Annotated in this window: 96 protein-coding genes and 3 pseudogenes; 45 read left to right on the top strand and 54 right to left on the bottom strand. The window is 70.8% G+C overall.

Going from position 1 to position 115,343, the window contains the following annotated elements:
• Positions 1-54: 54 nt before the first annotated feature.
• From OG956_RS01350 to OG956_RS01340, 3 genes are all read right to left on the bottom strand, one after another.
• The gene (locus OG956_RS01350) at positions 55-2,877 is read right to left on the bottom strand and encodes a SpoIIE family protein phosphatase (protein WP_443065515.1); all 2,823 of its coding nucleotides are present in this window, start codon (positions 2,875-2,877) and stop codon (positions 55-57) included.
• A 387-nt stretch (positions 2,878-3,264) separates the two neighbouring features.
• Positions 3,265-3,939 carry a haloacid dehalogenase type II gene (locus OG956_RS01345; protein ID WP_330336049.1) on the bottom strand — a complete coding sequence of 225 codons (675 nt, stop codon included), beginning with the start codon at positions 3,937-3,939 and terminating at the stop codon, positions 3,265-3,267.
• A gap of 422 nt (positions 3,940-4,361) precedes the next feature.
• Positions 4,362-5,024, bottom strand: coding sequence for a peroxiredoxin-like family protein (locus tag OG956_RS01340; RefSeq protein WP_330336048.1), 663 nt, complete (start codon positions 5,022-5,024; stop codon positions 4,362-4,364).
• Between the two features lie 135 nt (positions 5,025-5,159).
• Here OG956_RS01340 and OG956_RS01335 point away from each other — a divergent pair, with 135 nt between their 5' ends.
• The 3 genes and pseudogenes from OG956_RS01335 (at position 5,160) to OG956_RS01325 (ending at position 8,178) form a co-directional block, all read left to right on the top strand.
• Positions 5,160-5,801 (top strand): TetR/AcrR family transcriptional regulator, encoded by a 642-nt coding sequence (locus OG956_RS01335; protein ID WP_330336047.1) that lies wholly within the window; start codon positions 5,160-5,162, stop codon positions 5,799-5,801.
• Positions 5,802-6,014: 213 nt separating this feature from the next.
• Positions 6,015-6,932, top strand: a pseudogene (locus tag OG956_RS01330) (FAD-dependent oxidoreductase); the annotation flags it as partial.
• Positions 6,933-6,971: 39 nt separating this feature from the next.
• A pseudogene (locus OG956_RS01325) lies at positions 6,972-8,178 on the top strand (cytochrome P450).
• Positions 8,179-8,243: 65 nt separating this feature from the next.
• On the opposite strand, the gene OG956_RS01320 reads toward OG956_RS01325, so the two are convergent.
• Positions 8,244-8,621 carry a hypothetical protein gene (locus OG956_RS01320; RefSeq protein ID WP_330336046.1) on the bottom strand — a complete coding sequence of 126 codons (378 nt, stop codon included), beginning with the start codon at positions 8,619-8,621 and terminating at the stop codon, positions 8,244-8,246.
• Between the two features lie 159 nt (positions 8,622-8,780).
• Positions 8,781-9,608, bottom strand: coding sequence for a helix-turn-helix transcriptional regulator (locus OG956_RS01315; protein WP_330336045.1), 828 nt, complete (start codon positions 9,606-9,608; stop codon positions 8,781-8,783).
• A 131-nt stretch (positions 9,609-9,739) separates the two neighbouring features.
• Here OG956_RS01315 and OG956_RS01310 point away from each other — a divergent pair, with 131 nt between their 5' ends.
• Positions 9,740-10,456 (top strand): SDR family oxidoreductase, encoded by a 717-nt coding sequence (locus tag OG956_RS01310; RefSeq protein ID WP_330336044.1) that lies wholly within the window; start codon positions 9,740-9,742, stop codon positions 10,454-10,456.
• Positions 10,457-10,714: 258 nt separating this feature from the next.
• Positions 10,715-11,920: an MFS transporter gene (locus OG956_RS01305; RefSeq protein WP_330336043.1), complete on the top strand. Its 1,206-nt coding sequence runs from the start codon at positions 10,715-10,717 to the stop codon at positions 11,918-11,920.
• A 306-nt stretch (positions 11,921-12,226) separates the two neighbouring features.
• Here the strand turns inward: OG956_RS01305 and OG956_RS01300 are convergent, their stop codons facing one another.
• Positions 12,227-12,943: a hypothetical protein gene (locus OG956_RS01300; RefSeq protein ID WP_330342699.1), complete on the bottom strand. Its 717-nt coding sequence runs from the start codon at positions 12,941-12,943 to the stop codon at positions 12,227-12,229.
• A 182-nt stretch (positions 12,944-13,125) separates the two neighbouring features.
• Between OG956_RS01300 and OG956_RS01295 the strand changes: the two genes are divergently transcribed.
• Positions 13,126-13,248, top strand: a complete 123-nt coding sequence (locus tag OG956_RS01295; protein ID WP_330336042.1) for a hypothetical protein — start codon at positions 13,126-13,128, stop codon at positions 13,246-13,248.
• Between the two features lie 75 nt (positions 13,249-13,323).
• Here the strand turns inward: OG956_RS01295 and OG956_RS01290 are convergent, their stop codons facing one another.
• Positions 13,324-14,019: a glycerophosphodiester phosphodiesterase gene (locus tag OG956_RS01290; RefSeq protein ID WP_330336041.1), complete on the bottom strand. Its 696-nt coding sequence runs from the start codon at positions 14,017-14,019 to the stop codon at positions 13,324-13,326.
• A gap of 300 nt (positions 14,020-14,319) precedes the next feature.
• On the opposite strand from OG956_RS01290, the gene OG956_RS01285 reads away from it, so the two are divergent.
• Positions 14,320-14,799 (top strand): hypothetical protein, encoded by a 480-nt coding sequence (locus OG956_RS01285; protein ID WP_330336040.1) that lies wholly within the window; start codon positions 14,320-14,322, stop codon positions 14,797-14,799.
• A 152-nt stretch (positions 14,800-14,951) separates the two neighbouring features.
• On the opposite strand, the gene OG956_RS01280 is transcribed toward OG956_RS01285, so the two are convergent.
• The 6 genes from OG956_RS01280 to vdcB form a co-directional block, all read right to left on the bottom strand.
• Positions 14,952-15,566 carry a hypothetical protein gene (locus OG956_RS01280; RefSeq protein ID WP_330336039.1) on the bottom strand — a complete coding sequence of 205 codons (615 nt, stop codon included), beginning with the start codon at positions 15,564-15,566 and terminating at the stop codon, positions 14,952-14,954.
• Between the two features lie 598 nt (positions 15,567-16,164).
• Positions 16,165-16,335, bottom strand: coding sequence for a hypothetical protein (locus OG956_RS01275; protein ID WP_330336038.1), 171 nt, complete (start codon positions 16,333-16,335; stop codon positions 16,165-16,167).
• 25 nt (positions 16,336-16,360) lie between these two features.
• Entirely contained in the window at positions 16,361-16,717 is a 357-nt protein-coding gene (locus OG956_RS01270; RefSeq protein ID WP_330336037.1) for a PRC-barrel domain-containing protein, read from the bottom strand.
• 206 nt (positions 16,718-16,923) lie between these two features.
• Complete coding sequence (locus tag OG956_RS01265) at positions 16,924-17,163, bottom strand: non-oxidative hydroxyarylic acid decarboxylases subunit D (RefSeq protein WP_330336036.1); 240 nt, start codon at positions 17,161-17,163, stop codon at positions 16,924-16,926.
• A gap of 33 nt (positions 17,164-17,196) precedes the next feature.
• Positions 17,197-18,624, bottom strand: coding sequence for a non-oxidative hydroxyarylic acid decarboxylases subunit C (locus OG956_RS01260; protein ID WP_330336035.1), 1,428 nt, complete (start codon positions 18,622-18,624; stop codon positions 17,197-17,199).
• Between the two features lie 27 nt (positions 18,625-18,651).
• On the bottom strand, positions 18,652-19,245 hold the full coding sequence (gene vdcB, locus OG956_RS01255; RefSeq protein ID WP_330336034.1) for a non-oxidative vanillic acid decarboxylases subunit B: 594 nt from the start codon (positions 19,243-19,245) through the stop codon (positions 18,652-18,654).
• 171 nt (positions 19,246-19,416) lie between these two features.
• Between vdcB and OG956_RS01250 the strand changes: the two genes are divergently transcribed.
• The 4 genes from OG956_RS01250 to OG956_RS01235 all read left to right on the top strand — a co-directional run bounded on the left by OG956_RS01250 (position 19,417) and on the right by OG956_RS01235 (position 23,154).
• Positions 19,417-20,223 (top strand): helix-turn-helix transcriptional regulator, encoded by an 807-nt coding sequence (locus OG956_RS01250; protein ID WP_330336033.1) that lies wholly within the window; start codon positions 19,417-19,419, stop codon positions 20,221-20,223.
• 214 nt (positions 20,224-20,437) lie between these two features.
• Complete coding sequence (locus OG956_RS01245; RefSeq protein WP_330336032.1) at positions 20,438-21,340, top strand: NADP-dependent oxidoreductase; 903 nt, start codon at positions 20,438-20,440, stop codon at positions 21,338-21,340.
• A 396-nt stretch (positions 21,341-21,736) separates the two neighbouring features.
• The gene (locus tag OG956_RS01240) at positions 21,737-22,657 is read left to right on the top strand and encodes an NADP-dependent oxidoreductase (protein WP_330336031.1); all 921 of its coding nucleotides are present in this window, start codon (positions 21,737-21,739) and stop codon (positions 22,655-22,657) included.
• Positions 22,658-22,671: 14 nt separating this feature from the next.
• On the top strand, positions 22,672-23,154 hold the full coding sequence (locus tag OG956_RS01235; protein WP_330336030.1) for a cupin domain-containing protein: 483 nt from the start codon (positions 22,672-22,674) through the stop codon (positions 23,152-23,154).
• A 53-nt stretch (positions 23,155-23,207) separates the two neighbouring features.
• Here OG956_RS01235 and OG956_RS01230 read toward each other — a convergent pair whose 3' ends face one another.
• From OG956_RS01230 to OG956_RS01220, 3 genes are all read right to left on the bottom strand, one after another.
• Entirely contained in the window at positions 23,208-23,771 is a 564-nt protein-coding gene (locus OG956_RS01230; RefSeq protein ID WP_330336029.1) for a DUF488 domain-containing protein, read from the bottom strand.
• A 47-nt stretch (positions 23,772-23,818) separates the two neighbouring features.
• A complete protein-coding gene (locus OG956_RS01225) occupies positions 23,819-24,736 on the bottom strand; it encodes an NAD-dependent protein deacetylase (protein ID WP_330336028.1) in 918 nt (305 codons plus the stop codon).
• 203 nt (positions 24,737-24,939) lie between these two features.
• Entirely contained in the window at positions 24,940-29,010 is a 4,071-nt protein-coding gene (locus OG956_RS01220) for a beta-galactosidase (RefSeq protein WP_330336027.1), read from the bottom strand.
• Between the two features lie 362 nt (positions 29,011-29,372).
• Between OG956_RS01220 and OG956_RS01215 the strand changes: the two genes are divergently transcribed.
• Positions 29,373-29,915, top strand: a complete 543-nt coding sequence (locus OG956_RS01215; RefSeq protein WP_330342698.1) for a GNAT family N-acetyltransferase — start codon at positions 29,373-29,375, stop codon at positions 29,913-29,915.
• Between the two features lie 110 nt (positions 29,916-30,025).
• Here OG956_RS01215 and OG956_RS01210 read toward each other — a convergent pair whose 3' ends face one another.
• The 3 genes from OG956_RS01210 to OG956_RS01200 form a co-directional block, all read right to left on the bottom strand.
• Positions 30,026-31,012, bottom strand: coding sequence for a GlxA family transcriptional regulator (locus tag OG956_RS01210; protein WP_330336026.1), 987 nt, complete (start codon positions 31,010-31,012; stop codon positions 30,026-30,028).
• A complete protein-coding gene (locus tag OG956_RS01205) occupies positions 31,000-31,647 on the bottom strand; it encodes an HD domain-containing protein (RefSeq protein ID WP_330336025.1) in 648 nt (215 codons plus the stop codon). Before OG956_RS01205 ends, OG956_RS01210 begins: the two co-directional genes overlap by 13 nt.
• A 255-nt stretch (positions 31,648-31,902) precedes the next feature.
• Complete coding sequence (locus OG956_RS01200; RefSeq protein ID WP_330336024.1) at positions 31,903-34,302, bottom strand: beta-L-arabinofuranosidase domain-containing protein; 2,400 nt, start codon at positions 34,300-34,302, stop codon at positions 31,903-31,905.
• A gap of 623 nt (positions 34,303-34,925) precedes the next feature.
• On the opposite strand from OG956_RS01200, the gene OG956_RS01195 reads away from it, so the two are divergent.
• Together OG956_RS01195 and OG956_RS01190 are read left to right on the top strand one after the other, a co-directional pair.
• Positions 34,926-35,894, top strand: coding sequence for a trypsin-like serine peptidase (locus tag OG956_RS01195; RefSeq protein ID WP_330336023.1), 969 nt, complete (start codon positions 34,926-34,928; stop codon positions 35,892-35,894).
• A gap of 312 nt (positions 35,895-36,206) precedes the next feature.
• Positions 36,207-37,343 carry a sugar ABC transporter substrate-binding protein gene (locus OG956_RS01190; protein WP_443065514.1) on the top strand — a complete coding sequence of 379 codons (1,137 nt, stop codon included), beginning with the start codon at positions 36,207-36,209 and terminating at the stop codon, positions 37,341-37,343.
• Positions 37,344-37,680: 337 nt separating this feature from the next.
• On the opposite strand, the gene OG956_RS01185 is transcribed toward OG956_RS01190, so the two are convergent.
• Entirely contained in the window at positions 37,681-38,559 is an 879-nt protein-coding gene (locus OG956_RS01185; protein WP_330336021.1) for a methyltransferase domain-containing protein, read from the bottom strand.
• Positions 38,560-39,008: 449 nt separating this feature from the next.
• Positions 39,009-40,115, bottom strand: coding sequence for a hypothetical protein (locus OG956_RS01180; protein ID WP_330336020.1), 1,107 nt, complete (start codon positions 40,113-40,115; stop codon positions 39,009-39,011).
• Between the two features lie 224 nt (positions 40,116-40,339).
• Here OG956_RS01180 and OG956_RS01175 point away from each other — a divergent pair, with 224 nt between their 5' ends.
• Positions 40,340-40,609: an alpha/beta fold hydrolase gene (locus OG956_RS01175; RefSeq protein ID WP_330336019.1), complete on the top strand. Its 270-nt coding sequence runs from the start codon at positions 40,340-40,342 to the stop codon at positions 40,607-40,609.
• A 35-nt stretch (positions 40,610-40,644) separates the two neighbouring features.
• On the opposite strand, the gene OG956_RS01170 is transcribed toward OG956_RS01175, so the two are convergent.
• The 5 genes from OG956_RS01170 to OG956_RS01150 all read right to left on the bottom strand — a co-directional run bounded on the left by OG956_RS01170 (position 40,645) and on the right by OG956_RS01150 (position 45,392).
• Complete coding sequence (locus OG956_RS01170) at positions 40,645-41,091, bottom strand: SsgA family sporulation/cell division regulator (protein ID WP_330336018.1); 447 nt, start codon at positions 41,089-41,091, stop codon at positions 40,645-40,647.
• A gap of 580 nt (positions 41,092-41,671) precedes the next feature.
• Positions 41,672-41,896, bottom strand: a complete 225-nt coding sequence (locus OG956_RS01165) for a helix-turn-helix domain-containing protein (RefSeq protein WP_330336017.1) — start codon at positions 41,894-41,896, stop codon at positions 41,672-41,674.
• 124 nt (positions 41,897-42,020) lie between these two features.
• Positions 42,021-42,818 (bottom strand): restriction endonuclease, encoded by a 798-nt coding sequence (locus tag OG956_RS01160; RefSeq protein WP_330336016.1) that lies wholly within the window; start codon positions 42,816-42,818, stop codon positions 42,021-42,023.
• A 332-nt stretch (positions 42,819-43,150) separates the two neighbouring features.
• Positions 43,151-44,113 (bottom strand): phosphotransferase family protein, encoded by a 963-nt coding sequence (locus tag OG956_RS01155; protein ID WP_330336015.1) that lies wholly within the window; start codon positions 44,111-44,113, stop codon positions 43,151-43,153.
• 175 nt (positions 44,114-44,288) lie between these two features.
• Complete coding sequence (locus OG956_RS01150; RefSeq protein WP_330336014.1) at positions 44,289-45,392, bottom strand: LacI family DNA-binding transcriptional regulator; 1,104 nt, start codon at positions 45,390-45,392, stop codon at positions 44,289-44,291.
• A gap of 233 nt (positions 45,393-45,625) precedes the next feature.
• Between OG956_RS01150 and OG956_RS01145 the strand changes: the two genes are divergently transcribed.
• From OG956_RS01145 to OG956_RS01095, 11 genes are all read left to right on the top strand, one after another.
• Positions 45,626-46,822, top strand: a complete 1,197-nt coding sequence (locus OG956_RS01145) for an ABC transporter ATP-binding protein (RefSeq protein ID WP_330336013.1) — start codon at positions 45,626-45,628, stop codon at positions 46,820-46,822.
• 17 nt (positions 46,823-46,839) lie between these two features.
• Complete coding sequence (locus OG956_RS01140; RefSeq protein ID WP_330336012.1) at positions 46,840-48,111, top strand: polyamine ABC transporter substrate-binding protein; 1,272 nt, start codon at positions 46,840-46,842, stop codon at positions 48,109-48,111.
• Between the two features lie 47 nt (positions 48,112-48,158).
• Entirely contained in the window at positions 48,159-48,986 is an 828-nt protein-coding gene (locus OG956_RS01135) for an ABC transporter permease (RefSeq protein ID WP_443065659.1), read from the top strand.
• The gene (locus OG956_RS01130; RefSeq protein ID WP_330336010.1) at positions 48,983-49,825 is read left to right on the top strand and encodes an ABC transporter permease; all 843 of its coding nucleotides are present in this window, start codon (positions 48,983-48,985) and stop codon (positions 49,823-49,825) included. Before OG956_RS01135 ends, OG956_RS01130 begins: the two co-directional genes overlap by 4 nt.
• A gap of 74 nt (positions 49,826-49,899) precedes the next feature.
• Positions 49,900-50,901 (top strand): SIS domain-containing protein, encoded by a 1,002-nt coding sequence (locus OG956_RS01125; RefSeq protein WP_330336009.1) that lies wholly within the window; start codon positions 49,900-49,902, stop codon positions 50,899-50,901.
• 80 nt (positions 50,902-50,981) lie between these two features.
• Positions 50,982-51,899: a PfkB family carbohydrate kinase gene (locus OG956_RS01120; RefSeq protein WP_330336008.1), complete on the top strand. Its 918-nt coding sequence runs from the start codon at positions 50,982-50,984 to the stop codon at positions 51,897-51,899.
• A gap of 189 nt (positions 51,900-52,088) precedes the next feature.
• Positions 52,089-53,273: an IS701 family transposase gene (locus tag OG956_RS01115; RefSeq protein WP_330342697.1), complete on the top strand. Its 1,185-nt coding sequence runs from the start codon at positions 52,089-52,091 to the stop codon at positions 53,271-53,273.
• A gap of 203 nt (positions 53,274-53,476) precedes the next feature.
• A complete protein-coding gene (locus OG956_RS01110) occupies positions 53,477-54,865 on the top strand; it encodes a hypothetical protein (protein ID WP_330336007.1) in 1,389 nt (462 codons plus the stop codon).
• 211 nt (positions 54,866-55,076) lie between these two features.
• Complete coding sequence (locus OG956_RS01105; protein WP_330336006.1) at positions 55,077-55,676, top strand: cysteine hydrolase family protein; 600 nt, start codon at positions 55,077-55,079, stop codon at positions 55,674-55,676.
• A 10-nt stretch (positions 55,677-55,686) separates the two neighbouring features.
• Positions 55,687-56,601 carry a GlxA family transcriptional regulator gene (locus OG956_RS01100; protein ID WP_330336005.1) on the top strand — a complete coding sequence of 305 codons (915 nt, stop codon included), beginning with the start codon at positions 55,687-55,689 and terminating at the stop codon, positions 56,599-56,601.
• Between the two features lie 96 nt (positions 56,602-56,697).
• The gene (locus OG956_RS01095; RefSeq protein WP_330336004.1) at positions 56,698-57,225 is read left to right on the top strand and encodes a hypothetical protein; all 528 of its coding nucleotides are present in this window, start codon (positions 56,698-56,700) and stop codon (positions 57,223-57,225) included.
• Positions 57,226-57,273: 48 nt separating this feature from the next.
• Here OG956_RS01095 and OG956_RS01090 read toward each other — a convergent pair whose 3' ends face one another.
• From OG956_RS01090 to OG956_RS01080, 3 genes are all read right to left on the bottom strand, one after another.
• Complete coding sequence (locus OG956_RS01090) at positions 57,274-58,272, bottom strand: aldo/keto reductase family protein (protein WP_330336003.1); 999 nt, start codon at positions 58,270-58,272, stop codon at positions 57,274-57,276.
• 288 nt (positions 58,273-58,560) lie between these two features.
• Positions 58,561-59,340 carry a DUF1206 domain-containing protein gene (locus OG956_RS01085; RefSeq protein WP_443065513.1) on the bottom strand — a complete coding sequence of 260 codons (780 nt, stop codon included), beginning with the start codon at positions 59,338-59,340 and terminating at the stop codon, positions 58,561-58,563.
• A 522-nt stretch (positions 59,341-59,862) separates the two neighbouring features.
• Entirely contained in the window at positions 59,863-60,315 is a 453-nt protein-coding gene (locus tag OG956_RS01080; protein WP_330336001.1) for an SRPBCC family protein, read from the bottom strand.
• A gap of 723 nt (positions 60,316-61,038) precedes the next feature.
• On the opposite strand from OG956_RS01080, the gene OG956_RS01075 reads away from it, so the two are divergent.
• Both OG956_RS01075 and OG956_RS01070 read left to right on the top strand, forming a co-directional pair.
• Complete coding sequence (locus tag OG956_RS01075; RefSeq protein ID WP_330336000.1) at positions 61,039-61,713, top strand: TetR/AcrR family transcriptional regulator; 675 nt, start codon at positions 61,039-61,041, stop codon at positions 61,711-61,713.
• Positions 61,714-61,827: 114 nt separating this feature from the next.
• Positions 61,828-62,760: an MBL fold metallo-hydrolase gene (locus tag OG956_RS01070; RefSeq protein WP_330335999.1), complete on the top strand. Its 933-nt coding sequence runs from the start codon at positions 61,828-61,830 to the stop codon at positions 62,758-62,760.
• A gap of 102 nt (positions 62,761-62,862) precedes the next feature.
• Here the strand turns inward: OG956_RS01070 and OG956_RS01065 are convergent, their stop codons facing one another.
• Both OG956_RS01065 and OG956_RS01060 read right to left on the bottom strand, forming a co-directional pair.
• A complete protein-coding gene (locus OG956_RS01065; RefSeq protein ID WP_330335998.1) occupies positions 62,863-63,528 on the bottom strand; it encodes a hypothetical protein in 666 nt (221 codons plus the stop codon).
• A 683-nt stretch (positions 63,529-64,211) separates the two neighbouring features.
• The gene (locus tag OG956_RS01060) at positions 64,212-64,637 is read right to left on the bottom strand and encodes a MarR family winged helix-turn-helix transcriptional regulator (RefSeq protein WP_443065658.1); all 426 of its coding nucleotides are present in this window, start codon (positions 64,635-64,637) and stop codon (positions 64,212-64,214) included.
• 112 nt (positions 64,638-64,749) lie between these two features.
• On the opposite strand from OG956_RS01060, the gene OG956_RS01055 reads away from it, so the two are divergent.
• A complete protein-coding gene (locus OG956_RS01055) occupies positions 64,750-65,571 on the top strand; it encodes an alpha/beta fold hydrolase (RefSeq protein WP_330335996.1) in 822 nt (273 codons plus the stop codon).
• A 243-nt stretch (positions 65,572-65,814) separates the two neighbouring features.
• Here OG956_RS01055 and katG read toward each other — a convergent pair whose 3' ends face one another.
• A complete protein-coding gene (gene katG, locus OG956_RS01050) occupies positions 65,815-68,007 on the bottom strand; it encodes a catalase/peroxidase HPI (RefSeq protein ID WP_330335995.1) in 2,193 nt (730 codons plus the stop codon).
• Between the two features lie 673 nt (positions 68,008-68,680).
• On the opposite strand from katG, the gene OG956_RS01045 reads away from it, so the two are divergent.
• Positions 68,681-70,924 carry an RICIN domain-containing protein gene (locus OG956_RS01045; protein WP_443065512.1) on the top strand — a complete coding sequence of 748 codons (2,244 nt, stop codon included), beginning with the start codon at positions 68,681-68,683 and terminating at the stop codon, positions 70,922-70,924.
• A gap of 157 nt (positions 70,925-71,081) precedes the next feature.
• Here OG956_RS01045 and OG956_RS01040 read toward each other — a convergent pair whose 3' ends face one another.
• From OG956_RS01040 to OG956_RS01030, 3 genes are all read right to left on the bottom strand, one after another.
• The gene (locus OG956_RS01040; protein WP_330342695.1) at positions 71,082-71,450 is read right to left on the bottom strand and encodes a VOC family protein; all 369 of its coding nucleotides are present in this window, start codon (positions 71,448-71,450) and stop codon (positions 71,082-71,084) included.
• Between the two features lie 181 nt (positions 71,451-71,631).
• Positions 71,632-72,321 (bottom strand): DUF5701 family protein, encoded by a 690-nt coding sequence (locus OG956_RS01035; RefSeq protein ID WP_330335994.1) that lies wholly within the window; start codon positions 72,319-72,321, stop codon positions 71,632-71,634.
• Between the two features lie 172 nt (positions 72,322-72,493).
• Entirely contained in the window at positions 72,494-73,426 is a 933-nt protein-coding gene (locus tag OG956_RS01030; protein WP_330335993.1) for a LysR family transcriptional regulator, read from the bottom strand.
• Between the two features lie 71 nt (positions 73,427-73,497).
• On the opposite strand from OG956_RS01030, the gene OG956_RS01025 reads away from it, so the two are divergent.
• Positions 73,498-74,385 carry an SDR family NAD(P)-dependent oxidoreductase gene (locus OG956_RS01025; protein ID WP_330335992.1) on the top strand — a complete coding sequence of 296 codons (888 nt, stop codon included), beginning with the start codon at positions 73,498-73,500 and terminating at the stop codon, positions 74,383-74,385.
• A gap of 48 nt (positions 74,386-74,433) precedes the next feature.
• Positions 74,434-75,363, top strand: a complete 930-nt coding sequence (locus OG956_RS01020; protein WP_330335991.1) for an SDR family NAD(P)-dependent oxidoreductase — start codon at positions 74,434-74,436, stop codon at positions 75,361-75,363.
• A 79-nt stretch (positions 75,364-75,442) separates the two neighbouring features.
• Here the strand turns inward: OG956_RS01020 and OG956_RS01015 are convergent, their stop codons facing one another.
• Positions 75,443-75,985, bottom strand: coding sequence for a TetR/AcrR family transcriptional regulator (locus OG956_RS01015; protein WP_330335990.1), 543 nt, complete (start codon positions 75,983-75,985; stop codon positions 75,443-75,445).
• Positions 75,986-76,060: 75 nt separating this feature from the next.
• Here OG956_RS01015 and OG956_RS01010 point away from each other — a divergent pair, with 75 nt between their 5' ends.
• Together OG956_RS01010 and OG956_RS01005 are read left to right on the top strand one after the other, a co-directional pair.
• A complete protein-coding gene (locus tag OG956_RS01010; protein WP_330335989.1) occupies positions 76,061-77,110 on the top strand; it encodes an aldo/keto reductase in 1,050 nt (349 codons plus the stop codon).
• Positions 77,107-77,826 (top strand): DUF998 domain-containing protein, encoded by a 720-nt coding sequence (locus tag OG956_RS01005; RefSeq protein WP_330335988.1) that lies wholly within the window; start codon positions 77,107-77,109, stop codon positions 77,824-77,826. The genes OG956_RS01010 and OG956_RS01005 overlap by 4 nt, the downstream gene beginning before the upstream one ends.
• Positions 77,827-78,217: 391 nt before the next feature.
• Here OG956_RS01005 and OG956_RS01000 read toward each other — a convergent pair whose 3' ends face one another.
• A complete protein-coding gene (locus tag OG956_RS01000; RefSeq protein ID WP_330335987.1) occupies positions 78,218-78,787 on the bottom strand; it encodes a TetR/AcrR family transcriptional regulator in 570 nt (189 codons plus the stop codon).
• A 272-nt stretch (positions 78,788-79,059) separates the two neighbouring features.
• On the opposite strand from OG956_RS01000, the gene OG956_RS00995 reads away from it, so the two are divergent.
• The 4 genes from OG956_RS00995 to OG956_RS00980 are packed head-to-tail and all read left to right on the top strand — an operon-like array spanning position 79,060 to position 83,897.
• Positions 79,060-79,641, top strand: a complete 582-nt coding sequence (locus tag OG956_RS00995) for a (2Fe-2S)-binding protein (protein WP_330335986.1) — start codon at positions 79,060-79,062, stop codon at positions 79,639-79,641.
• Positions 79,638-80,630 carry an FAD binding domain-containing protein gene (locus OG956_RS00990; protein ID WP_330335985.1) on the top strand — a complete coding sequence of 331 codons (993 nt, stop codon included), beginning with the start codon at positions 79,638-79,640 and terminating at the stop codon, positions 80,628-80,630. The genes OG956_RS00995 and OG956_RS00990 overlap by 4 nt, the downstream gene beginning before the upstream one ends.
• Positions 80,627-82,765 (top strand): xanthine dehydrogenase family protein molybdopterin-binding subunit, encoded by a 2,139-nt coding sequence (locus OG956_RS00985; RefSeq protein ID WP_330335984.1) that lies wholly within the window; start codon positions 80,627-80,629, stop codon positions 82,763-82,765. The genes OG956_RS00990 and OG956_RS00985 overlap by 4 nt, the downstream gene beginning before the upstream one ends.
• Positions 82,758-83,897: an XdhC family protein gene (locus OG956_RS00980; RefSeq protein ID WP_330335983.1), complete on the top strand. Its 1,140-nt coding sequence runs from the start codon at positions 82,758-82,760 to the stop codon at positions 83,895-83,897. The genes OG956_RS00985 and OG956_RS00980 overlap by 8 nt, the downstream gene beginning before the upstream one ends.
• Before the next feature lie 269 nt (positions 83,898-84,166).
• Here OG956_RS00980 and OG956_RS00975 read toward each other — a convergent pair whose 3' ends face one another.
• From OG956_RS00975 to OG956_RS00940, 8 genes are all read right to left on the bottom strand, one after another.
• On the bottom strand, positions 84,167-84,724 hold the full coding sequence (locus tag OG956_RS00975; RefSeq protein WP_330335982.1) for a DUF3291 domain-containing protein: 558 nt from the start codon (positions 84,722-84,724) through the stop codon (positions 84,167-84,169).
• Positions 84,725-84,988: 264 nt separating this feature from the next.
• The gene (locus OG956_RS00970; RefSeq protein WP_330335981.1) at positions 84,989-85,195 is read right to left on the bottom strand and encodes a hypothetical protein; all 207 of its coding nucleotides are present in this window, start codon (positions 85,193-85,195) and stop codon (positions 84,989-84,991) included.
• A gap of 11 nt (positions 85,196-85,206) precedes the next feature.
• Positions 85,207-86,601 (bottom strand): diaminopimelate decarboxylase, encoded by a 1,395-nt coding sequence (locus OG956_RS00965; RefSeq protein WP_330335980.1) that lies wholly within the window; start codon positions 86,599-86,601, stop codon positions 85,207-85,209.
• Positions 86,602-86,907: 306 nt separating this feature from the next.
• On the bottom strand, positions 86,908-88,563 hold the full coding sequence (locus OG956_RS00960; protein WP_330335979.1) for a PucR family transcriptional regulator: 1,656 nt from the start codon (positions 88,561-88,563) through the stop codon (positions 86,908-86,910).
• Positions 88,564-89,041: 478 nt separating this feature from the next.
• On the bottom strand, positions 89,042-90,223 hold the full coding sequence (locus OG956_RS00955; RefSeq protein ID WP_330335978.1) for a PP2C family protein-serine/threonine phosphatase: 1,182 nt from the start codon (positions 90,221-90,223) through the stop codon (positions 89,042-89,044).
• A gap of 437 nt (positions 90,224-90,660) precedes the next feature.
• Positions 90,661-91,266 (bottom strand): dihydrofolate reductase family protein, encoded by a 606-nt coding sequence (locus tag OG956_RS00950; RefSeq protein WP_330335977.1) that lies wholly within the window; start codon positions 91,264-91,266, stop codon positions 90,661-90,663.
• A 542-nt stretch (positions 91,267-91,808) separates the two neighbouring features.
• Positions 91,809-92,459, bottom strand: coding sequence for a carbonic anhydrase (locus tag OG956_RS00945; RefSeq protein WP_330335976.1), 651 nt, complete (start codon positions 92,457-92,459; stop codon positions 91,809-91,811).
• A gap of 360 nt (positions 92,460-92,819) precedes the next feature.
• Entirely contained in the window at positions 92,820-93,419 is a 600-nt protein-coding gene (locus tag OG956_RS00940; RefSeq protein ID WP_330342694.1) for an ATP-binding protein, read from the bottom strand.
• 437 nt (positions 93,420-93,856) lie between these two features.
• Here OG956_RS00940 and OG956_RS00935 point away from each other — a divergent pair, with 437 nt between their 5' ends.
• On the top strand, positions 93,857-94,756 hold the full coding sequence (locus tag OG956_RS00935) for a YihY/virulence factor BrkB family protein (protein ID WP_330335975.1): 900 nt from the start codon (positions 93,857-93,859) through the stop codon (positions 94,754-94,756).
• A 381-nt stretch (positions 94,757-95,137) separates the two neighbouring features.
• Here OG956_RS00935 and OG956_RS00930 read toward each other — a convergent pair whose 3' ends face one another.
• Both OG956_RS00930 and OG956_RS00925 read right to left on the bottom strand, forming a co-directional pair.
• Entirely contained in the window at positions 95,138-95,590 is a 453-nt protein-coding gene (locus tag OG956_RS00930; protein WP_330335974.1) for a PRC-barrel domain-containing protein, read from the bottom strand.
• Entirely contained in the window at positions 95,587-96,192 is a 606-nt protein-coding gene (locus OG956_RS00925; RefSeq protein WP_330335973.1) for a PRC-barrel domain-containing protein, read from the bottom strand. The genes OG956_RS00930 and OG956_RS00925 overlap by 4 nt, the downstream gene beginning before the upstream one ends.
• Positions 96,193-96,770: 578 nt before the next feature.
• Here OG956_RS00925 and OG956_RS00920 point away from each other — a divergent pair.
• The 3 genes from OG956_RS00920 to OG956_RS00910 all read left to right on the top strand — a co-directional run bounded on the left by OG956_RS00920 (position 96,771) and on the right by OG956_RS00910 (position 101,047).
• The gene (locus OG956_RS00920) at positions 96,771-98,324 is read left to right on the top strand and encodes an FMN-binding glutamate synthase family protein (RefSeq protein WP_330335972.1); all 1,554 of its coding nucleotides are present in this window, start codon (positions 96,771-96,773) and stop codon (positions 98,322-98,324) included.
• Between the two features lie 14 nt (positions 98,325-98,338).
• Positions 98,339-100,096, top strand: a complete 1,758-nt coding sequence (locus OG956_RS00915; RefSeq protein ID WP_330335971.1) for a thiamine pyrophosphate-dependent enzyme — start codon at positions 98,339-98,341, stop codon at positions 100,094-100,096.
• A gap of 105 nt (positions 100,097-100,201) precedes the next feature.
• The gene (locus tag OG956_RS00910; protein ID WP_330342693.1) at positions 100,202-101,047 is read left to right on the top strand and encodes an RNA polymerase sigma factor SigF; all 846 of its coding nucleotides are present in this window, start codon (positions 100,202-100,204) and stop codon (positions 101,045-101,047) included.
• Between the two features lie 130 nt (positions 101,048-101,177).
• Here OG956_RS00910 and OG956_RS00905 read toward each other — a convergent pair.
• Together OG956_RS00905 and OG956_RS00900 are read right to left on the bottom strand one after the other, a co-directional pair.
• Positions 101,178-101,420, bottom strand: a pseudogene (locus OG956_RS00905) (alpha/beta fold hydrolase); the annotation flags it as partial.
• 73 nt (positions 101,421-101,493) lie between these two features.
• Entirely contained in the window at positions 101,494-102,081 is a 588-nt protein-coding gene (locus OG956_RS00900) for a TetR/AcrR family transcriptional regulator (RefSeq protein ID WP_330335970.1), read from the bottom strand.
• A gap of 110 nt (positions 102,082-102,191) precedes the next feature.
• On the opposite strand from OG956_RS00900, the gene OG956_RS00895 reads away from it, so the two are divergent.
• On the top strand, positions 102,192-103,205 hold the full coding sequence (locus OG956_RS00895; protein ID WP_330335969.1) for an NADP-dependent oxidoreductase: 1,014 nt from the start codon (positions 102,192-102,194) through the stop codon (positions 103,203-103,205).
• A 166-nt stretch (positions 103,206-103,371) separates the two neighbouring features.
• On the opposite strand, the gene OG956_RS00890 is transcribed toward OG956_RS00895, so the two are convergent.
• The 3 genes from OG956_RS00890 to OG956_RS00880 form a co-directional block, all read right to left on the bottom strand.
• Complete coding sequence (locus tag OG956_RS00890) at positions 103,372-103,617, bottom strand: DUF5133 domain-containing protein (RefSeq protein WP_330335968.1); 246 nt, start codon at positions 103,615-103,617, stop codon at positions 103,372-103,374.
• A 305-nt stretch (positions 103,618-103,922) separates the two neighbouring features.
• Positions 103,923-104,459 (bottom strand): cysteine hydrolase family protein, encoded by a 537-nt coding sequence (locus OG956_RS00885; RefSeq protein WP_330335967.1) that lies wholly within the window; start codon positions 104,457-104,459, stop codon positions 103,923-103,925.
• Positions 104,460-104,596: 137 nt separating this feature from the next.
• On the bottom strand, positions 104,597-105,238 hold the full coding sequence (locus tag OG956_RS00880) for a TetR/AcrR family transcriptional regulator (RefSeq protein ID WP_330335966.1): 642 nt from the start codon (positions 105,236-105,238) through the stop codon (positions 104,597-104,599).
• Between the two features lie 164 nt (positions 105,239-105,402).
• On the opposite strand from OG956_RS00880, the gene OG956_RS00875 reads away from it, so the two are divergent.
• Together OG956_RS00875 and OG956_RS00870 are read left to right on the top strand one after the other, a co-directional pair.
• Positions 105,403-107,634 carry an MMPL family transporter gene (locus tag OG956_RS00875; protein WP_330335965.1) on the top strand — a complete coding sequence of 744 codons (2,232 nt, stop codon included), beginning with the start codon at positions 105,403-105,405 and terminating at the stop codon, positions 107,632-107,634.
• 449 nt (positions 107,635-108,083) lie between these two features.
• A complete protein-coding gene (locus tag OG956_RS00870; RefSeq protein ID WP_121790737.1) occupies positions 108,084-108,254 on the top strand; it encodes a hydrophobic protein in 171 nt (56 codons plus the stop codon).
• A gap of 299 nt (positions 108,255-108,553) precedes the next feature.
• Here OG956_RS00870 and OG956_RS00865 read toward each other — a convergent pair whose 3' ends face one another.
• A complete protein-coding gene (locus OG956_RS00865) occupies positions 108,554-110,986 on the bottom strand; it encodes a SpoIIE family protein phosphatase (RefSeq protein ID WP_443065511.1) in 2,433 nt (810 codons plus the stop codon).
• A 55-nt stretch (positions 110,987-111,041) separates the two neighbouring features.
• On the bottom strand, positions 111,042-115,289 hold the full coding sequence (locus OG956_RS00860) for a HAMP domain-containing protein (protein ID WP_330335964.1): 4,248 nt from the start codon (positions 115,287-115,289) through the stop codon (positions 111,042-111,044).
• Between the last annotated feature and the right edge of the window lie 54 nt (positions 115,290-115,343).

Here is a 115,343-nt window from a genome sequence, read left to right as displayed (position 1 = left end):
CCCGGCCGTCTCTCTCGTGTCTCGGCCTCGTCTCTCCGTGCGGCCGTGCCCGTCTCACAGCGCCGTGTCGTCCCACTGGTCGAGCAGGGCGTCCCCGAGTCCCTCCGCTTCCGGCGTGCCGACGTCGTGGAGGGACTGTTCGGCCCAGATGACCTTGCCGGTGGGGGTGTAGCGGGTGCCCCAGCGCTGGGCGAACTGGGCGACCAGGAAGAGGCCGCGGCCGCCTTCGTCGGTGGCCTTGGCCCGGCGCAGCCGGGGCGAGGTGCTGCTGCCGTCGCAGACCTCGAAGATCAGGGTGCCCGCGGCCGGGCCGTCGGCTGACGCCGCGCGCAGCAGCCGGACGGTGATGGGCTCGGCGCCGTAGCGGATCGCGTTGGTGATCAGCTCGCTGAGGATCAGTTCAGCGGTGAAGACGACGTGCTCCAGGCCCCACTCGGTCAGGCGGCGGGCGCAGGCGCTGCGCACCGGGGCCACCGCCGCCGGGTCGCGGGGCACGTCCCACTCGGCCATCTGCTCCGGCCCGAGGCGGCAGGTTCGGGCCACCAGCAACGCGATGTCATCCCTGGGGCGGTCGGACAGCAAGGCCTCCGTCACCGCCGCGCAGGTGGCCTCCGGGGTGCGCTCGGGCCCTGACAGGGCCTCGCGCAGGGCCTGCAGACCGGCGTCCAGGTCGTGGCTGCGGTCCTCGATCAGCCCGTCGGTGAAAAGCACCAGCCGGGAACCCTCGGGCACGCTGAGTTCGGTGGTCTCGACCGGCAGGCCGGCGCCGAGTCCCAGTGGCGGGGAGACGGGCAGCTGGGGGAAGTCGACGGTTCCGTCGGGCCGGACGATCGCCGGTCCCGGATGGCCGGCGGTGGCGAGGGCCAGCTGCCCGGAGGTGGGGTCGTAGACGGCGTACTGGCAGGTCGCCCCGGTGATCGTGCCGTGTGCGTCCTCGATGGGGGCGATCTCCTCGGTGTCGATCTGGGCCACCAGCTCGTCCAGCCGGAACAGCAGCTCCTCCACCGGCAGGTCCAGGCTGGCGAAGTTGTGCACGGCGGTACGCAGCCGGCCCATGGTCGCCGCGGCATGCAGACCGTGGCCGACGACATCGCCGACGACCAGCGCCACCCGGGTGCCGGACAGCGGGATGACGTCGAACCAGTCCCCGCCCACTCCGGACCGGGCCGGCAGATAGCGGTAGGCCACGTCGAGGGCCGACTGCTCGGGGAGCGCGCGTGGCAGCAGGCTGTGCTGCAGGGTGGCGGCCATGGCGTGTTCACGGGTGTACCGGCGGGCGTTGTCGATGCACAGCGCCGCCCGCGCGGCCAGCTCCTCGGCGAAGGACACGTCGTCGCCCTCGAACGGCGCGGAGCCGCCCGCGCGCCAGAAGTCCACCACGCCCAGCACCACGCCACGGGCCCGCAGAGGAACCACGAGCAGCGAGTGGATGCCCTGGTCGAGGATCCGCCGGGCGCGTTCGGGGTGCTGGGCGAGCCAGCCCTCGCAGGCGCCCAGGTCACCGGCCAGTACCGGCCGCCCTTCGGTCATCGCCGTGGTCACAGGGTGTTGCGGGACGAACCGGATCAGCTCGCCGACCGAGTACAGGGGCCGGCTCCCGTCCAGGCCGCAGGCGGCGATACGGCGCAGCTCGGTGATCTGGACCGGGGCCGTGGAGGCCTCCTCGCCGCGCAGCACCGGATCCAGCAGCTCGACGGTGACGGCGTCGGCGAACCGGGGGACCGCCACCTCGCCCAACTCCTCGGCCGTCCGCTTCACGTCGAGCGTGGTGCCGATCCGCAGCCCGGCTTCGTAGAGGGACCTCAGCCGTTCGCGCGCCACCTCGGCGCGGCCGGTGAGCGCCTGCAGCTCGGTGGTGTCCCGGAGCGTCACCACGCTGCCGCCCGCTCCGTGAGGTGCGGTGAGCCGCTTGTTGAGCGCGAGCAGCCGGTCGCCCGCCCGGTACACCTGGTCGCTGGCGGGACGGTCGGAGACCAGCATCGCGGCGAGGCTCTCCTCCAGCCCCAGATCGGTGACGTGCCGCCCCTCCACCTGCGCCGGAAGGCCCAGCAGCCGCCGTGCCTCGTCGTTGGCCAGCAGCAGCCGGCCGTCACCGCCGACGATCAGCACCCCTTCCCGCACGGCGTGCAGAACCGCGTCGTGGTGCTCGTACATCCGGGTCATCTCCACCGGCCCGAGGCCATGGGTCTGCCGCCGCAGCCGGCGGCTCACCAGGGCCGACCCGCCCGCCGCGACGGCCAGGGCCGCGGCGGCGCCGCCGAAGAGGACGGGCAGCTGCCGGTTCACCCTGTGCTGCACCTTCTCGACCGTGACGGGGACGGAGACGATGCCGATGACCGAGCCGTCGGGATCCTTGACGGGGACCGCCGAGACCACGGACAACCCCAGGGTGCCCTGGAAGGTGCTCGTGAACGGCTTGCCGCTCGCCGCCTGTGCGTAAGGCCCGATGACCCGTTTCCCGACCTGGTGGGGGTCGCTGTGGGTGAGGGTGATCCCGTTGAGTCCGTAGACGATGATGGCGTCGACGCCCGCGGCCTTCCGCGCCGCCTGGGCATGCGGCTGCAGCACCTCGCTCGGATGCGCGCTGTGCAGTGCGGCCACGATCCCCGGCGAGTGGGCGAAGGTCTGCGCGGTGGCGAGAGTCCGGGTCCGGGCGCCCGCCATGATGTCCCGCTGAGCCTGCACCACCAGGACCGACAGGGCGGCGGCGATGAGCAGTACGACGACCGCCAGCTGCAGGAGGAACACCTGGCCGGCGAGGCTGCGCACGCTCAGCAGCGACCGCCACCCCGCACCCCGCCGGCGCCGATCCGGCCCGGAAGCGCGCCCGGACGCACCAGGCGCGTCACGCCCGGATTGACCCGAAACTGCACCCATACACCCTTTCTATCGTCTTCTGCCGTCTCTTGACGGGCCTACGACGAGGAGACTGCCACGGGCCGGTCCTCCCGGGGGTGCGGAGAGCGGCCCGGTTCGACGACCGTCTGACCTCCGCGGGCGGCGGGACGCTCGAAGCGCTGCTGCTCAGCCGGTGGCGACGGGGGCCAGGGGCCGATCGCGTCGGTGACCTTCCTGGACCAGTGGCTCATGCGGCGGGCCGGCCGGTCCGGGACACGGTCCGGGATTTTCCGGAAGCGCTCACCCTCGGGGGGAGCCCCTGCCGGACCTGCCGGTTCACCACTCCGCCAGGCAGCAGGCTGAGCGGTTCGGGGCACATCCGGGGCGGGTGGAAGCGGCGCGGCACCGCATCGGGTGCGGCCTCGTTCAGCGGCAGTCGCGTTCGATGACGAGGTCGGCGATGTCGCCGATGTTGCCGGCGACGATGTCGGGCTGCGGACCGATCGGGCTGAGCACCGCGCCCGGGCGGCGCACGAAGGCCGCCTTGCAGCCGGCCTGAAGAGCGCCTGTGACGTCCCAGGAGTGGGCGGCGACGAGGCGCACCTCTGCCGGAGGCACACCGAAGGCCGCGGCGACCGCGTGGTACGGCTCGGGCGCGGGCTTGAGCCGGCGCACGGCGTGCGCCGACATCACCCGGTCGAACAGGTCCCGGATGCCGGCATGGCGCAATTGCCGTTCCGCCACCTCCTCCACGGAGTTGGTCAGGGCCACCAGGCGCAGGGGAGTGTCCGCGAGTCTGCGCAGGGCCGCCGGCACCTCGGGGTGCGGGGGCAGGGAGGCCATCAGGCCGACCGTCTCCTCGACCTGTTCCTCGGTCAGTGACACGCCCTCGCGCTGCGCGAGCATGCGCAGGGCCGCTCGCTGGGCGGTGGTGAAGTCCACGTAGGCGCCGGTCAGGCCGCCGACGAAAGACAGTTGCAGCATCTGGCCGAACCACTGCGGCCGCAGCTTCGCGGTGCCGAAGAGGGCTTCGAACGGCCCGTCCAGGGGCTTGAGGTCCAGCAGCGTCTCGTTGACGTCGAATGCCAGTATCCGGGTCACGTGCGGTTCCGTTCCATGGTCGGTGGTGGGAGCGGGGTGTCTGGCGGGACGCGCGCGGCGGGGGTCGGCCGGGGCAGGACACGTCCCGATTCTCCGCGGAGGCCTCGCCGGCGAGCCGGTCGGCCGGCGAGCGGGCGGAGCGGTCTCGGACGGCTCGCTTGGCCGCGGGCCACCAGGGCCACCCGGGCGCTCGCGTCCCCGAGGGCCACCGGTGCTCCCGCGGCGCGAGGGGCAGGGACGACGGCCCGTCCGGTTCCGCGGCCCGGGGCTGACGGCGAGCGGGCCCCCGAGGGTGAGCAGGACCCCTGCCCCGCTGCCCGTCACCAGCGTGACGTCGCCGTTCAGGGACACCATCCGCTCCGATCGGGAAGAAGTCCGGCCCACGGGTCCTGCGCGCACGCCCCGTGAGCCCGCGAGCGGGCTCAGTGGATCGTCTCCGTGAGGGCCGCGAGAATCCGGGAGGGCTCGGTGCGGGTGGTGTAGTTCGGGTGGACGTCGATCCATCGCAGAACGCCCTGGGCGTCGACGATCGCCACGGTCGGCATGACGACATCGCGGGTGCCGTCGGCGTTCACCTCGGTGAGGTCCAGACCGAGGGAGGCCTGGGCCTGCTGGGCCTGGTCGCTCGGCCGGGTGAGGATGCCGAGCGCGCGGCCGATCCGGTTGCCGGGGTCGGAGAGCACGGCGTACGAGAGGCCGTTGGTCTCCGCCATGGTCAGCGAACCGTCCGGCTTCTGCGGGCTGACGGCGATCATCGCCACACCCCGCTCGTCCAGTTCGGCCGCCAGTTCCCGCTGGTAGGTGCGCAGCGCCACGTTGCAGTACGGGCACCAGGCGCCGCGGTAGAAGACCACGACCGCGGGCCGGCCGTGGCGGGTCTGCTCCAGCGTGGTGGCGTTCCCCTGAGCGTCGAGCAGCGGCGCGTCCGGCATGGGGGATCCGACGACAGCGATGCCTGCCGGGAGCCCGGCGGCGTCCAGCTCGGCCTGCTCGGCGCTGAAGGCCTCCAGCGCCTCGGCCGGAACCTGTCCGGCCAAGCCGCCGGCGAGAGCGGCGACCTGGTCGGCGATGGGGGTGAGGGTCATGGCGCGTCCTTCCGGAGGAGCCCGGTGCAGCACGGCAGTGTGCCCCGGCTTCCCAGTTCTAGAGCGCCCACTCTATTCCGCTGCATTAGATTGTCAACTCTAAAAACGCCGCGGTTCTGTTAGCGTGACCGAGTGATGAGCAGCAGTACCGAGGAGTCCCAAAGCGCCCAGGAACGCCGCCTGACCGCCAAGGGGCGGGCCACTCGCGACCGCATCGTGGCGGCGGCGGCCAAGCTGATGTACGAGCGCGGCGTGGCGGGCACCAGCACGGAGGACATCCTCAAGGCCGCCCAGGTCACCAGCCCTTCGCAGCTGTACCACTACTTCGGCGACAAGCGGTCCCTCGTCCAGGCCGTCATCCGGCACCAGACCGAGCAGGTCCTCGGCTTCCAGCGGCCGCTGCTGAGCAGGCTGGACAGTTTCGAGGCCCTGGAGGCCTGGCGTGACGCGGTCATCCAGGTGCAGCATGCCCGTGGCTGTCAGGGCGGCTGTCCCCTCGGTTCGCTGGCCGCCGAACTCTCCGACCTCGATCCGCAGGCCCGCGCCCAGCTCGTGGCGGCGTACGGCCAGTGGGAGAACGCCATCCGCGACGGGCTGCGCACCATGCAGGAACGCGGCGAGCTGCACCGGGACGCCGACGCCGGACGGCTCGCCCTCGCGCTGCTGACCGCGCTCCAGGGCGGCCTGCTGATGACCCAGGCCCACCGCGACACCGTCGCCCTGGAGGCGGTGCTCGACGCGATGATCGACCGCATCCGCTGCCACGCAGCCGGCTAGTCCAGGCAGTCTCGTTTGGATCGGTCTGTCGTGGGTCCGGGGGGCCGTTGACGCTGGCCGGCCTCAAGCCCCCTCTCGTCCCCCTGGGCCCCGACACGCCCTGGCTGGCAGCCGACCCGCCACGCGCCGAGGCGATCCGCGCATCCGGTGCCCGCCTGTCCGGGAGTTGCCGCGTCACCGTCCCACAGCACGTCCACCTCAACGAGGCGGGCAATCGGGACCGGTTTCACGGGCTCCGAGGTCGCCTCCGCCTGCCGGGAGCTGGGCCTCGAGATCACGGTCGCCGAGCGCGGCCCGGCACCGCTGGTGGGCGCGCTCGGCGGAGTGATCGGCGCAGTCGCGGACCGGCTGCAGCGAAAGCACGGGGTCGACCTGCGGTGCGGGGTCAGCGTGACCGCCCTCGAGGGCGATGACGTGGGACGGCTCAAGCGCGCCCACCTGTCCGACGGTTCCGCGATCGACGTGGATGTGGCCGTTGTCTCGCTCGGCGCCATGCGGAACACGGAATGGCTCGTCGGCTCGGGGGTGGCCGCGGGTCCCCGGGGGATCGCCTGCGACGCCGGGTGCCGGGTGTTCGACGTCAACGGCATCGTCACCGACGACATCTACGCCGCAGGTGACGTCGCCCGCAGCCCCCACCCGCTGTTCGACTACCAGTTCCTGGCGCTGGAGCACTGGGGCAACGCGGTCGAACAGGCCGAGATCGCCGCCCACAACATGATCTGTGCGGGTCCGGATCGCCGGCCGCACCTGTGGCTGCCGATGTTCTGGTCCACCCAGTTCGGTGTCAACATCAAGTCGGTCGGTGTTCCCACCCTGGGCGACCAACTGGTCGTCGCACAGGGAGCGCTCACCGAGGCGCGGTTCGTCGCGGTGTACGGCTACCGGGGCCGCGTCATCGCCGCGGCGTCCTTCGACGGAGCCAAGTGGCTGGGGTTCTACGAGCAGCAGATCGCGTCCGGCGCGCCGTTCCCGCCGGAGTACCGCACGGTCGACCGCCGGACCGAGACGCTGCATCCGGTCGACCCGGCCTTCCCCGACCCCCACCTGCCCACCCACGGGGCCACAGTCACGCTTACGGGTCACTCCCCGAGCGAGCGGCGTGTCGCGTTCGTTCCGGCGCATGCCTGATCACCGGCCCTGCACCGCCCGGAGCACTCAGGAGACACCATGACGCCCGGCACCCTCATCGCGCAGATCACCGACTACGCCAATCGGGCCGATCCGTACCCGCTCTACGCGGAACTGCGCAAGCAACCGGTCAGGCGGGAGGACGACGGCACCTACCTGGTCAGCACCTACTACGAGGTGCGGAGCCTGGCCAACGACCCGCGGCTGAGCAACGACACGAGCAACCGCCCGTCCGGCTACGCCCGCGTCGGACAACCGGACCCGGAGACCGGTCTGCCGCCCAGCTTCATCTTCACCGACCCGCCCGTGCACGACCGGCTGCGCGACACCATCAACCGGCCGTTCGGCCCCCCGCACAGCCCCAGATTCCCCGACGACCTGCGCGGAGAGCTGGCCAAAGTCGTCACTGAACTGCTCGACGCCTTCGAAGGCAAGGAACAGGTCGACATCGTCGAGGACTTCTCCTACCCCCTTCCCGTCACCGCCATCTGCAAGGTCCTCGGCGTGCCGCGCGAGGACGAACCGCGCTTCCACGTCTGGGCCGACGCCCTGGCGTCGTCCCTCGATCCCCAGGCCGGCGACGACGGCCGGGAAAAGGCACAGCGGGCGCGCCAGGACATGGGCGCCCACCTGACCGATCTGATCGAGACAAAACGCCGCCACCCCCGGCCCCGGGATGCTCAGCGCGCTCGCCCCCGCCATGACACCGGCGGACCTGGAGGCCACCGCGGTGCTGCTGCTGGTCGCCGGCCACGAGACCACCGTCAACGCCATCACCAACACGACCCTCACCCTGCTGCGCCACCCCGACGTCCTCGACCGCTTCCAGAAGGACCCGGACCTGGCCGTCCCCCTCATCGAGGAAGTGCTGCGCTACGAGCCCCCGGTCCAGTTCATCCCATTCACCACCGCCCTGGCCGACATCGACGTCGCCGGCACCACCATCCCCGAGGGCTCCCCGGTCTGGCTCATGCTGGCCGCGGCCAACCGCGACCCCAGACGCTTCAAGGACCCCGACCGGTTCGACCCCGACCGCAGGGACAACGAACACCTGGGCTTCTACACCGGCATCCACTACTGCTTCGGCGCCCCCCTCGCCCGGATAGAACTCCATGCGGCCGTGCCCGAGCTCTTCCGCCGGGTCAGGTTCTCCGGGCTGCTCGAGGACCCGCCGCCGTACCGCGCCAACGCCGTGCTGCGCGGCCCCCGGCACCTTCCCGTGGCGATCGAGGGCCTCACGGCCTGAGCACCGCCGCAGGGGCCGGGGGAACTGGTCCAGCTGCTTGGGCGATTTGATCTGCGATGCCTGCCTCAACCAAGTCGTCTCCTGGCCGCCCCGCTGTTTCGCGTGGGGGACTCAGGCCGGCCTGAGTTGGACGTGTCGCGGTGCTGCGGGCCGCGAGGCCCGTAGTCGATGTCCGCGCCGGTGTTGCTGCTGGCCATGATCGCGGCGGGAGCGTCGTAGGGATCCATGACCGCTTCGATGAAGATCAGCGTGTCGTCGGGCGCGCTGAGGGCCTCCGCCAGGTCCGCGGTGGTCTTGACAACGAACGACCGCGCCGTGGTATCCCGGCGGAGCACCCTCGGTAGATCCGCGTAGGCCCAGGTGGCGATGTCGTTGTACTGCTCGGCTTTGCCGAGGTAACCGCGTTCGATCGTGTATCCGCCGTTGTTGATCAGGAAGATCACCGGCTTGCACTACCGGCTGCTGGTCTCGGGCGAACCGGTGGACGCCGCCTACGTCGACACCGTCGTCGACCTCTGCCTGACCGCACTGGCCCCCTGACGCCACGGTCGGCCCGGCTCGCTCTCGAGGCGACCCGAGCATGAGGTGCTGCTGATCAGGCGCTACGCCGGCGGACGCTGACCGGTCGCCTCGGCGAGTTCGTGCAGGGCTCGTGCCGAGGGCGAGCCGGGGTCCGCGGTGATCAGCACGACTTCCTGGTCGTCCTCGGGCACCAGCAGGACGTCGCAGTTCAGCCGGAGTCTGCCCGCCGTCGGATGGCCGACGGTCTTGGTGCGGTGGCCGGGCGCGTGCACGGGCCGCGACTGCCACAGCCGGCGGAACTCCTCGCTGCCCTCGTGCAGTTCGGCCAGCAGGGCGGCGAGCCCGGTGTCATGGGGGTAGCGGTCGGCGGCGCGGCGCAGCCGTGCCACCAGGACGTGCCCGAACTCCTCGGCGTCCGCCGGGTCGTGCAGCGGTCCCTCGCCGAGGAACCGGCGCCGCGCGAGGTTCGTCGTCCCGCGTCCCAGCCCACCGCCGAGCAGCGCCTGTGCCAGCGGGTTCCACGCCACGACACCGTAGGCGGCGTCGGTGACGATCGCGGCGGTGTCCGGCAGCCGCTGCAGCATCCGGGCCACATGCGGGCGCACCCGTCGCACGGGTCCGGCGCCGGGCGGCGCGGCCGATCCGGCGAGGCGGAAGAGGTGGTCGCGCTCGGCGGGCGTGAGCCGCAGGGCCCGTGCGAGCGAGTCCAGGATCCGGGCGGACGGCCGGGGCCCGCGGGCCTGCTCCAGCCGTACGTAGTAGTCGACCGACATGTGGGCCAGCTCCGCCACCTCCTCCCGCCGCAGGCCGGGCGTGCGGCGAGGTGCGCCGGCCGGCAGCCCGAATTCGTGCGGACGCAGTTCCGCCCGGCGCTCCCGCAGAAAGCGGGCCAGCTCCTGCCTCGGCATGAACGCCTCCTTCGGCGGCCGTTGTCCTCGACTTCTCCGGGAACTGCCGTTGCCCGGGCCTGGTCTTCCCCGGGCTGCCTGGTACAGGTGATCCCTGGCACGGCCGTCGCGCCGCGAGGACCGTGGCTGTCATGAACGATCGCACAGCACTGGTCACCGGTGCCAACAAGGGAATCGGCCGGCATATCGCGGCCCGGCTGGTCGCGGAGGGCTTCACCGTGTACGTGGGGTCACGGGACGCCGCGCGGGGGCGGCAGGCCGTCGAGCAGATCGGCGGCGACGCGCGGCTTCTGGTGCTCGACGTCACCGACGCCGACAGCGTCGCGAAGGCGGCGGCGCGGGTGGACCGCCTGGACGTCCTGGTCAACAACGCGGGCATCAATCCGTCCCTCGCCCCGCCGACCGAGTCCCACGCCGAGGAGTTCCGCCGGGCGTACGAGACGAACGTCGTCGGCGTGGTGGAGGTGACCAACGCCTTCCTCCCGGCCCTGCGCCGCTCTCCGCACCCCCGCATCGTCAACGTCTCCAGCGGCACGGCCTCCCTGACCTGGAGCACGCACCCCAACCCCCAGTTCCCGCCGGGCCGTCCGGGTTCCGCCGCGTACCGCGCCTCGAAGGCCGCCCTCAACGCCCTCACGCTCCTGTACGCCCAGACGCTCGCCGAGGAGGGCGTCAAGGTCAACGCCCTCGCCCCCGGCCGGCGCGCCACCGACCTGGTCCCCGGAGCCATGGCCACGGGCGGCGACCCGGCGGAGGCTGCGGCAGGGGCCGTGCGTCTCGCGCTCCTCCCGGACGACGGGCCGACAGGCGCGTTCTTCTCGTGGGACGGGACCAAGGTGCCGTGGTGAGCGGCTCCCTCTGATGCACCCGGCTCGCCGGGGCTCCGGCGAACGGGCTGCACCCGGTTCGTTTCCGCGCGCCGTTCCTCTACCCTCAAGGAGGTCACCACTACCGCATGACATCTGCCCGGTGACGGAGCCGGCGTGGGGTGCGCGTCCCCGCTCCACGCCACCACTGGACGGCTTCAGACGCAGCCACGGGTCGGCACATCCGGACGCCGACGACCTCGTGCGGCGCGTCCCGCCGGGCGGCGAAAGGGATCCGCCGTGCCTTCGGCTTCGGCGAACTACCGGACCGTGCTGCGCACTTCGGGTGCTGCGGCCTTCTTCCTTCCCGCTGCTGTCGGGCGTCTGGGCATCGCCATGACGGGGATCGGCCTCGTCTGGCTGGTGCACGCACGCACCGGGTCGTATGCCGCCGCGGGTCTCGTCACCGGCGGATTCGCTGTCGCGGACGCCGCCGCCGGTCCCCAACTCGGCCGGCTTGCCGACCGGTTCGGGCAGACGCGAGTGCTTCCCTGCGCGCTGGGCGCACATGCCGGGGCCGTGGCGCTGCTGCTCGCCGGCACCGTTCCGGACCCGCTCGCAGGAGTGCTCGTCGGGGCCACGCTGCCCCAGCTCGGTGCCCTGTCCGCCGCTCGCTGGTCCGCCCTGCTCTCCGGCGAACGGGCTGCCGCGCTGCCCACCGCCTTCGCTCTGGAGGCCCTCGCCAACGGCGTGTCCTACCTGGCCGGCCCCGCCCTGGTGAGCGCCCTCGGGGCAGCGGGCCACCCGGGCGCCGGAGTACTGCTCGCCGCCGCCCTCGTCGTCGGCGGCGGACTCGCCCTCGCCGCCCAGCGCCGCACCACGCCGCCCGTCACCGGCCGCACCGAACACCGGCACGCCGGACGCGCCCTGCTTCACTCCGCGTTCCTGCGGCAGGTCGCGCTCGGCCTCGCGCTCGGGGTGTTCTTCGGCGCGATGCAGGTGTCCATCACCGCGTACGCCGTCGACCGCGGCACGCCGGACGCGGCAGCACCGCTCTACGCCGCCTCCAACTGCACCAACCTCTTGGCGAGTTGGGCTTACGGAGTAGGGCGCCACCGCGGCTCGCCCCGATGCCACCAGGCCGCGGCCGCCGCCTGCCTCGCCCTCGCGGGCCTCCCGCTGACCTTCCTCGACGCCCCCCTCGCGGTCGGCGCCGCCCTCGCCCTGACCGGACTCGCCGTGCCCGTCGTCGTGATCCTGGCCTCCGTTCTCACGGAGTCGTCGGTCCCGCGCACCGTCCTCACCCAGGCCCTCACCTGGGGCAACTCCGCCAGCGCCGCAGGATCTGCGGGCGCCGCGGCGGTCGCGGGCCGGGTGGTGGACACGGCCGGCCCGCACGGTGGTTTCGCTGTCGCGGCGGGGGCCGCGGTGGTGATGACGGTCCTGGCGCTCGGCGGCCTGCGTGGTTCACCACGTCACAGTGCCGCCAGTCCCCTGCGGCGGTGACCGGCGGCCGTCTGCCGCACTCCCGGCGGACCCGGTCCACCAAGTCCGCGCCACGCGCGCGCTCGGCCTGGGGCGGCGCTGAAGGTGGCGCGGTCGACCTCGGGCAGGCCGAGCTGGGCGCCGTATCCGGAGATCCGCTCCAAGTTGTCCATGAGGGGCCAGCGGCAGTAGCCGAGGCCGGGCGTGCCGGCGGCGGTCTGGAACCTTGACCGCCGCGTGGGCGGCGCGGCGGCTACCGCGCCGCCCACGGCGAGGTTTCCGGGAGGAACCCGGAGTGGAGTGGGGCGGCTGCCCGGTGGCGGGGTGTCAGACGATGACGGGGACGGCCTCGGCGCGGTCGGTGGCCCAGTTGGTGACGATGGGCTTGTCGACGGTGGCGGTGTCGGGGAGCTTGAGCTCCGCGGGGTTGGGGTCGTCGTCGGTGGTGGCGATGATGACGTTCTCGAACTCCTTGCCGGCGTTGCCCTTGGTGGTCTTGGGGTTGATGCCGGTGTACGCGACGGTGGAGCCGGTGAGCTTGATCGGAGCGGCGCCGCCCTGTCCGACGGGGGAGGCCACGCCGTCGGCGCCGGAGCCGAAGGACACGCTGGGCGTGTTTGCCGGCAGGTAGCAGGTGATGCCGGGCTTGGCCTTGGCGGTGACGAGGTAGTAGCCGCCGGCCTGGGTCTCTAAGGTGACCGTGAAGTCCAGGTCGTTGGTACCGCAGGACTGCCCGTACCTGCTCTTCCTGCCGTCGCCGGAGCCGGCGGCCTTGTCGGTGGAGCCGCCGGAGTCGGAGGCGGACCCGTGGCTGGAAGGGCTGTTGGCGGAGGAACTGTTGCCGGCGGAGCTGCCGCTCACGCTGCTGCTGGCGGAGGCAGTGGAGGCGGTGGGGGAGGGGGTCGCAGCCCTGCCGGTGTCCGCGGACCTACCGCCGCCCGCCGCGTCGTCGGAGTCGCAGGCGGCGGTGGTGGCGAGGGCCGTCACCACTGCGGCGGCGGCCAGGAGAAGACGGGAGGAACGGGTGGCGAGAAGCGAACGCATCATGATCTCCAGCGACTGTCGGATGCTGATTTTCCTCTGACACCGATGACGCTAAGGCCGGTTCGTCCCTGAATGATCCGATGCATGTCCGGTTTCTGTATCAGCAACTTCGGTTCCGGACACCGGCGTTGCATGCACCGGCCTCGGCTCGGGCAGCGTGTCCGTGAACGAGCGAGTCGCGGATGCACTGGCTCGGGGGGTGCTCCGTCGGCCCCTGTCAGGGCCACGCTCGCAGCGGCTGGTACGGCTTCAACGCCCCGGTGGTCGACGTACCGGTGCGCGTCGCCGTTCCCGCCGACGAGTGAGCCTGCTACGGCCGTGCCCTTGACACGATGACCGACCCGGGACCGGCGTGTCGATCGAGCCGGACCTCACCGAGGTCAGGCCGTGGCCTCGGCCAGCCGCTTCATGTCGGGCCGGTCGGTCACACAGCCCACCAGGCCGAGCGTCCGGGCCAGCGTCAGGTCGCGCTCGTCGTTGACGGTCCAGGCCATCACGTCGATGCCGGCGGCGCCGCACTTCTCCACGATGGCCCGGTTCAGCTGGCGCAGTTCCACGCTGACCAAGGTGGAGCCGACCTTCTGAGCGCGGCCGACGAAGGTGTCGCGGTGTGCGCTGGGGCCTGCCACCAGCACGGTGCGGGCCTGCGGCAGCAGTGTGTGGATCTCGATCAGGGCCGCGTCGTGGAACGACAGCACCGAGACCCGGTGCAGCAGGTCCCGGTCGGTGAGCACCTTGGCCAGCGACCGGGCGGCGGCCACGTCCTTGATCTCCGCCTGGATCGGCAGCGTCGGCCCGACGGCGTCCAGTACCTCTTCGAACGTGGGGATCCGCTCGCCGAGGCCGGCGTCGAGCTTCTTCAGCTGCCGCAACTCCTGGTCGGCGATGGGACCGGAGCCGTCCGTCGTGCGGTCCAGGGTCTCGTCGTGCATGACGACCAGCTCGCCGTCCCTGCTCAGGTGCAGGTCCAGTTCGATGCCGTCCAACCCCTCGCGTTCGGCCCGCAGGAAAGAGCGCAGGGTGTTCTCCGGCTCGGCGGCCATGACACCGCGGTGGCCGATGGTGAAGAAGGACACTCGTTGCCGTCCTTGGGTGTGATGGTTCGGGGCAGTCGCACGGGCGCCGTACCGCCGCCGGCAGACATCCGACCGCCCGTCGGGGAACCCCAGCGTAATGGGGCCGTACCCTCCGCGCGCTGAGCGGGTGGCCGGGACTCACCGGACGGCCCGCCGGCGGAACTTCCGCGCTCACTTGAGTACCGCGCCGGAGCAAGGCAAGGAGCGGCACTGGCCACCGGCCGGCCGGCACCGCGATACAGCCGCCCGGCGTGGCGGAGCCACTGGTGCCGACGCGGTGAGGTCGGACAAGCTCGCCACATGGACTGGATGCCCTTGCTCTCTACGCTGGCCGGCGCCGTCATCGGCATCGCGGCCACGGTGATCGCCGATCGCAACCGGTGGAAACGGGAGGAGGCCAGACATGCGCTGGAAGTCCGGCGTGAGGTGTACACAGAGTTCGTTTCCGCCCTCAAAACCGCGGGTGAGGAGATGCGGGCGGTCGCCTTGGGCGATCACATGTCCGAGTCGGCGCGTGACGCGGCGGTGCGGGAGGCCGTCCGCGGCACGGGCATCTACACAGCGAGCGAGCGCCTGTGGCTCGTCGGCCCGTCGCAGGTGGTGGCCGCGGGGAACGAGGCGTTCCACAGCCTGCGGGCGATACGTGACGCGTACGCCCGAGGGGTGGCTGTCGATTCCGCCGAGGCGGCGCCCCTGATAGCGCGGCGGCGCGCGGCCATGGCTGAGATGCGCCGCCTCATGCGGGAGGACCTGGGCATCGGCTCCCTGGACATCGAGTGATCGTCACCGGTCCCGCTGAAGAAGGCGCATCATGACGAGTGAAGGGACGACGGCGTGTGCGACTGCTGCCAGGGGCGGATGGGAGAGACGGATGGGGGAGACCCCCGGACCGTGATCGGTCCAGGGGCCTTCCTGTGCGTCGGCGGGTGCAGTCACCACCACCACCCGCCGCGGTCGCAGACCACCCGGAAGCTGCCCACGACCCCGCGGTGACCGAATCGGCCCTCGCCGTGCGATCCGAACTCGCCGTCGCCGTGGTCATGGGGCACCACGCCGAAGCTCTCACTGCGGGGGCCCACCGTGGCGATCGGAGGACCACCGTCGCAGTTGAAGCCCCGGAAGACTTCGACGGTCTTCCAGCTCTCGTTGAGAACGTTGAAGCTGTGCGCGCCCAGTCCGCTGGCCACGGTGATGCACCCGTCCACGAAGGCCGGGTACGAACGTTCGTTGATGAAGATCCTTCCGACTCTGCCGTGACCGTGACCGCGTCCACCGTAGCCATGACGTCCACCGTCGTAGCGTCCACCGTAGCCGTGACGTCCGCCGTCGTAGCGACCACCGCCGTCATGACGTCCGCCGTCGTAGCGACCGCCGTCGCCGTGACGCTCACCGCCGTCGCGTCCGCCGTCGTAGCGACCGCCGTCGTCGTGACGTCCGCCGTCGTCGCGTCCACCGTCGTAGCGACCGCCGCCGTCGCGTCCACCATCATCGCGACGTCCACCGTCGCCGTCGCGACCCTGGTTTCCGCCTCCGTCCCCGGTCTTCACGCCCGAAGGTGCCGTGGCAGAAGAGGCAGAGGCTGCGAAAGCGGTGAGTTGCACAGGCAGGGTGGGGTGATGCGCCGACCGGGCGGGGTGGTGCAGAGGCTGGGTTGCCCGGTGGAGGGTCGGGGAAGCCGGCGTGGACTCGACGGGCGAGGCGTAGGTGATGCCGGCAGCTGCAAGGACGGTCGCGCCTATTCCGGCACCGACCGCGAAAGCACGCGAGGGCATGGGCACTCTCTCTTTCTTATGCGCGTTGGCCGGACGACCGACCTGCGATGAACGTACCGACAACGCACATAACCGGCATTCCGGGCGTGTCCAAGGTGTGAGGCTGTGAGCCAACCAGGTGTCAGAGGTTCAGGACGACGCCCCCGAACGACAGGGTCCGCTCCCAACTACCGGTACTTGCCACGCCGTAGGACGGCATCATCCGCCCGCGCTTCCCGCTGCTCCCCAAGCCCCTCACCGTCCGTCTCCCGGAGCCTGCGGTGTCCGGGCATGAAGCCATGCCGGTGCTTCACCAGGCGCGCGGCCACTGCCGGACCGGCGACCAACTCGGCCAGCAGCAAGAAACGGCGTGCCCACGCCGATTTGCCAACCTTCAGCGTGCGATCCGGTGCCCTCGATGTTGCCGAAAGCGGAGCGCGCCGAAAACGAGATCGGCAAGCAGTACGACGGCACCGATGATCAGCAGATAGAACAGGCCGTGCGCGGCGAATCCGATGATGCCCAGAACGAGGGCTGCGAGGATCAGGAGCAGAAACAGGACCATCGACTCTCCCGGTGGCCTCGGTGGCTTAGCGGCGGGCCAGGCGGCGTTCGCCGCCCGCACCCGGGGCGTAGTCGAGCGAGTAGTGGGCGAAGACATCCGGCTCGGCCGAGGCCGGGAGCTCGCCGTCCGTGTCTATCGCGGGGGCCTTCTTGACCAGGCCTTTGTCGTAGGCGACCTTCACGTAACCAGGGCCGACGGTCGCTCCGACGAGTGGCACGAACACCAGTCGGCGGCGAGTGGGCAGGCCGGCCATGACCGTCGCAAAGATCGGCTTGTCTGTCGCGGTGTCCACGTACACCGCCTCAAGGGTGCCGATTCTGTGGCGACCGGGATCGACCACATCATGGCCACGCCATTCGCGGATGTCGCTTGCCTCGAACACGATGACCTCCGCGTTCGCGAGTACCCCGTGACCGTGCGGCAATGTCTCTCGGAGCAGGTGACCGTGACGGGGGCCGTGGGCGTCACGGTGCGGATGAGCAAGCCGTCGCGTTCGGGGCGTGCAGCGTGTGGGCCAGCGTGGGTTAGTTACCTACTTCAGAGCACCTACTATCCCAAAGTAAGTACTTCTCGCGCAGGTGCCGGCCCCTACGTGAGAAGCGGCGGCACCTCCGGTACCTCGATCGCGTTCGCTATGTCGGCCGGCGTGAGCTTGAAGTTCTCCGGGAAGGCGTCGCGCCGCGTACGGCGGGCGGGCTCGGTCGTACGCCAGGTGTACAGGCAGCGGTCGCACTGGAGCACGTCCCACACTCCGGGGACGGGTGAGGTGGCGAGCCGGGTGACCGTCTCGAAGGCACAGCGGGGGCAGTCGGCGGGCAGATTGCTCATGGCGTCGTCCTTTCGGGGGATCGGGGAGGTCGTTCAGGCACGGCCTGCGAGCATGCCCTGCAGCCGGGCCGCCCACTGCGCGGTCTCCGGCAGGTCCTTGGCGGGCGTGGAGAAGTTGCCCCGGCCGTCGGGTGACACCGGCGTCGTCGCGTCGATGATCATCTTGCTCGTGATGCCGGCGGGCTGGGCCGCCGGGGCCAGCTCCACGACGGACAGGTTGGGTATGACGACGACGTCGTCCTTCGGGTTGACCTTGGCCGACATCGCCCACATGACCTGCGGCAGGTTGAACGGGTCCACGTCCTCGTCGACGAGGATCACCTGAGCGACGTAGCCGAGTCCGTGCGGTGTCGTCATGGCGCGCATGCCGACGGCCTTGGCGAAGCCGCCGTACCGCTTGGCCGTGGAGATGATCACCAACAGACCGTGCGTGTACATGGCGTTGACAGCCTTCACCTCGGGAAACTCAGCCCGCAGCTGCTTCAGCAGCGGCACGCACGTGTTGGGGCCGACGAGGTAGTCGCACTCGGTCCACGGCATGCCGATGTAGAGCGACTCGAAGACCGGGTTCGTGCGGAACGAGACGCGGTCGACGCGGATGACGGGCATGCGGCGCCCGCCCGAGTAGTGGCCGGTGAACTCGCCGAAGGGGCCCTCGATCTGCCGCTTGCGCGACTCGATGACGCCCTCGATGACGACCTCGCTGCCCCAGGGCACGTCGAAGCCGGTGAGCGGCGCGGTGGCGATCGGGGCGGGCGCCCCGCGCAGTGCGCCGGCCATCTCGTACTCGCTGTGGTCGTAGGCCATCGGCATCCCGGCGACGATCGCCATCACCGGGTCGTTGCCGAGAGTGATGGCGATGGGCAGGTCCTCGCCCTTCTCCTCGGCCTTGCGCAGGTGCTGGGCGACGTCGTGCATGGGGACCGGCTGGAAGGCGAGACGGTTGGCGCCGATCACCTGGATGCGGTACGTGCCGACGTTCTGCTTGCCGAAGTGGCCGGGGTCCTCGGGGTCGCGGGAGACCACGGCGGCCTTGTCGAGGTAGAAGCCGCCGTCGCCGTCGTTGAGACGGAACAACGGCAGCACCGAAAAGAGGTCGACGTCGTCGCCCTCCTGGGTGTTCTCCCGCCAGGGCGCGTCCTCGCGGCGCTCCGGCGCGACGGGGAAGGCGTCCCAGCGGCGCGCGAACTCCTCCACCTGCTCCTTGACCGGGGTGTTCCTCGGCAGCCCGAGCGCGAGCGCGTGGTTGGCCCACGAGCCGTGCACGTTCATCGCGATCCGTGCGTCGGTGAAACCCTTGACGTTGTCGAAGTAGAGGGCGGGCGCGTTCTCGCCGATGCGGCCCGTCGCGTTGGCGGCGGCCGCGAGATCGGGCTCCGGCAGCACCTCGTCGGTGATGCGCAGCAGCTGCCCCTGCTTGTCCAGGGTGTCGAGGAAGCTGCGCAGATCGTCATAAGCCACAGGGAACTCCTTTGCGGGTCTGGGACGTCAGGCGGCGTCGCGGGAAGCGGTGCGGGCCGCGCGCATTCCGGCCCAGCGCGTGGCGGCCGGCGCGGGCAGCTCGAACTGGTCGAGGATGCGGGCCACCACGTGGTCGACGATGTCGTCGACGGTGCGCGGGTGGTTGTAGAAGGCGGGCATGGGAGGCACCAACTGAACGCCCATGCGGGCGAGTTCGAGCATGTTCTGCAGGTGGATCTCGCTCAGCGGGGTCTCTCGCGGGACGAGGACGAGCCTGCGCCGCTCCTTCAGTACGACATCGGCGGCGCGCGCGACCAAGCCCTCCGCGTAGCCGGTCCTGATCCCGGCGAGGGTCTTCATCGAACACGGCACGATCACCATGCCGTCCGTGCGGAAGGAGCCGGAGGAGATGGTGGCGCCCTGGTCGTCGGGGTGGTGCGTGACGTCCGCGAGCGCGGACACCTCCGCCACGGACAGACCGGTCTCCAGCTCGATCGTCGTGCGCGCCCACCGGGACAGGACGAGATGCGTCTCCACGTCCGGCAGCTCCCGCAGACTCTCCAGGAGCCGGACACCGAACGGCGCGCCCGTCGCCCCGGTCATTCCCACGACCAACCGCACAGGACCACTCCTCACCCGTTGCTGACCTGTGCTTTCACGCTAAGCGGCAGTCCGGCCGCGACGGCGGTACGCTCGGGACCAGCGATGGGGAAAAACGGACACGATCGGCACCCTGACGTCAGGGACCTGGCTTACACCCCTACCGTCGGCGCATCGGCCGGGGTGGAGGTGATGGAGCTGGCCGACCTGTACGAGCGGGCACGCCGCCACGGCAACGACCCGTACGCGCCGCTGCGCCCGTCCTTCCACCAGCTGATCGGCGCCCGTGGCCGGCCGCTGCTGATGGCGGTGGACTTCGCCGAGTACGCGTTGCGGCCGGGGTCGTGGCTGTGGATCCGGCCGGGGCAGGTGCAGCGGTTCGGTCCGGATCTGAGGGCGGCGGACGGGGTGATCGTGCTGTTCGAGGCGGGGTTCCTGCCGCCCGCGACCGTGGCGGCGGCGCACATGGATCCGCCGTACGAGCAGCGTCCGCTCACGCCCGAGGGCCCGGACGCGGAAGGCGTGCGCCGCGCCCTCGACCATCTGAGGTACGAGTACGAGCAGCCGGCCTCGCTGCCGTTGCAGACGCACGCCGAGGTGCTGCGCGCCCTGGTGTCCGTCCTCGTGATGCGTCTGGCGCAGGCCCGGGGTCCGGCACCACGGCCCGCAGCCCCGTCCGAGGTCTTCCGCCGCTTCCACGCGGCCGTGGAGCGAGACCACGCGGTCACCCGCCGCGTCGAGGACTACGCGGCCGCACTCGGCTACAGTCCGCGCACACTGACCCGGGCCGCGTCCTCCGCCACGGGCCGCACGGCCAAGCAGTACATCGACGACCGGGTGCTGCTGGAGGCCAAGCGGCTGCTGCGGCACAGCGGCCTGACCGCGAAAGAGGTCGCGGAACGGCTCGGCTTCGTCGACGCCAGCGACTTCACCAAGTTCTTCCGACTGCGGACGGGCGTGACGCCGGGGGCGTTCCGGAGCGGCACGGACATCAGGTGACGGAGCGTCAGGTGAAGTGGTGTCAGCAGGGTGTGTGTCCGGAACTCGCCTGGTCCTGTCCGCACGCACGGGAGCCGGCGGCGCTGGGTGGGGGATGACGTAGAGTGGAGGCATCGGAGTAAAAACGTGCTCTGCCGAGCGGACAGCAAGGCAAGGAGCACGCGCACACGCGGTATCGGACGATCCGCCACTCCTTCCGCGGAAGGAGTGCGTCATGAGGGCAGCACAGTTCAGCCGGTTCGGCGGCCCCGAGGTTCTGGAGATCGTCGACCTCCCTGATCCCCATCCCGGCGCCGGAGAGATACGGATCAGGGTGCGGGCCGCGGGCATCAACGCCAGCGACTGGAAAAAGCGTCAGGGCCTGATGGACCGGGAACTGCCGCAGACGCTGGGCCACGAGGCTGCGGGCATCGTCGACGAGATCGGCGAAGGCGTCTCGGGTGTCACGGTCGGCGACCGGGTCTTCGGAGCCTCACCCTACGGAGCCGCCCAAGCGGAGTTGGCCGTGCTGTCCTCCTGGGCCCCGATCCCGGACTCGCTCGACTACGCGAGGTCCGCGGCGATCCCCGCGGCAGCCGAGACCGCAGCGCGCTCCCTCGACCAGCTCGGCGTCACAGCGGGCAGCACCCTGCTCATCAACGGGGCATCCGGCAGTGTCGGGAGTGCCGCGGTCCAACTCGCCGTGGCACGCGGCGTGCGCGTCATCGGCACGGGCAGTCCAGGCACGCACGATGCCCTCCGCGCGCTCGGGGCCGAGCCGGTGGCGTACGGCGACGGTATGCCGGAACGCGTGCGGGCCATCATGCCGTCGGGTGTCGATTTCGCACTGGACGTCGCCGGCAGCGGCGTCCTTCCCGACCTCGTGGAGCTCGCGGGCTCGCCCGAACCCGTGATCACGGTCGCCGACTTCCATGGCGCGCAGCAGACGGGCGTCCGCTTCAGCCGCGGCGACACGGGCCGCGCCACCTACGCCCTGGCTCAGGTCGCTCACATGGCTGAACGGGGCCGCTTCTCCATCCAGGTCGGCCGGACCTTCCCCCTGACGGAGGTGGCCCACGCGCACCGCGTCGGCGAATCCGGGACCGTGCGCGGCAAACTCGTGCTGCTCGTGGACTGACCGGTCATCGAAGTCGACCGGCCGACGCGGATCCGTCCGGTCGGGCGCACTGAAGCGCGTCGGCGTCAGCCTCGGGCCGACCGCGGCAGGCGCGGTCCACGCGGACGGCACGCGGCACCGTCTTCGTGTCCCTGACCGTAGTGGCCCTCGCGAGTCGGCCCGGGCACCGGCGGGCGCGGAGGTCGCCGCGCGCGGCCGGCCGGTGCCGCCGTCACGAGCTGTCACAGGCGGACGGCCCACCCCGTCTCGGGAAAGGCAACGCGAAACGGGGACGAAGGAACACATCGGAGGAGGTGAGATCGAGCGTGCTGCACGGCATACATCCCCCTGCACCCGGTGCGAGCCCTGCCCGCGCGCGGGTGTGTGCTCGGATCCCCCTCCGCCGTAAGGACCTCTATGCAAGCCATTACTGTGCGAGACCGCGACGCCGGTCTCGCCGGGATGTCGCTGACGGACATGCCCTACCCCCATGCGGCCGAGAACGACGTCATCGTGCGGGTGTACGCCGCCGGCTTCACGCGCGGCGAGCTGGACTGGCCCGCCACGTGGACCGATCGTGCCGGCCGGGACCGGACGCCGAGCGTGCCCGGGCACGAGCTGTCCGGTGTGGTGGCGGAGCTGGGGTACGGCACCACCGGCCTGAGCGTCGGACAGCGGGTGTTCGGCCTGGCCGACTGGACCCGTAACGGGACGCTCGCCGAGTACACCGCGGTGGAGGCCCGCAACCTGGCCCCGCTGCCGGCGGACATCGACCACGCCGTGGCCGCCGCGCTGCCGATCTCGGGGCTGACCGCCTGGCAGGGCCTGTTCGACCACGGCCGCCTCACCACGGGCCAGACCGTCCTCATCCATGGCGCCGCGGGCGGCGTCGGCTCGATCGCGGTTCAGCTCGCGCGCGAGGCCGGCGCCCGGGTCATCGGCACCGGGCGGGCCTGCGACCGGGACCGGGCACGCGCACTGGGCGTCGACACCTTCATCGACCTGGACAGCGAGAAGCTGGAGGACGCCGGCGAGGCCGACGTCGTGCTCGACGTGATCGGCGGTGACATCCTCGACCGCTCGGCCGCCCTGGTCCGCCCGGGCGGCACGCTGGTCTCCACCGTCATGCCGTCCAAGGCCCGGCCCAAGGACGGGCGGGCCGTCTTCTTCGTCGTCGAACCCGACCGCGCCCGGCTCACCGATCTCGCCGCGCGGTTGAGGGACGGCCGGCTCAAGGCGTTCGTCGGCGCTGTGCGCCCGCTCGCCGAAGCACCCGCCGCGTTCGCTCCCGGGACGCGCACCCCGGGCAGGACGATCATCCGCGTCACGGAAGACTGAACAGGGGACCGATCATGATCAGAATGCGGATCGCCGGCGGCGTGCTGGCCGTCACCACGATGGCCGCGGCCACGGCCTGCTCGGCCGCCGACCGGCCCGCCCCCGCCAAGGGGACGACCGCAGCCGTGGCATCGCCCGCGGCCATGGCATCGACACGCCCCACCGAAACCCTCGTGCCGGTGCTCCGGCAGGCCCTTCCGAATGTGAAGGGCAAGACGTTCACCTCGGCGATCGTCGACTTCCCGCCCGACGCACGCGCGAAGCCGCACCGGCACGGCCAGGCATTCGTCTACGCCTACGTCCTCCAGGGCACCGTGCGCAGCCAGCTCGCCGGCAAGCCCGTGACCACCTACCACCAGGGCGAGAACTGGGTCGAGCCGCCGGGCGCCCACCACGTCCTCACCGAGAACACCAGCCGGACCGAACGGGCCAAGCTCCTGGTCGTCTTCGTCTCCGACACCGGAGCAAAACTCAAGGTCGACGACCCGAAGTCGTAGCCCCGGGCACGCAGCGGGCGGTGACGGAACCGGCCCAGGCGGCGAGGACCGTGTCACGGACGTCGTGGACGAAGCTCATCCGGAGGCTGCGAGGGCTCGGGCGGGTAGGTCAGGTGCCCGTGCCGGACCCGCGCGTGCTGGTCCAGCACCGCGGGCTTCGCGGTCGTGGGCGACATGATGTGCACGACCTCCACCCCCGCGGTGATCAACGCATCGGTGATCAGCCTGCGATGGCAGCGCCAGGGAACCGCCTCGCTGCACATGATCGCCGGCCGCTCCCGCTCGGCCAGCTCGAGCAGCTCGCCAAGGCCCTCCGCGAACTCCTCACCGGCCATGTAGTCGGCGTAGTCACGGAAGGCTTTGACCCGCCATGCGCCGTTCTCGCTCGGCACGCCCTTGGGAGTGTGCCGCCGGCCGCCGAGCTTCGGAATCCAGCGGTATGCGATGCCGGGAGGCAGCGCGTCGATGATCGCAGCTTGGTTCCACTGCGGGAACTTCCGCGACGACGGGAAGGAACGGACGTCGACCAGGCAGGTGACCTCGTTGTTCCGCAGCATCTCCAGCATCTCGCCGAAGTCGCGCGTCGAGTGCCCCACGGTGCAGACACGGTTCGCCATCCTGCCGCCTCGCCCAGGTCAGTCCTTGATCTCGGCCGTTCCACGGTTCATGTTCGGCGTCCGGTGTGCCCGGCCGCTCGGCCGTCGACAGGGATGCCCAGCCGGGCGGCCACGGTCGTCAGCGCCGTACCCAGGGGGAGCGCGACCCGAGTGAGGGCATGCCGGTCTCCCCGGGTCGGGTCCCGGTTGACGATCACCACCGGCTTGTCGGCCTGCGCCGCCTGGCGGACGAACCGGAGCCCGGACATCACCGTCAGCGAGGAACCCAGGACCAGCAGCGACGCCGCCTCGCGGACGAGCCTGCGGCAGTGCTCGACCCGCTGAGGCGGAACGGCCTCGCCGAAGAAGACCACGTCCGGTTTGAGGATGCCGCCGCAGACCGTGCAGGGCACCACACGGAAGTCCCCGACCTGTTCGTCGGTGAGGTCGGCGTCGCCGTCCGGGTTCATCCCGGCGGCCACCGGCTGGAAGCCCGCATTGGCCTCCTCCAGCCGCCGGGCGAGTTCACGGCGGGGACTGACGTCGCCGCAGGAGAGGCACACGACCCGGGCCAGGCTTCCGTGGAGCTCGACGACACCCTCACTGCCGGCGGCCTGGTGCAGGCCGTCGACGTTCTGGGTGATCAGACCCGAGAGCAGACCGTGCCTCCCGAACGCGGCCACCGCCCGGTGCCCGGCATTGGGGCGGGCCCGGCCGAAGGTGCGCCAGCCCAGGTGGCTGCGCGCCCAGTACCGGCGTCGGGCCTGGGCGCTTGCGGTGAACTCCTGGTACGTCATCGGGGTGTGCCGCCCCAGGCTCCCGCCCTCGCCCCGGTAGTCGGGGATGCCCGACTCCGTGGAGATGCCCGCCCCACTGAGGACCAGGACACCGCCGGTGCTCAGCAGACCGGCGACCGGCTCCAGGTCCGTGGTGCCCGGCGGCAGGTCCTCCGTAGGGGTCCAGCTCAGGGTGGGGCGCATGCGCATGCGCCCAGGGTACGGAACAGCCGGAATCCAGTCGTCGTACGGCCGGCGGATCAGGCACCGCGCCGGGCTGACCCTCCGGCCCGAGAGGACGCGGACCGTTGCGGCACCGGCGGAAGGGGAGGGGCGAGCCGGCGAGAGGCCGGGCCCGTACCCGATCCCCGCTCCCCGTACCCGACCGGCCTATGGAACTCCCCTTTCCGGATCTAGCTGCACGTCAGCGTCGGCTTCGCCCAGTCGCCGTGGTCGTTGCCGTTGCCGTCATCGGCGTCACCGACCCTGAGGTCGACGACCTGGGCGCCGCTGACGTCGACGTCGATCGGCACCGCGGCCTGCTTGCCGCGGAGCGTCGGTGTGGTCACCAAGGTCCTGCCGTCGGCGATCACGGAGAAGGCCACGGTTCCGGCACCACCTGTCTCGTCGTCGACGCCGACGTCCGCCGTCAACCGCGAGCACTGTCCGCCGAGGTACAACTCGACGTCGCTGACGGAGTTGGTGCCGAGACCCTTGGCGTACCCGACGCCGGCGATGCTGATCGGACGGCCGTCCCCGGCGGCCTGCTCGCCGACGCTGGTGTCGCGCTCGACCGGACCCCACCCGTTGGTGGACGACAGGAACGGCAGGTCGCTCACCGCGCTCTTCCCGGCGGGCGGAGCCGGCGGGATCCCGCCGACGATGCGCTCGTCACCCCCGGCGGACTGCTGCCCGCTCTGCCGGTAGTGCACCGTGGCGGTGAGCGCGGAGGCGGACGGCAGCGTCCCGGCCGGCGGCTGGACCGTCCAGGTGATGGTGGCCGACTCGCCCCGTTGCAGCCGCCTGAGCGACGTGGGGCTCGTGGCCCGCGCGCTCCAGCCGTCGGGCGTGGAGAGCGAGGCCGTCAGCCCGGAGGCCGACGGCCGGTCCTTCGGCACCCTGACCGTCGCCTCGGCCGTGAAGGACCGTCCCGACTGCGCGGTGTTCGGCACGCCCAGGGTGACATCCACTCCGGGGCGCTTCGGCATGGCGTACTTCCGGTGGTCGTAGCGGGGGCTGTCGTTCTGCGCGACGCGCAGGGACGAGGCGTAGCTGCCGTAGTCGACGAGCGAGACCTTGCCGAGCCCGCCGGTGCTGCCGTCCAGGTTCCACACGGCGACGGCGATGCTGTTCCGGCCGTTCGGATGCAGGATGCCGTCCGGGACCGGGAAGGTGTGCTGCGGGCCGAGGTAGTTGACGTAGTTGCCGACCTGCCATCCGTTCACGAAGACCGTGGCACGGTACTTGCGTGACGGGTCGTCGGTGAACGTCAGCCCGAGCGAGGTGTCCTGGCCGTGCGGCAGGTCCAGGGCGACGTCGGTGCGGTACCAGGAGACCCCGGGGCGGGTGTCGGTCGTCGGCAGCGACACCCGGTTCCAGGTGTCGTCCGGGTAGCCCGGCAGGGACCAGCCGGCTCGCTCGCCGTACAGTCCGCCGGTCGAGAGCGGGCCGCGCACCGGGTCCTGCAGGTCCTCACCGCCCCGTACGCCCTGCACCCGCCAGGTGACGCCGGTCAGCGGTGCCCCCAGGAGGGAGGCACTGGTCAGGCCGCGCGCGGTCTTGTTCCCGTTGGTCGAGTTGTAGTCCTCCTCGTGCCCCATGTTCACGGTGAGCACGGAGATGACGTTGTCCCCCTCGGAGTTCACCGAACCGGCCGGGAAGGCGAAGTCGGCGCTGCCTGTGGTGGAGCTGCCCAGGAACGTGCCGTTGAGCCAGGCGGAGAACGCCTGGGCCTTGCCACCGGAGTCCGAGACCAGATGGACGCCGTTCTCCTTGCCGGTGGCGCGGAAGCGGCCGCGGTACCACGTGTTGCCGGTGTGGAACCCGTAGTCGTCCGCGTAGAGGACCGGCAGCGAGTTGACGCCGGAGACGCTGTTGGTGGTCGTCTTGTCGGCCACCTGCCAGCCGGAGTCGTCGAATCCGGGGGCCGCTTCCGGGGATTCCTCGGCGTGCTTCCAGCCCGTCAGCGTGGGCAGGTGGACCGGCGCGGCCACCGGGATCGTCCCGGTGAGGCTCCCCGTGCCGGTGGCCCGGGTGTCCACGGCCTTGCCGTTCCAGGTGACGTGGTCGGCCGAGGTGAACACCTCGATGTTCTTGTCGTCGGCGTTGTCGCCGGTGAGCGCCACGGTGCGGCCGCCGTCCGCGCTGGTCGCCGTCCGCAGCAGGTGGGTGCCGCGCACGAGCACCGGGCCGGCCGCCGTGTCCTGCCGCCAGAAGGTCTCAGCCGTCGCCTTGTCGCCGGCGAGCAGCAGCAGCGGGCGCGCTCCGCCGCCGGTGATGCCGATGCGGATCAGGCCCTTGTGCGTGTAGTTCAGCCGCAGGTCACCGGTGGCCGCGTCCCACGTGGTCGTGACCGTGCTGCCGCTGCTGGTCACCGTGGGCTTGGAGGAGTAGCGCAGCACGGTCTCGCCGTCGCTGTCCGAGTCGCCGTAGAGCACCGCGACGTCACGGTTGCCGATGGCCGCGTGGGTCATGATCTCCGACGTCGAGTACCGCAACTGCGAGTCCCCGAGCCGGTAGTTCGCCACGAGCACGTGCGAGTCGCGCCCGTCGAGCGTGATCGCGGTACCGGGCTGCTGCGGCACGACCGGGTAGGTCGGGGTCGCCGTCGCGGCGGTCGGCACGTCGATGGCGTCGATGGACACGTAGTCGTCCGTGGACCCCGAGCCGTGCTTGCCGTCGACGACGATCTTCAGCGTGTGCGCGCCGGGCGTCAGGCCGGTCTTCTGGAAGATCACCGCCTGGCTCTCGCCGCCGGAGTCGTCGACCGTCGCCACCTTCGTGCCGTCGAGGTAGACGTCGGCGTAGCCGTGGTTGTCGGTCTTCGAGCCGATCCAGCGGATCGCGGTGCCGTCGAAGGGTACGGTGACCGAGTCGCCGGCCTTGTTGGAGAACGACTCGGTGTGCTTGTAGTCGCCGCCGGTGTAGCTCTGGTCGGCCACGTGCGACCACGAACCGGTGTACTGCAGCGCGGAGTCGGGGTCGTCCCAGGTGTAGGTGGTGTCCGCGGACGGCCGGGCGTTGAAGTCGAGCGAGATGTGGGTCTTGTCGACCGCCGTGGACGTGGAGTTCCCGTGCCGCAGGACGTGGAACTGCGTCCCGGTGCCGGGGTTCATCCGCGCGGTGTCGACGACCGAGGAGTCGTCCGGCGGTACGGCCCTGATCGCCTCGGTCTTGGTCAGCGGGGCGACGGACTGCGTGAAGTACCCGATCAGCTTGTCCTCGTAGTACTTCGGGTCGAGCTGGCGGTTCTCGCGGATCGCCGCTCCGTAGTCGTACGACGTGTAGTTCTCCGGCATGCCCAGCCAGCCCCAGTTGGTGCCGCCGTAGGTCATGTAGAAGCTCTGCGCGGTGGCGCCGACGGCTATGTTCTGCTTGTAGAAGACGTTGGCGAACCTGTCGTTGATGAGCTGGGCGCACTTGTCGTAGCCGGGTCCGCCCCACGGGTCGAAGGCACCGCCCTGGAACTCCGGCGAGTACAGCGGCTTGCCGGCCGGGTGGTCGTAGCTGATGTCCGGGACGCCGTTCCACTTGGAGGGGTTCGAGCAGTTGAAGCCCTGCGGGTAGGAGTCCGGGCCGTCCACGTCCAGGGCGCCGGTACCGGAGTTGAAGGTGCCGTTGTTGTTGCCGGTCAGCGGCACCGTGATGCCGTCGGCGCGGGCCTTGTCCTCCAGGTGCTTCATGTAGGAGCGGCCCGCGGCCGAGCCGTTGTAGTACTCGTTCTCGACCTGGTAGGCGATGACCGGCCCGGTGCCGTTGGTCAGCTGGTGGCGGGCGATGATCCGGTCGATCTGTGTCAGCCACTCGTCCGCGTACTTCAGGAACTGCGGGTCGTCACTGCGGTTGTGTCCGGCTTTGGTGGTCATCCAGCCGGGCAGGCCGCCGCTGTCGACCTCCGCGTTGATGTACGGGGCCGGGCGCGCGATGACGTACAGCCCGGCCTCCTGGGCCATGTCGAGCAGCCGGTCGACGTCACGCACCCCGCTGAAGTCGTACACACCCGGCTTCGGCGAGTGGTATCCCCAGTCGAAGTACAGCGAGGTGGCGTTGAACCCGGCGGCCTTCATCTTCTGGAAGATGTCGCGCCACAGGTCCGGACTGGGGAGCCGGAAGTAGTGGAACTCGCCGGACCACAGGTAGGTGCGCTTGCCGTCGACGAGGAACGAGTAGCCGTCGAGGGTCACCGTGTGCGCCTGCGGACCGGCGGCCGGCGCGGCGGCGGATGCCCGCCCGCCGGCGTCCTGTGCCACAGCGGGCGCGGTCACGCCCGCGACCAGGGCGATCGTCGCGGCTGCCGCGAGCAGTGCCCTCCGTCGGTGACGGCGACCGGGTCTTTCCACCTCTGGGCCGATCCGATGACTCCGCACTGCGGCCTCCATAGGGAAACTGAGCAATCAGCACCAAACAGACTCAGGCAAAGTCGAACAGTAAAGGGACACAAGGCCCAACACAATGGGGCGGGGCGAAGCAGTCGAGACGGCTGAGGCCGGCTCGCGGGCCGTCACGCCGGGCGGCGTTGACGACACGTCAGAGTGCGTCGCCGAAAGGGAAAGTCAAGTCCGAGGGCGTGTACCGGACGTGGCTGGTGAGGATGGCGGAGCGCCTCTTGCTGATCCAGAATGATCGGATGGTCACGCTGGAGACTCCCCGTTTGATCCTGCGCCGCTGGCGCGAGGAAGACATTGCGCCCATGGCCGCCGTCCATGCCGACCCCGAGGTCATGCGATGGATCCGCGACGGCAGCGTCCTTGACGAACAGCAGACCCGCAGCAAAGTCCGGGCATGGGAGAGCGAGTGGGAGGCACAGGGCTTCGGCCTCTTCGCCGTGGAGATCCGGTCCACAGGCGAGCTGGCCGGGTTCACCGGCCTGTCGGTGCCCGGCTTCCTGCCGGAACTGCTGCCGGCGGTCGAGGTCGGCTGGCGGCTGGGACGTTCCCACTGGGGGCAGGGCCTGGCCACCGAGGCCGCTGCCGCCGCTGTGAGGTTCGGATTCGAGGAGCGAGGGCTGGAGCGGATCGTCAGTATCGTTCAAGTGGGCAACGACGCCTCCGAACGGATCGCGGACAAACTGGGGATGCGCCCGGTCCGTGAGACCGTCAATCCCACCTGCGGTCGGCGAGTACGCGTGTTCGAGTTGTCGTCGGACCAGTACCGCACAACCACTCGTTGACGGCGGCGGCGAGGACGGCAGCCCGCACAGCGGACCGCGCCGGCGTGCCGGGAAGGCGCTCGGCTCAGGGCACCCGGAGCCTGCGGTGCCTGCTCTGTTCGGCGAACGGGTCAGGCGCCGGCGCCGGTGGTGCGGAAGCGGGCCCGGTACACGGTGGGAGACACACCCAGGGAGTTCTGGAACACGCGTCGCATGGTCTCCGAGGATCCGAAACCGGCCTGCTGCGCGATCTCCTCCACCGAGGCGGTGCCCGAGGACAGCAGGGCCTTGGCGGCCTCCAGGCGGACGGCGTCGACGTACTGCCCGGGCGTCATGCCCGTTTCCCGGCGGAACAGGCGGGTCAGGTGCCGGGTGCTGACGCCCGCGGACGCGGCGAGTGCGTCGATGCCGGAGGGGACCGACGGGTCCGCGGTGACCTCGTCCATCACCCGGCGCAGCAGCGGATGCCGGCTCGGCGGAGTCATGCGGACGCTGAACTGCGACTGACCGCCCGGCCGTGCCATGAAGACCACCAGTTGGCGTGCCACGTCGCGGGCGACGTCGGCGCCGTGGTCCTCCTCGACCAGGGCGAGCGCCATGTCGATGCCCGCGGTGACGCCCGCCGAGGTGACGAGGTGCCCGTCGCGCACGAAGACCAGGTCGGGTTCCACCCGCACCCCCGGGTAGGCGGACGCCAGCTGAGGTGCCAGTTCCCAGTGGGTGGTGGCGCGCCGGCCGTCCAGGAGCCCGGTGTGCGCGAGTACGAAAGCACCCGCGCAGACCGAGGTCACCCTGCGCGTGCGAGCGGCGAGTGCGGCCACGAGCGGGACGAGGCCGGGGTCGGCCGTCGCGTGCCGCCAGTCCCTGCGGCCGGGAACGACCAGCGTGTGCGGGTTCCCGGGAAGCTGCTCGGAGGAGGCGTCGACGCTGACCCGCAACCCGCAGGACGTGACCACGTCGCGGCCGTCGGGGGAGACGACCCGTACGTCGTATCCGGCGCCGCAGCGGTTGGCGGTCGTGAAGACCTCGAGCGGCCCGGCGACGTCCAGCAGCTGCACCTGGTCGAAGGCCACGATCACGACGACGTCGCCGGAGGCCGGGCCGGCTACTCCGCCCACGGGGAGTCCAGGATGGTGCGGACGAAGTCCCCGCGCTGGAAACCGGGCACGTAGTGCTCGAGCACGTCGGCCTTGACGTTGCCGAAGGTGGTCTCCGGCCTGGACCGGATGCCGTCGGTGAAGGCGGCGAGGATGCGCCGCTTGAAGCCGGGACGGGGGTGCAGGGCGACGACGTCCTGCCGGTCCGCGTCGGAGATGTCCGCGTACCCGATACCGAGGACGTCGTACTCGACGCCTGCCGTGATGAGCGCGACTTCCGGTTCCATGAACGCGGGAATGCCGGGGGTGGTGTGCAGCGCGATGGCCGTCCACACCCGCCGCACGCTGTCCTCGGGCACGCCGTACGACTGCAGGAAACGACGGGCCTCGTCGGCGCTGTCGACCTCGAAGCGGCGTCCACCGGAGCGGAACTGCTCGTTCAGGCCGAGGTCGTGGAACAGGGCGGCGATGTACAGCAGTTCCGGGTCGAAGCTGAGGCCCCGGTTGCGCCCCTGGAGGCTGCCGAAGAAGTACACCCGGCGAGAGTGGTGGAAGATGAGCTCGCTGGTGGTGTCCCGGACCAGTTCGGTCGCCTCGCTAGCGAGCTTGGTGTCGGGTACGGGGATGCCGGCCGCAAGGGTCGTGTCCGTGGTCATGGCCTGCCACCTCTTCCCGTCGGGGTGCGCTGCGGGGATCTGCGGCGCAGCACCATGCTCTTCGGGTGGAGTCGTCGCCCGCCATGTCTGTCCGGCCACGTATCCCACAGATACGGACACGTCCGCCGCCTCATGGGGGCGCGGACCCGATCGGAGTCGCGCGGCACACCCGGTCGGCGTGCGGGGTACTGCGACCGACGCCGGCGCGGCCGGTGCCGGACGGCGACCGCCCCCAGGCCGGCCCCGACGCGTCGGTCAGAGGAACCGCCACAGGTGGTCGGCGGTGCCGTTGTCGTCGTACTGCACCACCTGCGCGCTGTTCTCGGTCGACATGCGGTCCACGCCGAGCACCTTGCCACTGTTCTTGTTGCGGATGCGGTACCAGCCGGTGCCGTCCTCCACCAGGCTCCACAGGTGGTCGGCGGTGCCGTTGTCCTCGTACTGCACGACGATCGCGCTGTTCTCGGTCGACCTGCGGTCGACGCCCAGCACCTTGCCGCTGTTTCCGTTGCGGATCAGGTACCAGCCGTCACCCTTGTCGACGAGCTGCCAGGCGTGATCGCCGGTTCCGGTGTTGTCGAACTGGACGACCCGGGCGCTGTTCTCGGTCGACATGCCGTCCACGGCGAGGACCTTGCCGCTGTTCTTGTTGAGGATCCTGCGGAAGGGCGGTTCCGGGACCCACCTGCGGCCACCGGCCGCCACCACCGGGAAGGAGGTGATGCGCAGCCGTGCCGCACCCATCGGCACGAGCGAGACCGTCTCCACGGGGGAGTCGCTCGCGGCGGGCCCGTCCTGCAGCGGGGCGACGACGTGCTCGTCGTCCGCGATCCATTCGGGGATCCGCCGGGCCCGGGCGGAGATCCGCAGCGGCGTGGTGCCGTGGGTGAAGGGCTGGTCCGGTACGTCCCCGGAGACCTCGGTGACGTCGAGCTCCGTGTCCGCGAGAAGGCCGTAGTTCCACGGCGTGGTCGCGTGGACCTCGTAGGAGGGGAAGGCGTCGCCCCCCGCGTAGCGGTCGTAGCGTTCGCCGATCCGGAGGGAGTAGGTCAGCGGGCCCCGGTCGACGCTGACGGCGTGGTGCTGATCGGGCCAGTGCCGCAGCCGGGCCTGCTGGGGCAGCCGTAGCAGGACCACGTCGCCGTCCCTCCAGGTGCGCTCCACGCGAGCCCAGGAGGGGCCGCCCTGGACGGGGAACGGTGTGCCGTTCACCCGCAGTTCGGGATCGGTGCACCAGCCGGGCACCCGCATCCGGAGAGGAAACGACACGGGTCGCGGCGTGGACAGGGACAGGGTGACCGTGTCCCTGAAGGGGTAGCCGGTCTCCTCGGTCAGCGTCACCGTCGTGCCGTGGCCGACCTGGGCTCGGACCGTGCTCGGGGCGTACATGGCGGCGGCCAGGCCCCTGTCGGGAGAGGCGAGCCAGAGTTCCTCCGTGAAGTAGGGCCAGCCCATGCCGTAGTTGTGGGGGCAGCACCGGTACTGGTCGACGCCGGCCTGGAACGCCTGCATGGCGAAGCCGTTCTGGAACTGCCCTTGCGTCTTGGGCCGGTTGTCCAGGCCGACGCTGTTCGCGCCGGTGATGTAGTGGGTCGACTTTCCCTCGGGGTCGAGGGCGGCCGGCAGCATGTTGAAGGCCAGTTCCTCGCAGTGGTCGGCCCACACGGGGTCGCCGGTGATCCGGGTGAGCAGTTCGTGGCTGGCCATGAACTCGACGATTCCGCAGGTCTCGAAGCCCTGCCGGGGGTCGCCGAATCCGGGACGGTAGTTCTCGTCACCGGCCATCCCGCCGCCCGGGAACCGGCCGTACCCGCTCATGACGGCGTCGTAGGCGCGGTAGGTCGCCTGGGTGAGGTCGGCGGACCCGGTCAGCTGCGCGTACTGGGCGGGCTCCCGGAACCCCTGGGCGATGTTGACGTTGTGGCGGGTCGGTGTCGGGCCGGTCCAGTCGACACCGTAGGCGTGCATCCTGGCGGCCAGGTCGAGCAGGAAACCCTCCCTGGTACGGCGGTACAGCCAGGTGACGACGTCGAGGCCGTCGCCCCAACGGTACGATACCCAGCCGGAGTTGAAGGCGCCCGGCCCCTGCGCGTTCATGAAGCGCAGGAAGCGGGTGACGAACGGCAGCACGCGCTGGTCCCCGGAATACTCCTCATGGGTGCGCAGGGCCTGCAGCAGCGGCAGGTAAGGCCAGAAGTCTGGGCCCCCGTTCAGCGAAGTGCGCAGGGCGCGAGGCCCGAAGAAACCGTCGCTGTCCTGGGTCGCCAGGATCGCGTCGACCCACGTACGCGAACGTGCCAGCGCGGTCTCGTCGCCGGTGGCGATCGCCAGCGGCAGATAGCCCCGCAGCCAGTACGGCAGCTCTTCCCACGCGCCGTTCTCCGGGTGCACCCAGCCGGAGGAGGAGAAGTCGAGGAAATGGGATATGCGCTCGTACTGGCCGCACAGACCGCCGAGTTGGAGCCTGAGCTGGCCGGCCAGCCAGCCGTGCGCGGTGACGCTGCCAGGGGGCAGTCTCCGGAAGCGGTCGGGCACCGGGCTCGCGGCGCTCGGTCGGGGCGCCGCCTGCACGGCACGGGCGAAGGGCGCACCGAGAGCTGAGGCGCCCAGGCCCAGGGCGCCCGCACCGAGGAGCGTTCTTCTGCTGACGGACATGCGGTCGACCTGCCTTCCGGCGCTCGCGGGGCGGGGTGCGTGTGCGTCTGGGCGTGAGCGTGCGACAACGTTGTCTCACCCCGCTGTGCCCGAGCGGCGTGCGGTGTTGCGTACAACGTTGGAGAATCGTGACGTAGGCATGACAGCACGGACTGATACGTCTGTCCAGAGCCGCGGCGCGGTGCCGCCGCATGGCGAACCTGCGCGCCGCAGTGGGCTGTTGTCCGGTCGTCGACGCCCAAGGGCCTGGTGCTGCTGGTGCCGACACGGCCCTGGGGGAAGGGCACCCTGTCGGCTGAGGTGCCCGGAGGGCGAGGTGAGCAGCCCTCGCCTCACCGTCGTCGCGCACGTGACCCGACGGGAGCAGGTTTTCGGACAGGGGTGCCTTCCGGCCAAAGGACCAGACCAAGTATTGACATGACCATGCTCTGATCTCGATGATCCTGCACACCGCGCCTCGCCGAGGGCGCGACGTCGCGTGCTCCCGGCCGCCGTCGGCCGGCCCGCCCGCCGCACACGCCTTCGCCGAATGGACCCCACATTTCCTCCGACAACGTTGTCGGAGCTCCAGGAGGTAAACGTTGTCACCACGTCGTGCAGGGCGGTTGGCCGCCCTCGTAGCAGTGAGCGCGTCCCTGGCGCTGGCCGCACCCCAGGCCTCCGCCCGGCCGGCTCCCGCCTCATCGGCTCGCGTCAGCGCCGTGCGACAGGCCGCCGCCCTGAAGTTCTGGACCCCCGACCGCCTGGCACACGCCGTCGACCTCGACACGGCGGCCCCCACCGCCGCCGGTCGGCACGGCACTGGCACCGGCACGCCAGGACATCTCTCCCACCCCTTCTCCGTTCCGGCGGCGATGCCCAGGAGTGACCGGGCCCGCGACCGTGTCGGGCACACGGCGCACATCGCGGCCTCCGCGCCGCAGCGCTGGACCGGTGGCGGCCTGATCTCCACCACCGCAGGCAAGGTCTTCTTCACCAACCCGAAGAACGGCGGCACGTACGCCTGCAGTGGCGACGCGGTGAACAGCGGCAACAAGTCCGTCGTGGCCACGGCGGGCCACTGCGTCGTGGACACGGACGGCACCGCGTACACGAACTGGGTCTTCATCCCCGGTTACGACCACGGCAACCGCCCCTTCGGTACCTTCGCCGCGACCTCCCTGCACTGGGAACCGCAGCGCATCGGCGACGCGGACGCGGCCTGGGACGCGGCCTTCGCCACGGTCGGCACGGTGAACGGCCGCAGGCTGGTGGACACGGTGGGCGGCGAGGGCATCGGCTTCGACCAGACGCCCGGACAGTACGTCTACTCCTTCGGCTACGGCGGCTCCGCGGCCGAGGGAGGCGGCGAGCAGATGAACTGGTGCGCCGGCACGGAGGTCTTCCAGAGCGGGCACGGCGGCGGCGGCATCTGGGGAATCGACTGCGTGCAGACGGGCGGCTCCAGCGGCGGCCCCTTCCTGGCCCGCTTCGACGCCGGCAACGGCACCGGCATGCAGATCGGCAACATCAGCATCGGGGCCGGCGACTACGAGTACCACCCGTACTACGGCAAGGAGGCAGCCGGCGCATACAACGCAGCCGGTTCCTGAACCCCGAGGGACCACTGGCCGTCCGCGGCGGGCCGCGTCCGGCGCGACCGGCCACGGACGGAGACCTCGCGGTGCGGCCGGTCCGCGAGCCGCAGCAACCGCAGTCCGAAGGGCGGCGCCGCCCCGGACGTCAGGCGTGACCGGCTCTCACACCTGACATGCAGGAACACTTCCACGGCAGTTCAGCAGGCCGAGATGTGACGGTCACGTGTGGAACCCCCGTGCAATCCCTAGACGTTGGGCTCCGCCGACGTCGCCGTCTGTGCATCCGTGCTTGGGTGGCCATGATCCCCGTCTCGGAAGGCACCTGATGTGAACACCCCCGCCAACCACAGGACCGCCGCGTGTCATGTCGCGGTCGCTCTGGCCGCCTCCACGTCGGCCCTCGCACTCACCGCATGCGGAGTGACCGGCAGCGCAGTCGGGAGCGGCAGTTCGGCATCCTCGAAGAAGGGGGACGGCATCTCGGTGGGCTTGCTTCTCCCCGACAGGAACACGGCACGCTTCGAGAAGTCCGACCACCCCATCTTCAAAAAGGAGGTCGCTTCCCTCACGCACGGCAAGGGAAAGGTCCTCTACGCCAACGCCGAGGCGAGCACGGCCACGCAGTCTCGACAGTTCCAGCAGATGGTGCACGAGAAGGCCGACGTCATCGTGGTGGACCCGGTGGATGCCAAGGCCATCGCACCGGACGTACAGAAGGCCGCGGACGCGGGCATACCCGTCATCGCCTACGACCGTCTTGCCCAGGGGCCGATCGACGCTTACGTCTCGCACGACAACGAACTCGTCGGCCAGGTACAGGGCCGCGCCATCATCCAGGCACTCGGCCCGAAGGCCGCGCACAGCGAGATCGTCATGATGAACGGCGACCCCGCCGACCCGAACACAGCACAGTTCGAAAAGGGCGCCCTCGGCGAACTCCAGGGCGAGACCCGGATCGCCAAGCAGTACGACACCGCCAAGTGGTCGCCCGCGGTGGCCCGAGCCAACATGAAGGACGCGATCCGGTCGATCGGGGTGAACAACATCGCCGCCGTCTACTCGGCGAACGACGGCATGGCCGGCGCCGTCATCGACCAGCTGAAGAAGGCCGGCGTCACCGAGATGCCACCGGTGACCGGGCAGGACGCAAATCTGGACGCCGTGCAGCGGATCGTTGCGGGCGAACAGTACATGACCGTGTACAAATCGTTCCTCGACGAGGCCGAAGGCGCCGCACAGATGGCGGTGGACAAGGTCCAGGGCAAGGACATCCAGTTCGACGCGCTCACTCGCGACACCGTCGACAGCCCGACGACGAAGAAGATTCCCGCACTGCTCTTGCCGGTGGTGGCACTCACGAAGGACAACGTCAAAAGCACGGTGGTCGCGGACGGCGTCTACTCCGTCGCAGACATCTGCACCCCCAAGTACGAGGCGAGCTGCGCCGAAACCGGCCTGAAGTAGCCTCGCTTCCCCGCAGCGGCGCCGCATGCCGCCTTCGCCCTTGCGCTCGCCGACGTACAGGCCGACGCCGGGGTGGCGGCACACGGGGCGAGGCAGCCGCGGAGGTCGCACGGTCAGGGTGCAGACGGGCCAGGTCCATCGTCACGTCGACCGGGACCGTCCGGTCGACCCTGCCGATCGCGTCCGCCCCCACCACGCGCACGCCGCCACCACACCGTCTGCCAGGCCCCGAACGTCTCGCGGGGGCGGATCTCTCGACGCTGGTCGGTGAACGGACGCCCTGCCTTGGCTGCGTTGTGCGGTAGGCAGGGCGCCGGCCGTGCCCACGGCCCGTCCGTCAGCAGGAGCATGCGCCCGCTCCTGGCCACCGAGGCTGGTAGGCGGTGACCAGCACCGAGACGGTGACCTGGATGGGCAGGAGGCCATCACCACTGAGGTCTGCTCGGCTCACGTGGCGTGCGCTCGGCGTCATCGCCACCAGGTCCCGGGCATCGAGCCCGGTCAGGCTCGCGGGGTACTCCACCTCCTCGGTGCCGGTGGCCTCGAAGAAGGGGCCCAGTGCCCGGTGCAGGCGCTGCTCCTTGGCCGGGTCGATCGTGACCATGGCAGGCAACCGTTCGCGCAGCTCGGCCAGATGCCGCTCGCTGGGACGGGCCACGATCAGCCGGCCGGTCGGGCGCAGCACCCGGTGGAACTCGGCCGGGTTGCGCGGGGCGAACACGTCCAGCACGACATCGGCCACCCCGTCGGCCAGCGGGAAGGGACGGAAGACGTCCCAGGCCACCGCAGCGGCTCGGCGGTGGGCACGAGCTGCCGAGCGCAGCGCGCGCACCGATGTGTCCAGCCCCAGACCACGGGCACCGGGCAGCTGGTCGAGGACGCCGGCCAGGTAGTAGCCCGTGCCGCACCCCACGTCGACCACCGTGGCCTTCTCAGCCACGGTGCCCTCCGCCAGGCGGCCCACGGCCTCGCGGAGGGGCGCGTAGGCGCCGGTGGACAAGAAGCGGTTCCGGGCCTGGACCATGGCGGCGTCGTCGCCGCTGGTGGCGCGGTTGCCCGTCAGCAGGCCGGCGTAGCCGTGGCGAGCGATGTCGAAGGTGTGGCCCACCGGGCAGCGCAGTGCGCCGCGGCCGGGGTGCAGGTGGCGCGTGCGGCACGTCGGACAGCGCAGCAGGTCGAGGGACAGTTCAAGGGCAGGGGGAAGCGACACGGGCATAAGGCACTCCTGAGGGCGGATGACGGGAAGAGACCGTGCCTGCACCACGCGTTCAGACCGTCACTGCCTCAGCGAGGGAACGGGCAGCGTCGCGAGCGTGGTTCACTCAGCAGGCACACCAAGGAGGGCGACGCCGTCCGGCATCGCCCTCAACGCCTTCCGATCACAGGAAGCAGCAGTGCGGGGTGCTCATGAATGCCACGTCGTGAGTGTACGAGCATCAGCGGAAGCCTTCGTCACCGGTCGCGGCGTCGAAGCGGACCCGCGAACCGCCACGGACACCGCAGAGCACGGGGACACGCCGAGAAAAGCGCAGGCTCGGTGGCGGCTCGCGAGCCGCATCCAGCACCGCTTGCAGCGGCATGGCGTCAGTCAACCGCTCCCACGTCGTCGCCGACCCGTACCGGCAGCGCCACCTCCAGCAGATGACGGCGCAGGAGAGCCAAGGCCTAGAAGATGCCGGCCGGTCTGTCCTGCGAGAGCTTCTGGAGGACGGTACGCATCCACGGGCTGCGAACGGCCGGCAGCCGGACCAAGGTGTGCTCGAACGTTCCCCGGTCGACGCGGAACAGGTAGTGGGGGCGCGGCGGGAGCGGGTCGTCGCGGAGCACGTCGTGGGGCATCCCGCCCGACGCGGGAACCGGCAAGTACGGCTGGGGGGAGACCAGCCACAGCCACACCCCCAGCGGCAGGGGCACCGGGTATGCCGATGCAGCCCGGTCGGCGGGGGACCAGGTCTCGCCCGTCTGGGGATGGACCGGTACGAGCAGGATGTCGACGTCCGCGTCGGGGGAGGGTTCTCCTGGTCCAGCCAGGACGGCGCGCCGCGTCGGCGGGCCGGCGGGCAGCAGGGTGTCGAGTGCGCGTTGGAACATGTCCGCCGTCAGACCGTCCGGGACCGTTACCGATTGCCCTGCGGAGGCCACGAGCAGGTGGGCGAGCGCCTGGCCCGCTGCCGCCTCCCATCGCGGACTCCACGACCAGTAGTGACTCGACCCGAACCGTCCTCCCCATGTGGCGATCGGCTCGAACGGGGGCGTGCTCTCCCCTTTCTCCGTCAGCTCCGCCCAGGACAGCGGCGCAGCGTGGACGCCGTCGACGGGGACGCGGCGCACGGCGTCCGAGCTGAGCCGTACTGCCTGCCAGAGCGAGCAGTCGTCGACCCTGGTTGCCACAGGCAGGTCGCAGGCTTCGCACGCCATGTTGGGCCCGTCGGCTCCGCTGAGGCCACAGCAGGCGCCGCCGCACCTCTCGGGGATCAGCCGGGTTCCCCGGACATCGCCGGGTGCGATGACAATCGCCCCGGACCTGCTGTCGGACAGCGCGTGGACCGGCGCGTAGATGCCGCGCGCCTCCGCCTCGCCCGGATCGATCTCGTCCCACATCCGCCAGGGCCCGCCCCAGGGGTCCGGGTCCACGGCGAACGTCCCCGACTCCATGAGCACCGGAAGCTGGGCCCCGTTCCCGTACGTCTGACGGGCGTGAACCGGAAGGGAGACCTGGGACAAGGGGACGGTCAGCTCGGCGTCGCACCGCGCACAAACGAAAACGAACAATCGCCCCTCCGTATGGGAAACAACTGCATCGTCGCAACTCGGCGCGGCAGCCCGCCAGCCTGTTTTCTCCACCGCCGAGCGGCGTCGACGCAGCGCGGACGCATGCGGCCGTCGTCGCTGCCGGCGTCAAGCGGCCTACTCAGCGTTCAGAGCCGGGGCTGGAGAGGTGCAAGGTACGGTCATCCGGGCAGCGCAGTGCGCCGCGGCCGGGGTGCAGGTGGCGCGTGCGCAGGTCCGGAGCGATGATCCGGTACTGCACGGCCAGTCGCCAGGACATCACCGGCGCCGTACCCGCCATCGACGTGCCGGTGGCCGTGCCGGCCGGGGAGAAGGACGTGGTGGAACCGCCGCCCGTGCTGTGCGAGTACCTCCTGCCGCACATCCCGCACGCAACCCTGATCACCGTCCCCGACGTCGGCGACCTGCTCCCCGCCGAAGCCCCCGGCGCCGTGGCTGCCGCGCTGCGGGACTTCCTCGCACACCTTGCGTCCTGACCGCCCACGGACCTGCGACGGCGCACGGGGGCCGTTCAGTCATTCCGCAGCAACTCCCGCACGACGTCGTCCCAGTACAGGTGATCCCCCTCCGTGCCGGCGGGTACGACCGAGTAGGTCTTCGTCAGCCACTCCTCGAACGGGGCGGCCGGCACGCGCAGCATGGCCGTACCCTCCGTGTCGCTCAGCAGGATCCGGACCGACCCGGCGCCGTGTCGGCGGCGGTCGGGCCAGACGCGCACGTGGCCGACGCCGGACGACCCGCGCAGGCCCGCGAACAGCAGGTCACGGGAGAACACCCAGGGCGCCAGCACGTCGGCGCAACCGGTGAAGTCCATGCGCACGGCGAGCGGATCGGCGGCGTCATAGGTGAAACGGACCGTGACCGGCAGGGCCTCCGTGGCGCTGACGACCACGTGGATGGTCTGGTCGAGGTGCAGGCGTCCGGTACGCGGATGGGGGCGCTCGTCGGTCGGGTGCATGGTGCCTCCCAGGGCGGGTGCGAAGTGGGCCGTGCCATGACGAGGTGAGCGCCGCGGCCTGCTCGGGGCTCGGCCACGGCACCCACCTCCCCGGAACACCGCGATGGAAGGCGCGCCGGGACACGTCGCCGGTTGCCCGGGCAGCGCAGCCGTATGCGGGGCCGTACGGGTGATCAGCGCCTCATTTCTCGCCTGCGTCGGTCCACGGGCCGATGCGTCACTTGCGGACCACCTGCGGGGTGTGGTCGCTCGTCTGGCCGGAGCACTCCGACTTGCTGTGGATGACGTCGTGCACCGGCTTCTTGACGGCCGGGGGAGTCCGGCCGTGACACGCGCGGCGTCACCAGCGCGTTCGCTCCGGGCCCTTGGCGGTCAGGCTTGTCAGGTCCGGGTGGCTGTGCCGGGCGCAGGCGGGTCCGCGCTCGGTCCCACTCTGTGCAGGCAGCAGCGCAGCGACAGGCCCTGTCGGAAAGGCGGCCGTTTCACCGGGTCCGGCGGCTCTCGTCCGCCCCTGCGGGGTCACCGTGTGCACTGTCCCTGCCGCCGTCGTCTCGAGAAGGCCGCGCAGGCGCGGCGGTCCTCACCGCGCCTGCCCGGTGCTGCCGGTGCGCACATCGCCCCCGCGGGTCCTGAGCGGCACGTCCGCTTCGGTGAGCACGCGGTGCACGAAGCCGTAGGACCGGCCGTGTGCCTCGGCTATGGCCCGGATCGACCGGCCCTCCTTGTATTCCCTGGCGAAGACTTCCGCCAGTTCCTTGCGGGCGCCACCGGTGATCCACTTTCCCTTGTGCGTTCCCTTGTGCACGAGGATCTCCTTTCCAGAGGCCGGAGTGTGATCACTGGTGCCCACGCCGGCGCCTTCCATGTGGCAGTTGTCTGCTCACTGTCCCGGCAGCGCGTCACTCCCGTGTCGCCGGGCCGGGCCCGGCTCAGGACCCGGTGCCGGTGGGCTGCCACGGGCTCGGGCCGGTGCCGTGGCACCATGCCGCGAGGCCGGGGCCGTCCACGCAGACGATTCCGCACTGCCGCGCGTACTCCAGAGCGGGTTCGGTGAACCGGCTCGTCGTGACGAGCGCCGCGACATCGGCCTCGTGAATGGTGAAACAGGTGCCCCCGAAGCGCTGCACCTCCTGTGAGCCGACTTTGTGGCCGTCGCCGTACTGTTTGCACTGGATGACCAGGCGCCGTCCGTCCGGCGTGACCGCGACGACGTCCGCCCCCAGATCGCCCGCGCCTCCCACCACTTCCACCTCTCGGCAGCCGCTGTCGGCGCACAGGTGGGCTATGGCTCGCTCGAAGTCGTCGGGGTCCAGGCCGGTGGGGTCGGCCAGGCAGGCGCACGTGGGCGTCGTCACCGCGCCGGCCGCGTGCTCTTCCGGCCCGCCGACCGGAACCGTCGGCCGACCGGCTTCGACGACCGCCGTCTCGCGCAGGTCGTCCGACGCCAGCTCGGCTGCTTCCTCCAGCGCCCGGGTGGCCCGGCCGGCGCAGCGCGTGAAAGACGCCTTGCGCCACCGGGACCGGGACACCAAGGCGCCCGCGAGGCCGAGCAGAGCCAGGGCCACGGCCCACAGCGGGCGTCGCTCGACGATGCCGGCCGCGGTGCGCACCAAGAACGCCAGGACGCAGAAGATGATCGCCAGCAGTGCGAAGAAGAGCGCGGTCGCGCGCAGATCGAACCGTCGTTCTCGATGTGCACGGCGAACGGGGCGCGTCGGTACGGCCATCGATGCTTCCTCCTGGGCAGCGACTGAAGATCAGTGATCTACGAATGCCCAAGATCGAGGAACCCGCAGCCGTGAGGAGCGGCGCTGTCCGGTACGACCCACGCGGGAAGCCCAGTTCCCGACCTCCGCGCCCGCCCCGCACGAGCAGGGTTGCGAACCATGCACCCAGGGTTCTCTGCACACGGCTCTGGCAGGCCGGGTCTGGCGACACCCCTGTAGCAGGAACCAACCCGTGCCCGGCCCCGGTGCGGGCGTGCGATGGGGCTCCGCCCCGAACGCGGCAGCCGGACCCGGCGCCCGGCACTGCACCCCGCGCCCGAGGCCGCTGGGGTTCAGCCCAGTGCGTCCATCAGGGCGGTGACATAGGCATCCAGCCGCTCCTCCACGATTCGCGCCGTCAGCTCTGTCCTCCCCGCCTCCCGCCATGACCGCGCCACCGACTGAACCTCTTCCGAGCACGCCAGTGCGTCCCGCACCCGCCAGTACAGCCGCTCGCTCGCGGCCGCCGCCGGCACCCCGCCGGCCTCCTCGTACGCCTCGGCGAACCGCTCGCCCCACCCCGGGCCGTGCAGCAGCGCGAGATTGGTCGAGCAGTGCGCCACATCGAGATCCGCCGGGCCCCAGGAGGCCGCTGCCCAGTCGACGACCCCCGTGATCCGGACGCCCGCCGGCCTCGAGGGCGGTACGTCGAACAGCACGTTGCCGGGTTGGAAGTCCCGGTGCAGGAATCGCCCTTCCCAGGGCGGCGCGGGCTCGCGGATCACGTCGATCGCCGCGGCCCATGCCGCCGTGTCGGCGCCCTTCGGGACCACGACGGTGTCGGCGGTCGTCAACGTCACATACCTGCGGGGCCGCTCGGCGGGCCGCAACGCGTGGATCGCCACGAGCTGACGGGCCAGCAGGAGCACGCGGGTCTCCACTCCCTCGTCGCCGAGGACCGTCCGGCCCGCCAGATGCGTCATCAGGAGCGACGGATACTCGCAGTGCGCGGCGATCGGATCGACCGCCACCAGTTCAGGAGCCGGCACGCCGGTCCCCGCGAGCAGGGTCAGGGCGCAGGCCTCCCTGCTCAGCCAGTCCTCGGCGCGCGCCACGTAGAACGGGTCGACGTAGGTCCGCAGCACCAGGTCACGGGTGCCTCCCTCCCGCGTGCCGATGGTCAGCCTCCGCGTTTCCGCAGTGATGCCGCCGTACAGCACGCCGGTTCCGACGATCCGTTCGCCGGCCTCCAGATGCCGGCTCACCCAAGCCAGTGTCAACGGCCGGAGACCCGCCGCCTCACCGTGGTCGGTCACCGGGCCACCTCAACATCCGGACGGAGGCATACGCAAAAGGTTTCCTCGGAGGCGGTGGCGGAACCGCTCTACGGTGTGCCGGGTCACCGCAGACCGCGCGCGTCCGGCTGGAGACGCGTGCCGCGCACAGCGTCCGCGCTGCGCCCGCCGACCGGTCGGGGGCGCCGTCGTCGTGTCAGGGTCGGTGCACCGGGGCGCGCAGGCGTCGTACGCGGGCGGGGACCGGGCCGGTCGACTCGCGGTCGATGTACGTGGTGTGCAGGGTGTGCCGGCGGGGGCGGGCGGTGGCTCCGTTGATGCGGCGGACGAGGATGTCCGCGGCCAGTCCGCCGAGTTCCTGCACGGGCTGGCTGACCACGCTGAGCCGGGGCCGGATGAGTGTGGTCCACTCCGCTTCGTCGAAGCCGATGACCGAGACGTCGCCGGGGATGCGGGCGTCGAGGTCGAGCAGGGCGTCCAGGGTGCCGAGCGTGGCCACGTTGTCGGTGGTGAACAGCGCGGTGGGGCGGTTGGCCGAGGTCATCAGTTCCAGTACGGCCGAGCGTGCCCAGGCCCGGTCATAGCCGGTGTGCCGGATCAGTTCCGCCGAGCGCGGGATGCCGGCCGCGCGCAGGGCCTGGCGGTAGCCGGCGACGCGTTCCGTGGTCGTCCAGATGTCCGCGCCCGGCGCGAGGCCGGCGCCGTCGTCGCCGGGCATGGCGGAGGTGATCACCGCGATGCGGGTGTGTCCGGCATCGGTGAACCGGGTCACCGCCGCCTTGACCGCTCCCCGGTTGTCGACGACCACGGTGTCCAGTGCGGCTCCGGTGAGGACACGGTCGAGCAGGACCACCGGGATGCCGGCCGAGACGGCCCGGGCGAGGTGTGCGTCGTCGGTGGCGGCCGGTGCCACCACGAGTCCGTCCACGCGACGCTCGATGAACAGCTGGACCGCGGCCTTCTCCTTGTCGCTGTCCTCGTCGCTGTTGGCGAGGATGGCCTGCAGCCCCGCCTTGGCCGCGACGTCGGAGATGCCGCGCACCGCGCGGGCGAAGTAGGCGTTCTCCACGTCGGCGACGACCACCCCGAGGGTGTCGGTGCGGCCGCTGATCATGCTGCGGGCCACGGCGTTGGTGCTGTAGCCGAGCTCGGCGGCGGCGGCCAGCACCCGTTCCCGGGTGGCCGCGCTCGCCGAGCCGTACCCGCCGAGGACGCGTGCGGCCGTCGCCTGTCCCACGCCGGCGTGCCGGGCGACGTCCGGGATCGTCACGCGTCGCCGCGGCTGCGCTTCTGGAGGCATGTCCGGCTCTCTCCATGTCGGCCCGGCGAACCCCGGGCAACGGGGCGGTGGAATTCAGCGCCATTCAACCATTGACGCGGGACGTCGGGCCGTGGGTAAGGTACGACCGCGTTGGTAACGTTATCAATCCTCGCCGGATCGCATCCGCCCGCCGTCTTCCGGACGGCCGTCCCCCCACGCCCCGCCGAACGGCCGCCCGCTCCTCTCCCATCCGAATTCCGGAGGTCTCCGCGATGGCAACCGACACCCTTTCGCCGCCACCAGCCGCCGCAGGCCCGGCCATCACCCTCGTCGACCTGGTCAAGGACTTCGGCGGCGCGAGCGACGCAGCGGCGGTGCGAGGGGTGAACCTCGCCATCGCCGAAGGGGAGTTCTTCTCCCTGCTGGGGCCCTCCGGCTGCGGCAAGACCACCACCCTGCGGATGATCGCCGGGTTCGAGGAGCCGAGCAGCGGGCAGATCCTGCTGCACGGCCGGGACATGGTCGGCGTCGCGCCCAACAAGCGGGACATCAACATGGTGTTCCAGTCCTACGCGCTCTTCCCGCACCTGAGCGTCGCGGACAACGTGGCGTTCGGGCTGCGCCGCCGGCGTGTGGCCAAGGGCGAGATCCACGACCGGGTCGACCGCATCCTGGCCACCGTCGAACTCGCCGACAAGGCCGACCGGCGCCCCCGGCAGCTCTCCGGCGGCCAGCAGCAGCGCGTGGCCCTGGCGCGGGCCCTGGTCAACCGCCCGCGCGCCCTGCTCCTGGACGAACCGCTCGGCGCACTCGACCTGAAGCTGCGCCAGTCCATGCAACTGGAGCTCAAGCGGATCCAGCGCGAGGTGGGCATCACCTTCGTCTACGTCACCCACGACCAGGCCGAGGCGCTGACCATGTCGGACCGGATCGCGGTGATGAACGGCGGCCTGATCGAGCAGGTCGCCTCCCCGCAGGAGGTCTACGAGCGGCCCGCCACCGCGTTCGTCGCCGGCTTCATCGGCACCTCGAACCTGATCAGCGGGCGCCTGACCGGCACCGGACCCGAGGGCGGGGTGATCGACCTCGGCGACGGACAGCGCATCACCGTCCCGGCGTCCGCCGCGCCCGGCGTCGGAGCGGACGTCCAGATCACCGTACGGCCGGAGAAGATCACCCTGACCAGCGACCCGGCCGGCGCCGCCAGCCGCGTCCGCGGGACCGTGCGCGAGGTGGTGTACCTGGGCACCTCCACCAGCTACACGGTGGCCACGAGCACCGGCGCGGAGATGACCGTCTTCCAGCCCAACGACGGCACCGCCGGCGTGGCGCCGGCCCGCGGCGACACCGTCTGGCTGTCCTGGGCCACCGCCCACTCCTACCCGCTCGGCACCGCGCCCGCCGCCCCGGCCCCGCCCGCCACCACCGGCCGGGTCACCCCCGACTCCGGTTCCCTCACCCCGAGCTGACGACAGGTCGACCCACCATGCCCCTGCAGCCCACACCCTCCGCGCCCTGGCTGCGCGGACTGACCGAGCGCCGCTGCTCCCGGCGCGGTCTGCTGCGCGCCGCACTCGGCGCCGCCGCCCTGGCCCCGCTCGCCGCGTGCAGCGTGCCGGGCGCCCGCAAGCCCGTACCCCGCACAGCCGCCGAGATAGCCGCCGCCGTCGACGGCTTCTGGACCGGACGCAAGAAGAAGGGCCGGCTCAGCTTCGCCAACTACACCCAGTACATCGACACCGACCCCGGCGACCAGAGCCGGCACCCCACCCTGGCGGCCTTCACCCGCGCGACCGGCATCAAGATCGCCTACGACGAGGTGATCGACGACAGCGCCTCCTGGTTCGGCAGGATCCAGCCGGAGTTCGCCTCCGGACAGGGCATCGGCTACGACCTCATGGTGGTCGGCGGCGACAGCTACCTCACCAAGTACATCGAACTCGGCTACCTAGCCCCGCTCGACCACAGCCGCCTGCCCCACTTCGCCCGGTACGGCGGGGCCGCGTTCAAGAACTCCTCCTTCGACCCCGGCAACGTCTACACCGTGCCCTGGCAGTCCGGCATGACCGGCATCGGCTACGACCCGGCCAAGGTGGGCCGGAAGATCACCAGTTGGCAGGACCTGCTCGACCCGAAGCTCAGCGGCAAGATCGGGATGTGGAACGACGCGGTGCAGATGGGCAACATCGCCCTGCTCGCCATCGGCGTCGACCCGGAGAAGTCCACCCACGCCGACTGGCGCAAGGCCGCCGCCTGGCTGCGCAGGCAGCGCGACGCCGGCCTGGTGCGCTCCTACAGCACCGCCACCTACCAGTCCTCCCTCCAACGCGGCGACCTGTACGCCTCGCTGGTGTACTCCGGTGACGTCTTCCAGGCCAACCAGAGCGGTTCACGGCTGGAGTTCGTCGTCCCCGACGAGGGCGGACTGCTGTGGACCGACAACCTCTGCATCCCCTCGACGGCCGCCCACCCCGTCGACGCCCTGACCTACATGGACTACGTCTACCGGCCCGAGGTCGCCGCGAGGGTCAGCGAGACGGTGCAGTTCGTCACCCCCGTCCCCGACGCCCGGGCGGTCATCGCGCACGACGCGGCCGCCGCCACCGGCAAGCGCCGGACCCTGCTCGAGTCCCTGAGCACCAGCCCCCTGGTCTTCCCGACCAAGGCCGACGAATCCAAGCTGCGCCACCTGCGGGTGCTCGACGAAGCGGAGGAGAAGCAGTGGAACGCGCTGTTCGAACCGATCTACCAGTCCTGACCCGCCGCCGCAGACGGCGCCCCCGCGCGGTACTGGCCCCGTATCTGATGGTGCTGCCCGGCTGGCTGTGGCTGGCCGCCTTCTTCGTCACCCCCGTGATCGTCATGGTGTCGCTGTCCCTGCAGACCGGCGACTTCATCGACGGCTTCCGCCAGACCTTCCACTTCCACACCTACGCGGCCGTCGTGGAGACCTACCACGTGCAACTGGTCCGCTCCCTCCTCTACGGCGCCGCGGCCACCACCGGCTGCGCCCTCGTGGGCTACCCGGTGGCCTACTGGATCGCCTTCCGGGCCGGCCGGCACAAGTCGGTGTTCCTCTTCCTGCTCCTGCTGCCGTTCTTCGTCTCCTTCGTCATCCGCACCCAGTCCTGGAACGTGGTCCTGGCCGACAACGGCGTCCTGCTCGGCCCGCTCAAGCACCTGGGACTGCTGCCCGCCGACTTCCACGTGCTGGCCACCCCGTACGCGGTGATCGGCGGCCTCACCTACAACTTCCTGCCGTTCATGGTGCTGCCCGTGTACGTGGCCCTGGAGCGGGTGGACGCCAAGGTGATCGAGGCCTCCACCGACCTGTACGCCTCCCGGGCGCAGACCTTCTGGCGCGTCGTACTGCCCCTGTCCCTGCCCGGAGTCTTCGCCGGCGTGCTGCTGACCTTCGTGCCCGCCTCCGCCGACTACGTCAACGCCGGCATCCTCGGCGGCCCCTCGACCACCATGATCGGGAACATCATCCAGACCGAGTACTTCACCAACCTCGACTACCCGGCCGCCGCCGCCCTGTCCTTCGTCCTCATGGGCACCCTGCTGCTGGCCGTGTTCGCCTACGCCCGCGCCCTGGGCACCGACGACGTGCTGGAGGTGGCCGCGCGATGACCACGCACACCGCCGCCCCCGCAGAGGACACCGCCGCCCACCGGCCGCGCAGCGGCCGCCGAGGGCGCCGCCGTCCCACGCTCACCGTCTGCACGTGGCTGGTGCTGGCCTGGCTGCTGCTGCCGATCGCCGTCATGGTCCTGTTCGGCTTCAACGACACCCACAGCAAGGTGAACTTCACCTGGCAGGGCTTCACCCTCACCTGGTACCGGCACCTGTTCGCCATCCCCAACCTGACCTCGGCGCTCGTCAACAGCCTCACCATCGCGCTGGTCGTCGCGGTGGCCGCCACCCTGCTGGGCACCCCGATCGGCCTCGCTCTGGGCCGCCACCGCTTCCGCGGCCGCGGCTCCGTGGACCTGCTGCTGTTCGCCGCCATCGCCGCCCCCGAAATCGCCCTGGGCGCCGCCCTGCTGTCGCTGTTCATCGTCCTCGGCGTACCCCGCGGCTACGCGACCGTCCTCATCGCCCACGTGGCCTTCTGCATCCCCTATGTCGCCATCACCGTACGGGCCCGCATGGCCGGACACGACCCGACGCTGGAGGAGGCCGCCCGCGACCTCGGAGCAGGACCGTGGACGGCGTTCCGGCTGGTCACCCTGCCGATGCTGCTGCCCGGCGTGGTCTCCGGCGCCCTGCTGTGCTTCGCCCTGTCCATCGACGACTACGTCGTCACCAGCTTCAACGCCGGCCGTACGGTCACCTTCCCGCTGTGGGTGTACAGCGCCAGCCGCACCGGCGTGCCCCCGCAGGTCAACGTCATGGGAACGCTGATCTTCGCCGGCGGGCTGATCATCGCCGGTGCGAACGTCCTGTTCGCACGGCGTCGCGCGGCCTGACACCGTCCCCGCGCCCAGGACACCGGCCCGGCCACGGCCGGTGCGGAACCAACCCCTCGAAGGAAACCATCACCGTGCTCTCTTTCAACGAAGCCGAGTTCGTCGCCCAGACGGAAAGCCTCGTCGCGCTGCGCCCCCGGATCGAGGAGGTCGTCGACCGTCTCCTGGACGAGGGGTACGACAACGTCCTCCTCGTGGGCGCCGGCGGCACATACGCGCAGATGTGGCCCTACGAACACCTGGCCCGGCGCACCTCGACGCTGCCTGTGCGGGCGGCCATCGCCGCGGAGCTGGTCGTCTCGGGCGACGCCCGGCTGGGCGAGCGCACCGCCGCCGTCTTCACCTCCGTCTCCGGAACCACCGAGGACAGCATCAAGGCCATCGACCACTGCAAGCAACGCGGCGCGTACACGATCGGCTTCACCGGCCACCCCGACAGCCCCGTCGCCCAGCGGGTCGACACCGCGCTGATCTCGGCGCCCAAGGCGTGGCCGTTCGACGTCCAGATGCTGCTGTTCATGGGCCGGCTCCTCTCTCGGCGCGGGGAGTTCCAGGGCTACGACCGTCTCGCCGGCGAACTCGCCGCCCTGCCGCGCGTCCTGGTGGAGGTCGCCCGCCGGGCCGAGCCGGTGGCCTCCGACTTCGCCGAGGCCCACAAGGACACCGACTACCACTTCCTCATCGGCGGCGGGAACCTGTGGGGGTTCACCTACCTGTACTCCATGTGCATCCTCGAGGAGATGCAGTGGCTGCGCACCACCCGGGTGCACAGCGCCGAGTTCTTCCACGGCTCGCTGGAGCTGCTGGAGGAGGACACCAGCGTGATCGTCTTCCAGGGCGAGGACGAGACCCGCCCCCTCACGGACCGGGCCGAGGCGTTCGCCCGGCGCGTCTCCAAGGACGTCACCGTCTTCGACACCCGCGACTACCCCCTGGACGGCATCAGCCCGGAGTTCCGCGGGCTGCTGGCGCCGCTGGTCATGGACACCGTGATGGACCGGGTCAGCAAGCACCTGGAGCGGGTGCGCGACCACTCCCTGGACCTGCGCCGCTACTACCGCGTCATGGACTACTGACCGCGATCCGCCACCCCGGCCATCCGCCCCGAGCGGGCGCCGCGCACCGGCGCGGCGCCCGCGCCCCGTTGGAGACTTTGATGAACATCCTCGGTTTCGGCGACAACGTCGTGGACCGTTTCGTGGACCGCGGCATCGACTACCCGGGAGGCAACTGCGTCAACGTCGCCGTCTACGCCCGCCGCCTCGGTCTCGACGCCGCCTACCTGGGCGTGTTCGGCGACGACGACCTCGGCGCCTTCCTCCGTACGGCCGTGGCGGCCCAGGGCGTCGCCGTGGAGCACAGCGTGGTGCGCCACGGCGAGTCCGGTGTGTCCACCCTCCACGTACGGGACGGCGACCGGGTCTTCCTCGGCTACAACGGCGGCGGTGTCACCGTACGCGAGCCGCTGGTTCTCGACGGCGATCTGCTGGCGTACGCGGCGTCGTTCTCGCTCGTGCACTCCAGCGTCTACTCGCGCACCGAAGCGGAACTGCCCAAGCTCGCCGCGGCCGGCCCGCTGGTCAGCTTCGACCTCTCCGACGACGAGGAGTTCCGCACCCCCGCCTACCTCGACCGTGTCTGCCCCCACCTCGACCTGGCCCTGCTGTCCTGCTCGGACCTGGACGAGGCCGCCACACAGCGGTTGCTGGAGTCGGTGGTGGCACGGGGAGCACGCATGGTCCTGGCCACCCGGGGGCTTGCCGGGGCCGCCGTGTACGACGGCCGGACCCTGGTGACGGCACCCGCGTTCGCCGCGGACGCCCGGTCCATGGCCGACACCATGGGCTGCGGCGACGCGTTCCTCGCCGGTTTCGCCGTGTCCCTGCTCCGGGACGGCTGGTCGCACGGCACCCCGCCGTCCCGCGCCTGTCTCGAACGCGCCCTGGAACACGGCGCGCGGTCGGCCCACGACCAGTGCTTCGTGGAGGCCGCCTTCGGCCACGGCCGCCCCACCGCGGCACCCGCCCCCGCCGCCCTGCAGACCCCGGCCGTCCCGACACCGCTCGACCGGTGAGCACACGGACGAGGCCTCGGCACCACCCTGGCTCGCCGGCGGGGTGGCGGTCCGGCAGCAGAGGGCCGAACTGCCTTCGTCCACAACCAAGTTGACTGATCGGCGACCCACCCGCCGAAGGCCGATCGAGCACTAGTACTGCAACGGTGCTTGCCGTGACTGATGGCCAGGATGGTCGTTGGTGTGGTTGTGGGTGGGGACCTTGCTGATGTCAGGTTGTGGGCGCGTGAACTGGACGCCGTGCATGAGCGGTTCGTGCACCGTTTTAGCAGGTCGGAGCCGCGTGAGTCGGCACTTGCCTATATGCGGGGCCTGATCGCACCTCTGCAACGGAAGAACGGCTGGACCCTGGCGGAGGAAGCCGGCCACACAGGACCGGACCGCATCCAGCGGATGCTGAACCGGATCGAGTGGGACGCCGACGAGGTGCTCGACGACGTGCGCCAGTACGTGGTCGACAACCTCGGCGACCCCGAGGCGGTCCTGGTCGTGGACGACACGGGCTTTGTGAAGAAGGGGACGCGGTCGGCCGGGGTGCAGCGGCAGTACTCCGGCACCGCCGGGCGGACGGAGAACTGCCAGGTCGGCGTGTTCCTCGCCTACGCAACCGGCCGTGGGCGGACACTGATCGACAGGCGTCTGTATCTGCCCGCCTCCTGGACCGACGACCGCGACAGGTGCCACCGGGCCGGCATCGACGAGACGGTCGGCTTCGAGACCAAGGTGGCCATGGCGAAGGCGATGGTCCGCCGCGCCCTCGCGGACAAGATCCCGTTCCGGTGGGTGACCGCGGATGCCGCCTACGGCTTCTCCAAGGGCTGGCGCTCCGAGCTGGAGCGGGCGGACGTCTTCCACGTCATGGCCACCACCCGGCACGACACCGTGGTCACCCGCTGGGCGCTCGACCATCCCGTCCACGACCTGTTCAACGGCCTGCCACGGCAGAAATGGAAGCGCCGTTCCTGCGGCACCGGCGCTCACGGCCTGCGGATCTACGACTGGGCACGCGTCGAGGTGCGGCCCTGGCACCGGCCCGACCGCCGCCACTGGGTGATCGCCCGCCGCAGCGTCGCCCGCCCCGCGGAGATCTCCTACTACATCGCCTACTGCCCGGCCGAGGCCACCCTGGACGACCTGATCCGCGTCGCCGACAGCCGATGGGCCATCGAGGAATGCTTCCAGAGCGCGAAGCAGGAATGCGGCCTGGACGACTACCAAGTCCGCCGCTATCCCGGCTGGCACCGACACATGACCCTTGCCATGGCCGCTCACGCCTGTCTGACCGTCCTGCGAGCCCGCGAGCTGGATGCTGGGAAAGCAGAAACGGATCCTCCCAGCTCATCCACCTCAGTCTCGCCGAAATACGACGGCTGATCACCCGCCTCACCGACCGCCGACCCACACCCGTCGAGCACATCCTGCACTGGTCGACCTGGCGCCGCCGACGACAACACCAGGCCCGCACCAGCCACTACAAACGACGCGGACACAGCCCCTGACCTGGCCATCAGTCACGGCAAGCACCGTTGCAGTACTAGGCTGCTGCCCCACACGAGTGTCAGCCGAAGGAGGACGTTGTGCCACGGTCCGACACAGCGGTCAGGGCTCGTACACGCCTGCTGTTGATGTACAACCTCACGCCGCAGGTGCAGGTGCCCGACGACATGCTCCGCCCGCTGACCGAGGCACTCGACCTGGGCCGGTTCACCTCCCACGTCGAGGCCGCCGGGCTGCTGCTGCCCCGGCTGGTGCTGCACGAGCGCGTCTCCGAGATCACGTTGCCGCCGAGCGCAGCCCGGGTCGACGGCGCGGCCGTCACCCTGGCCGTCACGCCTCGCCGGGACCCCCTGCTCTTCGTGGACGTCGAAATCGAGGACGACCCGGACGGCTCGAACATGATCGCCGAGACGCTCTATGCGACCTGGCAGGACCGCTCCGCGACACGCGTCGGCGGGGTGCCGTTGACCGAGTGGCTCGACGAGCGCCTGCGCGCGTACGGCGTCACCGCACGGCCCGCCGGCCAACCACCGCTCGCTTTCGGTCGGAACGTCCACCAGAGCGTCTTCCTCGGGGAGGCACTCGCACGACAGCTGCTGGCTGAGCACACATCCGGCGAGGCGGTCGGCCCGGACGTGGTGACGATCGTGCTGCGCGGCACGCTGGACAATGGCACCGGCGCCACGCTGGGCATACGCCGCCCTGAGACGCTGAACAACCCCGGCCAGACCATGGTCGCGCACGGCAGAGGCGTGTCATTGATCGTCGGCTACGCGCCGCCGGTGGAGAACGCGTTCGGGCTGGCCGCGGCCGGCATCCTCAACGCCGTCGCGGCCGTGCACCGCATCCGGCGACAGGCGTTCGAGGCGCTGGAACTCGACCGGGCCGCGGTGGTCGAGACGGCGGACGACGCCCGCACCCTCGTCGCGCGGCTCTCGCGGCGCCTCAGCGATCTCCAACTCGACCTGAGCTTCAGCGTCGAGGCGTACGCCGACACCGTCCTCATCCCGGAGCTGTTGGTCGAAAGCTTCCACTCCTCGCTGCGCGCCGTCTCGGCCCTGACGGAAGCACTGGCCAACACGTCCCGCATCGTCGAGCGCGTGAACGCCGTGCTCGCGACGCGTCGCGTCGACCTGGAGACGGCGTCCCAGCGATACGCCGAGGGCCGCGACCGGGTGCTGGCGGCGGCGATCGCCGCCGGCTCGGTCATCGCGCTGCCGCCCGCGCTGCTGCTCGCGTTCTTCGGTGTGAACAGCAGCGACGTGGACCCGCGCCGGTCCATCCTGGACATCCACCACTACGGTGTCGCATACGCCATCGCCTGGTTGCCGTTCCTGCTGCTGATCGCGGTCGGCCTGGTCGCACGCCGCCGCGTGTCGCTGCGCCTGTCCGCCCCGGACACGGCCATGGCCGGCCGGCGCCGGACCCGGCGTTCCCGGCTCCGGCGATCGCGACGACACGACCGGTGACCCCGGGCTTCGCGAAGACCGCGATGAGGCAGCCGCTCACAGCGGTCCCGGAAAGCAGCAGCTCTTGCCAGACACACCGGTCGGTTCGCAACCCGCCGCGCCTGGCGTCGTAGGCGTAGACGCCGCGGACACTCAGCCCGTGACCGGATCGTTCCGCCCGCGGACCCGATGAGGCCTGTCCCCACTGCGCCCCGCCGGTCAGGCTTGGGGCATGACCCGAGCACTGATCGTCATCGACGTCCAGGAATCGTTCCGCGCCCGCCCGTTGTGGGAGACCATCTCGAACCCGAAGATCGCCGACCAGGTCGACCGACTCGTCCGGCTCGCCCGCCAGGCCGGGGACCTGGTGGTGTGGGTGCTGCACGCAGAGCCGGGCAGCGGTGATGTCTTCGACCCCGCCCTCGGCCATGTGCGGCTGATGGAGGAACTGGAGCGCCGGGACACGGAACCGCTGGTCCACAAGACCTCGCACAACGCTTTCACCACCACCAACCTGCAGCAACTCCTCACCGAGCGCGGCATCCAGGAGCTCACCGTCTGCGGCATCCGAACCGAGCAGTGCGTCGAGACCACCGCCCGCGTCGCGAGCGACCTCGGCTACCGGGTCACCTTCGTCATCGACGCCACCGCGACCAATCCCATCCCGCACCGTGATGCTCCCGCCGACCAGAGCGTCGCCGAGCTGCTGGCGGACCCCCGCACCCTGAGCGCCGAGGAGATCACCAGGCGCACTGAGTACGCCCTCGCCGGACGCTTTGCCACCATCACCACGGTCGAGCAGCTGGAGGCTTCGGCCGGGCGTCGGGCATGATGACCGGATAGTGAGCCACATCGTCTTTCTCCTGGTGCCCGGAGTCCATCTGCTGGACCTGGCAGGCCCCGCGCAGGTCTTTTCCACGGCCTCCGACTTCGGGCACCCCTACACCCTCAGCTACATATCAGAGGAGCCGCTGGTACCCACCGCTCAGGGCCTGCCCCTGGTGGCCCGTCTCGACTGGCCCGAGCTCGGCCCCGAGGATCTGATCGTGGTGCCCGGCTGGCGGGCGCCCACCCTGGCCGGCGGTCCTGCCATCGGCGCGGCCCTGCTGCAGTCTCTCCGGGACCACCACGCCAGAGGAGGGACCGTAGCCAGCGTCTGCGCCGGAGCCGAGGCGCTCGGCCAAGCCGGCCTGCTCGACGGCCGCCGCTGCACCACCCACCACGATGTGCAGGACGAGCTCGCACGCCGCTACCCCAGGACGACGGTCGTCCGCGATGTCCTTTACACGGCCGACGACCGGGTGGTCACCTCGGCCGGCATCGCCAGCGGCATCGACCTGGCCCTGCACCTGATCGCCACCCGGCACGGCCCCGCCGTCGCCGCTCAGGTGGCCCGGGACATGGTCGTCTACGCACGGCGCAACGGCCATGAACCGCAAGCCAGCGCAATGCTCCGGTACCGTTCCCACCTCGACGACACGGTCCACCACGCCCAGGATCTGCTCGACGCCCACTTCGACCAACCCTGGCCCCTGTCGGCCCTGGCCACGGCCGTGGGCGTGAGCGAACGCACCCTGACCCGCCTCTTCACCCGGGCCACCGGCGGCCTGACCCCACTGCGCTATCAGCAAACCCTCCGTCTCGAACGCGCCGAGCACCTCATCAGCCACGGCGCCACGGTCGATGCCGCCGCCCGTGCGGTCGGTTTCGCGGACCCGCGCATGCTGCGCCGCCTGCGAGCAGGCATGCGGCGATAGACCGGGGCTGTGCTTCCCGCGTTCGTGAGCCGAGGACACCGCCGGATGCCGGGCCGCCGGGTGCCCGACCCGCCCTCGCTTCGCTAGTCTGCGCTGGTGGCTGATGCTTCGCTGAGATTCACGATTGACGCCGATCACGGGCAGTTCTACGTCCAGGACCTTGACCCTTATGACGCGTGGATCGCCGAACACGCGACGGACCCGGACCTGGCACCCGCCGGCTGGACAGAAGAAGCGGTCCACCTCCACCGCATCGGCGTCGAGCCACACTCGATCTCCGTCGGCACAGCTCGGGACGACATGGTCGAGTCCCTGATCACCGTTCACACCTCTGCGCCGACGGCTGACCCGACGGCCGAGCACATCGTGGAGACCGACCTCGACGCCCCAACCGGTCAGCTCACCATGTCCAGCCCGGGGACCGATCCTGCCGACGGGCCGCGCCTGACCGTTCCCGCTGGATTGCTACGTGTTCGGGTCTCCTACGTCCCGACCGGACCACCGCCGGCCGACTCCTGTGGAGGTCCCGGCGACCACTTCCTGTATCAGGTGGACGTCTGGCCCTCCGACCGGGCTTGCGGACTCGTCATCGTCAAGCAGGGGCCGGAAATCTGGGCAGGGTAGGTCCTCGCCTACGGCTCGCCTGTCGGCCGAGTGCGAGGCACTCTCAGGTCAGCGATGGCTGACGCCTGCCTGCGCACCGGGAGCGAGGGTCGGTTGGGTGACAGGTGCGTCACCGAGGGCCTGGTCGACCGCGGCCAGCAGGTCGTCGGACAGCTTCACGCCGGAGGCGGCCGCATTGGCGTGAACCTGCTCGGGGCGGGAGGCGCCGGTGATGGCGGACGCGACCTCGGTGCGGCGCAGGACCCAGGCGAGGGCCAGGGTGGGCATGCTCATCCCGGCCTCCTCGGCGATGGGGACGAGGCGCTGGACCGCTTCCAGGGTGGCGTCGCTGTAGACGAGGTCCTGGGAGACGGCCATGTCGGCGGAGGCGAACCGGCTTCCCTCCGGGACCGGCAGCCCGGGCTTGTACTTCCCGGTGAGGACGCCCTGGGCGAGGGGCGACCAGACGATCTGCGAGATGCCGTTGGCGGCGCAGAGGCCGAAGACCTCGGCCTCGGGAGCCTGCCAGAGCATGGAGTACTGCGGCTGTGAGGACACGAACAGGTCGGGTCCGCCGATGTCGATCGCGGCCTGGATCTGCTCGGGAGTCCACTCGCTGAAGCCGAGGTAGCGGGCCTTGCCCTGCTCGACGACCTTCTGGAACGCCTCGACGGTGTCCTCGATCGGCACCGTGGGGTCGAAGCGGTGCGCCTGGTACAGGTCGACGTAATCGGTTTTCAGGCGGGTGAGGGAGGCGTCGATCTGCCTGGCGATCTGCGCGGGGGACAGGCCCTGTTCCGCCGGGTCGTCCGACATGGGGAAATAGACTTTGGTCGCGAGGATGTACGAGTCGCGGGGGCGGGCGGAGAGGATCTCGCCCCACGCCGCCTCGGCCGCTCCTCGCCCGTAGACGTTGGCGGTGTCGAAGAAGTTGATGCCTGCCTCGAACGCCGCCTCCGTGCAGGCTCGGGTGGCGTCCGCCTCGATGCCGCCGGAGTACGTGAGCCAGGATCCGAGCGAGATCTCCGAGACTTCGAGGTCCGAGCTGCCGAGCTTGCGGTACCGCATGGTTGCTCCCTGTTTCGCTGGGACGGACGGATGCCGACGTGGCGGTCTGTCGCCTGCCGGCTGCCGGCCGCGGGGCGAGGGTGAAGGAGTCGGCGTCGGCCAGGTTGATCATCGTTGGCAGCAGCATTGTGCCTCCGTCCGGCGCTTCGCTGCGGCTCGACCACGCCCGGGCACGCGTCTCTGCATCGGCCGCCGCGTGCGCGTGAGGGCAGCACCTGCCGCAACGGAGCCGAACGGGAGCCGAAGCGGAGCCGCACCGGTGCGAGCCGACGCACCGAACGCCGGCGGTCAGAGCCTGCGCCAGCGCGCGCTGCACCAGGAGAAGACACCGAACGCGGCCAGACCGAGCGCGATCACGGCGAGCAGCCACGGGCCGGCCGGAAGATCGCGGAACGAACGCAGCGTGTCGTCCATGCCCTTCGCCCGGCCGGGCTGGTGGCGCACGGCCGCGGCGACGGCGAAGCCGCCGGCCACGGCGAAGACGACACCGCGCGCCGCCCCACCGACCACACCGAAGAGGTCGGTCATCCGCCGGGCCTGCCGCGACATCGAGCCCGTCCGCAGATTCTCACGGAATGTGAATCGCATCGCCCGCACCGAGATCCACAGGCCGGCGACCACCACGGCCGCACCGGCGATTCCCACGAGCCACTGCCCGGCCGGCCAGCTCAACACCGTGGCGGTGACATCATGCGTACGCCGGTCGGAGGAGCCGCTTCCGCTGCCCTGGTCACCGGCCGCGAAGGACAGCACGGAGAAGGACGCAAGGGCGTAGAAGACACAACGACCAGCGGCCGCCGCCCGCTTGGACGGTTTGCCGCCCTTCGGCCCCGCCCCGCCGAACACCGCTTCCGACAGCCGCCACAGCGCCATGCCGGCGAGCGCGGCCCCCACGATCCACAGCAATGCCGCCCCGAAGGGCTTGCCGGCCAGCTCCTCAAGGGCGCCGCCACGGTCGGCCTGCCGCCCGCCGCCGTCGTGGCCCAGGGCGATCTGCAGGGCGATCACGCCCACGAGGAGGTAGATCAGTCCGCGGGCGGCGAAGCCGGCCCGGGCCGCCACGGCCATCGCCGGACCGTCCGCCGCACGGCGGGCCCGGCCCCGCCCCCTGAGTGCCCATGACTGTGCATCCATACTTCGCCGATGCCCCGGGCTTCCAGCCCGACACCTCATGCTCGCCGCGTCTGCCGGAACTCGGCACGACGGTGACACACGATGGGTACAGGGGCCGCTGGGCCGCTGTTGTTGCCTCGGGATGCCGTAGCGGGCCGCGGCCACAGCCTACGTACAAGTCACGTGTCATCAGACAGACAACTCATGGAGAAGTCCCTCGCCTTCGACGACGTCGATTTCTGCCGTACCGGCCCGTGTTCAGCGGTAGGTGTGTCATCGTGGGGCTGTCGGCCCGCTGCTGTCCCCCGTAGCAGTGGGCCGGCCCCTTCTCGTGGGAGAGGGCACCCCCGCTGCGTGACAGGGGAGAACCCATACGCCCACCGGGTTGCCAAGCAGCCGGCGTCACACCGCCGTGCCGGCGCCAGAGACCGGTGTTTCTGAGCCTGAGGCCAGAAACACCGGTCTGGGGCTGGCGGGTCAGACCTCGCCGCGCCAGGCGCCGGTCTCGACGCCACCGCGGGATTCGATGAACTCCTTGAACCGCTTCAGGTCACCGGTGGCCTGGCGCTTGATGAAGCCGAGCTTGTCACCGACGGTCTCGGCCAGGCCGTCGGGCTCGTAGTCGAGCTGCAGCATGACCTTGGTGCGGGCTTCGTCCAGGCGGTGGAAGGTGACGACGCCGGCCTGCTTCGCTTCACCGCTGACGGTGGTCCAGGCGACGCGCTCGTCGGGGATCTGCTCGGTGATCTCCGCGTCGAACTCGCGCTCGACTCCGCCGATCCTGGTGACCCAGTGGGTGAGAGTGTCGGTGCGCTGCTCGATGCGTTCGACTCCGTCCATGAAATGGGGGAAGTCCTCGAACTGGGTCCACTGGTTGTAGGCGGCACGGACCGGGACGTCGACCTCGATGGACTCTTCTATCTGAGACAACAGTGATCTCCCTTCTCGTACGCGATGCCGGCCGGCCGGATGGCCGTGGCTTGCGTGGCGTCGCTTCCGTGACGGCGTTCCGGCTGCCCCGAGCGCACTCGTGGATGCGTCACAGGCCGCTCGAACGGCCGAGCCGGACGCTCGGCCGGCCCACCCGGCGACCGGGCGGACTGACCAACAGCCCCTCGCCGTAACGGAACGCCCATACGCGAGTCCTCCGGGACGCACCGCCAGGAGGACCCGCATGGGGCTTGCCTTCCGAACCCCACAGCGTGCGGGTTCCCACCTTGCTCGGTGCATACCGCCACCAGGAAGATCCCGTTCGTGCCGTTGCCGATCGCCGTGCACGCCGTCAACGTAAGTCGCACCGTTCTCCCTCTGCCTTGTGCTCATCGGTCCAACTGGGGTGCAGCACAGGGTTGTCCACGGCAGTGATGTTCACGCCAGCCGCCGGTGGCCCGGCGAGCAGCAGCCCGTCGCGTGGCGGCCGGTCAACGCCGGCCCGGAGTGGGTCGTCCGGGAAATCGCCCGGGGCGGTGGGCTTGCGGAGGAGATTCCGCCTGTTGGGGGATAGGTGCCGAGGCCGCTCCAGTGCTCCCACTGGAAACGGTCACCGGCGCCGGGATACCGTGCCCCTGGAACCGGCAACCTCAGGGAAATTGCATGCGCCATACTTTGACTGTACTGCAAAGTACAGATTCGACTGAGGGAAGAAGCACCCGCATGGAAACGGACAAACAGGGAGTCCGGCGCAGAGTCCCTGGACGTCGCAGGTCAGCCTCCGAGGAGAAGATCCTCGCGGCGGCGAAGGAGCTGTTCCTTGCCGACCGCTACGACGGCGTCAACCTGGAGCAGGTCGCCCAGCGTGCCGGGGTCTCACGGCAGACCGTCTACAACCGCTTCGGATCGAAGGAGACCGTTTTCCGGGAGATGGTCCGTCATCACTGGTCCGCATTCACCCGCCCGGACCGGCAGGCCGTCGGGTGCGACGCGGATGCGAGCCCGGAGGAGGTGTTGCTTGCGTTCGCACGGTCGCTGGAGCGCTTCGCGGCCGAGACGGACCAGATCCGTTTCGCCCGGCTAGTGGTGGCCGAATCCGTACGTCGGCCGTGGATCGCGGACGAGTTCTACCGGCTGGGGAAGGGGCAAGTAGTGGCGGCGTTCGTCGAGTGCCTGGAGGCCCTCGTCCGCAGCGGTCGCCTGCGATGCGCGGACACCTCCCTGGCGGCACGTCAGTTCATGGGTCTGGTGCAGGAGTTCCTCGTCTGGCCGAGGGTCATGGCCTTCGAGGAGGAGATCGCCGGTCAGCCCTCGGCGGACGTGGTGATCGAGGAGGCCGTGCGTACCTTCCTGGCCCGCTACGCACCTGTCCCTCACGATCCGTCGCGGCCCGCCTGATCCATGACCTGCCATCCGCCGCGGCCCGCCTGACCCACCACCGCCACCCGCCGCGCGACCAACCGCATCCGTATCCGTATCCGGACCCGACCCGCCCCCCGCGGAGGACCCATCGTGCCCGCACCCAGCATTTCACTCGGCGACGTCGAGATCACGCGTGTCGTCGAGTGGTCCGGCCCCATCCGTACTGCCCGTTTCATCATCCCGGACAGCGACGAGGAAACCTGGCGGCGCAACCAGGAGTGGCTGGCGCCTGACTTCTGGACGCCCGCCGACGACGCCTACCGCTGCCACATCCAGACCTGGGTCCTGCGCAGCGAGGGCAGGATCATCCTGGTGGACACCGGGGTCGGCAACGACCGGGAGCGCCCGCAGGTCCCGCAGTTCGCCGGGCTGCGGACCGACTACCTCGCCCGCCTGCGCGCGGCGGGCGTCGAGCCGGAGGACGTCGACGTCGTCGTCAACACACACATCCACTACGACCACGTCGGCTGGAACACGGAACTGCGTGACGGCGAATGGGTACCGACCTTCCCCGACGCCACGTACCTGATCCCCCGCGCCGACTACCTGTACTTCGACCCGGCCGGCCCCCGCCGCAGCCGGGCGCCGCGTGACGAGCACGAGCGCCTCCGCTGGGAGGGCAGCAGGATCGTGTTCAACGACAGCATCGCCCCCGTCCAACACGCCGGGCAGGTGGTGCTGTGGGAGGGAACCCACCGCATCGACGGCAATTTGCTGCTGGAGGCCGCACCGGGTCACACCCCCGGTTCGTCCGTCCTCACTCTGCGCTCGGGCACCGACCGCGCCGTCTTCGTCGGGGACATGCTGCACAGCCCTGTGCAAGTCCTCGAACCCGGCTGGAACAGCTGCTTCTGTGACGACCTCCAGCTCGCGGCCGAGACCCGCCGCGCCTATCTCTCCCGCGCTGCCGAGCTGCGCGAGCTCGTCATCCCGGCCCACTGGCCGGGGCACGGGGCCGCCGAGGTACGGCGAGACGGCGACGGCTTCGCCATCGCCGCATGGGCCGCATTTCCGCGCGGCTGACTCCTGCTGATTCGGTCCGTGTGTCGTTGGACGCAGGCAGTCCGCTGTGCTCGTCGTGGGCGCCGGGCTTCGCAGGTCGGGCTGTCATGAGCGAAGGGGTGTTCAGCGCTGGAGGGCTGGTTGGGTTGTCGGTGTCGGACGTGTGGCCGTGCGGTATGTGCAGATGCCGACCGCCAGGAGCCAGTAGCTGAGGAGGGCGCCCATCAGGGCGGTGCTGCCCCAGCCGTTGGCTGCGTAGAAGTGGTCGGGGGTGTTGCCGAAGAACAGGGACGGTACGAAGGCCAGGTTGGCCGCGGCGAGGACCTGGGCGCAGCGGCCGGTCCATCGGGGGAGCAGGTTGGTCCGGATGACGGCGTGGCCGGCGGCGGTCAGGAAGAGGGCGAGCAGCAGGCGGCCGGTCGATCCGTAGAGGATGTACGTGCCGCTGACCGTGATGGTCGGGTCGATGGGGTGGTCGGCGGCGATCACGGCACCGGCTTCCAGGCCGCTGGAGACCAAGGTGATCGTCGCGTACACCAGTCCCGTGGCGAAGGCCGCCGTCCCGATCCACTCACAGGCCGGGTCGACCTGCTTGACCAGTTCCCGGAAGCCGGTGACGAACAGGATCAGGGCCGCGAGTGCGACGATGCCGATGAGCAGCCTGCTCAGCACGTTGGAGTCCGGCGGCGGGCCGGAGTACAGGAAGTACAGCGGTACTTCGACGATGAAGCCGGCCGCCGCCGCGATGCCGGCGAGTCCCGTCAGGCGCCTGGCGATGGTCTCGTTCATGTGGGTCCCCCGATGTCCGTGTGGTGGGTGCCGACCTGGTGGTCCGCTCGTTGCCGACGACGACCATCGTGCCGCGCCCCCGGCTGCCCGTCGCTGGGCCTGGACACCGAACGGGGGTGGTCCTGAGGACACCTCCGGGTGGGTGCGGATGTCCCGTCGTGGGCGCCTTGCGAGCGGGAGCACGCTTCCTTCGCCGCTCACGTCGACAACGGTCACTTCCGGCTCGGCGTCCCGGACAGAAATCCCTGACCGACGGGCGTACGGCCCGTTCGGTGGCGGGTGCCCCGGCTCGAGCCTGCCGGTCCGGCCGTTCGACCTCCGGTGCGGGCCCCGATGACGATGCGGTCCTGGTCGCCGTGCAGTGAGGCGAGCCGGTGTGATCGTCGGCAAGAACCGCAAGCAACCGCCTGCACCGTGAGCGTGTGGCCACCAAGCTGCTGCGGGTCGCGCGGATCCGGGCATGGCCCGCCCCGATGCCGTCGTATCCCGTGAGCATCGGAGACCTCGGATACGCGGCGCCGGGCCCATGCGCAGAGGTGCACGCCGCTGCCCGGTCGGCACCGCGTTCGTGCCGGCCGTCGCCGGGATGCCACCCGTGTGGGCTGCCGTCACGCGCCGCCGGGGGGACGGCGGCCACGGCCGGGCTGAGCGACTGCCGGCCCGGTCGCAGCCCGGCCCGAGGGTCAGCTGTTGACGTCGATGTCGTCGAAGAGGGCGAGCATCCGGCTGAGCACGCGGACACATGCGTCCACGTCCGCCGTGGTGAGGTCGCCCGCCGCTTCGCGCAGCAGCGCGTGCTCCCGGGCGACGACGGCCTCGATTGCCGTGCGGCCGGCGCCTGTCAGGCGGATCAGCGAGGACCGAGCATGCGCCGGGTTCGGCACGGCCTCCACCAGTCCGTGAGCCGCGGCGTCATTGACCATGCGCTGGACGAACTGACGGCTGATCGACTGCGCCCGGCCCATCTGGGGAACCGTCATTGGTCCGTGGGCGCGCAGGAGATCGAGCACCGCGCGCACCCCCACCGACAGCCCCTGCCGCGGGGCCTCTTGTTCGATCTTCCGGTTGACCCGCCGGTAGAGCGGTCCGACCAGGGCGAAGACCTCCATGAGGCGCACTGGCGCCTCGTCGGGGGTCAGCGGGCGTTCTGCATCACTCACCCACCGATGATAAATGACAATCCAGTTGTCATCCCCTCTCGCTCATGACAACCTGGTTGTCATGAGTGCTTCCGAACTCCGCTTCTTCGCGTCCTCCGACGGCGACCTCGCCTACCGCGACACCGGCGGTACAGGCCTCCCCGTCGTCCTGCTGCATGCGGGTTTCCTCGACCACACCATGTGGGACGAGCAGGTCCCGGCCTTGGCGAAAGAGTTCCGCGTCATCGCACCCGATGCCCGCGGTCACGGCCGGTCCGCCAACGCGAGCCGCCCGTTCCGCCAGGCGGACGACCTGGCCGAGTTGCTGCATCACCTCGGTACCGGCCCTGCTGCCCTCGTCGGCATCTCCATGGGCGCGCTGATCGCCGTGGGGACCGCGCTGGAACACCCCGACCTGGTCCGGGCCCTGGTGATCTCCGGCGGTGGCACGAACGAACGCGAGTTCACCGAGCCGTGGGCCCGGCAGGCCCAGGCCGCACAGTTCAAGGCTCTGGCCGCCGGCGACATCGAGGCCTGGCACGACGCGAGCGACGCCTGGGTACACGGCCCCGAGCGGCCGCACGACGCCGTCCGGCCCGAGACCTACGCCCGCCTGCGCCGGATGCGCCAGCGGACCATCAGCAAGCACACGCCCGACGAACCCGATCACAGCATCCCGGTCGAGGATCTCGGCGCCCGGGCCGGCCAGATCACCGTCCCCGTGCTCGCCCTCAACGGCGCACAGGACGCACCCGAGCTACGAGCCATGGCCGAGTCCATCGCCCACACGGCGCCACGAGGCCGAACCGCGGTGATCAACGACGCCGCGCACTTCCCCAACTTCGACCACCCCGACGAGTACACCCGGATCGTCACCGAATTCCTCCACAGCCTGGTCCGGTGACCGGTCCCCGACCGCCGCCCTGAGAGATCGTTTTCTCGGACGCTTCACGCTAAAGATCAATCATGGGGCGACCCTTGGGCAGAAGGCCAGGAGCCAACCGAACAGCAGCTCGCCGCAGGTGAGGCGGAGTTCAATGCGTAGCGGACGCCGTTCTGTTTCGCGTTCGCGGTGACTCCCAGCCCCTGGACAGAGGAGCAGCACCACGTCCCGGTCGGCCGATGACGGCCGAGCGGGACGTCGGGCTCAGACGAGGTCGAACCGGTCGAGATTCATCACCTTGTTCCACGCTGCCACGAAGTCGCGTACGAACTTCTCTCCCGCATCCCGGGACGCGTAGACCTCCGAGACGGCTCGGAGCTGGGAGTGCGCACCGAAGATCAGGTCGACGGCAGTGGCGGTCCACTTGACCTCGCCGGTGGTGCGATCCCGGCCCTCGAACACGTTCTCTTCCGTAGCCGACGCCTGCCACTCCGTGCCCATGTCGAGCAGGTTGACGAAGAAGTCGTTGGTCAGGATTCCCGGCCGGTGGGTGAGGACACCGTGGGGAGATCCCTTGAAGCCGGTGTTCAGGGCCCGCATGCCGCCGATCAGCACCGTCATCTCGGGAGCGGTCAGCGTCAGCAGGTTGGCGCGGTCCAGCATCAGGGTCTCCGGCGACAGCTTCTCGCCCGCCGGAAGGTAGTTGCGGAAGGCATCCGCCTTGGGCTCCAGCACGGCGAACGACGCCACGTCGGTCTGCTCCTGCGAGGCATCCGTACGCCCCGGGGCGAACGGAACGGTGATGTCGTACCCGGCGTTCCTCGCGGCCTGCTCGACGGCCGCGCACCCTCCCAGGACGATCAGGTCGGCGAGAGAGACCCGCGTTCCGCCGGTCTGGGAGAGGTTGAATTCCTGCTGGATGCCCTCGAGCGTGCGCAGTACCTCCGTCACCTCGGGGAGGTTGTTGAGCTCCCAGTCCTTCTGCGGCGCGAGCCGGATGCGCGCTCCGTTCGCCCCGCCGCGCTTGTCGGTGCCGCGGAAGCTTGCCGCCGACGCCCAGGCGGTGGTGACCAGCTGGGAGAGGGAGAGGCCCGAGTCGAGGATCCTGCCCTTGAGGGCGGCGATGTCCTCGTCTCCGACCAGTTCGTGATCGACGTCGGGAACGGGGTCCTGCCACAGCTGCGGCTCGGGAATCCACGGGCCGAGGTAGCGCGAGAGGGGTCCCATGTCGCGGTGCAGCAGTTTGTACCACGCCTTGGCGAACGCCACCGCGAGCTCGTCCGGGTTCTCGTGGAACCTCTTCGTGATCGGCGCGTAGACCGGGTCCACCTTCAGCGCCAGGTCCGTCGTCAGCATCATCGGGGCGTGCCGCTTCGACGGATCATGGGCGTCGGGCACGGTGTTCCTGGCCGCGGGATCCTTGGGAGTCCACTGGTGGGCGCCGGCGGGGCTGCGCGTCAGCTCCCACTCGTACCCGTAGAGATTGTCGAGGTAGCCGTTGTCCCACGTGGTCGGCGCGGTGGTCCAGGCACCCTCCAGGCCACTGGTGAGCGCGTGGGGGCCCGTGCCGCTGTCGTATGTGTTCCGCCAGCCGAGGCCCTGCTGCTCGATGGGGGCCGCCTCGGGCTCGGGGCCGATGTAACTGGGATCGACCGCACCATGACACTTGCCGAAGGTGTGGCCGCCGACGATGAGTGCGACCGTCTCCTCGTCGTTCATCGCCATGCGCCCGAACGTCTCCCGAATGTCCCGGGCGGCGGCCATCGGGTCCGGGTTTCCGTTGGGTCCCTCCGGATTGACGTAGATCAGTCCCATCTGTACGGCGGCGAAAGGACCGGTGAGTTCCCTGTCACCGCTGTAGCGCTCATCGCCGAGCCATGTGTCCTCGGGCCCCCAGAAGATCTCCTCGGGTTCCCAGATGTCCTCCCGCCCGAAACCGAAGCCGAATGTCTTGAATCCCATGGATTCCATGGCACAGTTTCCGGCGAAGACCAGAAGATCGGCCCAGGAGATTTTCCGGCCGTACTTCTGTTTGACCGGCCAGAGCAGACGGCGCGCCTTGTCCAGGCTCGCGTTGTCCGGCCAGCTGTTGAGGGGAGCGAAGCGCTGTGCGCCGCTGCCGCCCCCACCACGGCCGTCCGCGATGCGGTACGTTCCCGCGGCATGCCAGCTCATCCGGATGAAGAGCGGCCCGTAGTGCCCGTAGTCGGCAGGCCACCAGTCCTGGGATGTCCTCATCACCTCGAAGACGTCACGCTTCAGCGCGTCCACGTCGAGGGTCGCGAACTCCTTCGCGTAGTCGAAGTCCTCGTCCATCGGGTTGGCACGCGGCGAGTGCTGGTGCAGAACCTGAAGGTCCAGCTGATTCGGCCACCAGTCCCGGTTCGTCCTGGGCCGCCGAGTCGGTGTAGGTGTCGGTGAGGGGATTGCCGGATTCTCACTTTCGCTGCCGGACATGCCCGTCCTTCTTCCTCTCTCGGTGTTCCTTCCGCCGGCTGCCGCTCTTGACGTCGTTGGCTTTGCTGGTGTCGAGCACGTCGACCCACACAATCAGCGCGCCGTGGCGCCCGCCGTCTGAGAAATATGCTGTGCCGCGTCCGCATGGTCGCGCACCGCAGACCACATCTCTATGAAACACGCAGAGCAGTCCGCAGGACAGCAGGGGCGGCTTTTCTGCGCCAGTGTCGATTTCCGCCGCAAGCCGAATCGAATACCACAGACCCCGGAGTCGTCCGCCTCGACCGTCATCTGGTGGACGACGCGCTGGACACGCTGGGGGAAGATCACAGCCCTGCGCTGAACCGTTTCGAGAAGGTCGACGCCTTCGGCGTGACCACAGCGGCGTGGCGTGGCGGGCGGTGACTGCGCAGCGGGATCGCATACTCACATGGAGTGAGTAGGGCGTGGCTGGCCCGACGAGATCGCTTCCGGCCGAGCGTTCAGGTCTGGCGGCGATAGCGGTCACGAACCCAGTCGGTCAACTGGTGCTGGGGTCGTGGTGCCGCGGTCGCTCATCTCCCCTCTGGAGCAAGTTAATTCACACCTTATATTTTGACGTATTGACGTCTGGCCAGACTGCTCCTACCGTCCGATCCACCGCGCGCCCCACACCGCGACCAAGGAGACACGTGTGACCGACGTTCCCGCCGTGCTCGTCCGCGCCCCCCGCCGGCGCAGACGCACGGCCGCCCTCACGACCGCCTTCCTGCTGCCGGCCGCCGCCGGTATCGCGCTGGCTTCCGCCCCGAGTGCCACCGCCGCGAGCATCCCCACCGCTCCCACCACCGTCGTCAACGCAGGCAGCGGCAAGTGCGTCGACGCGCGCGCCGGTGCCACCGGCAACGGCACCGCCGTGCAGCAGTACACCTGCAACGGCACCGATGCCCAGTCCTGGCAGTTCACCCCGACCGACAGCGGCTACTACCGGATCGGCGTCGCCTCCGCGCCGAACCAGGTCTGGGACGAGACCGACGTCTCGACGGCCGACGGCGCGCTGACTCAGCTGTGGCTGTACGGCGGCGGCGCCAACCAGCAGTGGCTGCCGGTCGCGGAGGCCTCCGGCGCGTACCACTTCGTCAACCGCAACAGCGGCAAGTGCCTCGATGTGCCCTCGGCGTCCACCGCCGACAGCGTCCAGCTGCAGCAGTACACCTGCAACGGCACCGCCGCGCAGTCCTTCACGCTCTCCGCCGGCATCACGCCGCCGGCCGGCACCCCGGACTTCGGCCCCAACGTCACGGTGTTCGACCCGTCGATGCCGACCTCCACCATCCAGTCGAAGATCAACTCGGTCTACAGCACCCAGCAGACCAACGAGTTCGGCACCCAGCGCAACGCCCTGCTGTTCACCCCCGGCACGTACAACGTCGACATACCCGTCGGCTACTACACCCAGGTCGCCGGGCTCGGGCTGTCACCGGACCAGGTCTCGATCACCGGCGGCGGCGTCCACGTCGAGGGGCACACCAGTGACGGCAACGCCACCCAGAACTTCTGGCGCGATGCGGAGAACATGTCCGTGAGCCCCAGTTCGGGCAGCACCATGTGGGCCGTCTCGCAGGCCGACCCGTTCCGGCGCATGGACGTGCACGGCAGCATGAAGCTGTGGGACGACACCCACGGCACCAGCACCAACTGGTCGAGTGGCGGCTACATCGGCGACTCGCGGGTCTCCGGTCAGATCAACTCCGGGACGCAGCAGCAGTTCCTGACCCAGGACACCGCCATGAACGGCGGCTGGAGCGGGCACAACTGGAACATGGTCTTCGTCGGCGACACCGGCGCCCCGGCGACCAGTTTCCCGAATCCGCAGTACACCACCGTCGCCCAGAGCCCGGTGATGCGCGAGAAGCCGTTCATCTACGTCGACGGCTCGGGCAACTGGCAGGTGTTCGTCCCGTCGGTGCGCACCAATGTGCAGGGCCCGGACTGGATCAACGGCAACGCCCCGGGCACCTCGCTGCCGATCAGCCAGTTCTACATCGTCAAACCCGGTGACACCGCCACGACGATCAACAACGCGCTCACCGCGGGCAAGAACCTGATCGTCACCCCCGGCGTCTACCACCTGTCCGCCCCGCTGAACATCACCCGCCCCGACACCGTGGTCCTCGGCCTGGGCCTCGCCACTCTCGTGCCGGACAACGGCGTCACCGCGATCACCACCGCCGATGTCGACGGCATCGACATCGCCGGGCTGCTCATCAGCGCGAACACCACCAACTCCAGCACCCTCATGCAGGTCGGCCCGACCGGCTCGACCGCGAGTCACACCGCCGACCCGATCGTGCTGCACGACGTGTTCTTCCGCATCGGGGGCGACCTCGCCGGCAAGGCCACCCAGACGCTGGTGGTCAACAGCAACGACGTCATCGGCGACGATCTGTGGCTGTGGCGCGCGGACCACACCAACGGCGTCGGCTGGACGACCAACCCGGCCGCCAACGGACTGATCGTCAACGGCAACAACGTCACCATGTACGGCCTGGCGGTCGAGCACTACCAGAAGTACCAGACCACCTGGAACGGCAACGGCGGTCGCACGTACTTCTACCAGAGCGAGACCCCCTACGACGTGCCCGACCAGTCCAGCTGGACCACCAGCGGCGGCGACCTCGGCTACGCGTCGTACAAGGTCGCCAACTCGGTCGCCTCCCACGAGGCGTGGGGTGTGGGCGTCTACGCCTACCTCCGCGACAACCCCTCCGTCGTCCTCGGCCACGCCATCGAGGTGCCCACCACGTCCACCGTGAAGTTCCACAGCATGGTCACCACGGTCCTGGGCGGCGACGGCACCATCAACCACATCATCGACAACACCGGCAACCAGGTCACTCCCAGCAGTAACGTGGCGTACCTGGTGAGCTATCCGTAAGTCCGGCACCGGACCCCGATGGGACACACGGTTCAAGCCGTTCGCGTGCTCTGCGGGAGGCGTGTGCCGCGCGGACCGGAGGGACAGACGGAACGGTCCGGCGCCCGTGCCGAGGTGACACGGGCGCCGCTCCTAGGAACAAGAACCCGGAACAGCGTCACTGAACCCGGATCGGCTGGGTGAGGTTCACCGGATTGCCGTCCGGGTCCTGGATGTGGGCGACGCGCTGTCCCCACGGCATGTCGTTGGGGCCGCTGCGGACCGAGCCGCCCAGCGCCTGCACCCGGCCGAGTGTCTCGTCGACGTCGTCGACACCGATGCTGAGCAGGATCCGCGGTGCCGCTCCGGTCCCCGGGTTGGCCTTGGCCACCAGCCCGAGGTCGGTGTCGCCGATGCGCAAGCCGAGGTAGAAGACCGGGCCTTCCTCCGGCACCCGGAAGATCTCCTCGGCGCCGAACAGTTCCTTGTAGAAGCCAAGCAGGACGTCGTGGTCGGCAGTCAGGATCACTGGCTGGATGGTGGACATGGCACTCCTGTCGAGAACGGTCGTTTCGCTGATAGACCGTTCGAGGACGGTGAACTCATCGGCGAAACCGGCCTGCCAGACGATCTGCAGCACAGACTGCCGTCCACGACCAGACAGCTGCACGGCGGGGCTTCAACGGCGGGGTCCGGTCATCTGGTTGCGCGGCCTTCGGCCCGCCTGATCAGGCTCCCCGCTTGTCCGGAACCCGGCGGCCCGATGCGGAGGCGAAGCTCAGCCAGGTGTGTCGGTTGCCCGCCCAGCACCAACCGACCTTGGGAGCGTTGCGGCGCTCGCGGCCATCGCGCCCGGTGCCGTTGCTGATCCAAAGCGCCGGCGTGCGGGCGTCGAGGACGCCGTTGGCTTTGCGCAGCCGAGAGCCGATGGTCATGAAGCAGTGGTTGCGCTCCAGGACGGCGGGTTGCTGCAGCACCCAGTGGATGCCCTCGGTGAGGAGCAACGGCGTACGGGCCTCCGCAGTGAGGGCGGGCAGTGCCTCGTTCGGGCTCCAGTTGGCCATGTGGTCGCCGCGGTCGAGGCCGGTGAGGAGGTAGAGCGGAGCGTCGGGCACCGCGACCGTGTCGAGCGGGGCGAAGAGGTCGACGTCGGGCATGTCAGTGACGACGAAGCCCGGTTTGCCGTCTCGGCGGAGCAGCGGGGCCAGGGCGGAGGCGGGGGCGTGGTCCGGGTGAACAGCGAGCAGGGTGCCGTCGCCGCCCGCAGGGGCCTCGGCAGCTGCGGCGAAGGTAAGAAGCTCGACGGCGGAGAGCCCTGCCAACTCGTGCACCCCCAGCTCGATGAGTCGTTCGGCCTGTGCGATCAGGGCCGGGAGTGCGGGGAGAACAGCGGCGGTGGCGTGCGTGGTTTCGGGCACGATGCTCCCAGGGGTACGGCGGATGGGCCCAAGGACAACGAAGCGGCCCGCCGGAACGTTCCTGTTCGGGACGTGACGCCCAATGCCGCTTCTTCCCTCCTCCCTCCGGGCGGATCACCTCGGTCGGCCGCACGGCCCGTCGCGTTCTCGTCTGCGCACAAGTGCCTTCTCGTCAGGGGGTCGAGGAGGAGGCGTCGGTGTCGAGGGCTGCGGTGCGGAGGGCGGCTGCCACGCGGGTGACGGATTCTGTGGGTGGCTGGGGGAGCCGGGCCAGGAGCAGCCGGCGTTGTTCCTGAGGGCCGCCTCGGACGGGGAGGATGCGTACGCTCGGTGGTGCGGCCGGGGCGAGGGTGACAGGCACGGTCGTCAGTCCCAAGCCGGCCGCGACGAGGTGGAGCTTGGCGAGCCAGTCACGCGCGGTGTGCGCGATGTCGGGCCGCTCGTCCAGGCCCGGCCAGACACCCATCAGCCGGTCCTCTCCCGAGGAGGAGCCCGCGATCCAGCGCTGCCCGCGCAGGTCGGCCACGTCGACGAAGTCGCCGCGGGCGAGCGGGTGGGTGGCGGGCACCGCCAGACGCAGGGCCCGTTCGGTGAGGGTCTGCAGGGCGAGCGGCGGCGTCTCCGTGTCCGGCGGTCTGAACGGCGGCGCGGAGCCGAGCAGGGCCAGATCGAGACTGCCGGCCCGCAGGGCGCGCACCAGCGCCGGCGTGCTTCCCTCCCGGCCGACGACGTGCAGGTCGGGGTCTGTCCGGCGGAGGGCGGCAAGGGCCCGCGGCACCAGCACCGCGCCCGCGCTGGGGAACCATCCCAGGCGGACGGTCCCGGTCTGACCGGGCAGGCCGGACAGTTCGCGTGCGGTCGCTTCGATCTGGTCGAGCACGATCGTGGCGCGGTTCATGACGACGCGGCCGGCTGCGGTGAGCCGTACTCCCTGGCGCCGCCGCTCCAGCAGTTCAGTACCCGCCGCCCGCTCGATCGCCGCGATCTGCCGGGACACCGCCGACTGCGTGTAGCCCAGCGAGGCGGCGGCCGCCGTGAAGGTTCCCTGCTCGGCGACGGCGCGGAAGACACGCAGGGCGGTCAACGACACATCCGTGAAGTCCATGACGTTTACGCATACCAGACGTGCAGAACTTTCGTTGGACTCATGGATCGCGGGTTCCTAGCGTGGCGTGCATGAATGCTTCGCGTATCGCCCTGGTCACGGGCGCCAACCAGGGGCTCGGCCGCGCCCTCGTCGAAGGACTGGCGGCCCGCATGAACCCGAACGACCTCGTCCTGCTCACCGGCCGGAACCCCCGGCGAGTGGCGGACGCCGCACGCGAGGTCACGGGACTGCCCGGCACGCGTGCCCGCGTCGAGGGCCGGGTCCTGGACGTCACCGACACCGATGCCATCGCCCGTCTCGCCGAAGAGGTCCGGGTCCGGTTCGGAGGGGTGGACGTCGTTGTCTCCAACGCGGTCGCCCGCCTGTTGCCCGATGAGCCGCAGGCGGAGCGGGCGGATGAGTTCATCGACGTCTCCAACGTCGCCACCCATGCGGTCCTGCGCTCTTTCGGCCCGGTCCTGCGGCCCGGCGGCCGGCTGCTCGTCGTGGCCAGCAGCCTGGGTACCCTCGGCCACCTCAGCCCGAGGCTGCACCACCTGTTCGACGGCGCGAGCCTCGACCAGGTCGAGTACGCCGTGGAGTCCTGGCGCAGCGCCCTCCACAGCGGCACCGCGCGGGAGGCCGGCTGGCCCGTCTGGCTGAACGTGCCCTCGAAGGTGGCCCAGGTCGCCGCCGTCCGCGCGGTCGCCACCGAGCGCCGCGAGCACGACCTCGCCTCCGGCACCTTGGTCGCGGCCGTGTGCCCCGGCATGGTCGACACCGCCACCTCGCGTCCCTGGTTCAGCGACTACAGCCAGGCCCAGTCGCCGGCCCAGGCCGCCGAGGCCGTACTCGACCTGATCTTCGCCGACCGGGTCGACCCCGCCCTGTACGGCGAGCTGGTCCGTTTCGGCAAGGCCCTGCCCTGGCGCGGCGGCAGGCCCCCGGTCGAACAGGACCGGATGCTCACCCCCTGACACCACCCCGTTCACTCGCTTCGCAGCACACCGCCGGGAGGTCACTTCATGGGTTCCATCACCACACCCTTCGGTTTCTCCAGCACCGCAGCCGAAGTCTCGCAAGGCATCGACCTCAGCGGCCGCCGCGCGGTGGTCACCGGCGCCTCCTCCGGCCTCGGCGCCGAGACGGCCCGGGCCCTGGCCGCCACGGGCGCGGCTGTCACCCTTGCCGTCCGGGATGTCACTGCGGGCAAACGCGTCGCCGAGGACATCACCGAGTCAACCGGCAATCAGGAGGTGCATGTCGCGCACCTGGACCTGGCCGACCCCGCATCGGTCACCGCCTTCACTGCCGCCTGGCGGGGCCCGCTGCACGTCCTGGTGAACAACGCGGGCGTCATGGCCTGCCCCGAGCAGTACACGGAACAGGGCTGGGAATGGCAGTTCGCCACCAACCACCTCGGCCACTTCGCCCTCGCCGCCGGCCTCCACGACGCTCTGGCCGCCGACGGCAACGCGCGCATCGTCGTGGTGAGTTCAACGGGCCATCAGCGGTCACCCATCGTGTGGGACGACGTCAACTTCGCCTTCCGCCCCTACGACCCGTGGCTCGCCTACGGCCAGTCCAAGACCGCCAACGTCCTCTTCGCGGTCGAAGCCACCCGCCGCTGGGCCGATGACAACATCAACGCCAACGCCCTCATGCCCGGCGCGATCTACACGAACCTGCAGCGTCACACCGGGGGACGCGGCAGCGGCAGAGTCCCGGCTCACCTGATCAAGACCGTCGAGCAGGGGGCGGCCACCTCCGTCCTGCTCGCCACCTCACCTCTCCTCGAAGGCGTCGGCGGGCGCTACTTCGTCGACTGCAACGAGACCGAGGTCGTCGACCGCCGCTCCGGCACCCTGCACGGCGTCGCCCGGTACGCCGTCGACCCGGACAACGCCCGACGTCTGTGGACCCTGTCGCAGGAACTGCTCGCACACGCCCGCTGAGCACCGGACGACACCGCGGGCGTTCCCCGTGGCGCCCGCCCGGACGGCAAGGCGCCGGCCGAGTCCCGACGCGCGGCCTCTAGCGCTGCGGTTGTGTGCGGAGCCCGTCCAGGATGAGCGCGAGCATCCGCGGAGCCCGGTCTTCGGGGCTGGTCGCGGCGCGCCAGAGTGCGCCGGTGAGCTGGAGGAAGTCGCCGGGGTCGGCGTCCGTGCGGATGCTTCCGTCCTTCTTGCCGGCCTCGAGCATCTGTGTGATCGCGGCGATGACCGGCCCGTAGCTCTGCTCGCTGATCGCCTGGTGCGCGCCGGGGCTGAGCGCGTCGCCGAGGCCGTGCTTCCTGCGCATCGCCTCGACGAGGTCGGTCGTCCAGTGGCGCAGCGCTTCGAGCGGGGACATCTCGGCCAGCAGCTCGGGCACGGTGCCGACGATGCGGGTGACCTCGTCCTGGTAGACGGCCAGGACCAGCGCCTCGCGGGTGGGGAAGTTGCGGTACAGCGTGCCCGCGCCGACGCCGGCGCGCTGGGCGACCTGGTTCATCGACGTGGCGCTGTCCTCGGCGAACGCCTCGCGGGCGGCTGCCAGGATGCGCGCCCGGTTCTCGCGAGCGTCTGAACGGACCACAGGACCTCACTTGCTAAGCGGAGAGCTCTCCACTACGGTATCCGGAGAGTTCTCCGCTTACTTTAGAGGGGCATCATGCGCTACATCAAGCTTGGCACCACCGGCCTGGACGTCTCACCGATCGCGATCGGCGCCATGACCTACGGCGAGCCCGACCGCGGCCATCCCGTCTGGTCGAAGGGCGAGGAGGAGGCGCGCCCGCTCATCAAGCACGCGCTGGAGGCGGGGATCAACTTCTTCGACACCGCGAACCTGTACTCGTACGGGTCCAGCGAGGAGATCCTCGGCCGCGCGCTCAAGGACTTCGCCGACCGCGACGAGGTGGTGATCGCCACCAAGCTCCGGCACCCGATGCGGCCCGGTCCCAACGGCCGCGGTCTGTCACGGAAGGCGGTCATGACCGAGGTCGACCACTCCCTGCGCCGCCTCGGCACGGACTACATCGACCTCTACCAGATCCACCGCAACGACCACGCCACCCCGTGGGAGGAGACGCTGGAGGCGCTCAGCGACCTCGTGAAGGCCGGCAAGGTCCGCTACCTCGGCGCCTCCTCCATGCACGCGTGGGAGTTCGCCAAGGCGCTGCACCTGCAGAAGCACAACGGCTGGGCGCGTTTTGTGTCCATGCAGAACCACTACAACCTGCTCGCCCGTGAGGAGGAGCGGGAGATGATCCCGCTCTGCCTGGACGAGGGCGTCGGCACGATCATCTGGTCCCCGCTGGCCCGCGGCCGCCTCGCCCGCGCCTGGGACGACGCCCGCTCGACGGTGCGCTCCGAGACGGACGGCGCCTACGCGGACATGCTCTACTCGCCCGAGCAGGAGTCCTCCAACCGCGCGATCATCGACGCGGTCGGACAGGTGGCGGACGCCCACGGCGTCAGCCGCGCACAGGTCGCGCTCGCCTGGCTGCGCCGCCAGCCGGTCGTCACCGCGCCCCTGGTCGGGGCCGGTTCGATCCGGCAGATCGACGAGGCCGTGGCCTCGCTCGACCTCGAGCTCACCGACGACGAGGTGCGCGCCCTGGAAGCCCCGTACACGCCGCGCTACGACTGGCAGGGCATCTCCGACGAGGCCGAACTGGAGGCCATCCGCAGGCGCGTCCCCGGCATGGCCCTTTCGTGAACCGCATCGTCCGCTCCGGCGCGGCCGCCCGCGCCGGAGCCCTCCTCATCCTCCTCGGCCCGCTGGTGTCCTGGCTCGCCGAGTTCGTCACCGCCGCCGCATGGCAGAACCCGCCGTACTCGCCCCTGTACAACTGGGTCAGTCACCTCGGCCTGACCGGCCCGGCACAGACCGCGTTCGGACAGGTCGCGAACTCTCCCCTCGGCGCGGTCATGGACACCGGCTGGGTGATCTACGGCATCCTCCTGGTCGTCGGGGCCTTTCTCGTGTTCGACCCGCGCAGGGGCCCCCGCCCGGTCAGCATCCTGACCCTTGCCGTCCTCTCCGGCGTCGGGGTCTCGCTCGTCGGCATCGTCCAGGGCTCCAACGCCAACGTCGACAACGGTCTGATCGCGTTCCACACCTTCGGCGCGCAGGGCGTCATGCTCGCCGGCAACATCATGGCGATCGCCGTGGGAGCCGGCGGATCGCGGATCGGTCTCGGCAGAAGCCGGTCGATCGCGATCACCCTGCTCGGCACCGCCGGACTGATCGCGTTCCCCCTCTTCATGGCCGACGTGTTCACCGGCTGGATGTGGAACATCGGCATGTTCGAGCGTGCCGTGATCTACACCATCATGATCGGCCACGCCCTCCTGGGCAGCGGCCTGGCCGCCACCCAGCGCCATCATGCGACGCGGCCGCCGACACCGCCCGAAGCACACGTCGCGAACTGAGCAGACACAGACGAGCCAGGATTTCGTGGTCCCGGCACGGGAGGGCCTGCTTCGGGTGCAAGAGCGAGCGGGGACATCAAGGCCAACAGGCTCAGGGCGATTCGGCTGATGTCCAGCCGGATCTGATTCCGTGCGGCGTCGTGCAGGGACAGGTTGCGCGGGCCGGTTGGGCCTGCGGGCCGCCCCAGCAGTCGGACGCCGGTGCACCCACTGGAGGCGCCGACCTTCGGTGGCGCGGGGGCTGCCGTCCGCAGCAGACCCAGGGTGCGGTGCCGCTCGAGCTGCAGGCGGCCGTGGACGCGCTCACGGTCCCGGCTATTGTGCCCGCCGGTGGCCGGTGGCCGGTGGCCGGTGGCCGGTGGCCGGTGGCCGGTGGCCGGTGGTGCGGTGCTCACCGGCCGGGCGCTCCCGTGCGCAGGCCGTCCATGACGAGGTCGAGGAGCCTGGTGGCGCGCGGCCGCCAGTCGTCGCGGGGGTCGAGCTGCCACAGGCCCGCGATGGCGAGGAGGAAATCGTCCCCGGTGACGCCGGGCCGGACGGTGCCGGCTTGCTCGTTGGCGCGGAGCAGCAGGTTCGCCGCGTCGATCACCGGCGTGGGGGCCGGCTTCGCCGGGCTGCCCGGCGCGCTGGTGACCTGCCGGATCGCATCGGCCAGGCCGGCCTTGGTCATCGCGAACTCCGAAAGCCGGTCCATCCAGGCGCGCAGGGCCTGCGCGGGCGGCCGGGTCCGGAGCAGGTGGGCGGCACTGTCGGCGACCTGCTGCATCTCATGCCGGTAGATCTCCAGGACGAGTGCCTCGCGGTTGGGAAAGTTGCGGTAGAAGGTGCCCTGCCCGACGCCGGCCTTCTTGGCGATCGCGCTCAGCGGCGTGTCCGCGCAGCGGGACAACTCGGCAAGTGCCACCTCCAGGATGCGTTCGCGGTTGCGCTGAGCGTCCGAGCGCCGGGGTGCGTCCTTCATCTGCGGCACTCGTCCTCCCTGAAGGTTCGTGGCCGAACCTCGCCCTTGCTAACCGGACAGCTGTCCGTTACGTTTTCCAGCTAACGGACAGCTGTCCGGTTGGCGTCCACGATAGCTGCGGACGCGTCCCTGTGGCAGTCCGCGGTCCCCTTCGGTTCCAGCACCACGCATCGCCGCCCCATCCCTGCACCACAGCGCCGCACCACGCACTCCGCCCGGTACCCCGGTCGGCGTGACCCCCCATCTGCCTGGAAATGCGAAAGAAGCTGCTCATGGCCTCATCGACGTCCAGTGTCATCACCCTGAACATCAACGGCGAGAAGTACACACTGACCGTCGACCACCGCACCACCCTGCTCGACGCGCTGCGCGAGCGCCTCGCGCTGACCGGCTCGAAAAAGGGCTGTGACCAGGGGCAGTGCGGTGCCTGTACGGTCCTGCTGGACGGCCGCCGGGCCGTGTCCTGCCTGCAACTGGCCGTGGCGGCCGAGGGCCGGGAGATCACCACCATCGAAGGCGTCGCCGAGGGCGATCAGCTGCATCCCGTGCAGCAGGCGTTCCTCGACCTGGACGGTTTCCAGTGCGGCTACTGCACTCCGGGGCAGATCTGCTCGGCGATCGGGATGATCCAGGAGCACGCTGCGGGCTGGCCCAGCGCCGCCACCGACGACATCCGGCCCGAGGCCGGACCACCGCCGCTGACCGCCGAGGAGATCCGCGAGCGCATGAGCGGCAACCTGTGCCGGTGCAGCGCCTACGTCTCGATCGTCGAGGCCGTGGCCCAGGCGGCCGAGGCGCAGCAGGACGCCGGGCGCGCGGGCCTCCCGACGGAGCCGAAGGAGGCCGTGGCATGAGGGAGTTCGGCTATCAGCGGGCGTCCGACGTCGCCGGCGCCGTCGCGCTGCTCGGCGCCGATCCGGACACCCGCTTCCTCGGCGGCGGCACCAACCTCGTCGACCTCATGAAGTCCGGCGTCGAACGCCCCGCCCGGCTCGTCGACATCCGCGAACTTCCGTTGGACCAGATCGAGCCGACGCCGGAGGGGGGCCTGCGCATCGGCGCCACCGTCACCAACGGCGACCTGGCCGCCCATCCCGAGGTCCGCCGCCGCTACCCGGCGCTGGCTCAGGCGGTGCTGGCCGGCGCCTCCGGGCAGCTGCGCAACATGGCCACGGTCGGCGGAAACCTGCTCCAGCGCACCCGCTGCGGCTACTTCACCGACGTCACCAGGCCCTGCAACAAGCGTGTCCCGGGCAGCGGTTGCCCCGCCGTCGAGGGCGAGCACCGCAACCACGCGATCCTGGGCGCGTCGGAGAACTGCGTCGCCGTACACCCCTCCGACATGGCCGTCGCACTCGCCGCCTTCGACGCGGTCGTCCACTTCGAGACCGCGGACGGGCCGGGCGAGGTGGCCCTGGCGGACTTCTACCTGCCCGTCGGCGACACCCCGCACCGCGAGACCGCCCTGCCGCCGGGCGCCCTGATCACCGGCGTCCTCCTGCCGCCCGTCCCGGTCGCCGCCAACTCCCGCTACCGCAAGGTGCGCGAGCGCGCCTCGTACGCGTTCGCGATCGGCTCGCTCGCGGCCGCACTCGACGTGCGGGACGGCGTCGTACGCGACGCGCGCCTGGCGTTCGGCGCCGTCGCCTCCCGGCCCTGGCGGGCCCTGGCCGCCGAACGCGTCCTGATCGGCGCCACGGCCGACGCCGAGACCTACGCCGCCGCGGCGGACGCCGAACTGGCGGCGGCACGGCCACTGCCCCAGAACGGATACAAGGTGACCCTCATGCGCAACCTCGTCGTGGCCGAGCTCACCCGACTCGCACAGGAGGCCGCCCGATGACCACCGCCCCCACCGCGACACACACGCAGGCGCCGTCTGTCGGCACTGCCCACACCCGCGTCGAGGGCAGGGACAAGGTCACCGGCGCGGCCCGCTACGCCGGCGAGATCCCCTTCGCCGATCTCGCGCACGGCTGGCTGGTGCTCTCCACGGTCGCCCGTGGCCGCATCCGCGCCATCGACAGCGACCCCGTCCTCGCCATGCCGGGCGTCCTCGCCGTCCTGGACCACCGCAACGCCCTGCGGGTGAACACCGACTACACCGGTCTGATGGGGATGAAGCCGGACCCGACCTGTGCCGTCTTCCAGCACGACCGGGTGCCGCATCTGGGCTGGCCGGTGGCGCTGGTCGTGGCCGAGACGTCCGAGCAGGCCAGGGAGGCCGCCGAGGCGCTCGTGGTGACGTACGAACAGGAGCCCCACGACATCGACTTCACGGCGGACCACCCGGGCGCCTACCCGGCGGACGGGCACATGCCGGCCGTGACGGAGAAGGGGGACCTGGACGCCGAACTGGCCGCGTCGGCCGTCGTCGTGGACGCCGAGTACCGCACCCCCGAAGAACACCACAACCCCATGGAGCCGCATGCGGCGACCGCCCACTGGGACGGCGGCCGGCTCGAGGTGGTCGACTCCAACCAGGGCGCCACCTGGGTCATCGGCGAACTCGCGAACCTCTTCTCGCTCGACCCGGCGTCGGTGCGGGTGCGCTCGGAGCATGTCGGCGGCGGCTTCGGCAGCAAGGGCGTACGAGCCCACCAGGTGGCCGCCGTGATGGCCGCGACCGTCCTGCAGCGCCCGGTGCGCGTCGTCCTGACCCGCCGTCAGATGTTCTCGCTGGCCGGCTACCGCAGCCCCACCGTCCAGGGGGTCAGGCTCGGCGCCGACGCCGAGGGGCGGCTGCGCGCGCTGGAGCACAGCTCCCTCAGCCTCACCTCCACCGTGCACGAGTTCGTCGAGCCGAGCGCCGGGGTGGCACGGGTGATGTACGACGCCGACGCCCACCACACCGCCAACCGCGTGGTCCGGCTCGACGTGCCCACCCCGACGTTCATGCGGGCCCCGGGTGAGGCGCCGGGCTCCTTCGCGCTGGAGGCGGCGCTCGACGAACTCGCCGAGAAGGGCGGCATCGACCCGGTCGAGCTGCGGCTGCGCAACGACCCCGAGCGGGGGCCGGTGTCCGGGCTGCCGTTCGCCGGCCGCAACGTGGCCGCCTGCTTCCGGGAGGGCGCCCGCAGGTTCGGCTGGGCGGACCGGGACCCGCGCCCCGGCCAGCGCCGGGACGGCCGCTGGCTGCTCGGCACCGGCACCGCGGCGGCGTCCTTCCCCGCGGGCGCGGCGCCCTCCACGGCGACCGTGACCGCGCACCCGGACGGCGGCTTCACCGTGCGGATCGCCGCGGCCGACATCGGCACCGGCGCCCGTACCGCACTCACCCTGGTCGCCGCCGACGCGCTGGGCGTGCCCCCGGAGAAAGTCCGCGTCCGCATCGGTGACAGCGACTTCGGACCGGCGATGATCGCCGGCGGTTCCATGGGCACCCGCTCCTGGTCCTGGGCGGTCGCGGCCGCGGCCGAGGAACTGCGCGAAAGGCTGGGCCTGGGCGCCGACATCCCCCCGGAGGGCATCACGGTGCGCTCGGACACCACCGAGGCCATCGGGGCCCTCGCGCCCGCCGAACGCCACTCCTTCGGAGCCCAGTTCGCCGAGGTGGCCGTGGACGTCACCACCGGCGAGGTGCGCGTGCGGCGCATGCTCGGGATCTTCGCGGCGGGCCGGATCGTCAACCCGCTCACCGCGCGCAGCCAGCTCGTGGGCGGCATGATCTGGGGCATCTCCATGGCGCTGCACGAGGAGGCCGTACGGGACCGCGCCTCGGGCGGCCACGTCGGCGCCGACCTCGCGGGCTACCACGTGGCCACCCACGCCGACGTCCCGCACATCGAGGCCGACTGGATCGACGACACCGACCCGAACGACCCGGTCGGCATCAAGGGCATCGGCGAGGTCGGCATCGTGGGCGCCGCGGCCGCCGTCGCCAACGCGGTCTGGCACGCGACCGGCGTACGCCACCGCGCCCTGCCCATCCGGCCGGACCGGGTCCTGACCGCGGCAGCCGGAGCGCTTGATGCTTGACCTGGCCGAGGAGCTGGACCGGTGGATCGAGGAGGGCCGGGAGCTCGCCGTCGCCACCGTGGTGGCCGTCGGCGGCAGCGCACCGCGCGGTCCCGGCGCCGCCCTCGCCGTGGACGGTGCGGGCACCGTCATCGGCTCCGTCTCCGGCGGCTGCGTCGAGGGCGCGGTGTACGACCTGTGCCAGGAGGCGCTGCGTACCGGGGAGAGCGTGCTCGAACGGTTCGGCTACAGCGACGAGGACGCCTTCGCCGTCGGCCTGACCTGCGGAGGAACAATCGAGGTGCTGGTCACACCGGTGTCCGGCCAGGCGCCCGTCCGGCCGGTCCTCGCGACGGCCGTGGCGGCCGCCGCCCAGGGCCGGCCCGCGGCCCTGGCCCGGGTCGCCCGCGGCCCGGCCGAACTCCTGGGCCGGGCCCTGCTGGTGCGGCAGGACGGCACGCACGAGGGCGCTCTCGGCGGCCACCCGGACCTGGACCGTACGGCGGCGGCCGAGGCCCGCGCCCTGCTGGAGGCGGGCCGCACCGGCACGGTGGAGATCTCCGCGGACGGCTCCCACTGCCCCGGCGGCCTCACCCTGCTGGTCGAGTCGAACGTGCCGCCACCGCGGATGATCATCTTCGGGGCGGTGGACTTCGCCTCGGCGCTGGCGCGGGCCGGCAAGTTCCTCGGCTACCACGTGACCGTGTGCGACGCCCGCCCGGTCTTCGCCACCCGGGCCCGCTTCCCCGACGCCGACGAGGTCGTCGTGGACTGGCCGCACCGCTACCTGCGGCGCACCGGGACCGACGCGCGTACTGTCCTGTGCGTCCTCACCCACGACGCGAAGTTCGACGTGCCCCTGCTCAAGCTGGCCCTCGGCATGCCGGTGGCGTTCGTCGGCGCGATGGGCTCGCGCCGCACCCACGAGGACCGCAACCGGCGTCTGCGGGCCGAAGGCGTGAGCGAGCGGGAACTGGCCAGACTGCGCTCTCCGATCGGCCTCGACCTCGGCGCCCGTACGCCCGAGGAGACCGCCCTGTCGATCGCGGCGGAGATCGTCGCCGTCAGACGGGGCGGCACCGGCATACCGCTGACCGACTCCCGGACACCGATCCACCGCGACCTTCAGACCGCCGGAGCAATGAGGGGATAAGCCTCATCGGCAGATGAATCACTGCCCTCGCGAAGGGCCGGACCACCAGGGAGAAGACCACCTGCAGCGGAGTGGGCGGCGACCTCGCGGGCATGGCGCTCGCGCCGCTGCGGGTCCGGGCCGCCGTCGCGGTGACGGCCCTGCCGGCGCTGTGGGCCATGTCCGCGCAGGACAGCCGGCGGAAGCACCTCGCGGATGTCCGGGCCTTGAGGTACCTCCGGCCGCCGGCGGCAGACAGCCGCGCGGAGCCAGTCGTTCAGGCTTCCTTGTCAGCGAACCTGGTCGCTCGTCGGCCCAATGCCCTTGAGGCCGACCGGAGTTCCGTCCGGTGCGAACGAGTGGTGGAAGGTGAAGGCGTGCGGCGCGGAGCCGTGGCCGTGGAGGTGTTCCAGCCTGGAAACCCCGTCCCGCCAGGTGGGTATCACGCCGTCGGAGACCCACCAGAACACGTGATTCGGGTGCACTGTCCTCTCGAACCAGTCGTAGCGCCTGTTCAGCGCCTCACGGTGCAGCCCGGTGTAGACGGCGTCGAAGGCGGGGCGCAGGCCGGTCCACAGGGAGAGGGTCGCGGCCAGGGCGGTGGTCTCCACCGTACGGCCCTTGCCGTACCAGGTGGGTACGGCGAACTCTCCCCATGCACCCCAGTCCGCCTCGAAGAGCATGCCCCGGTCACCGTCCGCCGCTTCAGCACGCCCGAGGTATCCGGGGTGCTGACTGATCTTCCGGTAGACGGCCTCACCAATGTCGTAGAACTCGCTGGTGAGAGGTGCGGGATCGGCGAGAGGCGACTTCAGGACGCCGAATGTGTACAGAGCAAGGCGGGGCATGCGTCTCTCCCTGGTTGGGGCTGCCTGGCGTGGACCCGGTTCGGTGGCTTACGCGTGGGGGCGAGGGGTCGTGGGGCGTCACCGACTCCTCCCGTCGCGGCCGGCCCAGCCTGACGGAACCCCCTGTGCGACCGTGGGCGACCACCGAAGACCAGATGAAGGTAGCTGCCTTCGCGAGCCCTGTCGAAGTTGCAATTTCCCTGCCCAAGTGGCCTCTTGGTGGCGGGACCAGGACGGCGAGGCCCTGCCGCGCACCGGGGTGCTTCAGCCGATGATGTCCTTGAACAGGACCACGCTCGAGCCGGCTGCACCCCCGCCGACTCCCACGGCGACGGGCCACGGGTTTCCGGCCAGCGCCGCCAGCACGGCGGCGCCGAGGCCGGCCAGGGCGGCCAACAGGAAGACCAGAGCGGCACGCTGGCTGAGCAGCGGGCCGTCCCGGTCGGGCCGCGAACGATCGGGCTGGGACACCGACGGCCTCCTCACCCGGCGCTGTGCACCGGGGCGCCCACCGGCTCCCCGGACGGTAGGCCGACGCCGTCCTGGTCCGACAGTTCCCACGGGTCCTGCGCGGGCCGGATCAGGCTGAACGCGATCCGCCCGTCCGCATCCACGCGGACACCGTGCACCGCCGGTTCGGGAAGGCTGTTGTAGTGGAACGGCGTCGAGAAGTAGTAGGCGCCGGTGTCCGGGACGACCACCAGGTCGCCCGGCCGCAGCAGCGGCAGCGCGCAGTTGCGGGCCAGCAGGTCGCCGGCGAAGCAGGCAGGACCAGCGATGTCCTGGCGCACGGGCCGGTCCCGCCGGGCCGCTCCGGACCCGTCGTACGCCTCGATCCGCAACGGCCAGGCGTCGGGAGCGAACACGGTCCGCGTGGCGACCTGCACGCCCGCGTGCGTGATGGCGATCCGCCGGCCGCCCGCGGATTTGGCGTCCTCGACGTACGCGGCCAGAAAGCCGTTCTTCGCGAGGAGCGAGCGGCCGAACTCGGTGACGATCCGGTACCCGCGCGCGAAGAGCCTCGGCGCGTGGGTCCGCAACTGCTCCACGTACATGGAGAACGTGGGCATGACGTCGTCGTCGGAGAAGTTGACGGGCAGCCCGCCGCCGATGTCGATGCCCTCGACCCGGCCCGGCCCGAAAGCCGCTTCCACCTCGTCGGCGAACTCCACCGCCTGCGCCACTCCGCGGGCCATCAGGCCGAGAGGGCAGCCCTGGGACCCGGTGTGCGTGTGCACCCAGGTCAGCCACGAGTGCTCGGCGAAGGCTCGTACCAGCCGCTCCCGATTGCCCGGGTCTTCCAGCGGCACGCCGAACTTGGAGGTGCTGGTGGCGGTGCTCATGGCGGCGATGGAGCCGCCGCCGACCTGGCAGTTGACCCGCACCCCGATCCGTGAGACCGAGGGACGCCGGGCGAGGATGCGCTCGATCCGCTCAAGCTCCTGGAAGCTGTCCGCGTTCACGGCCACCCCGAGGGCCAGGGCCCGCTCCAGCTCCGCCCAGGTCTTGGCGGGAGCGTCGAAGACGATCCGCTCCGGGGTGAAGCCGGCCGCGAGTGCCCGGGCCAACTCGCCCGAGGAGGCGACCTCGCAGCCCATGCCGAGGCGGGCCAGCTCCGACAGCACGGGCACGAGGCAGTTGGCCTTGGCTGCGAAGGTGTGCAGCACCCGGGGCGGCTGCGGCGAGCCTGCCTCGGGCCCGGCGCCGTCCCCGTCGAGGCCGGCGAACGCCTCGTGCAGCGCCCCGACCGTGGCCGCGACCCCATCGAGGTCGACGAAGCCGGCCAGCAGGGACTCGGCGCGGTCCAGCAGTCCCTGCCGTAGCGCCTCCCGGAGGATGCGTTCCCGCCGGGCGGCGGTGAGGATCGCAGCGGTCATGGCGAGCCTTTCGTGTCGGAGGTGCGAGGCCCCGGGGAAGTCCGGGGTGCCCTCCCAGGCTGCTCGCCGCGACCGCCGCCCGTCTTCGTCGGTTCGGCACAGGCTGCCCGCCCGCGACCGCCGCCGCGCGGTACGACCGGCCCCCACGCACCGCGCCGTTGTGCGCCCGCACGACAAGGGCGCCCTGCCCTGGTGCGCCCGCACGAAAACACCCTGCCCCGGTGCGGGCGCACGAGAACGGCACCGGCCCTGCCGCGGGCGCACGGACCACCGGCCGGGAGCGGTGTGCCGAGGCGGCCCCGAGGTTCAGGCGGCCGGGTCGCCGTCGCCCAGGCGTAACTGGAGCTGGGCCAGCAGACGGGCGTCCGGGTCGGCGAGATCGAGTCCGGACACGGCGGCGATCCGGGCCAGCCGGTAGCGCAGGCTGTTGGGATGCACCGAGAGGCTGCGCGCGGCGGCGGACACGTCTCCGAAGTGGTCGAGGTAGGCCCGCAGGGTCTCCACGAGTCGGCTTCCGGCGTGCTCGGCGTCGAACGCCATCAGCCGCGCCACCGACGTCCCCGGCGGCAGCCGTACGTCCCGCAGGGCCTCGGCCACCTGCAGCACGCCGATCGCGTCCGCCACGTCCTCGCCCCACGCCACGGCGTGCGGCCCCCCGGACCGGCCGAGGGCCCTGAGCACCAGCTCGGCGTCCCGGCGCGACTCGGCGGCCCGGGCCAGCGTCGGCACCACCGCACCCAGCCCCGCCCGCACCTGCCGGCCGGTCGCGGCCGACACCTGGGCCACCAGCGACTCCGCGAGCTTCGTCACCCGGTCACGGGCAAGGTCCACATCCGGGTCCAGCGCGCTCACCAACACCAGGGCCCGTCCGCCTGCCGGGATGACCACCGTCCGGTGGCCGAGCGCGGTGCAGTGCAGGCTGAGCAGACCGTACAGCCTCGACGGGTCGTCGGACGGCTGCTCCGCAGACGGGTCGGTGCCGAGGCCCACCGCCACGACCGCACACGGCTCCTGCGCCGGCAGCGACGCCCGTTCGGCGAGCAGCTCCGGTGAGCCGCGGTCTTCCAGCAGCGCCCGCGCCGCGTCCTCCACCAGCCGGTTGTCCGTGGCACGCGTGCGGTAGTGAAGCAGATGCGCGGCTGCCGCCCGGCACGCCGAGCGGAGCGCGTCCGCCGCGTTCGGGGACAGCGGCCGTCCGCCGACCGCGGCCACCCACACGGATCCCAGCACCTCGCCACCCGCCCGGACGGCACACACCAGCCGCTCCGGGTCGGCGCCCTGGGCCCGCCGGTGCAGCACGTCATCTGTCGTCCACAGGGCGCGGAACAGCCCCGCCTCCCGCATCGCGGCCACTCTCCACGGCGGCACGCGCCGCCCCAGGATGGTCATCCGACGCATCTCGTCCACGTTTTCCTCGGTCGAAGAGTGCGCCAGGACGCGGGATTCGGTGTCCTCGATGGTCACCGAGCCGCCGACCAGGGTGGCGACCGCGTCGGCCAGCGCGTCGAGGTCCCCCAGGGCGGGCCCCGCGGCCGGCGGTTCCCCGGCCGCGGCCAGTCCGGCCCGTATGACCCCCACCAACTGCTCCCACGGACACCAGCGGGTACGGAACAGCACCGCCGTACCGGCCTCCTCGGCGGCCGACCGCAGGGCACCGGCGGACTGAGCGGAGCGGTCGGGGCCGAACACCACGCCGGTCGCCCCCGCGGCACCGGCCCGGTGCACGAGATCCCGGGCCTGCGCCGACCCGGCGTCGACACCGACCGCGAGCACCAGCACCCGCGGCCGGACCCCGGGCTCCAGCGGGTCCAGCACGGCGATCCCGCCGACCGGCACCGTCAGCCCGCCCGGCGCTGTGTCCAGTTCCAGCGCCCCCGGACCCACTACCGACAACAACCGCTCCAGCGTCACCCGGGTTTCCGCAGCCATGTGCCACTCCAGGTGGCCCCCCAGGTCCGTCATGCTTCCCCCTCGACACGCCGCCGACCCGCGCCGGGCCGGTTCCGGAAGGGGTACGAGACCACACACCGGCCGCGCATTCAACGGCGCACGGGGACACGGGAAGGCGGGCCACGCGGATCCGCAGGGCAACTTCTTCAACTCCCGCCGCGCCAGGGACCGCTGACGGACCTCGACCGGGTCGTCGGTGAGCAGAGGGCACGGGCGCCGAAAGAGGCGGCACTGGGCCTTGGACAAGGCGCGGGGCCCGCATCCCGGCCCGCGTTCACAGCGAGGCTCCCGCAGACCGGCAGCCCCAGGCCCTACCCGGTTCGGGGAGCGCGCTGGTGCCATCGGCGAGCAGACGGCGCGCCTCGTCGTCCTTGTCTCTCAGAAGTACTACGACGCATCAACCATCGCACCATCGGCTGTCTGACCTTTGCATGCCATTTGTCGGCATGCTGAGCGTCGGCAAGAAGATCACGACGGTATGGGCCGGGGCTCAGGAAAGGTCTCCCGGAAGCGGCTTTGGGCCGGAGTCGAGTCGGCGGTGGCCGTCCAGGGGGTGGGCCGTGATGTGCGGTCGGTGCAGGTGGTGGACCCCGTAGCGTTCGAGAGCCAGGAGCACGGCGTCGTCCCCGGGTTCGTGGCCGATGTGGTTCAGCAGATCGCGGTGGATGTGGCGTATCAGGGCCTCGGGCCCAGAGGTGGGCGCGTAGGCGGCGCGCTCGGCGAGAGGGTAGAAGGCTCCTTCGGGCGAACGGGCTTCGACGACGCCGTCGGTGTAGAGCAGCAGTGTGTCGCCGTTCTCGAACGTGAAGGGGTCCGCGCGGTGGCTGGGTACGGGCAGCTCGCACATGCCCAAGGGGGGTACGGGGCGTCGCGCGTGCAGGACCGTGACCTGGCCGTCGTGCAGCAGGAGAGGCGGAGGGTGGCCCAAATTGACCATTTCGACCTGCGTGCCCTGGTCGGGGATGTCGAGCAGCAGGGCGGTGATGAAGTGCTCACCCGGATCGTTCTCGGTGGCGGCGGCGTCTTCCAGGCTTCTGCAGACGCTCACCTCGAGGCCCGCGGCAAGTTCGGGCAGGGTGTCGTAGCGGTGCGCGCCCTCGCGGAACGCGCCCAGCACCATGGATGCCTCACCGATGGCGGCCAGTCCCTTGCCGCGGACGTCACCGATGATCACGCGGGTGCCACGGTCCGAGCGGGCGATCGCGAACAGGTCGCCGCCTATACGGGTCTCGTCCTCGGCCGCCAGGTACAGCCACGCCACCCGTAGCGGCCCGATCCGGCGGCGTGGTGGCCGCAGCAGTACGAGCTGTGCCGTCTCGGCCACCGACCGTGCCCGGTTCAGCTCACGGCTGCGCCGCTCGCGTACGTGGCAGACGAAGACGACCAAGGCGGACAGCAGGATCAAGGCAGTGATCTGCGAGAGGTGGTTGGGGGTGGTCAGTCCGCCGTGGTACACGGCGATGAGCACCTGGGCGGCCACAGCCAGTGCTCCGACGAGGGCGGTCAGTCGCGGCCCGGCCACGGACGCGGTCAGGGCCGGCGCGATCACCAGCAAGGGGCCCAGGTGGACATCCGGCGGGGAATGGATGTCCACCACGGTGATCACGATGATGAGCGCAAGGGGGATTGCCACCAGCCTGCGGCCCAGTTGCTGCTCTGGGAGGCGGTCCACCGGTACACGCCCCGCGCCCATATGTCTCGGTATACACCCGCCTGTCATGCATGTTCCACAGCGAGATCTTCTCCTGGCGCCTGCGCCTTTCCGGATCGCCCTGGACCCGTTCGACAGCACCGGCCGGCACCATCGCGGCTGCCGCCAGGACTCTCGGAGGCGGCTCGGATGGCAAAGTGCCCTTTGCGTGGGACCACGGCCCAGTGGCCCCGCGAACGCCATTCGCCAGCCGCTTTCGACGTCGGCAGCTTGTGTGCGCGGGCCAGGACAGCCCAGGGCCCGCGCAGGCACACGTCGGCCGGAAGGAGCCGGTGGCCGACCATGCCGGTGCGCAGGATTGTCGGCCGGGACGCGGGCGTCGGCAGCGTCCGATTCGGCCCGGCCACCGACTGCGACGCGGCAGCGTCTGCTCCGCCCGCTGATCCCAACCAAACCGCTTAATAGCTGTCGTAGCTGGGCTTACCGTTCGGTCGGTAGACGCCGACGATGGTTCCGCCCTTCGTCGTCGAGACGCTGACCGGCTCCAGCGCAGTGGGAATCGCTCCGTCGGCGAACAGCCGCTTGCCGGTGCCGATGATCACCGGATGGATGGTCAGCCGGTACTCGTCGACCAGGTTGTGCCGCATGAGGGTCTGGGCGAGGTCCCCACTGCCCACGACGTTGATGTTGGCGCCGTCGGACGCTTTCAGCTCGCGTACGGCATCGACGAGGTCGCCCTCCAGCAGCGTGGAGTTCTGCCACTCGACGGATGTCAGGGTCCGAGACGCCACGTACTTGTGCATGCTGTTCATCCGATGGGTGAACGGATTGCCGGGATCGGCGGTCGGCCAGTACGAAGCGAAGATCTCGTACGTCTTGCGGCCGAGCAGCATCGCGTCGGAGGCCTCGTACCAACCGGCGATGGCCGTGCCGACCTCGTCGTCGGACACCGGCTTCTGCCAGCCGCCGTGCTCGAAGCCGCTCTGCGCGTCCTCGTCCGGACCGCCCGGTGCCTGCATGACGCCGTCCAGCGTCAGGAACGTGCAAATGATGATCTTGCGCACGGTGCGCTCCCTTCGTCGACGGGTAGACCGCACTCCCACCGGAAACTCATCGGCGGACCAAGGGGCAGGTCCAGAGATGCGCGCACGAAGGCCTGCACCGAAGCCGGGATGACCTCCTTACGGCGGACTGAGACCGCCGGCGCTGCCCCGCCACCGCCAGAGCCGGTGCGTGGGCATGGCCGGTGCCGTACAGCTCCGCTGCCGTACAGCTCCGCTCCCAGGCCTCGTGCGAAGCACTCGTTCGTTCCGGGGATCGAGAACACCACGCGGAAACGGACGTCGCCGGCATGGGCGCCTTCTTCGTCTGACGGAGCCGCCGAGGGGAGCACGGCGAGCGATCGTCTGGTGCAGCCCTTGCCGGCCGATGCCCGGGGCGGTGCATGCGCCGCCCCGGGAGACGCCGCCGGTTCCAGGAACGTGAGGCACAGGCGGTCGGCACCGCCGTCACCGTACGCACCTTCCGACGCGCCGGCATGGTCCGGCGAGGCGTCGTGCCGCTCGCGGGCCGGCGGATTCCACGCCGCAAGCGGGCGGTGCGGCGGTCAGGCGACGGTGGCCTGGCGCTCGGTGGGGAGGTCGAGGCCGCGGGCGGCGACCAGTTGGGCGCGGCCGTCGGCCAGGCGGTAGGACAGGCCCACGACGGCCGTCCGTCCGGCGGCGACCTGGTCGGCCAGTACCCGGGAGCGGTCGGTGAGCAGGTCGACGGTCGCGCGGACGTGCTCGGCGATGAAGTCCGCGTCGGTACTGGCGCCGGCGGCACGGGCGGCCAGCACGCTGGGGGTGACCCGCTCGACGACGTCGCGCACGAATCCGTCGGCGGTGGCGCCCCCGTCCACCGCGGCCCGGGTGGCCGCGACGGCGCCGCACGCGTCGTGGCCGAGGATCACCACCAGCGGACACCCGAGCACGCTCACGCCGTACTCGATGCTGCCCAGCACTTCCGGGCCCATCACGTGGCCGGCGGTGCGCACCACGAACAGGTCTCCCAGCCCGCGGTCGAAGATGATCTCGGCGGCGAGGCGGGAGTCCGAACAGCCGAACAGAACGGCGAAGGGCTGCTGGCCGGGAGCGATCTCGGCGCGACGGGCGGCATCCTGGTTCGGGTGCTCGGGCACGCCGGCCGCGAACCGGTCGTTGCCGGCCAGCAGCATCTCGAAGGCTTCACGTGGGGTAGGAGTGGCGGTGTCGGTCATGGCGGCAGGTTATGGCCATGACCAAGCCCACCGCCCGGCGGGGGTCACCGGGAAGGCCTGACGGGCCCGGGCACGGCGGCCTGGAACGTCCGGGGCCGGGCTCATCGGCTGGTGCAATGGGCGGCATCGCATCGCTGGGGGAGTAGACAGCACACGGGTGCGGCGACAGACAGCGCTACCGCAGACAGCACTCCACCCGGCACCCCGGCGCAACCGCGCGTCCGTCCACGAGAAGGCCTGCCGCCGGCCTCGCACGGTGCGAGTCACCGCCGGCCGTCGGCCGCGTCACCGAGCCGGGCCGCGGCCGGTGGCGGGCCGCCGGCGACCGCGCGCGCCGTCCCGCGTCTTTCGCCCGGCCGTTCAGGAGGCCGGCCTCATCCCTGCGGTCCCGAGCCGCGGGCGTTCACATCGGCTTGACCGGCGTTGGCCCTCGGCGGAATTCGAGGGCGACCCCGTCCAGAGCGGGACTTGGTCATATCGGCTGGTGGCCGACGCGTCTGCGCCGGGATCATCGGCCAGCGCCACCGTGGCCGTGATGCGCTTGCCCACCGGCTCCCGGTGAACGGCGAAGCTCTGGCAGACGGCCATCACAATCTCGAGTCCGTGCTGCCCGATGCGGCTCGGATCCGGCGCCAGGACGGCCGGCACCGCCGTACCGCTGTCCCAGACGCTCACCTGGACGGCCCCTTCTTCGATCGTCAGCGTCAACAGGCACAGCCCGGGCGCGTACTTCCGGGCGTTGGTCACCAGCTCGCTCACCACCAGCTGGACCATGCCCATCGCGCGGCTGGACACCGGCAGACCGTGCACCGCCTGCACGTCCGTCAGAAAGAGACGGGCCAGGTGACGAGCCTTGGCGATCTCCTCACTGCCCTCGAAGGCAGCGGACACCGATATCGGGCCCTCTGCAAGACCCTCTACGAGCGGCCGCCGGCCCTCATCATGCCCAGCCGGGTCCATGTACACCGCCTCACGTTCCGAAGCGCCGGTTTTCATCAGGCCCGCATACCCGTAAAACACGGGCACAGGCATGACCGATCCGAGTGTCGCGCTCACGACGTCATGGTGACGATGCCGGGCCGGCGTACCCGGCGCGGAGAGCGCCGTCCACGCCTGCCGTGCGAGTGGTCCGCTCGTGGAGGGGACATCACCCGGGGCGGCGCGGGTACAGGTGCCGGGAAACACGAGGAGGGCGACGTCCGGCAGGCGGGGGAGAAGGCCAAGGACGCGGCGAAAAACGTCTTCGGGGACTGATCGGCGTGCCGAGGAAGGCGGGTCATGGCTGATCGGGCCGTGGCCCGTCTTGCATGCTTCCGCGGATCCCGGCGCCGAGCCGCCGAGGGGAACGGACAGCCGGGCGTGAGTCGGTGCGAGCGCGTGGGGAGGGCGTTGCGGTGATGCGGCACGCTGACGGCCGGCGGTACGGGTGGTGGACGGCGCTGCGCCGGACACCGGTGTCCATCTGGAACGACGACGTCATGGACTGGGCGGCCGCCCTGACGTACTACGCGGTCCTGGCCCTGTTCCCCGTACTGCTGGTCATCCTCTCGGTCCTCGGGCTGACCATGCCCAGGACGACTCCTGAGGTGATCGACCGGATGACGGGGGTCGTCCCGGCCGCCTCCCGCGGACTGCTGCGCAGCGCACTGCGGCAACTGGCCGGTCAGTCGTCAGCGGCGTGGATGCTGATGTTCTTCGGCGTCGTGGGGGCGCTGTGGTCGGGCTGCAGTTACCTGAGCGTCTTTCGCAGGGCTCTGCACGCGATCCACCACGTCAGTGCGCACCGGCCGGTGTGGCGCACGGCCCCGCGCATCATCGTCACGGCCATCGTGCTGATCAGCCTTCTGGTCACCACCACCCTCGCGCTGCTGGTGAGCGGCGGCCTGGCCAGACGTCTGGGCCGGGCGCTGAACCTGGGCACCGTGCCCGAGACCGCCTGGGACACACTGCGCTGGCCCGTCCTGGGCGCCGTCGCGTGCGCCCTGGTGCTGGTGCTCTACCGCTCGGGCCCTGCCTGCTCGAGGCCCGTGCGGAGGATGGCACCGGGCGGCGGCCTGGCGATCCTGCTCCTGCTGATCGTCTCGCTGGGCTTCACCGCCTACGCCTCGCATGTGAGCACCTACTACCGTCTGTACGGCTCCCTGGCAGGCGTGGTGGTCTTTCTCGTCTGGCTGTGGCTGTCCAACCTCGCGCTCCTGGCCGGCGCCCAGTTCAACGTCGAGTTGGCGAAACCTGCCGCGCTCTGTTCCGCAGCGGTCACCGGCTCCGCGTCCCCGACCGCACCGCCTCCCGGCTGAGGCCCCAGGCCATCACCGTCCTCGGTGCCGGCAGGCGCGGGGCGGGGGGACCTGGCACAAAGGGAACCGCACGAGTCCCCGGGTGGCGTCGGTGGCCGCCGTACGCGCGAGCACCGGCGCGGTCTCTAACTCTCTAACGACCTGCGTGACGGACTGGCAGGGCCGGCAGCAGCGGGCCTGGACGTATGGCCGGAACGCTCCCGTAGCGCCCGCCGCCGATGTCGTAAGCGGAGGCGGGTTTGAGCCCGCCGCGTGCCTGACGCGGGAGGCGAACAGCGACACGCCCGCGCGACGACCGGCCCGCTGTGGCTAGGCTTCGCCCGCCGACGGGACGACCAGCCCGCCGGCATCGAACCCCGGGTGGTTACGACCGCGCGCGGCTCACTTCCGTGCCCGGGGACGCCCGTGGGGCTCGACGCGGACCACCACGGCGTACGAGCCGACGCCGAGGAGGCGGTCTGCGGGGATGTCGCCGAGTGCCGTGTAGAGCGTGAGGATGTGCCCGGTCGCGTTGTCGAAGGCGACGTCCTTGACGGTGCCGTGCGCGGTGCCGTGTTCCGTCAGGACCCGGCGCCCGAGGGCCTCGTGGTGGGCGGGAACGTCGTTCTGCCCGGGATCGACGCCGGTGCGGGAGCGCACGATGACGGCGTCCCGTCCGACGGCTTCGATCGCGTCCCAGGCGATGGTCGTGGCGTGCTTCGGGGCCTTGGACAGACGCAGGCAGGCGACCGGTCTGTTGCGGGCATCGATGGTCAGCGACTCCACGCGACCGAGCTGTTCGGCCTCTTCGGCGGTGATCACGGGCAGGCCCAGGGCCTGGGAGAACATCATCATGCCGGGCCTCCTTCTCCGGCCGTGGGCGCTCCGGCGCACGGCTGCACGGCCTGCGCGCGGAAGGCCTCCACCTGGGCGCTGAAGCTGGGCAGGTCGTCGGCGACGAAGCGGCCGGCGTCCGCGGGGACGACCAGGGCCCGGCCGGAGACGGCCAGTGTCTCCCCGCGCGGGATGAACGTCTTCCGCTTCCGGGAATCGAGGTTCTCGTGGGCGGCGATCTCGAAGCCGATGACCCGTCCGCCGACGCCGGCCTCGATCACCACGTCCAGGACCGTGCCCACCTCGGTCCCCTGGTCGGTGAGGACGGGCGCGCCGATGACCTGACCGCGGTCGGCTTCGCCGGTCCCCACGACCACGTCCCTGTTCTCCAGGACCGCCTCACTGGGAATCATCACGGCGGACGGTCCGATGGCGTGCACTCCGGAGAAGGGGAGGCTCTCCTTGAGAGGGCCGGACAACAGCCCGCGTCCGCTCAGGGTGAAGCCCTTGATCCGACCGGCCTGAGCGTCGAAGACGGTGTCGCGGATCTGGGCGACCGCCTCGCCGCCCAGCGTCACGACCACGCGCCCGGTCAGTTCGGAGGCGAGCATCAGGGTGTTCACCGTCCCCCCTCCCCGCCGCTCCGGTGACCCGAACGCACCGCGATCACCGTGCCGTTACGGCGTTTCGCCTGTACTGCCAACGTTGTCGCGGCGAGCAGTCCTGCCACCGCGATCAGCAGGACCACCCAGCCCCACCATTCCATCGCCGACCTCCTTGCTTCCGTCGTCACCCGGACCGTCGCCCTGTGCGCACGTCCCTGGGCTATCCGGTTGCCCGCGGTGAGTGCGTTGCACGCCTACGGCACACCGTGAGGCGCGAGTTGGAGACATCAGGTCACCCCTGGTTTCCTTCCGGGGCGGAGGCAGGGACGAGCAGCAGCGGATGCCGGCCGTCGCAGCAGGACCTGTTGCAGGAGGTCAGCCCCCCGCGGGGGGCGGGACGCGGCTTTCACGGCGTGCAGGCGCAGCCGGAGCAGACCGACCAGCCGGCCGGCCGCCTCGCGCTCAGACTCGGTTTCCGCGCAGATCGCGCGTCCGCACCAGCTCGCCTGCCGCGGTTCGTCCGGCGCAGACCTGGGCGAGGGGGCCGGTGCCGTCTCGGCGTGCATGGCAGGCGGTAACCGGGCAATGCGCGAGATGTGACACGGATCGTCATCATCGTCCTGACTCTGCCGGCCGCTCTCGGCGCTGCCCTGGCCGCGGTGGTCGCCAACTCACCCGCCTGGTGGTTCGCGGCCGTGCCGCTCGCGTTCCTGGGCGCGCTCGGCGCCTGGGACCTACTGCAGCGCCGGCACTCGGTGCTGCGCAACTATCCCGTCCTCGGCCATCTCCGCTTCCTCATGGAGAGCATCCGCCCGGAGTTGCAGCAGTACTTCATCGAGCGGAACTTCGACGGGCGCCCCTTCGACCGGGACGTGCGCAGCATCGTCTACGAGCGCGCCAAGGGCACCGACGCGGAGGAGCCGTACGGCACCGAGCGGGACGTGTACCAGCCCGGTTACGAGTATCTCGTTCCGTCGATGGCGCCGTGCCCGGTGCCCAAAACGCCGCCGCGCGTGCGGATCGGCGGCCCGGACTGCGTCCGTCCCTACGACATGGCCCTGCTGAACGTGTCGGCGATGAGCTTCGGTTCGCTGTCCGCCAACGCCGTCCTCGCCCTCAACGGCGGTGCCGCGGCCGGGAGTTTCGCCCAGGACACCGGCGAGGGCGGGCTGTCCGAGTACCACCTGCGGCCCGGGGGCGACCTCGTGTGGGAGATCGGCACCGGGTACTTCGGCTGCCGCACCCGGGACGGTGACTTCGACGCGGCCGAATTCGCCGACAAGGCCGCGCACGACCATGTCAAGTGCGTGTCCCTGAAGCTGTCGCAAGGCGCCAAACCCGGCATCGGCGGGGTTCTTCCCGGCGCCAAGGTGAACGCCGAGATCGCGCGCGCCCGGGACGTGCCCGAGGGACGTACGGTCGTCTCGCCGCCGTACCACCGGGTGTTCTCCACCCCGCGCGAACTGGTCCGCTTCATCGCCCGCATGCGCGAGCTGTCCGGTGGCAAGCCCGCCGGTTTCAAGCTGTGCGTGGGCTCGCGACGGCAGTTTCTGGCCGTGTGCAAGGCCATGCTGGAGGAGGGCGAGGGCGGAACCGGCGCGGCGCCGCTGGAGTTCGCCGACCACGTGGGGACACCGCTCACCGAGGGCCTGCTCACCGTGCACAACGCCCTTGTGGGGACCGGCCTGCGCGACCGGATCAGGATCGGCGCGAGCGGCAAGATCGCCACGGGCACCGACCTAGTCAAGCGCATGGTGCAGGGCGCCGACTACGGCAACGCCGCACGGGCCATGATGTTCGCCGTCGGCTGCATACAGGCACAGCGGTGCCACACGAACACCTGCCCCACTGGTGTCACGACGCAGGACCCCCGCCGGGCCCGCGCCCTCGACGTCCCCGACAAGACGGCGCGCGTCCAGCGCTTCCAGCAGGCGACGGTGGCCAGCGCGTTGCAGCTCATGGCGGCCATGGGCGTCACCGATCCCGCGGACCTGCGTCCGCACATGCTGCGCCGGCGCGTCGACCCGTTCACCGAACGCTCCTACGAGGAGCTGTACGAGTGGCTCGGGCCCGGGCAGCTGCTCGCCGGGCCGCCGGACTCCTGGGCGGCCGACTGGAAGGCCGCCGACCCCGACCGTTTCACCGTGTGACCTGGAGGAATCACGTGGCCCGTACCGTTGCCCAAGTCATCGTGGACGCGCTGAGGGAACTCGGCGTGCGCCAGGTGTTCGGCGTCGTGGGAGACGCGCTCAACCCCCTGACCGACGCCATCCGGACCACCGAGGGCCTGGAATGGGTGGGGTGCCGGCACGAGGAGGCGGCGGCCTTCGCAGCCGGCGCCCAGTCGCAGCTCACCGGCACCCTCGGCGTGTGCATGGGCACCGTCGGACCCGGTTCCGTGCACCTCCTCAACGGACTGTACGACGCGGCCAAGAGCCACGCCCCGGTCCTGGCCATCGCCGGCCAGGTACCGCTCGCCGAACTCGGCAGCGACTACTTCCAGGAGGTCGACAACGACGCCCTCTTCAGCGATGTGGCCGTCTTCCGCGCGACGGTGACCTCCCCCGACCAGCTGCCGCAGATGCTGGAGACGGCGGTGCGCCACGCACGGGGCCGCAAGGGCGTCGCCGTCCTCACCGTGCCGGGCGACCTGGGCGAGCGGGAACTGACGGCCGACCGGCCGGCCCGGTTCTCCCTGAACGCTCCGGTGAGCCGGCCGGAGGAGCCGGCCGTAGTCCGCGCCGCGGAACTCCTCGACCGCTCCGAACGGACCACCCTGCTGGTCGGGGCGGGCGCCCGTGCCGCCCGCGACGACGTCCTCGCCCTCGCCGACCGCCTGGCCGCGCCCATGGTGCTCACCCTGAAGGCCAAGGCGGGTTTCGAGGGCGAGGCCAACCCGTTCCAGGTCGGCCAGACGGGCCTGATCGGCAACCCCGCCGCCGCGGCGGCCCTTCAGGAAGCGGACACCCTGCTGCTGCTCGGCACCGACTTCCCCTACCGGGACTGGTATCCCGAGGGCCGGACCGTGATCCAGGTGGACACCGAGGCCACTCACATCGGACGCCGGGTTCCGGTCGACGTCGGCCTCGTCGGCGACACCGGCGCCACCGTGCGCGACCTCCTGGACCACCTCGCCGCCGCGCCCGCCGGGTCCGAAGGCGCCCGGGACCGCTCCCACCTTCACACGGCGCGCGAACGGTTCGAGCAGTGGCGCTCCGGCCAGGCCCGGCTCGCCGACCCCGCCCACGACAAGGGCCTCGTCGGCCGCATCCGCTCGGCCCTGGACAACCGCCACCACGCCATCCGCCCCGAGGCGCTGGCTGCAGCCGTCGACCGGATCGCGGCCGACGACGCCGTCTTCACCTCCGACACCGGCATGGCCACCGTGTGGCTCTCCCGCTTCGTCGAGATGCGCGGCGACCGGCGCCTCATCGGCTCCTACAACCTCGGCTCGATGGCCAACGCCATGCCCCAGGCACTGGGCGCCCAGTGCCTGGACCGCGAACGCCAGGTGGTGGCCTTCTGCGGCGACGGTGGGCTGAGCATGCTCCTCGGCGACCTCATGACCCTGAAGACATACCGCCTACCCGTCAAGCTCGTCGTCTTCGACAACCGCCGGCTGGGCATGGTGAAACTCGAACAGGAGCAGGCGGGGCTGCCCGAGTTCGGCACCGTGCTCGACAATCCCGACTTCGCCGCCGTGGCCGAGGCCATGGGCATCACCGGGATCCGCGTGACGGACCCGGCCGAGGTGGAGGGCGCCGTGCGCCGCGCTCTCGGCACTCCGGGCCCGGTGCTGCTCGACGTCCTCACCAACCCCGACGAGATCGCCGTACCGGCCAAGCCGACCGTCGAGCAGGGCTGGGGATTCGCGCTGGCCAAGGTCAAGGAGGTCGTACGCAGCCACGGGGAGCCGGACTGAGGCGAACAGGGTGAGTGCAGGCCGGGTTCCCGGGTATCCGCCTGCTTGCCGGAGAACGGACCGGCAAGGGCAGAACCGATCGACTGGGAGGGGCGCACGATGGCGATGACGGCCGTACCGACTGCCGAGGAGACGGTGGACGTACCGGACGTACCGGAGATCGCCGAACCTTCCAAGGTGGCGCCGAAGGATGCGCGGGAGCTGTCCAAGGTGTTCTTCGACCAGCTGGCGGTGCTGGAGGAGGGCACGCCGGAGTACCAGTACGCGCGCAACACACTCATCGAGATGAACATGTCCCTCGTCCGCTACGCGGCCGGCCGGTTCCGCAGCCGCGGCCCGCAGGAGATGGAGGACATCGTCCAGGTCGGCATGATCGGCCTGATCAAGGCGATCGACCGGTTCGAGCTGTCCCGCGAGGTCGAGTTCACCTCCTTCGCCGTGCCGTACATCGTCGGTGAGATCAAGCGGTTCTTCCGCGACACCTCCTGGGCCGTTCACGTACCGCGCCGGCTCCAGGAGGCCCGCGTCCAACTCGCCCGTGCGAAGGAGGAGCTGAGCAGCAGGCTCGGCCGGACCCCGACCACCAAGGAACTGTCCGAGCTGATGTGCCTGCCCGAGGAGGAGGTCGTGGAGGCCCAGCTCGCCTCCAACGGCCACACGTCGGCCTCCCTCGACGCGGCGATCAACGGCAGCGAGGACGGCGAAGCGGCCCTGGCCGACTTCATCGGCAACGAGGACGCCGCTCTGGGGCTGATAGAGGACTTCCGCACCCTCGGCCCGATGATCGCCGAACTCGACGAGCGCGAACGCAAGCTCATTCACTGGCGCTTCGTCGAGGAACTCACCCAGGCCCAGATCGGCGAACGCCTCGGCGTCTCCCAGATGCACGTCTCCCGACTGCTCTCCCGCCTCCTGGCCCGCCTGCGCGAAGGCATGCTCAGCACCGGATGACGGCCGGCTGTCGGAGGTCGGGGCGTAGCGGCGGCCGCGCGTCCACGTGACCCGGGGTCAGCCGTCCTGGTGAGCGCGGAGCACCAGCATGGTGCGCGCCTCCACCTCCGCCGCCCACCACGGGCCGAGCGCACACCTCCACCACGTCCCGGGCGTACCCGTCCAGGGAGGAGCACCGGTCCTCCGGGAAGGCGGACGGGTCCGAGCGGCCCGAACCCACGTAGTCGAAGAGGACGACCCGGTGGTCCTCGGCGAGGGCAGGGACCGTCAGCCGCCACATGTTCTGGTCGCAGGCGAAGCCGTGGGCGAGCACCACCGCCGGCCCGTGCGGGTTGCCGGTGACGGTGACGTTGTTCCTGCGGACGATATCCAATCCGCCACTCTCTCAGCCTGTTGTGGCCGCTGCTCCGGCACGGCACCGAATGGCCCCGGGCCCGCGACGGCCTTCAGGTGGCCGGGGGCGGTGTTATCCCGCTGTCGGTGTTCGCCGGATCCGTCAGGATCGCGCCGGCGACGACGTCGAAGAGGTGGTCGGCCCGTGGCGCGAGGGAGGGCTGATCGCCGAGCCATGCGAGCGCCGCCACCAGCGCGAACAAATCGGCGCCGTCGACGTCGTCGCGCGCCGTGCCGGCGGCCTGGGCTCGGGTGAGGAGCCGTGATCCTGCTGCGCGCAGGGCGACACACGACGTGTGGAGTGCCGATTCGGTGTCCTCGATGGCCGCCGCCATCAGCACGGTCACGCCCCGGTACTCCGTGGTCCATGCGACGCAGTCACGCAGCCACGAAACAAGAGCGTCTTCGGGCGAGCCCGAGGCCTCGAGTTCCTTTGCCTTCGCCGTCAGTTCGCCGAAGCCCGTGCGCAGCAGGGCCTCGAGCAGTGCCTCGCGCGTCGGAAAGTGCCGCAGCAGCGTCGCGAGCCCGACATCGGCCCTCCGCGCGATGTCGCGCAGTGACACATCGACGCCTTCCTCGGCGATGGCGGTGCCCGCTACTGCGAGCAGATGGTCGCGGTTCTTCCTGGCGTCGGCCCGCATCTGTCCCTCTTGACTAACCGGATCAGCGATCCATATATTCGGATCAGTGATCCGTTTATATGGATCGCTGATCCGGATAGGGTATCCCGCAGCGCGGGCAGGAGAAAGCGATGCCGACACACACGATGAGGGCGGTCCGGCTCCATGAGTACGGCGGCCCTGAAGTGCTGCGTTACGAGGAGGTGCCGATCCCCGAGCCGGGGCCTGGCGAGGTGCTCGTTCGCGTTCACGCCGTCGGCGTCAATCCGCCCGACTGGTACCTGCGCGGCGGGCTGACCAAGATGCCCGGAGAGACGGAATCAGCGGTCACTCTGCCGGTGATCCCGGGGACGGACGTGTCGGGTGTCGTGGAGGCCGTCGCTGCGGACGTGGACAGCTTCGTCGTAGGCGACGAGGTCTTCGGACTCCTGCGCTTTCCCAGCTTCCGCGGCAGCGCATACGCCGAGTACGTGGCCGCGCCCGCGTCGGACCTCGCACCCAAGCCGGCCGGCGTCGACCACGTGCACACCGCCGGGGCGCCCATGGCCGGGTTGACGGCGTGGCAGTTTCTGATCGAGGTGGGACACGATCATCCCTCGCCCTTCCAGCGCGCCCGGCACCGTCCGACGGCACTCGGCGCCGGCACGACGGTGCTCGTCAACGGCGCGGCGGGCGGTGTGGGGCACTTCGCGCTCCAGCTGGCGAAGTGGAAGGGCGCGCGGGTCGTCGCGGTGGCGTCGGGCGCGCACGAATCCTTCCTGAGCGAGCTCGGCGCCGACCAGTACATCGACTACACCAGGAGTCGTCCCGAGGAACTCGTGCACGACGTCGACCTCGTTCTCGACACCGTCGGCGGCCCGGGCAGCAGACGCTTCCTGCGCACGCTCAAACGCGGCGGTGCTCTGTTCCCCGTGTTCCCCGGGGAGTTCGACGAGGAGGAGACCGCGAAGCTGGGCGTCAGGGTCTCGAGTGCCCAGGTCCGCTCGAACGGTGCGCAGCTCGCCGAACTGGGGCGCCTGCTTGATGCGGGCACGGTCCGCGTCGCGATCGACAGCACGTTTGCCCTGGCGGATGCCCGGGCGGCGCACGAACGCGCCGCCCGAGGGCACATCCAGGGCAAGATCGTGCTCACGGTCGCTCGGTGACGAGCTGCAGCCGGGGGAGGCCAGGGTTGGTCTCGCTCGACGCGGATCCGCAAGGTCCGGCCGTTGCCGAGTCGGACGGGGAAGGCCCCCGCTGTCGCGCGTGCGGGGTGCGGTTGTTCGTGTCACGCACCCCGTCGACAGCGCGGTGCCTCCGGACGCCTGCCGGTCAGGCCGCCAGCGTCCGGCCGGCTTTGCCGGATCCCCGGCGGTCCGCGCAGAGTTGTTCCAGGAGGGCGTCGGCAGCGGCAAGGGCCTGGTCCACCGACTCGGTACCGGTCATCGCGCACAGCCTGCGCGAGGTGTCCTCCAGATCCCGGCTCGACTGGCCGGTGGGCTGCAGGTCATGGCGGAAGCGGGCCTCGGCGAAACGGGCCAGCACGGCACGCAGTTCCCTCTCTGCAGGCAGCAGCACGGCGACAACCCCTCTCGAGCAGCGGGCCGTTTCACCGGGCCCGGCGCTTCTCGTCTGCCCCCGCGAGGTCACCGTATGCACTCACCCTGCCGCAGTGCTGCGACGAGGCCGCGCAGCCGCGGAGACCGTCGCCGTGGCTGCCGGGGGTGCCGGTGCGGACATCGCTCCCGCGGGTCCTGAGTGGTACCGGGCGGAGACCTGCCGGCCGAGGAGTCCGCAGCGGCGAGTGGCGGCGCCGTGCCGTACGAGTCACACGGGGAGCTCACCTCCCGGCCTCCGCGTACGGCCCTTACCGCAGGGGCCTGTCACATCCAGAGGTCCTGGCTCGTGCACACGCGCGCGCCCATGTTCCGCTCCATCATCCGCAGCGCCGCCCGAGCGAGATCCTCATGGATGTGTGCGACAGCGTCCTCGGGGACGGTCACCTGGAAGTGCCGGATGTGGGCGTCCAGGGCTGAATAGAGCACGCACTGTTCGGTGACCTGTCCGCAGAGCACCAGCTGCTCGATGCCCTGCTGCCGCAGCAGGTACTGGAGCGGGGTGTCGAAGAAGATCGAGTGGCGGGTCTTGAGGACGAACAGGGACTCCGCATCGGGCCGCAGCGGTTCCACGAGATGGGCGTGCGGCCCCGCGAGAGCACGGTTGAGCAGTTCGCCGTGATGCGAGCGCCACTCGCCGAAGTTGTCGTTGACGTAGATGACCGGCACCGAACGGCGCCGGGCGCGCTCCGCAAGGTCGGATACGACCGGCACGACCGACTCGGCCGAGGGGAGCAGCAGTTCGGCGTCCTCGTGGTCGTACGTGTTGATCATGTCGATGATGATCAGAGCGACCTTGCTCACGAGATCAGGTCTCCGTCCGGGGTGAGTCGGGCGACCACGGTCTCCGTTTCCGGATCACATCCGTGAGTAACCACTCTCCCTTCTTCGCATGCGCCTCTTCGACGCGCATGCGCCCCAATGGCTCTCCGGCCGCCGGGTCACGGCGCCGGCCGGCGTGGCGGGGGCTCCGGGGAGCTGATGGTGCGCAGAATCCCGAAGGCCCGCAGCAACGGCGCCGGGCCCGTGTCGGTGAGGCCGGACGCCCGGCGCGCCCTGCGGGTGCGCAGTACGGCGCGTACCGCGGACAGGGCGGCGCCCGCGATCACCGCGGCCGTGAGGTCGGCGTCCGGCGTGCCCGGCGGCAGCCTGCGCTCGACCAGGACGGTGAGCCGCTCCTCGAAGTCGGAGAAGGCCTGGACGAGACGGGCCGTGACGACGTTCTCGATGTCCTGGACCGGATGGCTGAGGGCGGTCAGGGTGGAGGCGGCGAAGGGCTCGGCAGCCTCCAGCAGGGCGTTGCACACCGCGTCCAGGGGCTCCTCGTCGGCCGGGCGCCGGGCCAGAGCGTTCTCCACGTAGGCGAAGATCTCGACGCCGTCCGGAAGCAGCAGCGCCTCCTTGCTCTCGAAGTACCGGAAGAAGGTGCGTACGGAGACGTTCGCGTATGCGGCGATGTCGGCGACGGTGGTCGCCTCGAAGCCGCGGGTTCTGAACAGGCTTGCGGCGCCTTCCAGCAGGCGGCGTCTGGTCTCCTCCTTCTTGCGTTCGCGCAGTCCGGCGGGCGGGATGTCACTCGGCATGCTCGGAAGCCTCCCGCCCGGTGGCGTGAGTGTCAATTGGCACACGTGCCACGGCGGTGGCGGGCGTTCCGCCGCCCCGGGCGCCTCAAGGACCGTCACATCCGCGAATGACACTACTGACAATTGTCATTCGTGCCACTTCTTTTCTAGAGTTCGTGTCACTCGTGACACTTTTCTTGGAGGCCACGGTGGCCCGACCTGCGCACAACCACACCGCCCCCACCGGGGCGCACACGGACGACACCTGCCCGGCGGCAAACCGTGCCGCGACCCGCCGCGGACTCGGCCGCCTCGGCGGCTTCTGTGCCCGCCACCCGGCTGCGGTGATCACCGCCTGGCTGTTGATCCTGGTCGTCGCTCTGGCCGGACGGCACGTCGCCGCCCCCACTTTCAGCGACCAGGTCAGCCTGCCCGGCACCGCCTCGCACACCGGCGCCGACCTGCTGGCCACCTCGATGCCCCAGGCGGCCAGGCCCAATGGAAAGGTCGTGTTCCACTCCGACGCCAGTGCGGTGGCCGACCAGCGGTCCGCGGTCGACCGTGCCCTGGCCGGTCTGCGTGACCTGCCGCACGTCACCGCGGTCTCCGCGCTCGTCACCAGCACCGACGGACACACCGCGTACACCACCGTCTCCTTCGACGAGCCGCTGAAGAACCTCGGCCACGAGTACACCGCCCGACTGGACAAGGCGACCGGACCGGCGCGGGCGGCCGGTCTCGGCGTCGCCTACGGCGGCGACCTGGATCAGGTGGTCCATCCACCGGCCGACGACCGGCTGAGCGAGAGCGTGGGTGTCGTCACCGCCCTCGCCGTCCTGCTGCTGGCCTTCGGCAGTGTCCTCGCCGCACTGCTGCCGCTGGTCACCGCGCTGATCAGCGTCGGAGTCGGCCTCGGCATCGTGGGCGTCGTCGCCGCCGTCCTCTCCTTCGCGACCTCGGCCACCACCCTCGCCGGCATGATCGGCCTGGGCGTCGGCATCGACTACGCCCTGTTCCTGACGACGCGCTTTCGCCAGGACCTCATCGAGGGGCGCGATCCGGTCGACGCCGCGGCCCGCACCGCGCAGACCAGCGGACGCGCCGTCGTCATCGCCGCTGTCACCGTGGCCGTCGCCATGCTCAGTCTCTACGCCTGCGGGCTGACCTTCATCGGCAAGATCGGCCTGGCGGGCACCCTGGCCGTCGTCGTCACCGCCGCTGCCGCCCTCACCCTCGTACCGGCAGCCCTGGCACTGGTCGGCAGGCGCATCGACCGGTTCCGGCTGCGCCGCCCGGTCGCCGAGGGCACGCCGGCCGGCGACGGCCGGAACCGTTATGCGAACCTCGTCGCCCGGTCCCCCTGGGCGTTCCTCGCCGCCGGCGTCGCCGTCCTCGCCGTGTGCGCCCTGCCTGTGCTGTCGATGCGCCTCGGCCACGTCGACGCCGGTGCCGACCGCCCCGGCAGCAGCACGCGGACCGCGTACGACTGGATCGCGCACGCCGACGGGCAGGGCTTCGGACCGGGGGCGAACGGCCCGATCGTGACCGTCGTGGACGTGAGCGCCGCGAAGTCGCCCGTCGACCGGATCACGGACGACGTGACCGCGGCTCTGAAGAGCACCGACGGCGTGGCCGCCTTCACCCCCCTCGAGCCGAGTACGGACGGAAAGGTCCTCGTCACCACGATCACCCCGACCACCGGCCCGCAGGACGCGGCGACGGGCGATCTGCTCGACACCCTTTCCGGCCGAACGCTGCCGAAGGCCCTCCACGGGACGGGTGCGGAGGCCTACCTCACCGGAACCGTGGCCGGCCAGGCCGACTTCCGCACCACGGTCGGTGAACGGCTGCCCATCGTCATCGGCATCGTCCTGGTCCTCGCTTTCCTGCTGCTCATGACGGTCTTCCGCAGCCTGGTGATCCCGCTCAAGGCCGTCGTGCTCAACCTCTGCACCACGGCCGCGTCCTACGGCGTACTCGTCGTGGTCTTCCAGTGGGGCTGGGGTGACCGGCTGCTCGGGCTCCCGGAGCCGGTGCCCATCGAGTCGTACGTGCCGATGATGATGTTCGCGATCGTCTTCGGACTGTCCATGGACTACGAGATCTTCCTGCTGTCCCGGATCGCCGAGGCATGGCACCGCACCGGTGACAACCGGCTCGCCGTGGGGGAGGGGCTGTCCGCGACGGCGCGCGTGATCTCCGCGGCGGCCTTCATCATGACCGCGGTGTTCCTGTCCTTCACCACCTCGCCGACCGTGGTCGTGAAGATGCTCGCCCTGGGACTGGCGATCAGCGTGATCATCGATGCCACGGTGGTCCGTCTGATCCTGGTGCCGTCCGCCATGTTCCTCATCGGCCGGGCGAACTGGTGGATACCCCGATGGCTCGACCGGGTCCTGCCGCGCCTGAACGCCTGACCCGCCCGCCGATCGATCCGGAGCACTGACCACGTGATACGGAACCGCCGGGAAGGCCCCGCGTGATCCTGGTATCGACCGCCGTGATCGCCACGACCCCGGCCGTCCTCACCTGCGCGACCGGCCTTCTGACCGAGCACCGGACCGAGGAGCGCCTGGCCGCCCGGGCCTCGCGCCGACTGAAGGATTCGCTTTCCGGCTCGGTGACGGCTGCGGCGGTGTCACTCAGGCCGGGCCGAAAGCGCTCGACGCCGCACAGGACCTGTCCGCTTCTCGGTCCTCGCTGGTCCGGGATCCGGGATCTACGGAAGGCTTCCGGGCGTCGTGGTCGCCACGGCCGCCGCACTGGTCTGCGGGGGACTCGCCGCCGGCTCCCGAAACCGGCCTTCTGGTTTTGTGTGCTTGCACAGCCGAAGTGAGGGCATCCGGTGGCCAGGAGGTTGATAACAATGGTTCCCCTGCTTCTGGTTCTTCTGCTGGCTCTGATCCTCTTCGGCGCGGGCTTCGCCCTGAAGGCGCTGTGGTGGATCGCGGTGATCGTGCTCATCGTGTGGCTGCTGGGCTTCGTCGTCCGTTCCGCGGACGGTGCGGGCCGCAAGGGCCGCTGGTACCGCTGGTAGACGAGACGCACCCAGCGAGGAACGCACACGCGAAGGACATGTGGGGTCCGACCGGACACGGCCGGACCCCACACGCGTGCAAGACGTCCGAGGCGAGCCGCTGCACGCGGCGCTCGTGCCATGCGCCGAGGGACACGACCCCGCCGGCCGAAGACGTCGCACATGTCCGCGGCCTCGGGACTGGCGGCCAGTGTCCCGATCGCCGACCTCTCGAGGCCACTGCGTCGTCTTCCGCCCCTCCGCGGCGCATCGCCCCCCGAAAGCAGCCCGCCCGGCGTGAGAGAAAGCCGGTCGAGATGTCAGTCGACCCTGATGCCCACGATGCAGGTGTCGTCGTCGGTGTCGGACTTGCTGTAGGTGAGCAGCCGGTCGAGATGCTGGTCGAGCGTCCGGGGTCCCTGACGCGCGGTGTCCAGAAGATGGGACAGGGATTCCTCCACCGAGCGGTCCCGGCGCTCGATCAGCCCGTCGGTGTACATGAGAAGGGTGTCGCCCGCGGCAAGGTCCACCTCGGCCTCCTCGTACACCGCCTCGGGCAGGGCGCCCAGCAGCAGACCGCCCAGCCTGGGCAGCGTGGTGGCGTCGGCCTCGCGCACCAGGACCGGCGGCAGATGCCCCGCCCGCGCCCAGCGCAGCGTACGGCGCTCGCGGTCGTACAGACCGCACACCGCGGTCGCGGTGACCGCGCCGTTCAGATGGTGGGCGACGATGTTCAGCCAGGACAGCAACTGCGCCGGCCCGGCCCCAGTGACGGCGAGACCACGCAACGCGTTGCGCAGCACCACCATGCTGGTGGCCGCCTCGATCCCGTGGCCGGCGACGTCGCCGACGCACAGCAGCACCAGTCCCGAGGGCAGCACCACGGCGTCGTACCAGTCGCCACCGACGAGATGTTCCGTCTCGGCGGGCCGGTAACGCACCGCCACCTGCAGGCCCGGCACCCGCAGCGGTTCCTGCGCCGGAGGCATGATCGCGTGCTGCAGCTGGAGGGCCAGCCGGTTGCGCTCGACGGCCTGCTGCTCGGTGTGGGCGAGTTGGTCGCGGGTCGCGGCGAGGGCCACCTCGGTCCAGTGCTGGGCGGAGATGTCCTGATAGGCGCCGCGGACGCCGAACAGCTGGCCGTCGGTGTCGAGGACCGGTTCGGCGACCACGCGCATGTGCCGCGTGACACCGTCCGGACGCTGCAGCCGGAAGGCGGCCGAAGCCGGCTTTCGGTGGTGCAGCAGGGTGCGCAGGAACCGCCCGATCTGGACGGCGTCGTCCGGGTGGGAGTACGCGGGCAGGTCCTCCAGGGCGACGGGGGAGCTGGAGGGCGGGCGGCCGTAGAGGCTGAACAGCTGGCCGTTCCAGGTGATCTCACCGGTCAGCAGGTTCTCCTCGAAACCGCCGATCCGGCCGAGCCGTTGGGCGTGCTGCAGCAGACTGGCCAGGCGCGCGGTCTCGTCCTCGATGCGCCAGATGAGCAGCACGCTGGAGCCGTGGCGGCTGATGCTGATGTCGGCGACCGCGGAGAGCGGAACCTGGTCGACCAGGGCGGTCAGCCGCATCCGCTGTGCGCGGAACGGCTCGCCGGTGGCGTACACCCGCTCCACGCGCTGGAACAGTTCGCTGACGTCGGCGGCCATCGGGTAGGCCTCCAGCAGCAGGGCGCCGGCGACGACGGCCCGGGGCCGGCCCGCAGGGTCGAGGAAACGGCTGTTGGCGTGCTGGATGCGGAAGTCGACGAGGTGCCCGGCGTCGTCGAGGTGCGGCACGAGCACCAGGGCCGGGTCGTGGAGTCCGTCCGCCAGGTCCATCAGCTCCGCCACGTCCGGCACCACCCGGGGCTCCCGCATGGCCTCGGCGGAGGGCACGAAGTCCTCCAGGGTGTGCGCACACAGCTCGGCGAGGGTCTCCACCTGCCGCAGCACCGGGCGCGGCAGCGGGCCCTCAGGCTTGGGCCAGGCGATCTCCAGAATCCCGTGGATCCGGCCGCCCGTGCCGGCCGGTACGGCGATCCGGGCGCCGTCGGTGTACTCCCGCCGGCCGATCGTGGGCAGCCCGGAGCCGGCGAGGGAGGACAGCCACTGCCCGCCGGGCTCGGTCAGCCCGCGCCGGGCCACCGTGGCCACGTCGGGCGGTACGTAGCGCCAGCGGGCCGCCTCCGCGGGCGCGAACCCGGCGCTGCCCGCGAGGGTCAGCGAGCCGTCCGAGCCGACCGCCCAGATGGCCACGGCTGCGGCGCCGAGCGGACGCAGGGCGTGCTCGAGCAACGAGTCGGCCATTGCCTGGGTGTCGCGGGCGGCCAGCACGCCGCTCTCGGCCGCTCGCAACCGCACGGCGGCGGAGCCCTCGACCGGAGCCGAGGGGTCGGCGGTGGCGGACAGGAACGCCTCGGTCACCTCCGCGACCCGGTCCCTGGCCGCCTGGTTGATGACGTCCACCGCGAGTTCCAGCGGTGTCACCTGCGCCTGCTCGCTCAGTTCGGCGAGTTGCCGGGCTGCCTGGGCGGGGCCGCAGCCCAGCCGCTCGACCAGGATGCCCTTGGCCAGTTCGATCAGCGCCCGGCCGTCCGCCTCGGCCTGTGCGACGCGTACCTCGCGGCGCAACCGCTCCACGGTGGCGGCCAGCCTGCCCACCGGCGAGCTCGCGGGGACGTCGCCCGACACGTCCGCCGGTGGCAGGGGCGCGGACACACCGGTTTCCGCGTCGGTCTTCGCGTCCCGTTCGACGGGTTGTTCCTGGACGTTCACCGGATCGGTACTCCTCGGCCTGCGGTCGGGCGGATGCGCGGTGCCGTGGCCGTCCTCATGCCGGCAGCCAGCGCCGGACGCAGGCGATGAGGTCATGGGTGTCCACCGGTTTCGTCACATAGTCGCTGGCGCCGGACGCGAGGCTCTTCTCCCGGTCGCCCGGCATCGCCTTGGCCGTCACCGCGATCACCGGCAGGTCGGCGTACTGCGGCATGCTGCGGATCTCGGCGGTGGCCGCGTAACCGTCCATCTCGGGCATCATCACGTCCATCAGGACCAGTTCGACGTCCGGATTGCTCATCAGCGTCTCGATGCCCTTGCGGCCGTTGTCCGCGTGCAAGACCCGGAAGCCGTGCAGTTCGAGGATGCCGCTGAGTGCGAACAGGTTGCGCGCGTCGTCGTCGACGACCAGGACGGTACGGCCGCGGGTGTGTTCGTCGACCGGGCCGGCCGGCGCGTGGTGGAGCTCCTCGCCGCGGACGAGCGCGAGCACCTCGCCCGGTTCCTCGGCGGACAGGTGCAGAGCGATCCGCTCCCGCAGCTCGTCCAGGCTGGACAGGTACTCCAGCGAGCCGCCCGGCTCCGCCTCCGGATGCCCGGTGCGATGGGAGCTGTGCACCAGCACGGGGACGCCCGCAAGGGCGGAGTCACCTCGCAGTGCCTCCAGGAAGCGGGCCGACTCTCCGTCTGCGCTGCCCAGTTCGACGACGACGCAGTGGCAGGGGTCGGCGGCAAGGGCGCCGGCCGCTTCCTCGGCGCCGACCGCGGTGATGATGTCGACGGGCGTACCGTCGGCGTCGCCGTGTTCCAGATCGCGTACGACGCTCTCCGCGACGAGGGTGAGCAGGCCGCGCGGCCGTTCCTCCACGACGAGCAGCCTGCGCGCACGCTGCCCCTTCAGGGAGACGCGGGACGCGGCCGCCGGGAGCTCGTGCGGGGTCGTGTCGTCCGTGCCTTCCCGTTCGGACGGCGCCCCGGTCCCGGGCAGATGGCCGTCGAAGTCGGGCCGGGCGACGGGAAGGAACAGCGTGAACGTGCTGCCCTTGCCCGGTGCGCTGGCGACGGTGACGGCGCCGCCGAGGAGATGGGCGATCTCCCGGGTGATGGACAGGCCGAGTCCCGTGCCGCCGTACTTGCGGCTGGTGGTGCCGTCCGCCTGCTGGAACGCACCGAAGATGGTCTCCAGTTGCTGTTCCGGGATGCCGATACCGGTGTCCCTCACCCGGAACGCCACCACCGCACCGCCGCGTACCACCTCCGCGGGCACCTCGTCGTCGGCGGCGGGTTCGACACGCAGTTCCACTCCGCCCTGTTCGGTGAACTTCACCGCGTTGGACAGCAGGTTGCGCAGGATCTGCCGGAGCCGGGAGTCGTCGGTGAGCAGGTCGGCGGGCGCGCCGGGCGACGTGGTGACGGTGAATTCCAGGCTCTTCTGCGAGGTCATGGGCCGGAAGGTGGCCTCGACGTACTCGATGAGCTGGCGCAGCGAGACCCGCTCCGGCGTCACGTCCATCTTGCCCGCCTCGACCTTGGACAGGTCGAGGATGTCGTTGATCAGCTGGAGCAGGTCCGAGCCCGCCGAGTGGATGATGCCCGCGTACTCGACCTGCTTGGGGGTGAGGTTCCGGGAGGGGTTCTGGGCGAGCAACTGGGCAAGGATGAGCAGGCTGTTGAGCGGAGTGCGAAGCTCGTGGCTCATGTTGGCGAGGAACTCGGACTTGTACTTCGAGGCGAGCGCCAACTGCTGGGCCCGCGCCTCCAGTTCCTGCCGGGCCTGCTCGATCTGCAGGTTCTTCGCCTCGATGTCGCGGTTCTGCTCGGCCAGCAGCGAGGCCTTCTCCTCCAGTTCCGCGTTGGACCGCTGCAGCTCCTCCTGCCTGGCCTGCAACTCGGCCGAGCGCGCCTGCAGTTCACTGGTCAGACGCTGGGACTCCTCCAGGAGTTCGTCGGTACGCGCGTTGGCGACGATCGTGTTGACGTTGATGCCGATGGTGTCCACGAGCTGCTGGAGGAAGTCGCGCTGGACTGCGGTGAACCGGGTGACGGAGGCCAGTTCGATGACGCCCAGCACCTGCTCCTCGAAAACGATGGGCAGCAGCAACAGCGCGGTGGGCTCGATCTGCCCGAGCCCCGAGGAGATGGTGATGTACCCGGGCGGCAGCTCGTCCAGGGCGATCGTACGGCGGCTCCGTGCGGCCTGGCCGACCAGGGAGCGGCCGAAGGCGATCCGCTCCGGCCGTTCGTCCTCCTGGGGGCGGCCGTAGGAGCCGACGAGCCGCAGCTCGGGTCCCGAGGCGCCCTCCTCCGCGAGGTAGAAGGCGCCGTACTGGGCGGACACCTGGGGCACCAGCTCGTCCATGATCAGCTCGGCTACCACGCGTAGGTCGCGGTGGCCCTGCATGAGGCCGGAGATCCGGGCGAGGTTGGTCTTGAGCCAGTCCTGTTCCTGATTGGCCCGCGTCGTCTCGCGCAGCGACTCCACCATGGAGTTGATGTTGTCCTTGAGGTCGGCCACCTCACCGGAGGCTTCCACGGTGATGGACCGCGTCAGGTCGCCCTCGGCGACGGCGCTGGCCACGTCCGCGATGGCCCGGACCTGCCGGGTGAGGTTCCCGGCGAGTTCGTTGACGTTCTCCGTCAACCGCTTCCAGGTGCCGGACACGCCCTCGACCTCGGCCTGTCCGCCGAGCCGTCCCTCGGTGCCGACCTCGCGGGCCACGCGCGTCACCTCGTCGGCGAACGCCGACAGCTGGTCCACCATCGTGTTGATGGTCGTCTTCAGTTCGAGGATCTCGCCCCGGGCGTCGACGTCGATCTTCTTCGACAGATCGCCCTTGGCCACGGCGGTGGTCACCAGCGCGATGTTGCGTACCTGGCCGGTGAGGTTGTTGGCCATGGAGTTGACGTTGTCGGTGAGGTCCTTCCAGGTGCCGGCCACGCCCGGCACATGTGCCTGTCCGCCGAGCCGTCCCTCGGTGCCGACCTCGCGGGCCACGCGCGTCACCTCGTCCGCGAACGCGGACAGGGTGTCGACCATGGTGTTGATGACGTCGGCGAGCGCGGCGACCTCGCCCTTGGCCTCGATGGTGATCTTCTGCGACAGATCGCCCTTGGCGACCGCCGTCGCGACCTGGGCGATGGAACGCACCTGACCGGTGAGGTTGGAAGCCATCACGTTGACGTTGTCGGTGAGGCCCTTCCAGGTGCCGGCGACCCCGCGGACCTGCGCCTGTCCGCCGAGGCGGCCTTCGGTGCCGACCTCGCGGGCCACGCGGGTGACCTCGTCGGCGAAGGCGGAGAGCTGGTCCACCATCGTGTTGATGGTGTTCTTCAGTTCGAGGATCTCGCCGCGGGCGTCGACGGTGATCTTCTGTGAGAGGTCGCCCTGGGCCACCGCCGTGGCCACCTGGGCGACGTTGCGTACCTGGGCGGTGAGGTTGCCGGCCATGAAATTGACCGAATCCGTCAGGTCCCGCCAGGTGCCCTTGACGCCCTTGACGTCCGCCTGTCCGCCGAGGCGGCCTTCGGTGCCGACCTCGCGGGCCACGCGGGTGACCTCGTCGGCGAAGGCGGAGAGCTGGTCCACCATCGTGTTGATGGTGTTCTTCAGTTCGAGGATCTCGCCGCGGGCGTCGACGGTGATCTTCTGTGAGAGGTCGCCCTGGGCCACCGCCGTCGTCACCTGGGCGACGTTGCGTACCTGGGCGGTGAGGTTGCCGGCCATGAAATTGACCGAATCCGTCAGGTCCCGCCAGACGCCGGCCACACCCGGCACCTGGGCCTGGCCGCCCAGCCGTCCTTCGGTGCCGACCTCGCGGGCCACGCGGGTGACCTCGTCGGCGAAGGCGGACAGCTGGTCGACCATCGTGTTGACGGTCTCTTTGAGCTGAAGGATCTCGCCGCGCGCGGGAACGTCGATCTTCTGCGAGAGATCTCCCTTGGCCACCGCGGTGGCCACCTGGGCGATGTCACGCACCTGGGTGGTGAGGTTGCCCGCCATCGCATTGACGGAGTCGGTCAGATCGGCCCAGGTGCCGGAGACCCCCGGCACCTGCGCTTGGCCGCCGAGGGTGCCCTCGGTGCCCACCTCGCGGGCCACCCGGGTCACTTCGGAGGTGAACACGGACAACTGGTCGACCATGCCGTTGAAGACGGTGGCGATGTCGCCCAGGAGCCCAGGAGCATCGTCCGGCAACCGGGTGCCGAAGTCTCCGTCGCGCACCGCGGTCAGCCCCGCGAGCAGTCTGCTCAGTTCCTCGTCACCCGGGACCGCGTCGGTCGTCCCGGTCGCCTTGCCGGCCATGCGCACCCTCGTTCCGCTCCCCAAGAGCCCTCGCACGGAGGACTCGGAACCAGT

This window comes from Streptomyces sp. NBC_00557 (genome assembly GCF_036345995.1).
GTDB lineage: Bacteria > Actinomycetota > Actinomycetes > Streptomycetales > Streptomycetaceae > Streptomyces.
The sequence above is the reverse complement of the archived record's forward strand: the minus strand, read 5'-3'. Positions and strand labels throughout refer to the sequence as shown.

Coding starts and splice junctions, on each gene's coding strand:
- OG956_RS01200 (WP_330336024.1), bottom strand. CDS start 34,302: ATGTCCGTCAGCAGAAGAACGCTCCTCGGTGCGGGCGCCCTGGGCCTG.
- OG956_RS01075 (WP_330336000.1), top strand. CDS start 61,039: ATGGAAACGGACAAACAGGGAGTCCGGCGCAGAGTCCCTGGACGTCGC.
- OG956_RS00935 (WP_330335975.1), top strand. CDS start 93,857: ATGCGGCACGCTGACGGCCGGCGGTACGGGTGGTGGACGGCGCTGCGC.
- OG956_RS01225 (WP_330336028.1), bottom strand. CDS start 24,736: ATGCGCATGCGCCCCACCCTGAGCTGGACCCCTACGGAGGACCTGCCG.
- OG956_RS01040 (WP_330342695.1), bottom strand. CDS start 71,450: ATGTCCACCATCCAGCCAGTGATCCTGACTGCCGACCACGACGTCCTG.
- OG956_RS00975 (WP_330335982.1), bottom strand. CDS start 84,724: ATGCCCCGCCTTGCTCTGTACACATTCGGCGTCCTGAAGTCGCCTCTC.
- OG956_RS00860 (WP_330335964.1), bottom strand. CDS start 115,289: ATGGCCGGCAAGGCGACCGGGACGACCGACGCGGTCCCGGGTGACGAG.
- OG956_RS01295 (WP_330336042.1), top strand. CDS start 13,126: ATGCACTGGCTCGGGGGGTGCTCCGTCGGCCCCTGTCAGGGCCACGCT.
- OG956_RS00880 (WP_330335966.1), bottom strand. CDS start 105,238: ATGCCGAGTGACATCCCGCCCGCCGGACTGCGCGAACGCAAGAAGGAG.
- OG956_RS00895 (WP_330335969.1), top strand. CDS start 102,192: ATGCCGACACACACGATGAGGGCGGTCCGGCTCCATGAGTACGGCGGC.
- OG956_RS01030 (WP_330335993.1), bottom strand. CDS start 73,426: ATGGACTTCACGGATGTGTCGTTGACCGCCCTGCGTGTCTTCCGCGCC.
- OG956_RS01130 (WP_330336010.1), top strand. CDS start 48,983: ATGACCACGCACACCGCCGCCCCCGCAGAGGACACCGCCGCCCACCGG.
- OG956_RS01340 (WP_330336048.1), bottom strand. CDS start 5,024: ATGACCCTCACCCCCATCGCCGACCAGGTCGCCGCTCTCGCCGGCGGC.
- OG956_RS01215 (WP_330342698.1), top strand. CDS start 29,373: ATGGTCACGCTGGAGACTCCCCGTTTGATCCTGCGCCGCTGGCGCGAG.
- OG956_RS00930 (WP_330335974.1), bottom strand. CDS start 95,590: ATGATGATGTTCTCCCAGGCCCTGGGCCTGCCCGTGATCACCGCCGAA.
- OG956_RS01310 (WP_330336044.1), top strand. CDS start 9,740: ATGAACGATCGCACAGCACTGGTCACCGGTGCCAACAAGGGAATCGGC.
- katG (WP_330335995.1), bottom strand. CDS start 68,007: ATGTCCGGCAGCGAAAGTGAGAATCCGGCAATCCCCTCACCGACACCT.
- OG956_RS01140 (WP_330336012.1), top strand. CDS start 46,840: ATGCCCCTGCAGCCCACACCCTCCGCGCCCTGGCTGCGCGGACTGACC.
- OG956_RS01000 (WP_330335987.1), bottom strand. CDS start 78,787: ATGAAGGACGCACCCCGGCGCTCGGACGCTCAGCGCAACCGCGAACGC.
- OG956_RS01315 (WP_330336045.1), bottom strand. CDS start 9,608: ATGCCGAGGCAGGAGCTGGCCCGCTTTCTGCGGGAGCGCCGGGCGGAA.
- OG956_RS00910 (WP_330342693.1), top strand. CDS start 100,202: ATGACGGCCGTACCGACTGCCGAGGAGACGGTGGACGTACCGGACGTA.
- OG956_RS01090 (WP_330336003.1), bottom strand. CDS start 58,272: ATGCGGTACCGCAAGCTCGGCAGCTCGGACCTCGAAGTCTCGGAGATC.
- OG956_RS00995 (WP_330335986.1), top strand. CDS start 79,060: ATGGCCTCATCGACGTCCAGTGTCATCACCCTGAACATCAACGGCGAG.
- OG956_RS01135 (WP_443065659.1), top strand. CDS start 48,159: ATGGTGCTGCCCGGCTGGCTGTGGCTGGCCGCCTTCTTCGTCACCCCC.
- OG956_RS00965 (WP_330335980.1), bottom strand. CDS start 86,601: ATGACCGCTGCGATCCTCACCGCCGCCCGGCGGGAACGCATCCTCCGG.
- OG956_RS01010 (WP_330335989.1), top strand. CDS start 76,061: ATGCGCTACATCAAGCTTGGCACCACCGGCCTGGACGTCTCACCGATC.
- OG956_RS01230 (WP_330336029.1), bottom strand. CDS start 23,771: ATGGCGAACCGTGTCTGCACCGTGGGGCACTCGACGCGCGACTTCGGC.
- OG956_RS01275 (WP_330336038.1), bottom strand. CDS start 16,335: ATGGTCCTGTTTCTGCTCCTGATCCTCGCAGCCCTCGTTCTGGGCATC.
- OG956_RS01160 (WP_330336016.1), bottom strand. CDS start 42,818: ATGGCCGTACCGACGCGCCCCGTTCGCCGTGCACATCGAGAACGACGG.
- OG956_RS01250 (WP_330336033.1), top strand. CDS start 19,417: ATGGAGCTGGCCGACCTGTACGAGCGGGCACGCCGCCACGGCAACGAC.
- OG956_RS01025 (WP_330335992.1), top strand. CDS start 73,498: ATGAATGCTTCGCGTATCGCCCTGGTCACGGGCGCCAACCAGGGGCTC.
- OG956_RS00960 (WP_330335979.1), bottom strand. CDS start 88,563: ATGACGGACCTGGGGGGCCACCTGGAGTGGCACATGGCTGCGGAAACC.
- OG956_RS00900 (WP_330335970.1), bottom strand. CDS start 102,081: ATGCGGGCCGACGCCAGGAAGAACCGCGACCATCTGCTCGCAGTAGCG.
- OG956_RS01085 (WP_443065513.1), bottom strand. CDS start 59,340: ATGGCCGTGGCGGCCCGGGCCGGCTTCGCCGCCCGCGGACTGATCTAC.
- OG956_RS01120 (WP_330336008.1), top strand. CDS start 50,982: ATGAACATCCTCGGTTTCGGCGACAACGTCGTGGACCGTTTCGTGGAC.
- OG956_RS01065 (WP_330335998.1), bottom strand. CDS start 63,528: ATGAACGAGACCATCGCCAGGCGCCTGACGGGACTCGCCGGCATCGCG.
- OG956_RS01060 (WP_443065658.1), bottom strand. CDS start 64,637: ATGGAGGTCTTCGCCCTGGTCGGACCGCTCTACCGGCGGGTCAACCGG.
- OG956_RS01105 (WP_330336006.1), top strand. CDS start 55,077: ATGACCCGAGCACTGATCGTCATCGACGTCCAGGAATCGTTCCGCGCC.
- OG956_RS00940 (WP_330342694.1), bottom strand. CDS start 93,419: ATGGACCCGGCTGGGCATGATGAGGGCCGGCGGCCGCTCGTAGAGGGT.
- OG956_RS01205 (WP_330336025.1), bottom strand. CDS start 31,647: ATGACCACGGACACGACCCTTGCGGCCGGCATCCCCGTACCCGACACC.
- OG956_RS01350 (WP_443065515.1), bottom strand. CDS start 2,877: ATGGGTGCAGTTTCGGGTCAATCCGGGCGTGACGCGCCTGGTGCGTCC.
- OG956_RS00870 (WP_121790737.1), top strand. CDS start 108,084: ATGGTTCCCCTGCTTCTGGTTCTTCTGCTGGCTCTGATCCTCTTCGGC.
- OG956_RS01150 (WP_330336014.1), bottom strand. CDS start 45,392: ATGCCTCCAGAAGCGCAGCCGCGGCGACGCGTGACGATCCCGGACGTC.
- OG956_RS01145 (WP_330336013.1), top strand. CDS start 45,626: ATGGCAACCGACACCCTTTCGCCGCCACCAGCCGCCGCAGGCCCGGCC.
- OG956_RS00990 (WP_330335985.1), top strand. CDS start 79,638: ATGAGGGAGTTCGGCTATCAGCGGGCGTCCGACGTCGCCGGCGCCGTC.
- OG956_RS01235 (WP_330336030.1), top strand. CDS start 22,672: ATGATCAGAATGCGGATCGCCGGCGGCGTGCTGGCCGTCACCACGATG.
- OG956_RS01240 (WP_330336031.1), top strand. CDS start 21,737: ATGCAAGCCATTACTGTGCGAGACCGCGACGCCGGTCTCGCCGGGATG.
- OG956_RS00945 (WP_330335976.1), bottom strand. CDS start 92,459: ATGACCGACACCGCCACTCCTACCCCACGTGAAGCCTTCGAGATGCTG.
- OG956_RS01285 (WP_330336040.1), top strand. CDS start 14,320: ATGGACTGGATGCCCTTGCTCTCTACGCTGGCCGGCGCCGTCATCGGC.
- OG956_RS01185 (WP_330336021.1), bottom strand. CDS start 38,559: ATGCCCGTGTCGCTTCCCCCTGCCCTTGAACTGTCCCTCGACCTGCTG.
- OG956_RS01335 (WP_330336047.1), top strand. CDS start 5,160: ATGAGCAGCAGTACCGAGGAGTCCCAAAGCGCCCAGGAACGCCGCCTG.
- OG956_RS01170 (WP_330336018.1), bottom strand. CDS start 41,091: ATGCACCCGACCGACGAGCGCCCCCATCCGCGTACCGGACGCCTGCAC.
- OG956_RS01265 (WP_330336036.1), bottom strand. CDS start 17,163: ATGAGCAATCTGCCCGCCGACTGCCCCCGCTGTGCCTTCGAGACGGTC.
- OG956_RS00980 (WP_330335983.1), top strand. CDS start 82,758: ATGCTTGACCTGGCCGAGGAGCTGGACCGGTGGATCGAGGAGGGCCGG.
- OG956_RS01245 (WP_330336032.1), top strand. CDS start 20,438: ATGAGGGCAGCACAGTTCAGCCGGTTCGGCGGCCCCGAGGTTCTGGAG.
- OG956_RS01055 (WP_330335996.1), top strand. CDS start 64,750: ATGAGTGCTTCCGAACTCCGCTTCTTCGCGTCCTCCGACGGCGACCTC.
- OG956_RS00985 (WP_330335984.1), top strand. CDS start 80,627: ATGACCACCGCCCCCACCGCGACACACACGCAGGCGCCGTCTGTCGGC.
- OG956_RS01300 (WP_330342699.1), bottom strand. CDS start 12,943: ATGCGTTCGCTTCTCGCCACCCGTTCCTCCCGTCTTCTCCTGGCCGCC.
- OG956_RS01020 (WP_330335991.1), top strand. CDS start 74,434: ATGGGTTCCATCACCACACCCTTCGGTTTCTCCAGCACCGCAGCCGAA.